We start from the raw sequence: 115,343 nt of genomic DNA on the forward strand, positions 1-115,343 counted from the left end.
GCCGTACAAACAGAGGATGGGTGACTTCATATCGTTGCGCAACTTCAATACGGCCAGGTACTCGATGATCCTGCGTTTTACATCTTCCAGACCATAGTGGTCGCGGTCCAATATCTTTTGGGCCCGCTTCAGGTCAAACTTATCCTTCGAATATTCGTTCCAAGGCAGTTCAAGAATAAGGTCTAGGTAGTTTCTTTGAATTGAATACTCTGCCACCTGCGGGTTCATACGCTGCATCTTCGCCAACTCTTTCTCGAAATGCTCCCTTACCTTTTTGCCCCACTTTTTCTTTTTGGCCTTTTTGCGCATTTCTTCGACCTCTTCCTCGTAAGAGACACCTCCCAACTCTTCTTGAATGGTCTTCATCTGCTGGTGCAAGAAGTATTCGCGCTGCTGTTGGTCCATATCATGGCGCACCTTCGATTGAATGTCGTTCTTGAGCTCCAGTTTCTGCAGTTCAAGGTTCATGTACCGTAAGGTTGCCAAAGCCCTTTCTTGCAGGTCTGCAATTTCCAGTAGCTTCTGTTTCTCTTGAACGGAGAGGTTTAGGTTCGATGAAACGAAATTGATGAGAAACGAGTTGCTCTGGATGTTTTTGATGGCAAACGTTGCCTCACTGGGTATGTTCGGGTTATCTTTTATGATTTTGTAGGCCAAATCTTTGATGGAATCGATGATGGCCCCAAACTCCTCGTTGTTCTGATCTGGTCTTATTTCGTTCGCTTCGCGAATGGTAGCGGTCATATAAGGCTTCTCTGTGAGCACCTCGGCAATTTCAAAGCGCTTCTTGCCCTGTATAATGACCGTGGTATTGCCATCGGGCATTTGAAGTACCCGTAAAATACGGGCCACCGTACCTAACGTATTAATATCGTTTATTCCCGGATTTTCGGTCTTTTCATCTTTTTGTGATACCACACCAATAGTCTTGCTGCCCTGGTTGGCTTCTTTGATCAGACTGATAGATTTATCCCTTCCGGCGGTGATGGGGATTACCACACCCGGAAAAAGCACCGTATTGCGAAGCGGCAAAATTGGTAATATTTCAGGAAGGCTTTCGTTGTTCATTTCTTCCTCATCTTCGGGGGTCAATAATGGAATCAACTCAGAGTCTTCTTCAATTCCTTGAAAAGACAAATTGTCAAGATTTGTAAATTTCAATTCTGCCATATGTTAAATTTCGGTCATTCTGTCACGAACCCACAGAACAATTTCGTGCCCAATTCCAAGAAAGCATGGCCAAAATCGCCATTATTCAAGGGGTTCGACGGCAAAAATCTCTTATTTTACTGTACTTTGAGCAATTCTTATGCCATCAAACACAAAATTTCTGTTCAAAACTGTAACAAATGGCAAAACACCTACTCTATAAGACAAACCATTCAACTTTTTGAGCCGCCAAAATGAACATACTGATGCCCTCTTGAAAGAGTGCTTGGAAGGAAAGCAAAGTGCCCAGCTTGAAATTTACAACAGGTATTACAAGGCCATGTACAACACGGCCCTCCGGATTGTAAAGCACACGGCAGAAGCAGAGGATGTGATGCAAGAATCGTTTTTGAACGCGTTTACGAAACTGCACACATTCAAAGGCGATGTGACCTTCGGGGCATGGTTAAAACGAATTGTGGTGAACAACAGTATCTATCACTACCGAAAGCAACAGAAGTTAAAAGCTGTTGCCATAGATGAGGTACTTTACAAGGTTGAGGACAACGACGAGGTTGTTTTGAACCAAGATGGTTATACAGAACTGAAGGTTCAAAAAGTGATGGAAACCATGAAAAGTTTGAAAGACAATTACAGAGTTTCTTTGACCTTGCACCTCATCGAAGGATACGATTATGAAGAAATTAGCCAGATACTCGATATCAACTATGCCAATTGCCGGACCACTATTTCAAGGGCCAAAGAAAGTTTGAGAAAAAAATTGTCAGTAAATATCAATTGATTATGAAAAAGGATGCATTAGACGAGCTTTTTGGAAGATTGCAAGGCGGGTTCGACATAGAGGAACCTAAGACCGGGCACCAAGAACGCTTTCTTGAGAAACTCAGCAGATCAAAAGGCGTGGTCGCCATGCGACCAAAAAAGACGTCTTGGTGGAAGGCTCTTTCGATTGCCGCCTCATTGTTGTTGCTGTGCGCACTGGGTCTTAAATGGTTTGTTGAAGGGCCGTCCATTGATCAGCAAGTGGTCGAGATTGCACCTGAGATTTCCGAGACCCAATTCTATTTTGCCGGTCTCATAGAAGAACAGGTGCAAGAGCTCAAAAATGCCAAATCGCCAGAAACGGCACAAATGGTCGATGATGCCCTAAAACAACTCGATAAGCTGGAAGCCGATTACACCCAATTGGAACGTGACCTGGTAAATGGGGGTAACAGCAAGATTATTTTGAACGCAATGATCATCAATTTTCAAACACGGATCGATTTACTGAAAGAAGTATTGACCAATATAGAAGAAGTTAAAAATTTAAAACCATACAATGATGAGAACTTTACTATCTAAATATCTCTGCCTTATACTATTGGCCCTGCCAATTACCTTAGCGGCCCATACAGACCTAGGTGGCTGGAAGGGGAAGTATACCAAAGAAAAAACAATCAAAAAAGAGTTCAATGTCAATGCAAATGCCCTTTTAAAGGTAAAAAACAGCTACGGCAACCTGAACATTACCTCTTGGGACCAAAACATGGTCATGATCGAGGTGCACATCAAGACCAATGGCAACAATGAAGAACGCGTGCAAGAACGCCTTGATGAAATCAACGTTTATTTTGAAAATAACAGCAGCATGGTCTCGGCCATTACCCGTTTTGGAGACCGCGACCGAAATTGGGGCTGGAATTGGGGTAAACGAAACAATGTGAACGTACAGGTGAACTACACCATAAAACTGCCCGTGAAGAACAGTATAAACCTGAACAACGATTATGGCAATATATACCTAGACCGAATCGATGGCCATGCAAAGATCAGCTGTGATTATGGTAAAATGGAAATAGGTGAGTTGCGTGGCAGAAACAATGAACTTCGGTTTGACTACACCTCACGCTCAACATTTGAATATGTGAACAGTGCAGAGATCAATGCCGACTACTCCGGGTTTACCGTTGAAAGGGCGGGCAACCTCGTTGTCAAGGCAGATTATACCAATGCGGTTATAGGTGAAATGGAGAGCCTTCTCTATTCATCTGATTATGGTTCTATGGAAGTGGGCAGGGTGCAAAATGTTAAGGGAAATGGCGATTACATTGGCGTCAAGCTCGGAGAAGTACATGGAAATGTTGACATTTCAGCAGACTATGGATCCATCAAAATCTCAAAAATGGCTGCTGACGCAGGAAGCATTAATATGAACACAAATTATACGAGAATCAAAATAGGGTATGATCCACAATATTATTTCGACTTTGAAATCAATACGGAATATGCCGGGGTGAGTGGCAAAGAAGACTTTGAAATCAATATCAGTAAAGAAAAATCCAGTGAGCGTTACTACAAGGGCTTTCATGGAAAGAAAAACTCAGGGAACCAAGTGTACATAGTTAGTGAATACGGTGGAATAACCTTTTACAAAAATTAATCATCAATTTGTGGCCAGGTTTTAAATGTTGAATTAAAGCAATAGTTGAGACCAAGCTCGAACCATTAACACTAAAAACAAAACCATGAAGAAAGTATTGACATTAGGACTGGTTTTCTGTACAGTTGCAGCCTGTGCCCAATGGGGCAAACGTATAAAAGGAAACGGAAATGTAGTGACCATTGAACGCTCTGTGGGCGATTATGACCAAGTGGCCGTAGCGGGCTGGTTCGACGTAGAACTGGTCGATGGCAACGAGGGCGAGCTAACCCTTAAGGGCGAAGAAAACCTACTCGAATACATTAAAACCGAGGTAAAAGATGGCAAATTGGTCATCAAAACAGAAAAGGGTGTGAATCTCAGGCCTTCAACTTGGAAGGACGGTATTTTGGTAACGGTACCTGTAGAGCAAATAGAAGGCGTATCGCTATCGGGATCGGGTGATGTTATTGGAAAGACAACTTTGAGGTCTGACCGGTTCAGAACAAATATTTCAGGTTCCGGCGACATTGAACTGGCCATTGAGGCCGGTGAGGTTTCTGCCCAACTTTCAGGCTCTGGTGATATTGAACTGGAAGGGAAGGCAGACAAACTTAATGTGCAGGTTTCGGGATCGGGCGATGTAAAGGCATACGACCTTAAGGCCGAACATGTAGATGTTCAAGTATCAGGTTCTGCCGATGTCAAGGTAACCGCCAACCAGTCATTGAATGGCCGGGTATCTGGATCGGGCGATATCAGCTACAAGGGAAATCCAAAAAAAGTGAACACCAAGTCTTCTGGTTCAGGGGACATCAACAGTTATTAGCGAGTTTATTACAACAATCGAGACGAACAGCAATCATCAAACCGTCCGCCAGCGGTGGACCGAAAACAAAAAAGTCCTGTTTATCCTGATAGCTATCAGGAAGCGGGACTTTTTTTATGGACCCTTGTCAACAAAAAGGCGCCCATCAAAAAGAAAATGCCCAAAAAGATGGCGGCGTTTCGCATACTACTAGTAAACTGGGCCACAAAGCCATACAGAAAAGTGCCTATCACAATCCCAATTTTTTCGGCCACATCATAAAAACTGAAAAAAGAGGTGGTATCGGTGGTCTCTGGCAGAAACTTGGAATAGGTAGAACGTGAAAGTGCCTGTATGCCGCCCATAACAATGCCTACCAAGCCTGCTGCAATATAGAAATCGGTCGGTGTAACCAAAAAATAGGCGTAGATGCACAACAGCAGCCAAAAAATATTGATGGCAATCAGGGTTTTGATGTTGCCTAAAGCCTTTGAGGCCTTGGCAGTTGCCGTGGCCCCTAAAATGGCCACGATCTGAATAACCAAAATGCTGATGATCAAACCGGTGGTGCGCTCACTGTCAGTGCCCCAATTAATCTCTTCCTCGCCAAAATAAGTGGCGATCAGCATAATGGTCTGCACGGCCATGCTGTACACAAAAAAGGCAATCAAATAACGTTTCAGACGGGTCTCTTGCCCCAATTGCTTCCAGACGCTGCGGAGTTCGAGAAATCCGTTCAAGATGATGTTCTTTCGTTCCCCTTCTTTTCTATAGCCTTTGGGCAAGTGGTGAAAGGTATATTGGCTAAAAAGCATCCACCAGATACCGACGGTTACAAATGAGTATTTCATGGCCTTTATCTCGGCCACCTCTGCCCCACTATCGGTAATACCAAAAAAGTCAGGTTTCATGACCATGGCAAGGTTGAACAACAGTAGAATGACGCTTCCTACATAACCCATCGAAAAACCTTTTGCACTGATGCCGTCTTGCTGTTCAGGATATGCTATATCGGGCAAGTACGAATTGTTGACGGCAAAACTGACCCAAAACCCCACCAATCCGAAGAAATAACAGGTAAGTCCGAAGTAAATATGCTCCAACGAAAACCAGTAAAGGCCAATACATGAAACAGCCCCCAGGTAACAAAAGAATTTTAGAAAGACCTTTTTGTTGCCCAAATAATCGGCAATGCCCGAAATCAATGGAGTGACAATGGCGATAAAAACAAAGGCGGCCGAGGTTACATAACTGATCAAGGGCGCCCTGGCAATCTCACCACCAAAAACCGTTACCTCTTCTATGCCGGCGCTTCTGAAAAGCCCCCCGTAGAATATCGGAAAAATGGCCGAGGCAATCACAAGACTATATACCGAATTGGCCCAATCGTAAAACGCCCAAGCGTTCAACAATTTTCTGTTGCCTTTCATCGCCAGCACTTTCGCCATAGCGGTAAAAATATAAAAAGCCACCTAAAAATGGTGGCTTTTGTGTCAAATGGTAAAATTTTCTTTATTCAAAAGTAGTGACTCCAAATTTTGCAGCTTCTTGTTTGGCCAATGGTGCCCAGGCTGTAAGGTTCTTGATGCGTGTATCGGTAGAGGGGTGCGTGCTCAAGAACTCTGGTGGAGCCTGTTTTGCCTGTGCTTTCATACGTTTCCAAAGCTCAGCTGCCTCAGCGGGGTCGTAACCGGCGATAGCCATTATCTGCAGACCGATCCTATCTGCCTCTGTTTCATGGCTTCTGCTAAAGGGCAGCATAACCCCTACTGCCGAGCCAATACCGTAAGCCTGATTAAAAATATTACGTTTTTGCGGGTCTTTGATGGCAACATTGCCAGCAACTGCACCCAATTGCTGCAACATACCGGCACTCATACGCTGCGCACCGTGGTCTGCCAAAGCGTGGGCCACCTCATGGCCCATGACCACTGCAATACCGGTTTCATCTTGACAGATGGGTAGAATACCCGTATAGAAAACAATCTTACCGCCTGGCATGCACCAAGCATTCACCGTTTCGTCTTTGACCAAATTATACTCCCATTTATAATCTTTTAGATAGCCAGGATAGCCGTTGGCATCCAACCAACGTTCAGCAGCGGTGGAAATGCGCTGACCAACTGTCTTGATCATCTTGGCCTCTTTGGTACCCTCCACCACTTTGTTTTCATTCAAAAACTGGTCATACTGGGCAAACGCCATGGGAAAAATCTGGCTGTTCGGATAAAAATTCAAAGTTTTTTTTCCTGTAAAGGGATTGGTCTTACATGCAGCCACTGCCAAAAACAGTGTCAATGCCAATAAGATTCTTTTCATAATGCTAGTGTTTATGTTTCGTAAAGTACGAAAAAAATCAAGCTCCGAAAAGATGCAATTCAGTGAAATCTTTGCTGATTTCGATGTTGTTGTTACCGTTCAGCTTTACCGATTTCAAATCGACCTTTTCATTGTCGAGTTCAATTTTTTTGATGGTAAAGGGCAATCCGTGAAACTGCAGCCGCAGCTTGTTATAAGGTGTTATATAACTACCGTCTTTGAACTGCTGCACAATTAGCTCTTTGGGTTTGCCCCGTAGCCTGAACTTTCTAAGACTGAACCTGCCTTTTTTGTAGTCATAGCCTTCGTGCTGGTCTTCATAGACCATCGAGTTCTCGGTACCGTCTTTGTAGTACACATCGAGTTTCAGTTCAGTAAGTTCCTTCTCGCCCACATATTGCTGTACAGGGTACTTGGGCACTATGGCGCCTTCTTTGACAAAAATTGGAATTTTGTCAATGCCGGCCGCCACCCATTTCTCGTCGCCGCCTTCTACCACTTCATCTGTCCAATAATTGTACCATTTGCCCCTAGGTATGTACATTCTTCTTCCTTGGGCATTGGGTTCTTGAACCGGGCACACCAGTATCTGGTCTCCGAATATGAATTCATCTGTCCTAAAATGGGTTTGGGAATCTTCTTGATCGTAGAAAACAAGTGATTTCAACATGGGAAGCCCATCGTTCACATACTTGTAGAACATGGTGTAGATATAGGGCAACAGCTCATATCGCAATTCGATGAACTTTCTGACGATATCTGTTATTTCTTTGCCGAACGACCAAGGCTCTTGATCCCCGTGGTCACCACTCGAGTGTACCCGACAGAACGGATGAAAAATGCCCAACTGTATCCATCTGGCGAACAGTTCGCCATTGGGTTGCTCGGCGAAGCCACCGATATCGGAACCGATAAAAGAGTATCCGCTCATACACATTCGCTGGGCCTGAACGTTGGCAATCCAAAGATGCTCCCAAGTGGCCACGTTGTCACCCGTCCAAGTGGCACAATAGCGCTGGGTGCCCGAATATGCCGCACGTGTCAACACGAATGGCCGTTTCGGGAAGGTATATTTTTTAAGCCCCTCAAAGGTGGCCCTGACCATTTGCATACCGTAAACGTTGTGTGCCTTTCGGTGGCTGCAACGGTGACCATCATAATCGTGGCGTACATCGAGGTTGGCCGTTTTTGAGGGCACATCCATAATGGCTGGTTCGTTCATATCGTTCCAAACACCATGTACACCAACATCTGCTATCATCTCTTTATAAAGATCTGCCCACCACTCGCGAACCGCCGGATTGGTAAAATCTGGGAACTTGCACTCTCCAGGCCATACCTTGCCCTTAAAATGGGGGCCATCGGCACGTTTACAGAAATAATCGTTTTCCATGGCCTCTTGATATACCCAGTAATCGCGGTCGATCTTAATACCAGGGTCGATCATGGTAATGGTCTTGAAACCTATCTCCTCGAGTTCTTTGACCATTCTCTTGGGGTCAGGAAAACGACGGTTATCCCACGTGAAACAGCGAAATCCATCCATATAGTCGATGTCGAGGTAGATGGCATCACACGGAATCTTCAATTTGCGAAAAGTATTCGCTATCTGTTTTACCTTTTTCTCTGGAAAATAGCTCCATTTCGACTGGTGAAAGCCCAATGCCCAAAGGGGCGGCAATTCGGGTACCCCGGTCAAATTGGTATAGGCCTCGACCACTTGCGACATTTTGGGCCCAAAGAAAAAATAGTAATTCATTTCACCCCCATCGGCCCAAAAACTGGTGACGTTGCGCCGCTCGTGGGCAAAATCAAAGTAGGTGCTGAACGAGTTGTCAAAGAAAATGCCATAGGCCAAGTCGTTGTGAAGGCCCACATAAAAGGGTATGGCCTTGTAGAGCGGTTCTTGGTCTTTTCCAAACGCATATTGGTCAGTGACCCAGTTGTTGGCCCTTTTTCCCTTTAAATTGGTGTGGGAGGCCTTGTCGCCCATGCCATAATAACTTTCGGCAGATTGGGTGACTTTGCTCATCTTTACAATGTTACCCCCATAATCGAAGTTTTCCTCCCAATGAAAGCCCGTTTCATCTTCGTTGATGATCGTACCTTCCAAATCGGTGATCTTGACCTTTAAATTGCCTTTGTTGATGTAGATCCTGAGCTTTGAAGTGGTGATCAGGTATTCGAGTTTGCCATCTTCCACCTCCAATGAGTTGAACCCCAAGCTTACGTCATCGCTTATAGCATAAGAAAAATCAGGTTCGAACACATATTCGGTGGCATACCTGAACCTAATAACGCTATCTCTCAAAACGGTCAACTCTAAAATGACCCCATTTTTGGTGGTGAAGTACAGCCGGTCCCGTTCTTGCTTGAAATCAACTATTTCATTCGGAAACTGGTTTCCTTTCTTTTGAACTTGTGTAGTGGTAATCATTTCTGGTCTATTAAACGCACAAAAGAAGTGCTTTACTACGAGAACTAAAAAAGATATTTTTCACAAAAATAGCACTACATCGTTGTAGAAGAATTATTTATACACCAGGGCACCCAATGGCGGCAAGGTCATTACCACCGATTTCTTGTGGCCGTGCCATGCAGTGTCTGATGGTTTTAATGTTTTCTTGCCGACACCACTGCCCCCGTATTTTTTGTCATCACTGTTGAAAAGTAACTTCAACTGGGTCGATTTAGGGGTGCCCACCCGATAATTCTCACGTGGTATAGGGGTAAAGTTCAGCGCAATGACAAGGTCATCTTTTGGATTGCTGCCCTTTCGGATGAAGGTCAAGACCGAATTTTCGGCATCACCGTAATCGATCCACTCAAAACCTTCGGGGCTAAATTGCTTTTCGTGCAGGGCCGGATGCTTTTTGTACAAAGCATTCAAATCTTTTATCACCTCTTGAATGCCCTTATGGAAATCGTACTGTGTCAAGTGCCAATCAAGGCTTTGCTCAAAATTCCATTCTGAAGTCTGCCCAAACTCGCCCCCCATAAAAATAAGGTTGGTACCGGGGTGCGTGAACATATACCCGAACAAAAGGCGTAAATTGGCAAAACGCTGCCACTCATCGCCGGGCATTCGATAAATCAACGATTGTTTGCCATATACCACCTCATCGTGCGAAAACGGCAACATGAAGTTTTCGGTAAACGCATAGGTCAAACTAAAGGTAATATCGTTTTGATGGTGCTTTCTGTATATGGGTTCTTTCTTAAAATACTCGAGCGTATCGTGCATCCAACCCATCATCCATTTCATTCCAAAGCCAAGTCCGCCCAGAAATACGGGTTTTGAGACCCCGGAGAAAGCGGTCGACTCTTCCGCAATGGTCTGTATGCCATCAAACTGCCTGTAGACCTCTTCATTGAGCTCACGCAAGAACGACATGGCCTCCAGGTTCTCGTTGTTGCCGTACATATTCGGTTCCCACTCCCCTTCTTCCCGTGAATAATCGAGATAGAGCATTGAGGCAACGGCATCGACCCTGAGTCCATCGACATGGTATTGGTCAAGCCAAAATATGGCATTGCTGATCAAGAAGGCCCGCACTTCATTTCGACCATAATTGAAAATCAGGCTTTTCCAATCAGGGTGATAGCCCCTTCTGCGGTCGGGGTGCTCGTAAAGGTGCGACCCATCGAAAAATCCGAGTCCGTGCGCATCTTCAGGAAAGTGCGATGGTACCCAGTCCAATATCACACCGATATCGTTCCGGTGCAGTTCATCCACCAATAGTTTAAAGTCGTCGGGTTCACCAAAACGCGAAGTGGGGGCAAAATAGCCCGTCAGTTGATAGCCCCATGATGGGTCGTACGGGTATTCCATAATGGGCATGAACTCGACATGGGTGAACCCCATTTCTTTCACATAGGCCACCAGCTCTTTTGCAAGGTCTTTGTAGGAAAGAAATTCATTGCCATTCTTTCGCTTCCACGAGCCCAAATGCACCTCATAGACCGAAAACGGCTTGTCAAGCGCGTTGATTTCTTTGCGCTTGCCCATCCAATCGACATCTTTCCATCTGTAATCGTCATCCCAGACAATCGAGGCCGTTTTGGGGGGCTGCTCGCAGTAGCGTGCAAAGGGATCGGCCTTTTCTGTCTTGATATCGTTGTTGTGCGAGTGTATTTTGTATTTGTATTTGGCGCCTTTGGCAACACCCGGAATAAACCCCTCCCAGATGCCGCTTTCATCCCAACGTACATATAGGGGGTGGTCGCCCTCGGTCCAAAAATTGAAGTCGCCCACCACAGATACTGATTTCGCAGTTGGGGCCCAAACCGCAAAATAGGTGCCCTTTTCGCCATCGACCTCGATCAAATGCGAGCCCAATTTTTCGAAAAGGCGGTAGTGCTTGCCCGCTTTGAACAAATTGATGTCAAAATCGGTTAAAAGACTATGTGGTTTTACATTCGCCATGGAATATTTTTTTAGTTAGTTGGTTTCGTCAATGATGCTCATGATTCCCTCAAGCGGAATCACGGCCCAATCTGGTCGTGAGTTCATTTCGTAGCCAAGCTCATAGACCGCTTTTTCGAGCATACAGTATTTTAAGATAAACGTTCGTTCTTGCTTATACCCTATGTTCAGGTTGTTCTCTTGTATCAGTTTCATGTAACTATCATAAAACACGGCAATGAAATAGCGATACAGTATCTCGCCTGCCTTAAATAGTTCTTCTTTTGAATGGGGATAATCATCACCATTGTTGAAAATAGTCGCGTAAATGGCATAGTGGAACGACCGGAACATACCGGCCACATCTTTGAGCGGCGGCTGTTTGACCTTACGGTCGCGAATGGTACTCTCGGGCTCTCCCTCAAAATCCAAAAGATAAAAATCATCATCTTTTACCAACACTTGGCCCAAATGGTAATCACCATGTATGCGTATACGCTCACCCTTGAATTTTGTCCAATCGAAATTCACGAACCGCTTTCTTATTTCGTTCTTTCTTTCAAGAAAATTCTTGGCCAATTCCAACGATGGCCCCTGTAGACGCTCTAGGTTGTTCTCCACTATGTTCAAACGGTTCTGAAACTGGTAAAGCAGCCTGTTTTTCAACCAAACCTCGTAATCGCCGTTGTAATGGGTCGGGTGAAAGGCTGTATCACTGAACTCAGAACCCAGGGCCACATGCATCTCTGCCGTGCGCTGCGCCAATTTCTGCAACATCACAAACACGTGCAAGCCCGCCCAATCTATAATCTGGGGAGGCACATCGTTTATGCCCAGACGAGCGAACATGGGCACTTCAGGCAGATCATGTACGTTGATGCGCTTGTACTCAAGATTATGGAAAATAATGTTGAGCTGCTTGGTCATATAGCTCCAGGCGTCACCCTGGTTCTCTACCAATTCTTGCATCAGGGCAATGGTAATGTAGGCCCCGTCTGAGTCGATGACATTGCTGCTTCCCAAATAGGCAGGTGTGTTTTTGTACCCCTTGGTTTCGGACAAAAAACGGCTCATCTCGTAATCGGGATTCTTATCGGAATAAATCCTCCGAAAAAACTTGATGACAGCATTGTCATTGATAATGATAGAGGTATTGCTCTGCTCCATCCCCATAAAACGGGAAGATTTATACTCCGTATCCTTGAAGTGGGCGCTTTTGTGGTACTGCACTTTTGTGGTATCGTTCGGCACCGCGGTCATGATCCGTTCAAATACCAATTTTCTAAAGGCCTCGAGATTCAGGGCATCGATGATAAAACCGTTCTGGCCCTTCATGCAAATAGGCAGAATACGCTCCTTTTCGGCAAAACTCTCGTCTGAAACGAACGCAATGGGCAAAAAATAATGCTGGTAAAAGGCCTCTTCGAAATTGACCTGTAGCAACAGACCGTAATAGACCTCTTCGTTTTGTTGGATCTTGAAGTATTCTTGAAGCTCAATATACTTCAGTTTGCTCGACTTGCCCCCGTACCAACGCTGCTGCACCACATATTTTTCAAGCACGTCGGAAAGAAAGACCTTGATGAACTCTTCGTTTTCGATAAGTTCTTCCCAAACCACATCAAACTGGTAAGGGGGCTGCAGCACTTCATCTTTCTTCTTCTTTGTCATACCGCTACTTGTTTATATGGAATATATGAAAAGGAATGTCTGTATGCAATTCAACAAAGTTCCATTCATCATGCCACGTATATTGGTTACCGGTAATGGTATCGGTCAAGTGTACCGCATGCCCTGCGCCGACCCCCATCTCGTGCAGCGGAAGCTGAACATGCCCCTGTTGCGTATGGTGCGAATCAAGGCTGATGACCATCAAGGTCTCGTCTGTCTTGGCATCGTTCCACTTGTAGAAGGCTATAAGATAGTCATTTTCGATATGACAGAACCGGATGTTGTTCGTCTGCTGCAGTGATCCATGGTCTTTTCGAACTTGGTTTATTTTGGTGATCAGGTGCGTGACCTTGTTTTCGTGCGACCAATCCCAATGGCGGATTTCGTATTTCTCACAATCTTTGTACTCTTCCTTATTTGGCAGGGGGTCGGTGACCATATATTCGAACACGGGCCCGTATATGCCTATATTGCCACTCAAGGTAGCGGCCAGTGCATATCTGATCAGGTGCATGGCCTCATTGGCGCCTTGCAGGTGATAAGGGTTGATATCGGGCGTATTCGGCCAAAAATTGGGCCGGTAATATTCTTTCATGTCGGTTTGGGTAAGCTCGACCAGGTATTCGGTCAATTCATGCTTGCCCACACGCCAAGTGAAGTAGGTATACGACTGCGAAAACCCTTGCTTTGCCAATTGCTGCATGACCTTGGGGCGCGAAAAGGCCTCGGCCAAGAACAACACATCGGAGTGGTTCTTTTTTATTTGGGCGATCAGCCAATGCCAAAAATAGTAAGGCTTGGTATGCGGATTATCAACCCTAAAAACCGATACACCCCTATCGACCCAGTACTGCACAATGCTGAGCAATTCATCCCAAAGCGCCTTGTACGCTTTGGTCTCGTAATAAAAGTTTACAATATCCTGATATTTTTTTGGAGGATTTTCAGCATACTGTATGGTACCGTCGGGCCGCTTTCTAAACCACTCAGGGTGTTCTGTGATATAGGGGTGGTCAGGGGCAGCCTGAAAGGCAATATCCATTGCAATTTCAATACCCTGTCGCTTGGCTTTCTTGACCAAATCGATAAAATCTTGTTCGGTGCCCAATTCTGGGTGTACCGACTTGTGCCCGCCGTGCTTTGAGCCAATGGCCCAAGGCACGCCCGAATCACCCTCTAGGGCCGTTACAGTATTGTTCTTTCCCTTACGGTTCTTTTCACCTATTGGATGGATGGGAGGAAAATACAGGGTGTCAAACCCCATCTTTGCTATGCGTGGCAACAAGCGCTCACAATCTTTGAACGTACCATGCTTGCCCGGCTCGGGCGCCGACGAGCGCGGAAAAAACTCGTACCAAGTACTGAAATTCGCCTTTTTGCGATCTACGTAAACCTTCAATCTTTTGCTCTCACTGGCCAAAATCTTCTGAGGATATTTCATGAAAAGATTGTGCAGTTCTTTTGAGTTGGCCACTTCAATGGCCTCATCGTAACGATTTTCATCCTCGAAGAGCGTCATCCACCCCTTGATGGTGTCCTTTTGTTTGGTGGGGACCTTGTTGGCCAAAAATGTGAGGTACTGCACGCCATCCAACAATTCACTTTTGATGTGCTGGCCGTCTTTTAACTTGGCCTCGACCCCGTGCTGCCAATTCAGGGCGTAATCTACCCATCCTCGCACGAAATAGTCGTAAAAGCCCTGTTTTTCGACACTAAAGGTTTCGAAATACACGTCTTGCCCCTGGTGTTGCATACGTATCTCAGACCATTTTTTGTCTTTCTCGTGTTTGAACACGAGCTCAGCCTGGATCACATCATGCCCATCGGGTATCAGGTCGGCATATACCGTGACAGGTTCTCCTACGACCCTTTTGATGAAATATTCGCCGCAGTGCAGCTGTGGCGATACATTTTCTATAACGACTCTTTGCTGTCTTTTTTCCATGGATACAGGTTGGTTTCCCTAAAAATAGAAATTTCGGTCAAACCCCCATAGATTACCGTTTCTTTCTCTGATTGTTTTTTTGGAACGCTTTTTGATTTAATACGGTTAATTATTTAAAACCATGTCTAATCAAATCAAAACATCATGAATTCGATAAAAACAATTTTCAGTATCGTCTTGGCACTAATCGTTATCTCCTGCGAAGGTCCTGCAGGCCCTCCCGGCCCTCCCGGGCGCGACGGATTCGATGGGCTCGATGGCCAAGATGGCGTTAATATTTTAGGGCAGGTATTGGAAATAGAGGGCACTTTCTCAGCCGAAAATGATTACCGTATCTTATTTGAGTTTCCACAAACGGTCGAGGTTTTTGAATCAGACGTGGTTCTGGTATACCTCCTCTTCGACCAAACGGAAGACAGCAATGGAGAACCTGTTGACATATGGCGCCTTCTACCGCAAACGCGCATTCTTGACCAAGGTTTGTTGCAATATAACTATGACCACACCTTTTTGGATGTGAGTATATTTTTGGAGGCCGATTTCGATATGTCGACCCTATTACCGGGCGATACCGATAACCAAGTCTTCAGGATTGCTGTGATACCTGCAGAGTTTGCTTCTGACCCATCGATAGACTTTTCAAATCTTGATGCTGTCATGTCGAAAATCAACCTTGAAGCAGGTGGAATTCAGCAAATAGATCTAGACTGAGCCCATTTTGTTATAATTAAGAATCCAGAACCCAGAGCAACTGTTGTTTTGGGTTCTTTTTTTGTCGATCTTTATAAGATGAAAGGTGTGGCGTACTTCTTCGTCTAAAGCATAAAACGATAAGGATGTTAAAAAAAATTGCTCTTTTGGTCGTTGTTATTTTCATGGGCTGTATAGGACGCTCACAAAAAGACGCCAACACCAATGCAGATTCTGAAAGCAAGGTATTTGCCGTTACCAAAACCGATGCCGAATGGAAGGCCGAGCTGACCGAAATGGAGTATTACGTGCTGCGCAAAGCGGCCACCGAAAACCCCTTTACCAGCGACCTGCTTGACAATAATGAAAAGGGCACCTATGTCTGTGCCGGCTGTGGCACCCCTTTGTTCAAAAGCGAGACCAAGTTTGATTCAGGTACGGGATGGCCGAGTTTTTACAAGGAAATTGAGGGCAATGTGGCCTATGATGTCGACTATAAAATCGGTTATGCCCGAACAGAAGAACATTGTGCCACCTGCGGCGGGCATCTCGGGCATGTGTTCGACGATGGCCCACCACCAACCGGTAAGCGGCATTGCATCAACGGGGCTGCTTTGAATTTTGTTCCCGATAGCAAATAAACCTATTTAAAAAAATGAACGCCAAATATCCTGTAAACAAAACAGAGGCCGAGTGGAAACAAGAGCTCTCACCAGAAGAGTACCGGGTGCTACGACAAAAGGGTACCGAATATCCGCATACAGGCAAGTACAACCTTTATTTTGAGAACGGAGATTACCATTGCCGTGCCTGCAACGCCAAACTTTTTGAAAGCGAACACAAGTTTGAAAGTGGTTGCGGTTGGCCCTCGTTTGACCAAGCGGTAGAGGGTGCCATCGAATATATTCGCGACACCTCGCATGGCATGGTCCGCACCGAGACGGTCTGCGCCAACTGTGGCAGCCATTTGGGGCACGTTTTTGATGACGGCCCAAAAGAAACCACTGGCCAACGGTATTGTATCAATTCGGTAAGCATCGATTTTGAAGCTGAACAAAAAGAATGAACTTTTCACAGCACTACCTCGAAAACGCAAAATTTGAGTTTGAACGCTACAAAAAATTGGGCGAGGGCACTTTTGACCAACTCTCTGAAAACCAATTGCACTGGAGACCCAGCGAAACTGACAATAGCATTGCAATCATTGTAAAGCACTTGGCGGGCAATATGCTTAGCCGTTGGACCAATTTTTTGACCGAAGATGGTGAGAAACCTTGGCGCCATCGCGATACTGAATTTGAAGACCCACCCCAAACCAAAAAAGAGCTGTTGCTTCTTTGGGAAAAAGGCTGGCAATGTCTGTTTCAAGCCTTGGACTCGATCAATGAATCAAATTTCGATACCAAGGTGGTAATACGGGGCGAAGAACATTCCATCACACAGGCCATCAATCGACAACTGGGGCATTATGCAAGCCATGTTGGGCAAATTGTACTATTGGGCAAAGTGATACGTGGAGAAGCATGGCAATCACTTTCCATCCCAAAAGGAAAATCGGAAGCTTTCAACAACAACTTCTTCAGGAAAAACAAATCTTAAAATACAACCCTGCTAATTTCGTGGGGGCAATTCCAAAAGCAATTGGCAAAAGTTTAACCGGGCAGACCTTTTGTTACCAATCACATAATTCATGAAATTAATTAATCACGATCGAAAACAGAACTTTGAATTTGGGTTTCAAATTTGGTGCTTGGCACATGAAATGTGTACTTTTGCACCTGCCAAATTAGGGCAAGTTTCCATTGTAACAACTTAAATTGAACACCATGAGCAAATTTGACGTCATTGTTTTGGGAAGTGGTCCCGGAGGTTATGTAACCGCCATACGAGCCTCACAACTAGGATTTAAGACAGCCATAGTCGAGAAAGAAAACCTTGGAGGTGTATGTTTGAACTGGGGCTGCATTCCAACCAAAGCATTGCTCAAATCTGCTCAAGTATTTGAGTATCTCAAGCATGCTGAAGATTATGGTTTAAGTGCCAAAAATGTGGAGCATGATTTCGATGCGGTGGTCAAGCGAAGTCGAGATGTCGCCGATGGCATGAGCAAGGGGGTTCAATTTTTGATGAAAAAGAACAAAATCGAGGTTTTGAGCGGCTTTGGCAAATTACTTCAGGGCAAAAAAGTCATTGTAAAGGGTGAACATGGCGAACCTGCCGAATATTCGGCCGATCACATAATCATTGCCACTGGTGCCAGAAGCAGGGAACTGCCAAGTCTTCCGCAAGATGGTAAAAAGGTAATCGGTTACCGTGAGGCCATGACCCTAAAAAAGCAGCCCAAAAAGATGATTGTGGTGGGCAGTGGGGCCATCGGTATAGAATTTGCCTATTTCTACAACGCCATGGGCACTGAGGTAACCGTGGTCGAATATCTCCCAAATATTGTTCCTGTTGAAGATGAGGATGTATCCAAACAATTGGAACGGTCTTTCAAAAAGGCGGGCATCAAAATAAAGACCTCGGCAGAGGTCACCAAGGTTGACACCTCCGGTGATGGGGTAAAGGCCACCGTTAAAACCTCAAAAGGAGAAGAGGTTTTAGAGGCTGATGTCGTCTTGTCTGCCGTAGGCATCAAAACAAACATCGAAAATATCGGTCTGGAGGAAGTCGGTATCGCCGTTGACCGTGACAAAATTTTGGTGAACGATTATTATCAGACAAACATACCCGGATATTATGCAATTGGTGATGTTACCCCCGGACAGGCATTGGCGCATGTCGCTTCTGCAGAAGGTATTCTTTGTGTCGAAAAAATAGCCGGAATGCACGTTGAACCCTTGGATTACGGAAACATTCCCGGCTGTACCTATTGTATGCCCGAGGTGGCCTCGGTGGGCCTTACAGAGAAACAGGCCAAAGAAAAGGGATACGATATCAAAGTGGGCAAATTTCCATTTTCCGCAAGCGGAAAAGCCAAAGCCGCCGGCACTGCAGATGGTTTCGTCAAGGTCATTTTTGATGCCAAATACGGTGAATGGCTGGGCTGCCACATGATCGGGGCCGGTGTTACCGACATGATAGCCGAAGCGGTCGTGGCCCGTAAATTGGAGACCACCGGGCACGAAATATTAAAGGCCGTTCACCCCCACCCCACCATGAGTGAAGCGGTGATGGAGGCCGTGGCAGATGCGTATGGCGAGGTCATCCACTTGTAACGTTTAAATGTTTGAAAATTCATTTGTTGATGTGGTGTCATCTCAGCATTGAACTTTTAAACTTATAAACCCATAAACTTTTTATATGCTTACCGCTTTCCGTATAACGGCTATTTTAGAGGGCATATCGTACCTACTGTTGTTCGCGCTCACCATGCCATTGAAATACTGGGCCGACATGACCGAACCCAACAAAGTAGTGGGCTATGCACACGGTTTCCTGTTCATTGCCTACGTGGTAATCGCCATTGTTTTTGTTCGTGAACGAAAATGGGGACTTAGAAGAACCGCAATTTTGCTGATTGCCTCACTATTGCCGTTCGGAACTTTTTATGCGGATAAAAAGTACCTGAAGCCATTGGATCATTCTTCTTGAAATGTGTAGATGCTGCCATCAAAAGCGCAAAAATAGAGCTCGTTTTGCGCGTCCACACCGAAGGAAGCAATGTTCAGACCGGTATTGAACAATATCTCATTATCACTCCCATCAAGGGTCAATGCCCAAATACGGCCACTGATAAAATCAGCGTAAACGTACTTGCCCTGAAGCGAGGCAACGGCATTGCCCCGGTAAACAAAACCACCGGTAATCGATTTATCGCCCGCATCATGGTTGTACTCAAAAATCGGTGGCTCAAGCCCGGTATCGTCACAGTCGCCCGAAAAGCAAAAAGTGCCTTCAAAAAGCTTCCAGCCAAAATTGCCCCCAGATACGATGATGTTTATTTCTTCACGTTCGCCCTGGCCCACATCGCCCGACCATAGTTCCCCCGTTTGGTCGTCAAAGCTCATCCGCCACGGATTTCGAAGTCCGAATGCAAAGATTTCCCCACGCACGCCATTTTCACCAATAAATGGATTGTCAGCTGGAATGGCATAGTTCAATCCGGTCGAAACATTGTCTATGTCAATCCGCAAAATGGCCCCCAAAAGATTTGAGCGGTTCTGCGCATTGTTCTGGGGATCGCCACCAGAACCGCCATCTCCAGAGGCAATATAAAGATACCCGTCGGGGCCAAAGGCCAACTGGCCACCGTTGTGGTTGGTATAGGGTTGTGCAATCTCCAATAAAATCTGCTCTGAGTTGGGGTCTGCTCCATTTGCATTCGCCGATGAGACCTGAAACCGTGAGGTGACCGAGAGGGTTTCTGTCGGTGTATAGTTCACATAAAAATAGCCATTGGATTCAAAATTTGGGTGGAAGGCTAGGCCCAAAAGTCCCTGTTCATTGGCGTTAGTGCCTATTTTATTGCTGATATCAAGAAAAATCGCCGTTTCTTCAACAGTGGCATCGTTTTCAAATACTTTTATAACACCTCCCTGTTCCACCACAAACACACGCCCACTGCCATCATTTGGGGTCTGAAAATCCAAGGGGCGATCAAAGTTCAGGTTGGGAAAGGCATTGACGAAGACAAGGCTTGTACCATTGCCATCATCACTTTGACCATCATCGGTCATCGAATCGTCTTCTTTTGTAGCGTTGCAGGAAACAAGGACTGTGATACATAGAAAAAGTGGCAGCAGGTAGGGTTTCATAATAGGGGGCTTTTATTAAAGATACGGATAAATCACGTTTACGGATTTACCAAGCCCCAGAAAGACTACTTGTTTACTCTATAAAACTCTGTATGGCCAAATCATAGCTCTGCAGGCCAAAACCCAAGATCACTCCTCTGGCCACGGGCGAAATATAGGAAACATGCCTAAACTCTTCTCTAGCGAAAGTATTTGAAATATGAACTTCGACAACCGGTGCCTCTATGGCCTTCACGGCATCACCGATACCAACCGAGGTATGGGTATAGGCCGCTGCATTGAGCACAATACCATCGTGCGTGTAGCCTACTTCTTGCAATTTGCCGATCAACTCACCCTCTATATTCGACTGAAAATACTCAAGATGGATGTCTTTGAACTTAAACTGGAGTTTTGAGAAATAATTCTCGAAGGTGGTGTCGCCATACACCTCAGGTTCCCGTTTACCGAGCAAGTTTAGATTCGGTCCATTGATGATGATGATTTTCATGGGGTAAAGTAACGATAATTTCAAGGCATAAAAAAACGGGGGCTGTGCCCCCGTTCCAATAAAATTATAAACTTGATGACTATAGGAAAATCGTAAATCCTACAAAAGCTTGAAAAATGCTGTCTGCATCGGCCTCATCAAGGGTAAGGTTATAGCGAATACCGGGTTCAATGGCCACCATGTCACCCAAAAAAATGGCATAGCCGCCCTGAAGACCTATCCAACTGGCACCATTGCCATCTGAAGAGATTCCCGTGAAATCAGCTCCCAAGGGAATCTGACCGTTCAAATAGTACTTGGCGCCGACCTTATAGACAAGAAATCCGTCACCAATACCTACATCCGTATATCCCAAGCCGCCTTTGATCGCTAAATCTTCGGCAACAAAATAACCTACATCACCACCTATGGACCAAGAGGTGTTTCCATCGCTTGAAGTAAGTGAAAATGAGGTGTTTCCGGTAGAAAAAGAACCGGTGTTGGCTTCCAAGAACCAAGAACCCTCAGAAGTTTGCCCAGAATTGCCACTTTGGGCATTCATTAGGGCAATCGTACCAAAAATCGATAGTGCAGTCAATAGTACTTTTTTCATAATTGAAATTTTAATGATTTTTGTTGGGGGCAAATGTAGTTGTACCTGCGCCACGCACATAGGGTTTGTTGTGAAACAACGATTAAATGATGTGATAGCACGAAAACAGCACATGAAAATATTATTGGGCACAAAAAAACGGGGGCGTTGGCCCCCATTTATACCCAAACTTAATCGGTTTAGTTTATTTTATATCCAACACCTACAGTCAATGTGTTGATGTTCGCATTTTCTAAATCGCGTACAATTTCGAAACCATAACGTGCTTCAACAAAGAATTGCTCGGTTATGTTAAAGGCCGCACCTAGGGCCAGGTCCAGACCAAAAGCACCTTGATCAAAATTATCTTCCAAGATATAGTTGATCTGTGGCCCAGCCTGAAGATTGAATTGGTCTGAGATGTTGTATTTGGCCATAACTGGTATGTAAAGCGCCGTAAGGTCATCAACGATGCTCACAAGCAACGATGGCTCAATGTCAATTTCTCCACTCGTTTCGAACGTATAGCTTCCACCTAAATAGAAACCAAGTTCGCTCTCAGATCCAAAACCATCTACATCAATGGTCACGTTATTGAGTCCGGCTTTGACAGCAAAACCCTCTTGGGCCGCTGCTGTAAATGCCAAAGCGCACACTGCGAGTACTGTAAGAATTGTTTTTTTCATGATACGTTTTTTAGTGTTTCCCTTCAAAGATACGAAACAACGATCTTTAAGTATCAGCAGCATATTCATTATCAAAACCTCCAGTATTCGGCCTGTTCCGGCAAAAAAAAGGGCACATGGTGCCCTTTCCTAAAAGTCATATGGATTTGTGGCCTGCGTTAGAAAAGAAAAAGTACCCCGGCATTGACCGTATTCCAGCTACCGCCATCAAGTTCCACACCTGTGTACGAAAGTGCCAATTCTGTTGTTCCTGAAATGGTAAAGGCCAAGGTAGGACGATAATACAAACCACCATCGTTGCCCGAACTAATACCAACGGCATAACCCACATCGGCTCCAAAATTAACCCCTTTGGTCGGGTATAAGCGCACCAATGCGGCAATGGGCAGAAACTGTACGTTATCAAATTCGGCCTCTATGGTAATACCGCCTCCAGAAACGGTTTCGGTTTTTCCAAAAGCATTGGTGAACCCGGTAGCTACTCCTAAATCGATTAACTTGTTAACGCCCACATGGTACGCTAAATCTAGGCCCAAGCCAAAGCTTGATACATCACCGGCATCCCCAATGGGAAGTTGGGCATGAAATCCCGCACGGAAACTGTCTCTGTCAACTTGTGCCTCGGCACAAAAAATGGCCAAGAGGCACATAAAAAAGGTGGTAGTTGCTTTTCTCATATGTTTGGTGGTTTTACTGGTTAAAATCTAGATAAGAACGCAGAAATACCGTGATTATTTGAATTACGTCTCGAGCTTTACCTTATAAAACTACTATTGATTGATAAAATCAGTTGTCGGTGTGCCTTATCTTTAGCGCATGAATTGGCGTCAAGCAGTAGAAGATTATAGGCAATATCTCAAAATCGAGCGTGGACTCTCGGCCAACACCATCAGCGGTTATTCCCTCGACCTACAGAAGTTAATCGATTTTTTAGAGGAGCACGAACTTGACGAAAAACCTGTTGAGATCCAAAAAGAGACCATTCAACGTTTCGTGTTTGAACTGCCCAAAGTGGTCAATGCACGTTCACAAGCGCGTATTATTTCTGGACTAAGGGGATTTTTCAATTATCTGATCTTTGAGGATTACCGGCCCGACAACCCAATGGATTTGATCGAATCACCTAAAATCGGTAGAAAACTGCCCGATACGCTTTCCACAGAGGAGATAGACAGGCTGATCGCGGCCATTGACCTTTCAAAGCCAGAGGGACAACGAAACAAGGCCATTTTGGAAACGCTCTACGGATGTGGTCTCCGGGTTTCTGAATTGGTGGAGCTGCAACTCTCAGACCTGTATTTTGATGAAGGTTTTGTAAAAGTGACCGGAAAGGGCAACAAACAGCGTTTTGTGCCCGTGGGCGATACCACACAGAAATACATCAATATATATCGAAATGAGATCAGGGCGCACCAAACGCCCAAAGCGGGCCATGAGAACATCTTATTTTTGAACCGCAGGGGCAAACAGCTTACCCGTGCAATGATCTATACCATCATCAAACGCCTCGCTGAAAAGATCGGCCTGAAAAAAAATATCGGCCCGCACACCTTTCGGCACTCATTTGCTACCCATCTGCTCGAAAATGGCGCCGATCTGCGGGCCATTCAGCAAATGTTGGGCCATGAGAGCATTACCACCACCGAGGTTTACATGCACGTAGACCGAAAACACTTGACCGAGGTGGTGAAGCAATACCACCCACGGAAACAAACGTATGTAAAATCTTGATCGAAAGCGAAACGATGCAAAAAGGAATATTTTTAAGCAAAATACTTGCAAACCCATATATTGGCTTTTGAAAATGGGATTCCAACGCTTTCTTTGGCTTTTTTTTGCCATCGTTCTTCTGGAACTTGTGGCCTGTTCAAATGATTCACTGGCAGGGGTGCGCTTTATTTCGAAGCCTGCCATTACGATTTCGCTACTGATATTTTTGTTTTTCCAAAGCGAACTCCCTGCACGGGCAAAAAAATTCTTGGGGCTGGGACTATTGTTCTCTCTATCGGGTGATGTATTGCTGATGTTTGATGAATCTTCTCCCCTCTTTTTCATAGGAGGTCTGTTGTCTTTTTTGTTGGCCCACTTGATGTATTTATCGGTATTCTTAAAAAAATCGATGTTCGCGAAAAAGAGCACTTTGGTGTACGGAAACCTCTTGGCCTTGTATGCCTTGGCCATACTCTACCTCATACTTCCAAACGTTGGCAACCTATTGCCCTATGTCATCGTTTACATGCTTGTGCTGTTACTTCTTGTATTGGTGGCTTTTTTGAGAAAGCCATTTACCAATAGTGTCAGTTACCGCCTATTTCTTTTCGGGGCCTTAAGTTTTATGGTTTCCGACTCTTTATTGGCGCTGAACAAGTTCTACCTGGCTTTTGAAATGGCGGCGGTCGCCATTATGCTCACCTATGCCCTGGCCCAATTGTTGATTGTTTTGGGAGGAATTACGGCAGCCAAAAAACCTTAAGCCTTGAACTCTTTTTTATAGGGTCGGATGATCAGCCGCGCCTCCCTGTCAAAACGGATATAGTTGTAAACCCAATTGATGAAGACCACTACCCTATTACGGAAACCAATCAAAAAATAGAGGTGTACGAACATCCATACAAACCAAGCGAAAACACCCTGAAACTTGAAATTCGGCAGATCACAGACGGCCTTATTGCGGCCAATGGTGGCCATATTGCCTTTATCTTTATAGGTGAAGGGCTCCATTTGCTTTCCCGCTATCAATCGAATCAAGTTCTTGCCCAAAAGCCTGCCCTGCTGTATGGCCGGTTGTGCCATCATCGGATGCCCGTTGGGGAACGCCTCCGTTTCCATGTGGGCCACATCGCCAATGGCAAATACATTGTCAAAACCTTCCACTTGATTGAACCTATTGATTTTCAATCGGTTACATCGGGTCACAAAATTCTTGGCATCCAATCCCTTGATGGATACTGCTTTCACGCCAGCTGCCCAAACCAAGGTGGCCGTTTCAAAACTTGTTTCGGTATCGGTGGTGACCAATCTACCATCATAGCCGGTGACCCGTATGTTCTTCCAAACGTTCACACCCAGTTTTTCCAAAAAGTCCTCTGCTTTTTTTGAAGCGATCTCGCTCATGGCGGGCAACAGTCTGTCGCCACCCTGCACCAAGTTGATCTGCGCCCTTCGGGTATCAAGATCTGGATAATCTTTGGGCAAGATTCCTTTCTTAATCTCTGCCAATGCACCGGCCAACTCAACCCCAGTAGGCCCTCCCCCTACAATGACAAAATTCATAAGTGCCTCACGTTCGTGGTAATCATCGGTCAAGAGTGCCTGCTCAAAATTTTCCAAAATCAGGCTTCTGAGGTTCAGGGCCTGCGGTATGGTTTTCATGGCCATACTGTTCTGCTGCAGGGTCTTATTGCCGAAAAAATTGGTCTCGGTGCCCACTGCAACCACGAGGTAATCATATTTTAGGTCGCCGATATTGGTCTTGACAATCCGCTTATCGGTTTCTATCTGGTTGACCTCTGCCAGCCTGAAGTAAAAATTGTCGTACCCCTGCAATACCTTTCTGATCGGATAGGCTATGGAATCGGGCTCAAGCCCCCCGGTTGAAACCTGATATAAGAGCGGTTGAAAGGTGTGGTAGTTGTGTTTGTCCATCAAAACCACCTGAACCTCTTGCCCTGCCAGCTTTTTGGCCAATGAAATACCACCAAAACCGCCACCGATGATGATGATTCTGGGATGACTTGACTGCGGAATGTTCATAGGAAGAATTATAGCACAAATGTAAACATTCGCACCAAGTGCCCCTAAAAATACCTACTGCCATTTTTATTATATTTAGCCTAACGATTAACCATACTTGCCACATGAAAAAAATAGTCCCCCTATCGATTCTTTTACTATTTGCCTTTATGGCCGTTTCGGCCCAAAAAACAAAAAAGGATGTTTTCAACACATTGGAGGCCCAATACGACGAATACAGTACCATTGCCCAACAAATATGGGATTGGGCCGAGATGGGATATTTGGAGGAAAAAAGTTCGGCGCTGTTGCAAAAAACCTTGAAAGAAGCAGGTTTTTCGATTAAAACGGGGGTTGCGAACATTCCGACCGCATTTATCGCCGAGTATGGTAGCGGATATCCGGTGATAGCCATTTTAGGGGAATTTGATGCCCTGCCGGGTTTGTCGCAACAAGCGGTTCCTGAAAAGAAGCCTGCCGGTGGGGAAGCAGGCCATGCCTGCGGACACCATCTTTTTGGCACGGCATCGGCTGCAGCTGCCATTGCCACCAAAAATTGGTTGAGCACCAGCAAACGTGAGGGCACCATACGTTTCTATGGGTGTCCGGCAGAAGAAGGGGGCGGTGCAAAAGTGTATATGTCTCGAGAGGGTCTTTTTGACGATGTTGATGTGGCCCTACATTGGCACCCAAGCTCACAGAACGCCGCCAGTGCCGCAGCCGCACTTGCCAACATTTCGGCCAAATTCAGGTTCAAAGGTGTTTCGGCCCATGCCGCCGGGGCGCCACAAATGGGGCGTTCAGCACTTGACGGTGTCGAGGCCATGAACGTAATGGTCAATATGATGCGTGAGCATATTCCGCAAGAAGCCCGAATACATTATGTTATCACCGACGGTGGAAAGGCCCCCAATGTGGTGCCCGATTTTGCGGAGGTCTATTACTACGCCCGCCATAATAGCAGGGACGTGGTGCGCGATATTTTCAATAGGATCGTAAAAGCTGGTGAAGGGGCCGCCCTCGGAACCGGTACCACCATGGAATATGAACTGGTCAACGGGGTCCACGAGCTATTGCCCAACCTGACCCTCCAAAAATTGGTACACGAAAACCTCTCTGAAATTGGCGGAATCGAGTATACACCCGAAGAAAAGGCCTTTGCCGATAAAATAGCCCAAAGTTTGGGGCAAGAAAAAGCCAATGTGGAAATGGCCAGATCGGTACAACCCTATAAAGAGGTGGCGCGCGCCTATGGATCCACCGATGTGGGCGACGTTAGTTTTGTGACCCCAACCGTCGGATTCGGAACGGCCACTTGGGTACCGGGCACCCCGGCCCATAGTTGGCAAGCGGTTGCCGCCGGTGGCACGACCATTGGAAAAAAGGGAATGATGGTCGCCGCCAAAACCTTGACCTCAACAGCGATTGATCTGTTCTCTGACCCCAGCATTGTCAAAAAGGCAAAACAGGAGTTTGAAGAGCGCAGGGGCCCTGATTTTGTATATAAGCCCTTATTGGGTGACCGCCCCCCGGCTTTGGATTATAGAAAATAGGTCATAATCCTTTAGAAGGGTTGCAAGCTAGGGTATAGTTATGTTCAAAGAACCATAATTTGGCCATAAGGCCAATTTTGCCTTTGGAACACCGTACACTTCAAATTTGAAAATCAAGATGTTATAGCTTGGCCCAAACTTAGACCCTTGAACATTGTAACAAATCGATCAAACATCCTACTAACCATAAAACTACCCAACCCAATCAGTGACCAAAGAACTCGAACATCGCTTTGTAACTGAACTTGAGAACAACCAGAACATTGTTCACAAGGTCTGTAGCTTGTATACGAATGACAGGGATTCGCACAACGATCTCTTTCAAGAAATCACTATTCAGCTATGGAAGGCCTACCCGAAATTCAGGGGCGAATCAAAGTTCAGTACGTGGATGTACAGGGTGGCGCTGAACACGGCCATTACCCTTTACAGAAAGTCAAAGCGACGGGTCAAGACACAAGATTACGATTCGGTCATCTATAAGATCAAGGCGAACGAATATGACGATACCGAAGAACGCCAATTGAAACTGATGTATGATGCCATCAAGCAACTGGGCGATATTGACAAAGCGGTAGTCTTTTTGTACTTAGAGGACAAAGACTACCGAGAGATTGCTGAAACCCTCGGTATCTCCGAGGTGAACGCAAGGGTAAAAATGAACCGCATCAAAAACAAACTAAGAACCATACTAAATCCGTAAGGTTATGATGGATGAACTGGAACTCTTAAAAAAGGATTGGCAACAGAAAAAGGGGCAGTTGCCCAGGCTCAGCTACGACGAAATCTATAAAATGGTCAGGCGCAAGTCTTCCTCGGTCGTCAAATGGATATTCTATATCAGTATCGCCGAATTTCTCTTCTGGATCATTCTGTTCTTTGTGCCCGTGCCCGGTGGCAAACTCATGGCAGAGGGTGCCATTATCCTCCAAAGCATAGAAATGGGGCTCGAAATTATCCGATATGCTGCAGTGGCTTATTTCATTGTCAAGTTCTACCAAAATTTCAAAAAAATAAGTGTCACCGATTCGGCCAAAAATCTTATGAAGAACATTATCGTGGTCAGAAGAACGGTGATGCAATATGTTTGGTTCAATCTGGGGGTATTTGCGGTAATGATGGTAATTGTATTTATCGAGTATGTAAATTACGACCCACGAATCGAGCTGAAGACCATGATCGCAGAGGCCGAGAACAGTATTTTGCTTTGGTTGGGCGTATGTATTGCATTGTTGGTGTCCATTGGTTTCTTTGCTTTCCTGTTATGGTTGTTCTACCGTATTCTCTACGGAATTCTTTTAAAACGTCTCAATGAAAACTACCGCGAACTGAAAAAGCTTGAAATCTAATTTCGATGGCTGTACTTTCTTTTTTGGTGGTCGGCCTCGTAGGCGGCCAATTCCTCTTCGGGAATAACCCTTAGAAACGAAGGGTGCTGCTCGATGGCATACTCCAGTTTCTCAATGATTTCCTCGACCGACTCGTTGTCGTAATCAATCTCCAACGGTTCCTTTATCTGCATTGATTGCAGAATGCCCTTCTTTTTGATATACAGGCCCTTTTTGTCGAACGACCTACGAAACCCATCGATTACCACAGGTACAACAATCGGCTTGTATTTTTTTATTATATGTGCAGTTCCCTTGCGCAGTGGTTTCCATGGAGTTGTGGTTCCTTGTGGAAAAGTTATGACCCATCCATCTTGTAGGGCTTTCCCTATGTTCGAAATATCGCTAAACTTGACATGCCGCTTAACCTCTTGGCCATCTGCCCGCCATGTTCGTTCGATACTGATAGACCCTGCATACGCCAACAATTTGGTCAAGAGACTTTTTTTCATGGTCTCTTTGGCGGCGACATAGTAAATGTTGAGTTTGGGTTTCCAGAGATAACCGATGTTCTTAATGCTATCTTCACGACCGGCCAAACTTGCATTGAAGACATGAAACATGGCCACCACATCGGCAAAATAGGTCTGGTGGTTGCTTACAAACAACACATTGGTGTCAGGTAAACTTCGAATGACCTCAGACCCCTCGATCTGTAGTTCGTTAAAACCTTTGTACCGCCTGTGTGTCATCAGACCCAAGATACGGATGAGCCATTTCTTGAAAAAAAGAATATGTCCGAAAGGATTTCTTTTAAACAGTGCCATGCAGTTGTAAATTGAGTGCGCTAATTTACAAAAACAGGGTCAAAGCACTTGTCGCAAAAGTTCCCGGATTTCACTTAGCATCATGGCCGTGGCGCCCCACACGACATAACCCTTTAACTTAAAGGCCGGTACATCGATATTCTGGGCGTACGAGGTGCTCAGTTTTTGCTGGATCAGGTTGCCATCGTTCAGATATTCGTCCAACGGCACCTCAACCAACGCCTCTACTTCGGTTTTATCGGGCACAAACCGCTGTGGTGCCTTGCCAAGAGCCAGAAATGGGGTCACCATAAAATTGCTGGGCGGTATGTAGAGGTCGGTAAGTTCTCTGATGACCTCGACATTCTCGGGTCTTAGGCCAACTTCTTCACGGGCTTCACGAAGCGCAGTGTGCAAAAGGTCTTTATCGTGTTTCTCCATCTTGCCCCCGGGGAAACCAATTTGGTTCGAATGTACCCCAGGGTAGGCATTTCTCAGAATTAGCAATAGATGGGTCGTATAGCGTAAATCGGGATAGAACAAGGCCATTACCCCAGCCTTTTTGGGGTTCCGGTCTTTGAAGTTTTTTGATTTCAGCAACTTCATACGCACCTCTGGGGCCATTTTATAATGTGAATCGGCCCCTGGAAGTGGTAGATTTTTTATTTTTAGGGCCTGCTGATAAAAATCATCAAAATTCATGTTGCAGAGATTCACGCACGTTACAAGTATAGTATTATTTTTTTTGGTTTCGTGCAACGAGAAAGTAAAAGAAAGTGCCGTGCCAAAACAGCAAGAACCAATCATGTCCGATACGCTTGCAACCGCCAAAGAAGACAAGGAAACGGCATCGGAAGAGGAAAGGGAAAAGTTTGTGCTCACCGAAGAAAACGCCATCGACTTCTTTTTCAACTATGCGGACACCCTATCACAAAACAAGGTAAAACTGACCACTTCCATGGGCAGTTTCACGATTCAGCTTTTCGATGATGTGCCCTACCACAGGGCAAACTTCATTTACCTGACCAGAAAGGGGTATTTCGACAATACCCAATTTCACCGGGTGGTGAAAGATTTCATCATCCAAGGGGGCAATTCCGATGATAGAAAAACTGCCAACAAACGCAGGGAAATCGGCCGTTATCTTTTGCCCCCAGATGCCAAGAAGGGCTACAAGCACCATCGTGGCGTTATTTCTATGCCCAGTAGCGAACGCGACAATCCCCATAAACTGGCCTCGCCCTATGAGTTCTTTATTGTGGTGACCAAGCCGGGATCGTATCACTTGGACGGTTCGTATACCCCTTTCGGGCGGGTCATCGAGGGTATGGATGTGGTGGACGCCATCAACAATGTACCCGTGGGCGATGGCGATTGGCCGCTTCAGAATGTGTACATCGAAAAGGCAGAAGTACTGGATTGACACGGGTTCTACTCCAGATTTGCCATTTATATTTTATATGGGACAAGGGCCGATATTAATGGGACACCGCATTGGAATCAGGTACTTTTTTCCTTGTAAATATTGGGAAGCCTGATACCCAATTTAACGGCCAACAACCGAATGGTGATGACCACCAGGATGCCTGCAGAGTACGCATAGGCTTCCTGAATGGGGAATTGGAGCAGCAAAAAATAAAAGGCGCCTCCCACAATGCACGCCGTGGCATATATTTCCTTTCTAAAGATCACAGGAATCTCATTGCACAAAATATCCCTGATAACCCCACCAAAGCTTGCGGTAATGGTACCGAGGGCAATGCAAATGATGGGCTGCAGTTCTGCTTGAAGCCCCTTTTCGATGCCGACCATGGTATACAGCCCGATACCGATGGTATCGAACAAGAAAAGAGACTTTCTAAAATATTTCAGCTGGTTCACAAAAACAATGGCGAATACCACCGTTGACAGAATGGTGATCACGTAGGTGAGGTCGCGCATCCAAACCACCGGCACATTGCCGATCAATAAATCGCGCAGGGTGCCCCCACCGATGGCGGTCACAAAGGCAATGATGACCACCCCAAAAAGGTCGAGGCGTTTTTCCATTGCTATAAGCACCCCCGAAATAGTAAAGGCGATGGTGCCCAGAATATCGATGAGCTCGTAAAACAACATACTGCAAATGTTAAAAAATTGACTTGAAAAACAGATACGAATTTCACTGATTTACACAAATGCCTTTGTGACTGGGCTTTAAAAGGCTATTTAACCAAGCTAGCCAGAGAATCGCTGAGTTTCACATAGAAATAATCCAATCATTCGTAATTCTAAAATCATAAATACATGGGCACGAATGTCACGAATTTTCGCAAATAATTCTTGAATTAGTGTTTGATATTTGAACTTGAAAATTGGCACTCCACGATACGACCCCCCCCCTGTGGGGGCCGGGGCTACATTTTTTGGGTATAATAGTTATAATCCTTGATTACAACATCCACAAAATCGATCGGTCTCAAGGTGGTGGTGATACCGGTGACCTCTTTGATCCGCCTATCAAGTGATATGATTACGTTGTGGTTGCCATTTCGAATGGCCTTGTCGTAAAGTTCTTTGATGGTCTGCATTTCACGGTCATTGAACACCGTAACCTGGGCAAATTGCGGTTTGTAATCTTCAGGCAGTTCCCTTAAAATGGTATTGTGCAGGGCCACCTTTTTCTTTTCGCTGATTACCGTGGTGCCCGCGGCAATATCACCTATGCGCTGCCCATTGCCCCTGATAAGGATTGTCAATACGGCCGCACCGCCCGATGTAATGGTCACATCGACAATACGCAAGACCCAGCGTACAAAATAATTGCCAAAACTGGGCTTGGAACCGTCCAACTTGACCACGCGAATAGACATCAATCCCTTACCAATGGTCCTTCCGTCGGTAAAGGTTTCAAAAAGCAGATAGTAAAGAAATGCAGGCAGCCCCAATAACAGGTACAATGCCCACATATCGGCAAAATCAATTTCCAAAGAGGCCAATAGCAAGAACATTAGAATGGTGTAGACCCATATTACAAAGCTGTCGATAATGTAGGCCAACATCCGGTCACCCAAATTGGCGGTATTTTGGGTGATGCTTACATTTTGGGCCGTTTCTATTTGAAATTGGTTCATATTTTAGTTTCTTTACCCATAAACCCCTATTACATGCGAGAGGCTGCTTTCGTAAAACAAAATAAGGACAAATGGGCTGCTTTTGAAAATGTACTCAACCACAAAGCGCAAATGCCCCCTGATGAGCTCTCAGACCTCTATATAGAAATAACCGACCATCTCAGTTATGCCAAGACCTTTTACCCGGGCAGCAATACCGAGTTTTACCTGAACTCACTGGCTTCACAAGCCCATCAAAAAATCTATAAGACCAAACGTGAATCGAAGAACCGTATTGTATCGTTTTGGAAAACCGAGTTCCCCACCATGTTCTACGGGCATAGACGTGAGCTGTTGATTTCTTTTTTGGTGTTTTCATTTTTTGTGGCGGTCGGGGCCTTTTCTTCGGCAAACGAAGGCAATTTTGTTCGCTCCATACTGGGCGATGGGTACGTGAACATGACCCTCGAAAACATTGAAAAGGGCGACCCCATGGCAGTTTACAAAGAGCAGGGAGCCTTCAATATGTTCTTGGGAATCACCATAAACAATATTAAAGTGGCCATTTATGCCTTTGCGTTCGGCATTTTTTTGGGTATCGGCACCTTGATGATATTGCTCAGAAACGGCATCATGTTGGGCAGTTTTCAGTACTTTTTTTATGAAAAGGAATTGTTATGGGAATCTGTTCGCACGGTATGGATCCACGGTACCATAGAAATATCGGTGATCATAATCGCGGGCTGTGCAGGCTTGGTGTTGGCCAATGGCATGCTTTTCCCAGGAACCTACACCAGACTGGAATCATTTAAGCGCGGAACCAAGAACGGACTAAAAATTATGATCAGTACCGTACCCTTCTTTATTGTCGCCGGGTTTTTAGAAGGATTTGTGACACGGCATACCGAAATGCCCGATTGGTTGGCCCTTACAATTATTCTGGGATCTTTGGCGTTAGTGGTTTTCTACTACGTGATCTATCCGTGCCAGCTTAACAAAAAAATGCAATATGAACCAAACACCGTACATTGAATTCAAGAAACAGCGTGAACTGGGCGATATTCTGACCGACGCCTTTGGATTTATCAGAAATCAGTTCAAACCTTTTTTTGGCACTTTCTTCAAAATTGTTGGGCCTTACCTATTGGTTATGCTCATAGCATATAGCTTCTATTTTTACGCCATCGGCGACATTATGAACTTCAATATAGAAACCTCAAATGGGGTGGTCGGGCCATTTATGATCTTGATTGCCCTGTTTCTTTTTTTGGTGAGCATTTTTGTATGCTATGCCATGGCCCAGGCAACGGTGCTTTACTATATTCGCTCGTACGCCAACAATAAAGGGCGTGCAGACTTTCAAGAGGTAAAGAGGGATGTGTACACCAATTTTTGGCGTTTCTTCGGGTTGGTGCTTTTGGTGGGGCTCGCCCTTGCGGCCGGTTTCATGCTCTGTTTTATTCCCGGCATCTACCTCTATCCGCCACTTATGCTGTCGTTCAGTGTTCTGGTATTTGACGGAAAGAGTGTAGGCGATTCCTTTTCTTATGGTTTCACCCTTGTAAAAGATAATTGGTGGGCCACTTTTGGTACGCTTTTGGTAATCGGAATCATTGTTGCTGTTATCGGCTATGCCTTCAACATACCCGCGGCCATGTACATGTGGGCAAAAATGGGCATATTCTCGGGCGAAATGGATGCCGAAACAATGTCAAACGGCTTCATAGACCCCATTTATGTAATTTTAAACCTTTTGTCGGTTTTGGTACAGTTCATGCTCAACCTGGTATCGGTGGTGGCCGGCGCACTTATCTATTTTCACCTCAACGAAAAAAAGAATTTTACCGGTACCTACGAACGAATCGAAAATCTGGGCAAATCGTCTCAACAATAATTTATGTGGACACGTCTATTGCCCATATTGTTACTGCTCTGCTGTGTGCCGGCTTTGACCCAGAATGACATAGTTTCGGTAAAGTACGACGATACTAGGCTTCAGCGTATAACCATTGACGAAGACGATTTATCTACCTATCGTTCCGATGAAAAATTTGACTATACCCTTGAAAAGACAGAGAATACTTGGCTCAGCGGCATCAAAAACTGGCTCTATAATCTGTTGCACCGATTTTTCGAATGGATTTTTGGCGTCGAAAAAGCCACAGGATTTCTCTCATTGTTCTTACGGATACTCCCTTATATATTACTGGTAATCTTGATATACCTGATGGTCCGATTCTTCGTAAAGTCACAGGTAAGTCCGTTTTTAGATTCAAAAAAGAACCCCAACACAGTCATTCTTACAGAAGAAGAGCGCATTATCAAGTCAGAGAACATCCAAGATCTCATCAAAGAGGCCTTGGCCAACAAAAACTACCGTTTGGCCATTCGTTATTACTATCTGTACATACTCAAACTGCTATCGAATAAAGAACTGATTGATTGGCAACTGCAAAAAACCAACGATGACTATCTACATGAACTATCGAATGGAAGCTTGAAAAAGGCCTTTGCCAAGGCCACTTTTCTATACGACTATGTTTGGTACGGTGAATTTCAGTTAGATGAGTCCAAATACCAACAAGCCGAGCGTACCTTCAAGGCCCTTCAAAATTCCATAGAAAGCCATGGGTAAGAAATGGGGCATATATATGGTAATTGCGGTCGCAGCCCTTGGGCTGCTATTGCTCGTTGAGTACAGCAAGCCAAAAAAAATCAACTGGTTTCCATCGTATGTGGCCCAGCACAAGATTCCCTATGGTACCTATGTACTGAACGACCTGATACACAAAAAACTGGGCGATAGTGTGGTGCCGGTTTACACGCCCCCTTTTGAGTTTTTAATGCAGAACGATTCGGTACAGGGCACTTATTTCTTTGTGAACAATTCGGTGAACTTTGGGGAAGCCGAACTCGATGCCTTGTTGGATTGGGTTTCAAAAGGCAATAAGGTTTTTATTGCATCTGAAGGTTTTGAGCCCCAATTGCTCGATACGCTCAATCTCGAGCAAATAAGCTTTTACAATGGCAATGACCTTAACCCCGTTTATCACCATCGTTTGGTGAACAAACATCTCGGCAGGGCGCAAGCTAGCTTTGACAAAGAATACTACACCCAGGTCTTCAACGAGGTCGATACCGTGAACACTGTTGTGCTGGGCGAGGTCTTTAATGACGAGAGCTTGAAAAACGACCCTAAGATCAATGTGGTGAGGCAACCCTTTGGCAAGGGGCAAATTATTTTGTCGTTGTTCCCCAAGGCATTTACCAATTATTTTATCCTTAAGGATGATAATCGTGCCTACACCGCAGGCCTTCTTTCTTACCTCAAACAAGGTGGGCGGGTGTACCTAGACCACCACCATAAATCAGGAAAGAGTTTCTATACCTCACCGATGTACATCTTCTTGAATACAAAAGAATTCAAGTGGGCCTATTATCTCGTGTTGATCGGCACCCTGTTCTATGTTATTTTTGAAGGCAAGAGAAAGCAGCGCGCCATTCCGGTGGTAACGCCACTTACCAACCAAACATTGGCCTTTACCCGTACCATTGCGAATATGTACTTTGAGAACAAGCAACAAAAAGAACTGGTCGAACACAAGGTGGCCTATTTTCTCGAATACATCCGCACGAGGCTACATTTACCAACATTGGACCGGGACGAGACCTTTTACCGGAATTTGGCGGCACGCAGCAACAACTCGGTCGATGATGTAAAAAACCTGTTTTCGCTGATCGATCGGCTCACAAAACAGCAAAAGGTATCCGATGCAGAACTGGGGCATCTCAACAAAAGAATAGAAGAATTTAAAGCTAAAATTGATGGAAAACACTGATTTGGATTTTGACAATCGAATTCCCCTTGAAGAATTAAAGACCACGGTCGAAAGCATCAAACAAGAACTCGCCAAGGTCATCGTGGGCCAACAAGATTTTATTGAGCTCTTGATCGTATCGATGTTGGTCGATGGCCATGTGCTCATAGAGGGGGTTCCCGGTATCGCCAAGACCATTACGGCCAAACTGTTCGCCAAAACGCTTGATACCGGCTTCAGCCGCATACAGTTCACACCGGATCTAATGCCAAGTGATATTCTGGGCACCTCGATCTTCAATGTCAAGAATTCAGAATTCGAGTTCAAAAAAGGCCCCATATTCTCGAATGTCATTCTAATCGATGAGATCAACCGGGCCCCTGCAAAGACCCAATCGGCCCTATTCGAGACCATGGAAGAGCGGCAGGCCACCGTCGATGGCACCACCTACCCAATGGGCAATCCGTTTATGGTGCTGGCCACACAAAACCCAATCGAGCAAGAGGGCACCTACGCACTGCCCGAAGCACAATTGGACCGGTTTTTGTTTAAAATAAAGGTCGATTACCCCTCGGTCGAAGAAGAAGTGCAGATCATTCAAACACACCACGAACGAAAGGGTAAGAATGCCGAAGAAAATATAGAAGTGGTCTTGAAGTCCAAAAAACTCGATGAATTCAAAAAGCAGATACACGATGTGGTCGTAGAGAAAAAAATCGTCAGATACATCGCCGATATCATTGCCAACACCCGAAACCACCCCCACCTGTACCTGGGTGCCTCGCCAAGGGCATCGATAGCCGTTATGTATGTTTCCAAGGCTTTTGCCGCCATTACCGGTCGCGATTTTGTAACTCCCGAAGACGTCAAAAAAGCCCTAAACCCTGTTTTGAACCATCGCATAATCTTAACACCCGAACGTGAAATGGAGGGCATGACCACCGAGAGTGTCGTCAACATGATAGCCGAATCTGTAGAAGTACCGCGATAATGCTGCGTTTTATAAAGTCATTCTACATACACGGTACCTTTTTTATGTACATCGCCCTATTGGCCGGTGCATTTGTGCTGTCGTATTGGCTACCGTTCTTATATCCCATCTGCTGGCTGGCCGTTTTTGTATTGCTCGCCCTTTTTTTACTCGACATCTTTTTGCTGTACGGCAAACCATCAGCTATCAAGGCCGAGCGTGAACTGCCCCAAAAACTATCGAACAGCGATTTTAATGTGCTGAAAATCTCATGCTCTTCGGCCTATCCCTTTAAAACATATGTATCGATCATAGACGAATTGCCGGTACAGTTCCAAAAGCGTGATTTTGAGCATAGGATCTTGTTGAAGAAAGGAGAAACCCACATATACGAGTATTCCGTTCGGCCAGTGGAAAGGGGCGAATATGTCTTTGGCAACCTGAATGTATACGCCTCGTCGCCCTTACAGATCGTCAAACGACGCTATACTTTTCAGAAAGACCAAATGGTGCCCGTGTACCCTTCAATCATACAAATGCAGAAGTATGATTTTTTGGCAATCGGCAACCGGCTTACAGAGTTGGGCCTCAAGAAAATCAGAAGAATCGGCCATACGCAAGAATTCGAACAGATAAAGGAATATATCAAGGGAGATGATGTGAGAACCATCAACTGGAAAGCCACGGCCAAGCGAAACCAACTGATGGTCAACCAATACCAAGACGAAAAGTCGCAACCGATCTACTCCCTTATCGATACCGGAAGGGTCATGAAAATGCCCTTCAATTCGCTCAAGTTGTTGGATTATGCCATCAACGCCACCCTTGCCTTTTCGAACGTGGCCCTTAAACGCAATGACAAAGTGGGCCTGCTCACCTTTTCCAAAAAAATAGAAGCCTTTGTGCCCGCCCAACAGAAACTGACTCATCTCAATACCATTCTTGAAAAACTGTACAACGTCTCGACCGAATTCACCGATTCTGATTTCGGACTGCTGTATGCGCACACCAAAAGAAAGATCACCCATCGAAGCCTTTTATTGCTCTACACCAATTTTGAGCACATTTCCTCCCTAAAAAGACAACTGCCCTACCTACTGGCCTTGGCCAAGAAACACCTGTTGGTGGTCATCTTTTTTGAAAATACAGAGTTGGAAAAGCTCATGGCCACCGATGCCGAAGACCTGCAGGCCATATACCACAAGACCATTGCCGAGAAGTTTTCACTTGAAAAACGGTTGATGCAAAAAGAGTTGCAGCAATACGGCATTCAGACCATACTGACCAAGCCGGAAAGCCTGACGATCAACACCATCAACAAATACCTTGAGATCAAGGCAAGGGGGCTATTGTAACCCTTCGCGTACCTGTGTCGAGAGGCCCAATTCGGCCATGGTGGGCAACCCATCGACCGTATCGAAACCGGTAAGAAGCAAGGGGTCTGCGGGCAGGTTTCCGCCCACATCTGTAAACCCCAATGAATTTCTTCGTTTTTGGCGTTTTTTATTGGTGAAAAGCTCAATGGTGAGCCCCACCGTCATGCCACCCAACACCGTAGCCAAAAGGTCTTCATTGTCCCATCCATTTTCACGTTGGCCCGCATCTACGGCCTCTTTGGCGAGGCCGATCATCAGACTTCCGCCGACGGCCCCCGCAAAGGTCCAGTAGCGGTCACCATCAGAAAGCTGCTTGGCAATGCCCGCGCCGGCAAGGCCATAAAGGTTGCCGCCCAAAAAATGGAGTGCCTTGTCACGTTCGACCTGCCCATTTAAATTGGCAATCAACAACAAGGCGATTATGAATAGGGTCTTTTTCACGTAGTGGTAAAGGTAATAAAAGTCACTATATGGGCATAGCTCCCATTTTGGGGAAATAACTTATATTTAGTTATAAACTTAAGCACCCTCAATTTATGAATCACCTCATACCACTTTTAACACTTCTGATTTCTGTATGTTGTCATTCTCAAGATAAAAGGGTGACGGAAAAAGTAGATGTTCTATTCATTGGAAATAGTTTGACCTATTACCATGATATGCCAGAAATTTTACAAGAAATGGTCAATGAGACACATCCGAATATCGACATTGAACATAGCACATTCCCTGGAATGTCTTTATCAGGACATTTAGACAATATTATCGAATCTCGAACGGAAAATGGGATCAGCACCCGAATAAAAAAAGAAGGAGAAAAAACCGAAACTGAAATTAAAATAGCCGAAAAAGACTGGGACTTTGTAATACTTCAAGAAGGAACTGTTAGACTTTTAATTCCTGAGGTCAGAAAATATAAGGTTGAAAGTGCAATTTCAGAAATAAGAAATCGCTTATTAAATCCGGAGTGTAAATTCGTCTTATTCAAAACATGGCCGTCAAAAAAAGAATACCCAAAACAATATTGCTATTCAAAATGGGCCATTAATCATTCATTGGAAAATGATAAATATTGCTCGCCGGAAATAAAAAACTTGGAACAAGAAATTAAGTTAATCAATAAATCCTACGATTCGGTCGCTGAAAAATATGGGCTTATACTATCTGATAACGGAAATAAGTTCCATGAGGTATTGACTGAATACCCATTTATCGATGTTTATGATGACGATATTCATCCAAACAAATATGGCGCGTTTCTAAACGCCTGTATTTTTTACCAAATCTTGACAGGTAAGAAAGCCTCCGAATTGAATTATACTGGAAAAATTGAGCCCGATACAGCGAATTTATTAAAGAAAATTGCGGAATAAGCCATTGGTAAGTGCTGCTGCCATAATTTAGTTCGAATCCTAAAACCGCACCACTTCCAAAACACATTGCAAAATATATCTTATCTTAATTTGAAGAATATGGTTTAAACACCTTCACAATGAGCAAAAAGTACATTGGCATGATGGTATCCCTTTTGGCCATGGTCTTCATTTTTGGGTGCAATCATCGTAGAAAAGGTGAAAAATCAGCCATTTACGAGGCACTTGAAGAATACCCCGACAGCATCGTCGTGGGCGGAATTACATTTCAATATGGCTTTAAAAATCAAATGCTGGCCCATAGAGATGGTGTGTTCGATACCGCGCTGATCGTTGAAAAATTCTACAAGCCCAATCAATATCTTTTTGACTCCTGCTTCAACTTTTTCAGCACACCGATATACTCGCCCAAAGAAATAGTCCGTTGGAATTCGACCTACCTTGACGAATATGACACAATCGTTTGGAAGCAAACAAGGTTCTTACTTGAACAGAACATCGACAGTCTCTTGAAAAAACACCTCAACGCTGTGCAAGAAATGACCGGCATCAAAGGAGAAGCCAAGTTTCTGGCGTATTTCCCGCCTGAAGGATACGGCGTTTCAGGCGGTTGTGATCCGTATTCAATGGCCTTTGACCTGATGTACAAAATTGAGGACGCAGACTATCTGAAGAAAGTAATACCCCACGAAATTGAGCATACCATCTATGAAAACCAGATCGGGAATGACCCCTATTTTGCTACCGGTATCGGCGTAACTTTGGACGAAGGCCTGGCCACCTATTTTGAACGTACGTACAATAAGGCCGACAGCACCATCTTTTTTGACACAAAAGCTGAGACCGACTGGCTCTTAAAAAACGAGAGGGAGATATTTGAACGCTTTGAACCGTATTTGATGAAACCACTGGACAGTGCCTGTCCCCTGCTCTATCATTTCAACCGAACCAGCGACTGCCAACCCCTTTTTACCGAGGTTCCTACCAAACTTTTGGAAACGAACATGGGCTATTTTCTGGGCTACAGGATCATTGAACAGTATACGAAAGTACACGGCACCGATTCTTGGAGGGATATTTACCACATCTCACCAAAAGAATTCTATGAGAAAAGTGGCTACAAAGACTTTATACAAGCCCCTGAATAGTTCTTTGCACTTAAACCTTATAAAAAAAATCTGCGCAACCCAATGGGCAATATGAAATCATATGAGAAAATATTCAATGAAAAAGGTATTGGCCGTAATTATTATCGCTTTGTGCTTGTTTGTTTCTTGTAGCAATGATGAAATCGGCTTGACCGATACAAACTATTTGGTTTTCGGACATTTCTATGGAGAATGTGTTGGAGAGGGCTGTGTAGAGACCTACAAGTTGACCAAAACTAAATTGTTTGAAGATACAATTGATGATTATTCGGGCAAGGAATTAAATTTTATCGAGTTGGAGCACCGTAAGTTTGAACAGGTAAAAGATTTGATAGACTTTTTCCCGAGCCAACTGTTTCTTGAAAAAGGCAGGATTTTTGGTTGCCCCGATTGTGCAGATGGTGGGGGCCTTTTTATTCAATACTCTCAAAATGGCAACGTAAAAAGCTGGCGCATTGAACAAAACAAAGACAATGTGCCGAGTTATCTGCACGAATTTATGGACCAAGTCAATGAAAAAATACGACTCATCAACAATTAAACTTTAACACCCCTTTGCTTTTCTTTACCATTTTTCAGTCCCTACAATTTGTAGGTTTAGAGACACGAAAACCTGACCGGTGAAGAATTTTCTATACATGTTTTCATTATTGGTGGCCGTTACGGCCTGCCAATCGCAAACGAAACAAAAGGCCACAGGCAAGGTAGGTGGGCCCTGTGAAGGCTGCGAGGCCATACATGAATATGGTGACAAGGTACTGGCCGCCATTGACACACTGCCCAAGTTCAAGGAAACCGAGCCCAAGTTAAAGCTAACGGGTATCGTGTATGGGGCAGACGGAAAAACACCTGCCGAAGATGTAATCCTCTACGTTTACCACACCAACCGAGAGGGTATTTATGAAAAGAAAGGTGATGAAAAAGGCTGGGCAAGGCGTCATGGCCACATCAGGGGCTGGGTCAAGACCGGCAAAGACGGGCGTTATACAATTTACACCTTTCGGCCAGCCTCCTATCCCAATAGGAACGAACCTGAGCACATTCACGTAACGGTTAAAGAACCCGAAAAGAACGAATACTACATCGACGACTTTCTTTTTGACGATGACCCCTTGCTAACCGACGATAAAAGGGCAAAACTTAAAGGCCGGGGCGGGCAAGGGGTTTTTCTCCCCCAACCAAAAAATGGCATCTTGACCATTGAAAGGAATATCATTTTGGGAAAGAACATTCCCAACTATCATTGACCAAAGTTGTTCTTGAAACTATTTCGCCACATTCACCGAACGGGTCTCACGAATGACCGTTACCTTAACCTGCCCAGGGTAGGTCATATCGGTCTGTATTTTCTGTGAAATCTCAAATGAAAGTTCGGCGGCTTTGTCATCGCTCACCTTCTCACTTTCTACAATGACCCGCAATTCACGACCGGCTTGAATGGCATACGCCTTTTCTACACCGTTAAAGCCCAAAGCGATATCCTCTAGGTCTTTCAAGCGCTGAATGTATGAATCGAGCACTTGTCGCCTGGCACCGGGGCGTGCACCGCTTATGGCGTCACAAACTTGAACAACGGGCGCAATAAGCGTGGTCATTTCAATCTCATCGTGGTGGGCGCCAATGGCATTGCACACTTCTTTTTTCTCGCCATATTTCTGTGCCCATTGCATTCCCAGTATGGCGTGGGGGGTTTCGGTCTCTACCTCTGATGTGGGCACTTTACCGATATCGTGCAACAGCCCGGCCCTTTTGGCCAGTTTGGCATTGAGGCCCAGCTCAGCGGCCATGACCCCACAAAGCTTGGCGACCTCACGGGAGTGCTGCAAAAGGTTCTGTCCGTATGACGAGCGGTACTTCATTCGCCCTACCGCTTTGATCAATTCTGGGTGCAGGCCGTGTATGCCAAGATCGATAACGGTACGCTTACCGATCTCAACAATCTCTTCGTTGATCTGCTTCTCGGTCTTTTTAACGATTTCTTCAATACGTGCCGGGTGTATGCGGCCGTCTGTTACCAAACGGTGCAATGAAAGCCTTGCCACCTCTCTGCGTACCGAATCAAAACAAGAAAGTATGATCGCCTCGGGCGTGTCATCAACAATGATCTCGACCCCTGTAGCGGCTTCAATGGCCCTGATGTTTCGGCCCTCGCGGCCGATGATACGGCCCTTTACATCATCTGACTCAAGATTAAAGACCGAAACGCAGTTCTCGACCGCTTCTTCGGTACCAATTCGTTGAATGGTATTGATGACTATCTTTTTGGCTTCTTGCTGGGCCGTTAGTTTGGCCTCTTCCAATGTATTCTGCAAATAGGCCATGGCGTCGGTCTTGGCCGTCTCTTTGAGCGATTCTAGCAACTGGCTCTTGGCATCTTCGGCCGAAAGGCCCGAAATGACCTCCAGCTGTTGAACTTGGCTCTTGTGCAGTTTTTCAAGCTCTGACTGCTTTCTGTCGAGAATCTCACTTTTGTGCTCGACCTCTTTTATCTGTTTTTCGAGCTGCTCGTTCAATCGCTTGCTCTTGGCCAGCTCGTTGCTTATTTGAGATTCTTTGTCGCGACTGCGTTTTTCGGCCTCTGCAATCTTCTTGTCTTTGCTGATGATAACTTTTTCGTGCTCGGCCTTGAGCTCCAAGAACTTTTCACGTGCCTGGAATATTTTATCCTTTTTTATGTTTTCGCCCTCTTTTTGTGCCTCTTTTATTATGTTTGAGGCTTCCTTTTTAGCGTTTGCTATGGTCTTTGCCGCCTTACCTTTTTCAAGGGCATTGGCAATGGCAAATCCTACTCCCAATCCAATCACTGCGGCTATTGCAATGACAATATAACTATCCATATCTGGTTCACGTTTGGTTATAAAAAAAGCCCACATTGGAAGAAGTTCTGTGCAAACTCCTCGTGACAGGTTTAGGGCTACCAGACTGCTCAAGTATCCCTATACGAGTAGGGCCCGCTTTTACAGCCTAAACTCACCCTTTTTAATTAAAAATCTGTTGAGTTTGTCAAAAAATATTTACCAATGTGGGCAGTAACTATATGTATTTTAAAGAACTTATTCAGAGACAGTGTCTAGCCGTAAGGTAACCAATTCATCAAGGGCCTTCAATCGCTCAAGGGCCGCTTTGGTACTTTCAGAACGGTCTATGCCACCCTGCTCTATTTTTGAGGCGAACTGCAAAGCGCACATGGCCAAAACATCTTGCTTGTCACGTACCGCATAATTCTGCTCAAATTTCTTCACCAAGCTTTCAATGTTCTTGGCGGCCTTTCTAAGCCCCTCTTCTTGCCTTGGGTCTATCGTTAAAGGGTACACCCTATCGGCTATCGAAAGCTTGATTTTGAGCTTTTCGTCCATTTGCATGTCTCACACTATTCTGCCAAATGGGCAATACATTGGTCCAATTCGCGAATAAGTGTGTTTATTTTGAGTTTTGCCTCGGTTTTATTTGTATTACCACCCAGCATCGAGCTTGCCATTTTTAGCGATTCATACCGCTCTTCCCATTCTGCTATGACCTCTTTTAAAGCACGGTTCTGTTCTTCAAGTTCGGCCACTTGGTTCTTTAGCTTGGCGTTTGCCTTGTTGAGCAACTCCATTTTGTGCAACAACTTGCTTACCTTATTCTCTAAAGAATCAACTATCTCTACAAGTTCGCTCATGTGCAAACCTCAATGCGTTTCAAACAAAGTTAACGAACCTTGGGCTATCTAACAATATTTTTCTCATATATTGGTTTAGTAATCTGAAAATCAGCATTTAACCCATATGTTTTTTTACAGGTCGAAGGCTTTGTTTACTTTCGTACACAAAATTGCCCCAATGATGCGATTGTTGTTCATTTTGTTGTTTGTGCTGAACGGATGGGTGCTTTCGGCACAGATGAAATACCCCAAAGACTTTTTCCAATCTCCTTTGGACATACCATTGATCCTGGCCGGAACCTTCGGTGAGCTTCGCTCGAACCACTTTCATTCTGGAATAGACATTAAGACCCAGCTGCGGCAGGGACTTCCCGTCTATGCCATTGGCGACGGTACGGTAACCCGTATCAAAGTATCGCTATGGGGCTATGGAAAAGCTTTGTACGTGGCGCACCCCAACGGTTTCACTTCGGTCTACGCCCATTTGCAGAAATTTTCGCCCGAAATAGAGGCGTACATAAAAAAAGTGCAGTACCAAAAAAAGTCATATGAGGTCGAGGTGTTTCCCGAATACGGGGAGCTGAAGGTCGAAAAGGGCAAAATCATCGCCTATTCGGGCAATACGGGCGGTTCAACGGGGCCGCACCTGCATTTTGAAATCCGTAGCAGCATTTCTGAAAAACCCACAAATCCCCTGTTATATGGCTATGAGGTTCGAGATGCCACCAATCCGACCTTGGTGGGCCTATATGCCTACCCACTTTCAGAGGGTGCGGTGGTCAACCAAAGCGAGAGAAAAGTACAATTGAATTTCACCAAACAGGCCGATGGAAGTTTTTTGGCAGATAAGGTAACCGCCTCGGGCACCATCGGTTTTGGTTTCAATGCTTTTGACCGCCAAGATCTGGCGGCCAACAAAAATGGTATTTTTTCGATGGAACAAAAGGTGAACGGCAAGGTATATTCGGCTTATGACTTCGAGACATTTTCTTTTGGTGAAACGCGCTACATCAACACCCTTATTGACTACGAGCATTTTGGCAAGTACCGCCAGCGCATTCAAAAATGCTTCAAAGACCCCTCGAACCGTTTGGGCATTTACAAGACACTGCACAACAACGGAAAAATAGTGGTCAAAGAAGGTGTCTCGTACAATGTTGAACTGGCTCTGGCCGATATCGAGGGCAACGAAACAAAGGTGGTCATTCCTGTGGAAGGAAAGAAAGAACCCCCCAGAATCACCAAAGACCTCAAAAAGACCGAACATTATATCATTGCCCAGCGGCCCAACAATTTTGATTTGGGGGCGGCAAAAGTATATTTTCCGGCCAACACCTTTTACAATGATTTTTATATCGACCTTGAAAAAGGTGAGGATACCGTTACCATACACGATAACACGGTAGCGGCCCATCGAAATTTCACCATAACCTTTGATGTCTCCAAATATTCGGAAGTCGAACGCAAACAGTTGTTCATTGCCCGGCTCGATGAAAGGTCACGGCCCAATTACGCCAGAACCTATAAGCGCAATAATACGTTTACCACGCGTACGCGCAACCTAGGCCGCTACACCCTGACCAAAGATACCCTCCCACCGACCATACGGCCCAGAAATTTTAAAGACCGCCAATGGCTGAACAATTACCGGTATCTCAGTCTTGAAATTGCTGACGATCTTAGTGGCATTAACTCGTATGATGCCTACCTGAACGGTGAATGGATTTTGATGGAATATGAACCCAAGACCAGAACGCTCACCTATAATTTCGATGATAAAATAGCCCAGCAGACACAATGTGCGCTTAAAGTAATCGTTACCGATAATGTGGGCAATTCAAGTACCTTTGAGAGTACTTTCTTCAGAAAATAGCGCGTGTGTCTTAAAAAACCTGTACTTAATCTGTTGCTTTTTTTTGGCATTTTGACATCGTATGGTCAACATGCCATCATTACAGGCGTGGTGGTCGATGAAAACAACCGGCCCCTGCCAAATGTCAACATTTCATCAAACACATCGGGCACCACAACCAATGGCCAAGGCCTTTACCTGCTTCAGGTCGTGGCCGATACCGAAAACACCATAACTTTTTCCCACATAGGATACCAAAACATACTTCTTGAAAACCTCTTGCTGAACACGAACGAGACCTTTGAGTTCAATCCGGTGATGAAGGTGAACGTAACGCAAATAGCCGGAGTCGAGGTCTCGCCTACCGGCCAGAAAAAACTGGAAGGTATCGAAACACTGTCACCAGAAATGGTAAGAAACATTCCAGGGGCCAATGCCGGTGTTGAAAATGTGTTGAAACTCTTGCCAGGCGTTTCGTTCAACAACGAGTTGAGCACTCAATATACCGTTAGGGGTGGCAGTTTTGAGGAAAACTTGGTCTATGTCAATGAAATTGAGGTTTACCGACCTTTTTTGGTGCGCTCTGCACAGCAAGAAGGGCTTAGCTTTATCAATAGTGCCATGGTCAGCGACATTGATTTCTCAGCCGGTGGTTTTCAGGCAAAATATGGCGACAAGCTTTCTTCGGTACTGGATGTCTCATACAAAATACCCACTTCGTTTTCATTGCAGGCCGATGCCAGTTTGTTGGGTGGGGCCCTGACCTTGGAGACATTGACGAACGATAAGAACCTAGGCAATATAACTGGAGTCAGATACCGCACGAACGCGCTCTTTATCAACAGTCAGCAGACCCAAACAAACGTAAGGCCGAACTTTTTTGATGCCCAAACCTATTTTACTTATGGCATCTCAAGTAAGTTGGAGTTAAATTTCTTGGGCACCTTTTCAATCAATGATTATGAAAACCGGCCCCGAACGAGGCAGACCAACTTCGGAACCATAAACGAGCCAAGGGCACTTTTGGTAGCCTACCAAGGAAAGGAAAACAACCGATTCAGCACCGCCTTGGGTGCTTTCAAGGCCGATTTTAAACTGAACGAAAAGGTAAACCTAAAGCTCATCACCTCGGTCTACCATACCGTAGAGGAAGAATTCTCAGACGTTATAACCGAATATGAACTGGCCGAGGTCGACAACGACCTAGGGAGCCAAGATCTAGGCTCCCCGATCAACCCAAGGGGGTTGGGCCGCCAAATTAACAGGGCGCGAAACCAGTTCGACGCCCTTATCTTTAACATGTACCATCGGGGAAAACTAAAAAAGGAGAATACATTGGTACAATGGGGCCTTAAATACACCCATGAAGATATTAGGGACCAACTTCGGGAAGCCGAGTTCATCGATTCGGCGGGTTACTTTATACGTCCGCCACAATCGGGTATTGTCAACAACCAGCCAGAAGAACCTTTTACGGGCGATATCCTCCCATTCGAGGGCGCACAGGCCATCAATTTTGTAAAGACCAATCGCGTATCGGCCTTTCTGCAATATGGGCAACATGGCAAATGGGGCGAACATGATATTTACTACAACCTTGGTCTCAGGGGACAGCTATGGACAGTCAACGGGGTGGGGTTTGACAGCAACACGCAGTTTTTGGTAAGTCCGAGGGTACAGTTTGCCATCAAGCCCAACGGTGCACAAGACCTTTTGTTCAGATTGGCCATCGGCAATTACCAACAACCCCCTTTTTACCGAGAACTTCGTGATTTGAACGGTACTGTCAACCCTGATGTGGAAGCGCAAAAATCCTGGCACTTTGTGCTGGGCAACGAGTACAGTTTTACGTTATGGGGGCGACCGTTCAGCCTGCAAAGCGAACTGTACTATAAAACATTGTCCGATGTTAACCCCTTTATCATCGAAGATGTTCGGTTGCGCTATGCCGCTGTAAACAACGCCGTTGCGTATGCCTACGGATTGGATGTACGGCTCAACGGTACCTTTGTGCCCGGTGCCGAGTCGTGGGTAAGTGTGGGGTACCTCAAAACCGAAGAAAATATCAATGGCAGGGGCTACATATCAAGACCTACCGACCAGCGGTTAAAATTCGCCCTGCTCTTTCAAGACTATGTGCCCACCGTGCCCGATTTGAAGCTGTATATGAACCTGGTTTACCAAACCGGTGTACCGGGTGGATCGCCCAATTATGCCGACCCCTATGAATTTCAGGGCAGACTTCGCGACTATAAGCGGGTCGATTTAGGAATTTCCTATATTTTTGCCGATGAAAGCAAACAGCGATTTGACGGGGATAAGGCAATGAAATTGAAAGCCCTTAGCGCCGGTTTCGAAATCTTTAATCTGTTCAACAACCAAAACTCCATAACCAATACATGGGTACGCGATGCCGACACACAACGACAGTTTGCCGTACCCAACTTTTTAACGGCAAGAATTTTGAACCTGAAGATCAGTGCACGATTTTAGTGGAAACTATGAGAAAGATCCTTTTTTTTCTTTTTCTGATGGCCAATCTGGCCTGGGGGCAGAAAGATATTTTTGAAAGCCCCAAATTTGATGAGTTGACCAAAGACCATAAGGTATTGGCCATACTTCCCTTTGTGGCCAACCTTGACCTCAAGAAAGAGGTTCGTGAAAACGAACTGAAAGAACTGGCCGAAAGAGAGGGCTATGCAGTTCAAAATGCACTGGAAACCTATTTTTCCATCCGAAAGAAAAGAAAAAAGTTCAATGTCGATTTCCAGAACACCAATGACACAAACGCCCTATTGGCAAAAGAGGGAATCACCTACGAAAACCTGGACATTTACACAATCAAGGAGTTGAGTGAAATTTTGGGGGTCGATGGTATCATAAGCGGTAGCCTCAACCTAAATATTCTGCTCTCAAAAGGGGTGCCGACAGACTTCAGCCTATTGGATTATTTCAATGGAAATGCCAACTATGGCCGAATAGGTATTAAGATAAGTGATGGTGATACTGCAAAGTTGCTCTGGAAGTACGAAAAAGAAATCACCAAAAAGACGGGCAAAAACACTACCGAACTCATCGACAGGATGATGAAGCAGGCCTCTAGAAACTTTCCGTACGATCGAGAGAGAAAGCGGAAAAAGAAAAAAGACCGCTAGCTTTCCGCAAATTCTTTTAATACCTGCACCACATAATCGAGCTCTTCTTTGGTATTGTATTTTGAAAAAGAGAACCGCAACGATGGTTTTTTGAGCTCTTCTTTGTCGAGTATCTCATTCAGCACATGCGATCCCATATCACTGCCAGACTGGCACGCACTGCCCTTTGAGCATGCTATGCCCTTAAGGTCGAGGTGAAAGAGCAGCATCAACGATTTTTGGGTATCGAACGGCAACCGTACATTGGTCAAGGTATAGGTGCTTTTTTCCATATAGCCAGAAAGTCCGTTGAACGCCACACCTGGTATGGCAGATTGGATTTTCTCTACGAAATACTGTTTCAACCTTGATATATATTTACGTTCTTCATCAAGGTGGTCGTAGGCGGCCACAAAGGCCTCTTCAAGCCCCACGATATTGTGGAACGGCTCGGTGCCTGCCCTATTGCCGCGTTCTTGGGCTCCGCCAACGATAAGGGGCCTGAGCCCAGAGTTCTTTTTGACAAAGGCAAAGCCTATGCCTTTCGGTCCGTGAAATTTATGGGCTGCCGCCGTCATGAAATCAACCGGAACTTCTTGTACATCCCACTCAAAATGCCCTATCGACTGCACGGTGTCTGAATGAAATAAGGCCCCGCGGTCTTTGCACATACGCGCTACGGCAGCAATATCCAAAAGGTTTCCTATTTCGTTGTTGACGTGCATAAGGCTCACCAACTTCTTCTTGGCATCTTGGGCCAAAAGGCTTTCAAGGTGGTCTAATCGAGGATTGCCATCGCCATCCAAATCAACAAATTGCAATGCAATGCCATATTCTTTCTCCAGTTCTTCGGCCGTATGCAGTACGGCATGGTGTTCGACCTTTGAGGTAATCAAGGTCTCTATGCCCAAATCACGAACCGCACATCTCAGGATCATGTTATCGGCCTCTGTGCCACCTGAGGTAAACACTATTTCAGAAGGGTGTGCATTCAGGTACTTTGCAATAGTCTTTCTGGCCTTTTCAATTGCGGTCTTCGCCGATCGGCCAAAACTATGGGTTGATGAGGGGTTTCCGTAGCAATTTGCCAGGGCCTCTTGCATTTTTGCTATGACTTCATCTCTGACCCTAGTGGTCGCCGCATTGTCGAGATAGACTTTTTCCATGGGCACGCAAACGTTTTAGAGCACGCAAATGTAACCGAAATTAAGTTAATTTCTTCAAAATTGGGATTGCTAACTGTGATGAATAAACCAGAATTGCTTTAAATTTGGTGACATGAAAAAATTGGTTTGCGCCTTGTCCTTTCTTTTGTTCGCTGCATGCAGTGATGGTGACCTTCAAATCGAAACCATCGATTTTGATAGCGTTGCCGTTGATAATTGCGGCGACCTGAACGATGAGATCACAACGCTGTTCAAAATCAATGGGGACGAAGCCCTCATCTTAACACTACAGAGCGGTGTTCTGCAAAAAGGCATTGTTGGCGATACAGTGGTGACCACTGTAAGTACCATTCCCGGACAGTCGAAACTGGTATATCGTATTTTCTCCGAAAATGTCTCCAAGAATTATTTCTGTGATGAAATACCACCTGTAAGTCCTGTGGTTACGGAAGAAATCGACGCTGAAGATGGTATGGTGATCATTGAAACCACAGTCAATGCAGATAGTACCGCCTTTGACCATGCAATAAAACTCAGCGAGATTACCTTGGTCAACGATGCCGGTGAACGGATTACCGATTTGACCATCAACGATTTTGGTGAAATCTCGACCCCCATAGACAATTAGGTTTTCTGAAAAAGGCGTACCTCGGTGGCCCCAAGCCCATACTTTCTGTAAGCAGCATCATAAAAAGTCAAATGGTCGTACTTTTTAAGAAGAAAACGCAGTTCTTCTTTGAGCACACCATCGCCGACCCCGTGTATGAAAACCACTTTTTGAATTCGCTTTCGTATGGCAAAATCGACCTGCCTTTTGGCGGTCTCAAGCTGCAGGTCAAGAATGGCATAAGCATCCAACCCTTTGGTGGAGGGTACCAGTTTTTCAATATGCAGATCAACTTCTAGGGCCGGGGCATAACGCTCTTTGCGCTTTTTGGCCCCGACCCTCTTTTTTACGGGTCGGTCTTTGTTTGACCTCGAAAGGGCGGCTTCAAAGTTGCTAACCTTGATATCATCGTCAATTTTGACCAACTGTGAGGACTCAACCTCCATTTCAAAGCCATCTTCGAGGGCAATGATAATAGTGGTGCCGATAATGTTGGTCACGTTCCCGCTTAAGGGTTCATCAAGCAATTCAACCTTATCGCCAATTTTGTAGTCGACCGACCCCATGTTTTTTCATACTTCTTTTACAAAAGCAAAAATAATGGTATTTTGAGCCCAGAAACAATGCTGTCGCATGAACATTTTCTTAAGCACATACCTTTTGTCCGCAAAAAAATTCATGCTGCCGTGTTTCAGCAAACAGCTATTGGGTTTTGATTGCCCCGGCTGTGGCATACAACGTGCCTTTTACCTGTTGTTGCAAGGCGATTTTGTGGCGGCCTTTAAGATGTATCCTGCCATTTATTTCCTTGTTCTACTCTTTTCTTTTTTGGTTTTTAATAAGTTCTATTCCACCAAATATGCCAACAAAATAATTATATTGCTGAGCATATCGAGTGTGGCAACCATATTAATAAGTTATATCATTAAACTATCATCATAATCAACCATGGAACAAAAAAAACTACCCAATGGCGTCTTGAGCATTGTTTTAGGTATTCTAGGCTTCATTTGTTGCTGCACTGGCGTCTTAGGCGCCATTTCATCTGGCATCGGATTTTATCTCGCCCTGCAATCTGAAAAAATGTACAAGGCCGATCCCGAGGCCTATGATAATTATGGACAAATAAAGACTGGGAAGATCATTTCGTTGATCGCCTTGATCTTAAGTGTCCTGATGATTGTAAGATGGGCCTATATGATTTACAACGCGGGAGGCATAGCTGAATTCTGGGAAGAGTTTTCAGCTGCTTACGAAGAAACTATGCAGCAATACGAACAATAGACTTTACTTTATTTCGATAAATTAACCTAAGTCCGGGACAAGGATTTTAAATAAAAATTATGTCATATTGAGTGAAATCTTTGCAAGATTTCACTTAAACCTGCCTTGCCATCAAGCAGGCTGACGCATTGTGCTTAAACCGAACTTACATTAAATTAATACAACCTTATGAACCAACAACCCTTACCTGGCGCCAGTACGGTATTGACCATGGGCATTATTTCAATTGTGGGCACAGTTATTTGCTGTGGCCCATTCGGTATTATTTTTGCCATTATCGGTTTGGTCAAGGCAAAGGCCGCTGAAAAATTGTATCAACAAAGTCCTGATAGTTATTCAGATTACAGCAATGTAAAGACAGGGCGTATTCTTTCATACATTGGACTGGCCCTCTCATTGGTATATTTGGTGCTGACGATTATCTATTTTGGATTTATCATTGCCGTCATTACAACAGGTGAATGGCAGAGCTATCAATAATAAAGATCAGGCTGTCAAATAAAGTTTGAATTTACCTTACTGTTTGGTTGAGCACTGCCGACTGCCATCCATATGCGATGTAAAAAAATCATCTGGTCGGTTTTCGACTGCGCTCGAAATGACAGATGGGCTAACTTTTTACAGCCCCTTAATTCGCCACTTCACTGATAAACTTCAATCGGTACAGTCGAAGTTCTTCGTCTTCGTAGTCACCATCGAATTCTTCCATGGCATCTTCAATGCTATCGGTCTCGGCCTCTAGAAAATAATCGTGTATTTCTTCTTGTTGGTCCTCATCGAGTATCTCATCCAACCAATAGTCTAGGTTTAACTTGGTGCCGCTGTAGACAATCTGTTCCATCTCTTTGATTAGATCAGGAATTTCAAGGCCTTTTGCCGCCGCAATATCGTCCAAAGGCAGTTTCCGATCCACATTTTGGATAATATACAACTTAAGTGCAGAGTTGGCACCCGTGCTCTTGACCACCAAATCATCGGGTCGGGTAATATCGTTCTCTTCAACATACTTGGCTATCAACTCTACAAACGGACGCCCATACTTTTTGGCTTTTCCCTCGCCAACCCCATGAATGTTCTGTAGTTCTTCGATGCTTATGGGATACTTAAGTGCCATATCGTCCAATGATGGGTCTTGAAAGACCACGAAAGGGGGCACTCCCAATTTTTTGGCCTCCCTTTTCCGCAGGTCTTTCATCAAGGCCAATAATTTTTCATCAGCTACGGCCCCTACAGACTTACTGGCCGTAATGATACCATCGTCGGTGGACTCATCGTACACATGGTCTTTGGTCATCATGAACGATACGGGTTTTTCAAGAAACTTTTTGCCTGCTTCGGTTACATGCAAAATACCGTATTGCTCAATTTCCTTTCTTAAAAGTCCAGCCACCAACACTTGCCTTATCAGGGCCTTCCAATAATTCTCGTCTTTATCGGAGCCGCTTCCGAAAAAGTCTTTTTCATCAGTCTTGTGCGATGATATCAGGGCGTTCACCTTTCCGACAAGTGTTTTCACTATTTCTTTGGTCTTGAACTTTTCGTTGGTGCCCTGCACTATCTTTAAAAGCTTGACCACATCATCCTTGGCTTCCTGTTTTTCTTTGGGATTTCGGGCGTTGTCGTCCATATCGGCCCCCTCGCCGTTTACCTCGTCGAACTCCTCCCCGAAATAATGGAGTATGAACTTTCTTCGTGAAATGGATGTTTCGGCGTAGGCTACGATCTCTTGCAGGAGCGCATGGCCTATTTCTTGTTCGGCAACCGGTTTGCCCGACATGAACTTTTCTAACTTCTCGACATCTTTATAGGAGTAAAAGGCCAAACAGTGGCCTTCGCCCCCATCTCGGCCGGCACGCCCTGTTTCTTGATAGTAGCTTTCGATACTCTTTGGAATATCATGATGTATCACAAACCTGACATCGGGTTTGTCTATACCCATGCCAAAGGCAATGGTGGCCACGACCACATCTACCTCTTCCATCAAAAACATATCTTGGTACTTAGAACGTGTCTTGGCATCAAATCCAGCATGGTAAGGCACCGCACTAATGCCGTTTACCTGAAGTACCTGTGCCAATTCTTCAACCCTTTTTCGGCTCAAACAGTAGATGATGCCAGATTTACCTGCGTTTTTCTTTACGAAACGTATGATATCGGCATCGACATTCTTGGTTTTTGGCCGTACTTCATAATAAAGGTTTGGCCGGTTGAAAGATGCCTTGAACACCTTGGCATCTGACATGCCGAGATTCTTCAAAATATCTTCTTGCACCTTTGGGGTGGCGGTTGCGGTCAAAGCCACAATGGGTATGTCGTTGCCCAAGCGGTCAATTATGCTTCTAAGGTTTCGGTATTCAGGTCTAAAGTCGTGGCCCCATTCAGAAATACAATGCGCTTCGTCAACTGCAACAAAAGATAACTGAACAGACTGAAGAAAATCCACATACTCTGCTTTGGTAAGCGATTCTGGTGCTACATACAATAATTTAGTGATGCCATTTGAGATATCGCTCATAACCTGTTTCACCTCCGATTTTGTCAAGGATGAGTTGAGCACATGGGCCACCCCATGGTCAGCCGAAACGCCACGAATGGCATCGACCTGGTTCTTCATAAGTGCAATCAAGGGCGAAACCACAATGGCCGTGCCATCTTTCAAGAGTGCGGGCAATTGGTAGCATAGTGATTTACCGCCACCAGTGGGCATGATCACAAATGTATTCTCGCCTTCAAGCACATGTTCAATGACCCCTTCTTGCAGCCCTTTAAATTGTGAGAAACCAAAGTATTTCTTTAGAGCAGTCTGTAAATCATTCTTCGTCAGCGCCATACAATTAAGTTGATAAAGCTAGCAGGTCAGCATCAGGTCAGCTTTCTTGCCATGTTTGGGGAATATTTCAAATTCAAGGCCAAAGAAGCGTTCTTTTGAGATTTATAAAAGATTGTTTGTTTAATTTTGTAATCTAAATATATGACATTCTTTCAGGAAAACCAGTAGAAAATCCAAGAATTACCTTGAACGACAAGCAATCAATCCTATCCATCGCAAAACGAACCATTGAAACAGAGGGCGGGGCCATACAGAACTTGGTCAGCCTTTTAGATGAACAATTTGCCGGGGCCACCGAGTGTATTCTACAATCAAAGGGCCGCGTTGTCGTGTCTGGGGTGGGCAAAAGTGCCCTGATCGGTGCCAAGATTGTGGCCACCTTCAATTCTACCGGCACACCGGCCATTTTTATGCATGCCGCAGATGCCATTCATGGCGACTTGGGCACGGTACAGCAAAACGATGTGGTCATATGCATCTCAAAAAGTGGCAATACCGAAGAAATCAAACAACTGATCCCGCTCATAAAAAGGGGAGGCAATAAATTGGTGGCCATTACGGGCAACATGGATTCTGTTTTGGCCAAACAGGCCGACTTTGCATTGAACACCTATGTTGAAAAAGAGGCCTGCCCCAACAACCTGGCGCCTACCACAAGTACCACGGCACAACTGGTAATGGGCGATGCCCTGGCCATTTGCCTGTTGGAACTAAAAGGCTTCAGCAGCGATGATTTTGCCAAATACCACCCCGGGGGCTCTTTGGGAAAACGTCTCTATTTAAGAGTTGCCGATATTTTTGGAAACAACCTTAGGCCCGAGGTCGATATCAATTCAAAGGTCAAAGAGGTCATTGTAGAGATATCGGAAAAAATGTTGGGGGTTACGGCGGTGACCCAAAACGGAAAACTGGTCGGTATCGTAACCGATGGGGATATTAGACGAATGCTCAACAAGCACGATAACATAAGTGCCCTCACCGCTAAAGATATCATGACCTCCAACCCAAAAACAGTCTCGCCTGATGTATTGGCCATAAAAGCGTTGGAATCGATGCAAGAAAAAGGCATTTCACAGCTTTTGGTGATGGATGGGGATGAATATGTGGGCGTGGTGCACATACATAACCTTATAAACGAAGGCATTTTGTAATGGCCAAGACAAGAAAAGACCCAAACGAAATGTCCTTTTTGGACCATCTGGAGGAGCTGCGCTGGCATTTGATACGCTCTACCTTGGCCATTGTTTTGGTGGCCGTGGTGGCTTTTGTCATGAAAGATTTCATCTTCGGCATCATCTTTGCGCCAAAGAGCATGGATTTTCCTACCTATCGCTTTTTTTGTAGGATAGCCACCTTCTTTGGAATCGAATCTGAGTTTTGCGGAGAAGAACTGCCGTTCACCATTCAGAGCCGGTTGATGGCAGGCCAGTTCTCGGCCCACATCTGGACCTCGATATGGTCAGGTTTCATCATCGCCTTCCCATACGTGTTGTGGGAACTGTGGCGCTTTATCAGTCCGGGGCTGTACGAAAAAGAGCGCAAGTATTCTCGGGGCTTTATAACAGTGGCTTCGCTCCTATTTTTTATGGGTGTACTGTTTGGCTACTATGTGGTCGCCCCTCTTTCCATCAACTTTTTGGGCACCTACCAAGTGAGTCCCGAGGTTAACAACGAAATTGACATTGGTTCGTACATCGGCACCGTACGGGCAGCGGTGATTGCCTGTGGTATCATGTTCGAGCTGCCGATCATCATTTTCTTTTTGACCAAGGTAGGCTTGGTAACTCCCGAAATTTTGAGAAAATACCGGAAAATAGCCCTAGTGCTGGTACTGATCCTATCGGCCATTATAACACCCCCAGATGTGGCCAGTCAAATAGTGGTGGCGGTGCCTGTGCTGATACTTTATCAGATCAGCATCCACATTTCGAAGCTCGTCATCAATCGCGAAGCAAAAAAAGCAGCAAAAAATGCCAAATAAAGTAGATGAATTCAATGAATACCGTTCAAAGATGAACGAAAAGCTATTGGCCGACAACAACAAGGTCATCAAGCGCATATTCAACCTAGACACCAACGCCTTTTTGCCCGGGGCATTGGACGCCAAGACAAAGGAACTCTTGGGGTTGGTCGCCTCGGCCGTGCTAAGGTGCGACGATTGTGTCAAATACCATTTGGAGAGTTGCCAGAAACAAGGGGCCAATACCGAAGAAATTATGGAAACCCTTAGCATTGCCACCTTGATTGGGGGCACCATCACCATTCCGCACCTGCGAAGGGCCTACGAGTATTGGGAGGAGTTACAGGAACCCAAAGCTTAAAAAATTCAAAAAGCCAATGACACAGTTGAGCAATATGTGTAGTTTTGGCAAATACCGATGAAATTACGAGCAGAAAATATAATGAAAGCCTATCGCGGCCGAAAGGTCGTAAAAGGTATTTCTTTGGAAGTGAACCAGGGTGAAATCGTAGGGCTTTTAGGGCCCAATGGTGCGGGCAAGACCACCTCTTTCTACATGATTGTCGGATTGGTGAAGCCCAACGGCGGAAATATATACCTCGACTCGATGGATATCACCAATTTTCCCATGTACAAAAGGGCGCAGCACGGCATCGGTTACTTGGCACAAGAGGCCTCTGTTTTTAGAAAACTCAGCATAGAAGACAATATTTTGAGCGTACTGCAGACCACAAAGCTGAGCAAGAAAGAACAGCACATGAAAATGGAGTCGCTCATCGATGAATTTGGCCTAGGCCATATTCGGAAAAATAGGGGCGATCTCTTATCGGGCGGTGAACGACGACGGACCGAAATCGCCCGTGCCCTGGCCACAGACCCAAAATTTATTTTGTTGGATGAACCCTTTGCCGGGGTGGATCCTGTAGCCGTTGAGGATATTCAGCGCATCGTGGCCCAGTTGAAGAACAAGAATATCGGTATTTTGATCACCGACCATAACGTGCAAGAGACACTCGCCATTACCGAACGATCCTATCTCATGTTCGAGGGAGGCATATTAAAGGCCGGTGTGCCCGAAGATCTTGCCGTAGACGAAATGGTGCGAAAAGTATATTTGGGTCAAAACTTTGAGCTGCGCAAAAAGAAGCTCGATGTATAAAATTATTTCAATCCGAATGTCAATGTAGCCCAATTTGACTCGTAGTCAACACCCTCTTCATCACTTTTTTCCATATAAATCGTGGCCACATACCAATTACCGGACTGGCTTGGTATAATGGTTACAATACCATTGTTATCGGTAATGGACGATTTCTCACTGTCATGGGCATCTTTACCCGGTACAGAAGTACTGTAGTGCACAGTCTGCCCTGCCAATGGTTTGCCCTCTAGTAGCAACTGAAAACGAATGGGTTCCCCTGCTTTTTTTGAGTATGGATTGTCAATAGGCAGGAATTCAATCGGATATCCTAAAACAGTTTTGTAATCATCAGTCATAAGGTCACCCACCTGTAAAATAGCCTTGACATGCTTTGAGTAGATTTCAGTGGCATCATCTTTCAATGTTCCTTCCCTTTTCCGTTCATTCAAAGTGCCTTTAAGGCCCTCGTGATCTAAATAATCATTAAAGGCCTTGGCATCAAGGTCAATTGTTCTGGGAAGCGTGGAAACACCGGCAACATAAGTACCAGCACTTTCAGTGGTAAAATTCAAAAAGGTAGAAGTCTCCTCTAGTCGATAGGCACTATTAGCCGGAAGAAGCTCAAATTTTGGCCCAATTATCCTAGCGTCGACTATCCTATCAATCGCAATGGCATTCTCGCTTTGGTCAAAAGTGCCATTGAACAAAAATAATTCCACCGCTCGGTTTTCTTCCAAAAAATAAGATGTCGATTTGAGAAACAGCTCGTGAGAACTACATAAGAGAAATACTATGGCAAGGCCAATAAATGTGATACATTTTCTCATATAATCATTTATTGTAGTTACGTAAAAAAATATCGCCAGGTTTTATCAATTTCAAAAAATTTTCCAAATCATGGGGATGGCTTCTTTGAAAGGAGTGATGCCAATATATAAAACAGAATAATAACCGGTATTGCCAAAAACTTCATCGTCAGCAAAAGTACCAAACTCCCTATCAAGAAGAGATATTTTACGGCGTTGTCCTTAAAACTGTAATTCTCAAACTTCAAGGCAAAAAGCTCAATTCTTGAGTTGAGCAAGTAACTGCTCAAAAGGGTCAATGCCAACAAGAACCATTCGTTCAATATTATGCTGTTAAGTATATCGTTGTTTTGATAGATCAATATAAGCGGCAACGAAAGAATCAACAATGCATTTGCTGGCGTTGGCAGGCCCAAGAAAGAGTTAACCTGATTCTCGTCAACATTGAAATTGGCCAGCCGATAGGCCGATGCCATGGTTATCAAAAAACCCAACAGCGGCACTAAGCCTACCTCTGTATGCACCCCAAAAAAATCGAGGTTCCACCCTCCTTTTTGGGCCATTGTCAACAATTGGAACATGACAATGCCCGGCACCAGGCCACTTGTTATCATATCGGCCAACGAGTCTAATTGCACCCCAAGCGCACTTTTCACATTCAAGAGACGTGCGGCAAGACCATCAAAAAAATCACAGAAAATGCCCAAAAAGACAAAAAGGGCCGCAAACTCTAATTGGTTCAGCACAGCAAAAACCGATGCAATACACCCGCTCAGCACATTGAGCAAGGTTATAAAATTAGGTACGTGTTTTTTCATTTCAAGGGTGGTTAAACTTAGTACTCGAATAGGCCATTCTAATGGAAAAAGGCAAAACCATTGAGGTAAAAATAAACCAAAAAATGAACTATATGAACCGTGGGCAGGCCGTGTATTGTAATTATTCAGATATTTGGCCTCGTTATGGTTCGAAACTTTTTCTTCTTGGCCTGTGTTCTTTTGGGCGCATTTGCTTCAGCGCAACTGCCGAGACTGTCTCAAAATGCGCGAATAAGTGTGCTGACCTGCGGCTCTGGAGATGAACTCTATTCGGCTTTTGGCCATACCGCCTTCAGGGTACAAGATTCGGTCTTGGGCCTGGATGTGGTATACAATTATGGCACTTTTGACTTTGACCAGCCCAATTTCTATTTGAACTTTGCCAAGGGCAACATGGTCTATTCATTGAGTAGAACCCGTTTTGCCAACTTTCTACTGGAATATGAAGCAGATAAAAGATGGATTCGTGAACAGATTCTTGACCTTGACCAAGTGGAAAAAAATAAGTTTCTGGCCTTTTTGGAAGACAATTATCGCCCCGAGAACCGAAATTACCTATATGACCCCCTTTTCAACAATTGTTCGAACATCACCGCCAATATTTTAGAGAAACTGTTCGATAACCAGATCACCTACAGCTATTCGCACCTCGAAAAGCGGCACACCTTTAGAGAGCTTATTATGCAGCACCTACATTGGAACTCGTGGTCTGCCCTTGGAATAAACTTGGCCTATGGGTCGGTGGTAGACAGAGAGGCCACCCCTTACGAACATATGTTCTTGCCCTATTATACCATGTACCAGTTGAGAAACACCACCAAAAATGGCAAGCCCTTGGTGCTTCGCGAGCGGGTGGTATTGGATTATGATGAGCATGAACAACGGAGCTTCTTTTTGACATCGCCCCTTTTCTGGCTTTTGTTGCTGTTCATGTTTGTGGCCGCCATTACCTTTCTTGATTACCGCCATGACCATAAGAACCCATGGCTTGATACCGTTTTGTTAACCCTGACCGGCTTACTCGGCTTTTTCATCGTTTTTCTTTGGTTTTTTACCAATCATTCGGGTACCGGAGGCAACCTGAATATTTTATGGGCGGTACCGTTGAATTTCATATTGGTGTTCATGCTATTGTTCGCTGGCCGCCCTGCTTGGTATGTACAATATCTATGGTTCTTGTTAGGGCTTTTGGCACTCTTATTGGCCATCTGGGTGCTGGGGATTCAGGTTTTTCCGGTACTGGTGCTTCCCATCATGGCTACCCTGGCCATTCGCTACCTGTATTTGTGGTACTGGGAATGGAAAGTGCCAAAGCCCTGAGCGGGTATTTTCATCTTAATGCAATATGCCGTACTTTTAAGTAAATACTTAGCGTAATGGACAATACAATTTATGTGGTCGTCATTGTCTTGGCAGTCATCTATTTGGCCATTTTCGTAATGAACAAAAAGGGCAGAAAGCGTAGACGGTCAAGAAAGTTCATGGAAGGCAAAAAAAGGCGGGAAAGAGATGATTGAATACCTAAATTAGCGCAATTTTCAAAATCTGTCTGTCAATAACGACCCAAAACATGAAAATCTACACCAAAACAGGAGACAAGGCCCAAACAAGTCTTTTTGGGGGCACCCGTGTATCGAAACACCATATCAGAATAGAAAGCTATGGCAATATCGATGAGCTGAACTCATGGCTGGGGCTACTGCGCGACCAAGAAATCGACAGCCATTCAAAAGAGGTCTTGATGGCCATACAAGACAAACTCTTTACCGTAGGGGCCATTTTGGCAACAGAGTCAAAAAAAGACAATCGGTTGAAGATTCCGCGCATCGATAGTGCCGATATTGAATATTTAGAGCATGAAATCGATGATATGAACGCATCGCTTTCTGAGATGACACATTTTATTTTACCGGGTGGTCATACCACCGTGTCATACTGTCATATCGCAAGAACCGTCTGCCGCAGGGCCGAGCGGGTCATTTCCCTCCTACATGAAAATGAGCCGGTTTCAAAAGAACTGCTCATGTATATAAACCGCTTATCTGACTTTCTTTTTGTGTTGGCACGAAAATTGTCTTCGCAACTACAAGCCGATGAGGTCAAGTGGATTCCCAAGAAATTGGACAATTAAATCCGTTTTTCCTGCGTTATGGAAGTGATTATTCAAAATAATCGCCAAATAAAGCAGAAATAACTTGGCCGTTTGGCTTTAAAAATTATTTTTGCAAAAAATTTAAAATCAAACCGTTACTATGTACTGGACGTTAGAACTAGCCTCATATTTGAGCGATGCGCCCTGGCCAGCGACCAAAGACGAACTTATAGATTACGCCATACGAACAGGTGCACCCCTTGAGGTGGTAGAGAACCTTCAATCCATGGAAGAAGAAGGCGGTGAAATCTATGAATCAATAGAGGAAATCTGGCCCGACTATCCTACCGAGGAAGACTACCTTTGGAATGAGGATGAATATTAAAAAACATACGTGCTTTAGATAACCAAAAAGTCTCATTCGAGGCTTTTTTTTATGTAATTTTGACAGCCATAAAGGCCGTTCACAACAAATGTTCCACTGTGGAATGGCTTTTGCACACCAAAAGAAAATTTAATCCATGAGTTTACTGAATTCTGTACTAAAGGTTTTTGTGGGAGACAAGTCAAAGAAAGATGTGAAGGCCCTACAACCCTTGGTCGAAGAGATAAAATCATTTGAAAAGCAACTCGAGGCCCTTAGCAATGATGAACTGAGGCAGAAGACCATGCAGTTCAAGGCCCAGATACAGGAAGATTGCAAAGACCTCAACCAACAAATAGAGGCATTGAAGGCCGAAGCCCAGGCCTCTACCGACATTGACCGCAACGAAGAAATCTATGGCGAAATAGATGCCCTTGAAGAAGAGGCCTATAAAATCTCTGAAAACACCCTTAACAAGATTTTGCCCGAAGCCTTTGCCGTGGTGAAAGAAACCGCCAAACGCTTTGCCAACAACGAAACCCTTGAGGTTACGGCCACCGAGTTCGACCGCCTGCTATCGGGCACCAAAGAATATGTTACCCTTGATGGCGATAAGGCCATCTGGTCAAATTCTTGGGATGCTGCCGGAAAAGAGGTCACATGGGACATGGTGCATTACGATGTTCAGCTCATCGGCGGTATTGCCCTGCACCAAGGCAAGATTGCTGAAATGCAGACGGGTGAAGGTAAGACACTGGTTGCTACCTTGCCCCTGTACCTAAATGCCCTTCCGGGCAAAGGCGCCCATTTGGTAACGGTCAACGACTACCTTGCAAAACGTGATAGTGCTTGGATGGCTCCAATCTTCGAGTTTCATGGGCTCTCGGTCGACTGTATCGACAAACACCAGCCAAATTCTGATGCGCGAAGGGCCGCCTACAACGCAGATATCACCTACGGCACCAACAATGAATTCGGTTTTGATTACCTGCGCGACAATATGGCGCACACCCCGAGCGATTTGGTACAGCGCCCGCACCACTATGCCATTGTCGATGAGGTCGACTCTGTATTGATCGATGATGCCCGTACGCCTTTGATCATCTCGGGACCCGTACCAGAGGGTGACCGCCACGAGTTCAACGAGCTGAAGCCCAAGGTGGCCGATATCGTACAAAAACAACGGCAATATCTGACGGGTGTATTGGCCGAGGCGAAAAAGAAAATTGCCGAGGGAGACACTAAAGAAGGAGGCTTTTTATTGTTAAGGGTACACCGCGGGCTTCCAAAAAACAAGGCACTCATCAAATTCTTGAGCGAAGAGGGCGTAAAACAGCTCTTGCAAAAGACCGAGAACTTCTACATGCAAGACAACAACCGTGAAATGCCTAAGGTAGATGAAGAGCTGTTGTTCGTGATCGATGAAAAGAACAACCAAATCGAATTGACAGACAAAGGGGTCGAATATATTTCTGGGGAAGAAGACAAAGATTTCTTTGTTATGCCCGACATCGGCAGTGAAATCGCCAAAATAGAGAACCAAAACCTCGATATTGAGAAGGAAGCGGAGCTCAAGGAAGAACTTTTTAAAGATTTTGCCATAAAGAGCGAGCGCATCCACACGTTGACACAGCTTCTAAAGGCCTACACCCTATTCGAGAAAGACGTTGAATACGTGGTGATGGACAATAAAGTGTTGATCGTGGACGAGCAAACAGGGCGTATTATGGATGGCCGTCGCTACTCAGACGGACTGCACCAAGCCATTGAAGCAAAAGAAAATGTGAAGATCGAGGCCATGACCCAGACCTTCGCCACCATTACCCTGCAGAACTACTTTAGAATGTACAAAAAGTTGGCGGGCATGACAGGTACGGCCGTCACAGAAGCTGGCGAATTTTGGGAAATTTACAAGTTGGATGTAGTGGAGATTCCTACCAATAGGCCCATTGCAAGAGAAGACAAACACGATTTGATCTATAAGACCAAGCGAGAAAAGTACAATGCCATTATAGAAGAGGTAGAACAACTCTCTAAAGCCGGCAGACCTGTATTGATAGGTACCACTTCTGTAGAGATCTCAGAGCTGCTCTCAAAACTCTTGAGTGTTCGAAAGATTCCGCATAACGTACTGAACGCAAAACTTCACAAAAAAGAGGCTGATATCGTGGCCGAAGCAGGCAAGCCAGGTGTGGTGACCATTGCGACCAACATGGCTGGCCGTGGTACCGACATCAAGTTGACCGACGAAGTTAAAAAGGCAGGTGGTCTGGCCATTATCGGCACCGAACGTCACGACTCGAGAAGGGTCGACCGTCAGCTAAGGGGCCGTTCGGGGCGTCAGGGCGACCCCGGTAGCTCACAGTTCTATGTGTCGTTGGAAGACAACCTGATGCGTCTCTTCGGTTCAGACAGGGTGGCCAAACTGATGGATAGAATGGGGCTAGAGGAAGGCGAGGTCATTCAACACTCCATGATGACCAAATCCATAGAACGCGCACAGAAAAAGGTAGAGGAGAACAACTTTGGCATTCGAAAGCGCCTGTTGGAGTATGACGATGTTATGAACGCCCAGCGTGAGGTGGTCTATAAAAGACGACGCCATGCCCTGCAGGGTGAGCGCTTGAAGGTCGACATTGCCAATATGGTCTATGACACCTGTGAGTCGATAGCCGAAACCAACAAATTGGCAGAAGACTACAAAAACTTTGAGTTTGAGCTGATCAAGTACTTCTCGATCACTTCGCCCATTTCTGAAGAGGAATTCAAAAGGCTCAACTTCCAAGAAATCGCCAACAAAGTGTACAAAGCGGCCTATGAATACTATCAAAACAAGATGGAGCGCAGTGCCGAAGTTGCCTTTAAGGTGATCAAACGGGTCTATGAAGACCAGTCGAACAAGTTTGAGCGCATTGTGGTGCCCTTTACAGATGGTATCAAAACCTTGAACGTTGTCACCAACCTTGAAGAAGCTTACAACAGCAACGGAAAGCAGTTGATCAACGATTTTGAGAAGAACATTACCTTGGCCATCATCGATGATTCTTGGAAAACGCATCTTCGTAAAATGGATGAGTTGAAACAATCGGTACAATTGGCAGTGCACGAACAGAAAGATCCGTTGTTGATCTACAAATTCGAGGCATTCGAGCTCTTCAAACAAATGATGGACAAGGTGAACAAAGAGGTCATCTCGTTCTTGTTCAAGGGCGAGCTGCCCACGGCAGACCCCAACCAGATCCAAGAGGCCCGAACGGTTCGTAGACCTAAAGAAAAACTGAAGACCACTAAGGAAGAGATTCCGAACAGTGACGAATTGGCCGCCCAGAACAGGGCTGCCGGCCAGACCCAAGGTCGTAGGCCGCAGGTAACCGAGACCATTGTTCGCGAAAAACCAAAAATCGGCCGAAACGAGCGCGTCACCATCAAGAACATCATGTCCGGTGAAAGCAAAACCCTAAAATTCAAACAGGCAGAGCCCCTTATAGATAAAGGAGAGTGGGTGCTGATCGATGAATAGCATTGCTTTGAAAATAACACCAGCGGTGGTCTTTTAGGCCACCGTTTTTTGATTATGAACCAAAACATATTTAGATTTACACTGGCAAGCCCCCGACCAGACCGCCAGCAGAAATAGTGATTTATTGCAACTGCCCCAAGGGCTGTAGTGAAACAACCAAAATGCATGAAGATACCTACCAAAGACAGGTACCGATTAGAAGATAAGACCCAATTGGTATTGAAGGTCAACTACTTCGCTTCACTTTTTGCCCTATTCTTTGGCCTTATCTGTTCTTTTTTATTGAACATTCGAGGAGTGGTTCCTTACACATTTTTGTGTTTTGCAGTATTGAACCTGCTCAACACCTTAATGTTGAAGAGCCATGGCAACCTCACCATCACATATAATATAACTTCGGTACTGGCCATGGTATCGGCTATTTTGATAACGCTTTTCAGCGGGGGCATTCAAAGTCCCTTCATCTATGTTCTGGGCATCGTGGTTTTTGCCGGTTACGTATCCACACGGGTCTATGGCAAAATATACCTGTTCATCAACCTGATCGTGGTAGGGCTGATATTTCTGCACGATCTCAGCGATTTCAATATTGCGGATGATACGGTTCCGTTAGAATCAAAAGATTGGTTTGCCTTTTTGAGCATTCTCTTGGCCGTTTATCTTTTGGGCGGCGTCTTCGGAAAAAACTTGCTCCGGGCACACCACAAACTGTACAAATCAAGACAAGAGATCGAAGAGCGCATTCAAGAAAAGGAAACCTTACTGAAAGAGGTGCACCACAGGGTCAAGAACAACCTGCAGACCGTTTCAAGTCTTCTGAGCCTACAATCACGTGCCGTTAAGGATGAAAAAATCAGCGGCATCATCAAAAACAGCCAAAACAGGGTGGTATCTATGGCCATGGTGCATGAAATGCTGTATAAGCGTGATGACTATCTTTCAAAAATCGAATTAAAACCCTATGTTGAAGAGCTTTGTGAATACCTGCTCCGTTCGATAAAGGGCAATACCAACAATGTAACCCTAAACATTGACATACCCAATTACAAACTAAGCATCGATACGGTAATACCCTTGGGGTTGGTAATCAACGAAGCGGTCACCAACGCCTTAAAATATGGTATTGTCGACGACAAACCCGGTGAGATTACCGTTGTGCTCAAAAAGGCCGAAGGTGATACCTACGAAATGATCTTGGGTGATGATGGCAAAGGGTTTCCTGAAACCGTTGGCCCAAAGACCTCACAGTCGCTGGGACTCAAACTTATCCACAACCTGGCCCGTCAATTAAGGGGTTCTGTAACGCGCGACACCCAGCGTAAAGGTACGTACTACCACCTTGTCTTCGAAGAAATTATCGAAGACTTCAACTCACTTGAGTAATTTGTTTTTTATATTTAGGAAGTCATTAAAAACCTTCCTGAGAAATGATAAAAAAAATTCTTTTTGCGGTGATGTTCATCACCGCACAGCTTTCTGCACAAGATTATTATTTCAAAAAGTACCACCCCTTTGATCCCGATGTTCCCTCCCCAGAAGAATTTTTGGGCTACGGTATTGGCGAGCACCACACGCGCCACGATTTGATCGTGGCATATTTGACCAAATTGGCCGAGGTATCGAACCGGGCTTCGATCCACCAATATGGCAAGACCCACGAGGGCAGAAAATTGGTCATCTTAACGGTGACAGACCCCAACAATTTGGCAAATCTATCTTCCATCAAAGAAAAGCATCTGGCATTTACCGACCCGAACCAAAATGTTTCCAACTATGGTGTAGTGCCCATCTTCATCAATTTGGGCTATAATGTTCATGGCAACGAACCCTCCAGTTCAGAAGCGGCTTTGCTGACAGCCTACACCCTTACGGCATCCAACCATCCTGAAGTGTTGAACTATCTGAAAAATGGGGTCATCATGATCGATCCTACCATTAACCCAGATGGCCGTGACCGACACACGCAATGGGCCAACACCTATCAGGGCAATCCGTTGGTGGCCGATCCACAAGATGCCGAGCACAACGAATATTGGCCCAGGGGGCGCACCAATCATTACTGGTTCGACCTGAACCGCGACTGGCTTTTGGGCATAAACCCCGAAAGCAGGGGCAAATTGGCCTGGTACCATGAATGGTATCCGAATGTTGTTACTGATTTCCATGAAATGGGTACCCAAAGCAGCTATTTTTTCGAACCCATGAAAGACAATGGCTCTTTGAATCCTATAATGCCCAAAGAAAACTATGTGGACCTCAACAATCTTTTCGGGGAATATTTTGCAAAATCACTCGATAGTATCGGATCTTTTTATTTCACCAAAGAGGTTTTTGACGGCACCTATCCAGGTTACGGCTCATCTTATCCCGATCTGCAGGGCGGACTTGGACTACTTTTTGAACAAGCCAGTTCTAGGGGGCACAAGCAAAAGACGGCCTTTGGCGAAATTACCTTTCCGTTTACCATTAGAAACCAGTACGTTTCCAGTATGGCCACCGTAAAGGCTGCCGTTGAAAACAAAGAAACGTTGCGAAAATATCAGCAAAAATTCTTCAAAAGTGCCTTGAGCAACGCTGCCAAGGGCAGGATCAAAGGTTACTCGTTCAAAGATTTCTATGATCAAAACCGCGTAAAAGCCTTTATCGACAAGCTATTGCTGCACAAAGTAGATGTATATCGTTCGGGCGATGGGTTTGTGGTACCGACCGACCAACCCCAATATCGAATGGTACAGACCTTTTTTGAAACCTACGACAAATACCGGGATAGTGTCTATTATGATGCCTCTGCTTGGTCGGTAGCGAACTTTTATAACATGAAATACCGGCCGGTCAATAACTTGAATCTCGGCGAAAAAGTTACCGATCTAAATGGCTTGGTCGAAGTTACCCCCGTAAAAAAGAGTGATTATGCCTACATCATAGACTATGACGATTACAATGCCGTTGCCGCTTTGAACCACCTGCAATCGAACGGGTTGGTTCTGTCGTCTTCCTTCAAGCCCTTTATGGCCAAAACCACCGAGGGCAACAAAAGTTTCAATTATGGCGCCTTGGTAGTGCCGGTAAGTTTACAAAAAAAGGATGCAGACGAAATCTATTCCTTGGTAAAGCAGGCGCAGCAAAAGTTTAAGGTATCGATGTTTGCCGTTGATACGGGTTACAATATTAAGGGCATCGATTTGGGAAGCCGCTACGTGTCTCCTCTTACAGAGCCCAAGGCGGCCATGTTGATCGGCGATGGCGTAAGTTCATATGAGGCAGGCGAAGTCTGGCATTTGCTCGACACTAGGGTACACATGCCCATTACCAAAATACCCATGCGAAATTTCAACCGCGCCGACCTCGATAAGTACAACACCTTGGTCATGGTCTCTGGAAGGTATTCATGGAGTGAGAACCAACTGAAAAAAATAAAGGATTGGGTCAGCAAGGGAAATACCTTGATTACCATTGGCAGGGCCTCAAAGTGGGCCATTGACAAAAAGTTGGTCAAGGAAAAACTAATCGCAGAGGAAAAGGATTCTACCAAAACCGTTGAGAGAAAGCCCTACGTCGACGCACCAGAAAATATCGGCAAGGAAGAAGTTGGGGGAGTCATCTTAAAAGTGGATTTAGACACTACCCACCCCTTGGCCTTTGGATATCGAGATCAAACCATTCCTGTTTACAAAAATAATTCGGTGTGGTTGGCCCCCAGTAAAAACGAATATGCCACAGTGGCCAAATACGCCAATAATCCCCATATCGATGGTTTCATCACCGAAAAAAACATGGAAACCTATCTAAAACCCGCTGCTTCACTTATAGTGAGCAAACTGGGAGGCGGCCGAGTGGTCATGTTTGCCGATAACCCGAATTTCAGGGGCTCATGGTACGGTACCAACCGACTGTTCTTGAATGCCCTGTTTTTAGGTGATAAAATAAGGGTTCCCGAATAATGAGAAAAAGCCAAAACCCCTCATTTCAGACAAGGGCAAGTGGCCGCCAATTGCGGGGGGCGCTGGGGGTTTGAACCAATACAGAACACTATGAAAACAAAAAAACTCTTTCTATTCTTTTTGGCCATATCATTTGCTTTTGCCGGTCTTTGTCAAGAAAAACTGGGCGAAGGGCCCTTTGGTCAACTGATCATTCGCGGGGTGACCCTTATCAATGGTAATGGGGCGCCACCACGTGGGCCTGTCGATATTGTTGTGGAGAACAACAAAATTGTAAGCGTTCAGGTCGTGGGATATCCCGGTGTTGAAATCGATGATGCCAAAAGACCGCAATTGAAAGAGGGCGGCAAGGAATTGGACTGCACGGGCATGTATCTATTGCCCGGTTTTGTTGATATGCACGGGCATATTGGCGGGGTGGCCCAAGGGGCCGATTACGATTATGTCTTTAAACTGTGGATGGGGCATGGCATCACCACCGTACGGGAACCCAGTGGCAGGGGCATCGATTGGACCTTGGATTTAAAACGGAAGAGCGAAAAGAACGAAATTATCGCCCCACGAATCTTTGCCTACACCGGTTTTGGGCAAAAAACAAAGGATTTCAACCCCCTGAACGACGCGCCCATCAGTACCCCTGAACAGGCACGCAGGTGGGTACGGGCCAATGCCGAAAGAGGTGCCGATGGCATCAAGTTTTTTGGGGCACCCCCTGAAATAATGGCCGCTGCATTGGATGAGAACAAAAAATTAGGACTGCGCTCAGCCTGCCACCATGCCCAATTGGATGTGGCCCGTTGGAACGTACTGCACTCTGCCCGTGCCGGTCTCACCTCTATGGAGCACTGGTATGGCCTGCCGGAGGCCCTTTTTGAAGACCGAACGGTGCAAGACTATCCACTGGACTATAACTATCAGAACGAGCAACACCGCTTCGAGGAGGCGGGAAAACTCTGGAAACAGGCCGCAAAACCGTTCTCAGAGCATTGGAACCAGGTTATGGACGAGCTTATCAGCCTTGATTTCACCCTAGATCCCACCTTCAACATCTACGAGGCCAGTCGCGACCTGCACCGGGCACGCAGGGCCGAATGGCACGAAGACTACACACTGCCATCGCTTTGGGAGTTTTATCAGCCCAGCAAGATCAGCCATGGTTCGTACTGGCACGATTGGGGCACCGAACAAGAGGTGGCCTGGCGTGAGAATTACAAACTTTGGATGACCTTTGTAAACGAATATAAAAACCGGGGTGGCCGCGTTACGGCAGGGTCTGATTCGGGCTTCATATTTCAGCTGTACGGCTTTGCCTATGTGCGCGAATTGGAGTTGCTGCGAGAGGCAGGTTTTCACCCATTGGAGGTCATCAGGGCCGCTACCTTGAATGGTGCCGAAGCTTTGGGCATCGATGACAAAATTGGAACGGTCGCCGTCGGCAAATTGGCCGATTTTGTGATCGTCGAAGAAAATCCCCTCAAAAATCTAAAGGTTCTATATGGCACCGGGGCCATCAAATTGACCGAAGACAATAAGGTTGTTCGGGTCGGAGGTGTAAAATACACCATAAAAGACGGCATTATTTACGATGCCAAACGGCTCTTGCAAGACGTAAAGAAAGTAGTAGCGAAGCAGAAACAAACAACAGGTTACAAAATATTGCAACCTGGTATAAAAAATTAAGGGTCACCGTTAAAGAAAGGTAGGTTTCGTTGTATAGCATGGCGTAACATTCCAAGCCCCAAATTCAAATCTCAAAAAAAAAATCGGGGCTAATTCTTATAATTCATATCCAATCATCAAAAACAAGTGTATCCCAAGGGAGACAAGCCCAATTGATTAAGCAAGTTTAGAGGCGCTTCTTTTGGTAGCGAATACCAACGCCTTTTTAACTCTAGAATTTTTGAACTTGTAAAGACGGGCAGTTTCGTTGTCGTTGTTGATTTCAATTTCAAAAGAAACCTCAGAAACATTTTCTGAAAGTACAACACCCATTTCAAAAGTATCGACCTTAACCTCTGTTTTGGCATCTTGGGCAAAAGCGAAAGTTCCGAAGAAAACTACTAAGATGATGGTGATGATTGCTTTCATGATGTTTTATTTTGTCTTTATTATTAAAACGGGCAGGTGTATTTCAACCACGGAATGAATCGCTGAAAACCCCTTATTTTTCGGTATCTGTCGCAATCTCGGACAAAGTGGAAGCAAACATCGATAAACGGCAAGGGGCCGTTTTACACTTAATCGGCCAAAAAGGTATTTGACCGAAGTATCGGAAATCTGAAATTCGTCAAAAGAAAGTCTTTTGACCTAATATGTAACCAAGGTTATTGGTCTATGGTCTGCTTGGCCAATCTATAGCCAATAAAAATAGTAGCAACAATAAATAGGCTGCAGGTCAAAAAAATCGATAGCAATAAAAGTATCATAGTGCAAGGTTAGGCCAATTTGGCGCGGTTTCTCTTGGTTCTGAAAGAAAGCTCTTTTTTGACCCTAGAATTCTTGAACATATAAAGCCTTGATACTTTATGGCGTTTCTTGAAAATCTTTTTGGTCTCTACTTTCTCAACGGTGATGGTCTGAACCGCATTCTCAACCGCTGTGCCCTTTGCTTCTTGTGCAGAGGCTATAACTCCGAAGAAAACTATTGCGATAATGGTTAAGATTGCTTTCATGACTTGGGGTCTTTTACTGATATAAAATTACCCCAGGCCCATAGCCAGTAGCGATTTAACTCGCTTTGACGCTGATTTTATCGATTAAAAACCTTGAAAACGATGAAGTGTAAAAAAGTATCGATGACCGTTTTTGGGCCACCTGACAACATATCGAAATAGCGTACCGTTCATCGAACATGTAAAGGCCTATAGTTGGAAGAATAGGGCCGGATCGGGACAGTTTTTTTGATAAAATGCGATTTTTTCTGCACTGCAAACCCCGGGATAATCACCTTGGCACCCCTGAAGGTCTAGAATCAATTGAAAATGCAGGTGGGGCGCATAGTTGACATTGATATCAGTTGTGCCGAGATAGGCAAGCACCTCGCCTTTGGCAAATGGTTTTCCCTTAAAAAGCCCAGACAGCGATTCAACAGACAAGTGTCCATAAAGGCTGTAAAAAACAACTCCTTGGGGCAAATGGTGCTCAAGAATAATGGTCGGGCCATAATTGCCCTTGTCCGCATTATTTTTAAAACTGTGAACCATACCCCCAAAAGGCACCACGACCTTGGTACCCGCCTCGCACCAAAAATCCACTCCCAAGTGTATGTCGCGCACCTCCCCTTCTGAAAATCTTCCAGAATTGGCATAGAGATTCCTTTTTTCAAGATATCCACCATAGGCCACCTGTGCATTGTTTCTTTTCAGAACAGCATCAATATACCGTTGACATGCCTCAGGATTGGAAAGGGCCACATTCTCCAACTTTTTGTTTTCCACTGATAAATCTATTGGGCAATATTTTTCAAAAGGGATGGCCCCATCCAATGGCAAGACTGGTTTGTTTTTACCAAAACCATCTGCAAATAAATCTTCAACAGACATCGTGTTCACGCTAACAAAGTTGATTTTAAAGATAGGATTGTTATGCCAAAAATTGTGTGTTTCATTGTCAGTTTGATTAAATTAAGGGCTGCAAATAGCAATGTCGAATTATCAAATTATAAAACGATGAAAATTACCTATTTAGGCCATGCTTGCTTTCATATTGAAATTAATGGCACCCACCTGATAGTCGACCCCTTTATCAATGGCAACGAATTGGCGAAAAACATAAAAATCAACTCTTTGAAAGCCGATTACATCTTGATTACCCACGGTCACCAAGACCATGTGCTCGATGTAGAGGCCATTGCAAACAACAATCCGAAAGCCACATTGGTCTCAAATTACGAGATCATCGAATGGTTTGGCCAGAAAGGGCTCAAGGGGCATCCGCTTAACCACGGGGGAAAGGTTTCTTTTGATTTCGGAACGGTAAAATACGTAAATGCCATTCACTCTAGTGTGCTTCCCGACGGTTCGTACGGTGGTAACCCAGGCGGATTTGTCATCACCGCCGGCGACAAATGTATCTATATTGCAGGCGATACGGCCCTTACCATGGACATGAAATTGATTCCCGATATGGGCCATCGCATCGATTTGGCCATATTGCCCATTGGCGACAATTTTACCATGGGCTATGAAGACGCTGCACTAGCAGCTGATTTTGTAAAGTGTGACAAGGTCATTGGCTGTCATTACGATACCTTCCCACCCATCGAAATCGACAAAGAACGGGCACAGACCTATTTTTCATCCAAGGGTAAGATATTGCTGCTACCCAATATTGGGGGCACCATAACTATTTAATATACGACCATATGCATGTGGACACGTTTAAGATAGTCTCATCACCAGAGGTAAAAGCCGTGTTTGCTGGTTATCCAGATTTTGTGCGGCCCAAAATGGAAAGCCTCAGAAAATTGATACTCGAAGCTGCCCAGGAAACGGAGGGCATTGCCAAATTGGAAGAAACCCTAAAGTGGGGCGAGCCCAGTTACCTTACCAAAAACGGGAGTACCATACGAATTTACTGGAAGCCCAAAAAACGAAATCAATATGCCATCTATTTTAAATGCACGAGCAAGTTGGTGCCCTTCTTTAAAAAGGTGTACGACCAAGTGTTTACGTTCGAGGGCGATCGGGCCATTATATTTGAAATGGACAATCCATTGCCAAAGAGTGAATTGAAGTGCTGTATTGTGGCGGGCCTGACCTACCATAAAGTGAAGAAAATGCCGCAGCTGGGTTTGTGATACTTATGAAAAATGACTTGTTATGATTACCGACAGCATCCTACTAATTAGAAAATACCACCTATGACACGAAGCACACTCATGGCAATGGCCCTACTGATCTCGTTCAGTTGCCAACCCAAAAAGACGGAGAAGCAGTCTGAAATGGTTGTGGAGGCAAAAACAGAAAAAACGTCGCTAACGGCAGAACAATTGCAACAATACGAGACGGCCTACTTTGCCAGTGGCTGCTTTTGGTGCGTAGAGGCCATTTTTGAAAGTGTCAAGGGCGTAAAAGAGGTGTTCTCAGGCTATTCGGGTGGCACCGAGACCAACCCCACCTACGAAGATGTGGCCTATGGCCGAACCAGTCATGCCGAGGCGGTTCAGGTCTATTACGACCCAAAGACCATTACTTTTCAACAGTTGGTGCAGGTATTCTTTGGTTCGCACGATCCTACTTCGTTAAACAGACAAGGCCCCGATAGGGGTCCGCAGTACCGTTCCATCGCTTTTTATAAGAATACGGAGGAAAAGAAAATCATTGAAGATTATATTGCCCAATTGGAACAAGAAAAGGTCTATGACCGGCCGATTGTCACCGAAGTGACAAAATTCGACAAGTTTTGGAAGGCCGAGAAATACCATCAAGATTATGAGCGAAAAAATCCAAACAACCCTTACATTCGGGCCGTATCGATTCCACGATTGAACCGTTTCAAGAAAAATTTTCAGTCTTTTTTAAAGGAAGGGACGCATTAGCAGGACTTGGAAAGAAAGGTGCTTGAATTGGGACGCCTTTTTGCGGTCTAGTCCTTCAAAACCACCTCACTGTATTTCGAGTTTACGGTAATGGTCTTGCCCGAATCCGGTTTCAGCAAATAACCCTCATGGGTCACCAGATTGGCATTATTAATACGGCTCATCTTCAACCCTGAAGGGTAACTGATGGTTGACTTTGTACCGTCTAAATGCAATGAGACCGCTGTTTTGGGCAGGTTGCAGCTAAACTCACCATTTTTGACCGTCACGTTTACATCAGAGAAACCGTTTGAAATGGCGTTGATGGCCAAATCACCCAAATGATTGGTGACATAGGCCCTGTCGTTCACTTTGTCGATGATGATACTCGAAGAGTTCGCGATAAGCACTAGGTCGTCAACCTCTTTCAAACTAACGAGGTCTGCGTAATCGGTCTTTAGGTCGCCCAGCCGCCATTTTTCTACTACCACAGGGGTATAAGAAGCCCTTATGTTGGTTTGCTCCCCGTCGATGGTAGCGGCAAGCAAGCTTGCATATTGCAAGCTTGCGTTGATGTTCTTGGTGGTCGCTGCCAATTTCACCTCACCGTGCCGTACGTTCATTTTCAGTTTGACCGATTTCGGCATTTTTATCTTAATTGTTTTTTTGATCTTGTATTTTTTGCTCTCCCCATCGGATGGAAAGAAAAACACATCGGGCGCCTCGCCTTTTTGCCTTGAAATAATGACATTTCGCTGCTCTTCACGAATTTGTTCACGAATGTCTTGTCGCTGCTCCCTGAGGGCTTCACGCTGCTCTTGCAAAGCCTGACGCTGTTCCTCGCGGGCGGCCCTTATTTCCTCCATGGCCTTTTCGCGCTCTTCTTTGCGTTCTTCAAGGCGTTGTTTCATCTCTTTGGAACGCTCTTTCATCTCTTCGCTCCATTCCTCAAAACGCTCCCGATACTCTTCGTCAAAATTCTTGTCGAATTCCTTTTTCCATTTTTTCAGGTATTTGTCGCCATCTTTTTGATAGGCCTTATAATCAAAATCCTTGAATGGCATGGGGGGCATTGGTGGCATGGGGGGCATTTTGGGCATCACCGCCAATTCGGGCATTTCGGGCAATTCGGGTATTTCAAGATCCAAAAAGAGGGGCTCCACATCAGGAACGACAAAATTAAAATTCTCTCCCCTGAATGAATACGCCCATGAGTTTTTACCTAGGGTACTCACCTCAATTTCACGGCTGTTGCCCTTGATCTCGATAGGCGGGCGGTCAAAATACTTTTTTGCCTCCTCGTCAGACGCACCCTCAAATTCGACCACGGCAGTGATTTCGACCTGGTTTTTGTCCCATGTTTCAAATTCGATGTCGGTGTGCGTGGTATTAATTTCAAGCACGGCTTCATCGCCTACATTGAAGGTCTCTTTGTAGGTCTTCGATTGTTTTTGGGCAGTGAGCCCGGATGCTGCCAAGAAGACAACCCCCAAAAAGTTAGATAATATGATTCGATTGCTGTTCATTTTTTGATGATTTTAATTGGTTCAACTTTGTTTTCAATTTTTGCAGTAACTGTAATCTGAGCTGTAGGTTTTTTATCAGTGCCGTTATGGTCTGGTCATTGGGGCCCACTTCGTTCAGTTCTTGGTTCAGTTTTTTATATTCCGCATCCAGTTCGGCCAACTGCTCCATATAGCCATCGACCAAGGCCTTGTTTTCGTCGGAGACATCTAAACTGGCCAACTCCATATTGATATTGGCCACATAGTAGGCCTCTACCTTTTGCAGATCGGGCGAAAGGTCGCCCAACGAAATGTTTGGCTGTGCTTGTTCTGTATTTGCCCGGTCGACCGTGGTGGTCTTTATATTATCACTGGCACTGTTTCGCGTAAAGAGAAACGCACCGACACCTATCAACACCACGACAGTAGCCGCGATCTGAAGCCAAACCATAGGGTTTCGTTTTTTGGTTTGGGGCATGGCGGCTTCCAGTTTGTCGAAGAACCGCTCTTCGTGCCCATCCCTCATGTTGAAGGCTTGTTTTTTTCGTTCTTCCTCAAAAAGTTTTTTAAGATCCTGTGCCATAACTTTTGTCTTTGAGCATTTCTTTTATGTATCCTTTTCCGCGCAATAACCGTGTTCTCGAAGTGGTCTCGGTAATATTGAGTATTTCTGCAATCTCGTTATGGTCATATCCTTCCACCAAAAACAATTGTACCACATATCGATACTTCTCGGGCAGTCGGTTTATGGCCTGTTTAACCTTATCTAGCGATACCCCATCGCTCACCGTCCAGTCCTCCTGCTCGTCTGCAACCCTCATATACCCCTCGTTCAATGCTATCGAATTCATTTTTTTTGTCTTGAGAAAGTCAATGCTTCCGTTGACCACTATTCGCTTTAACCACGCCCCGAAAGACACCTCGCCCCTGTATTGTTCGATGCGTTGAAAAGCCTTGACAAACGATTCTTGCAATATGTCCTCAGCGTCGTGCTCGTTACCCAAAAAACGCATGGCCACACAGAACATTCCTTCGGCATATTTTCGGTACAGGTCCATCTGGGCCTTCCTATCGTTTGCCTTACATCGTTCTACAAGTTCAACCTGTAACATGGTCAGTTTTCGGGTTTGTTCAGTTGTTGCACACTTAAAGGACGACCAAAAAAAAGCAGCGTTGCAAAAAAGATTATTTTTAGGCCCTTTTTAACAATATTTCTTGAAGCAAGTTACTTTAAATAATGGGGTCATTGCGCTAAAGGTACTCGATTACGGTGCTTTGATACAAGAGCTTTGGGTGCCTGATGCATTCGGAAAAAAGCGCAATGTGGTGGTCGGATTCCACCGACCTACCGATTACCTAGCAGACCAGTACTGTCTTGGGGCCTCGGTGGGCAGATTTGCAGGAAGAATTTCTGGGAAGGGATTTGAACTTGAAGGTACGTTTTACCCACTGCACCACAAAAACGGGGTGCATTTACATGGCGGCAAAGAAGGATTTCAAAAGAAATACTGGCAGATTACCCAAATTGACGAGGGCCAGCACCCTTTTATTGAGCTCACCTATCTGAGCAAAGATATGGAAGAGGGCTACCCGGGCAACCTCAAGGCCAGCATTCGTTATCAATTGATAGAGAACGCCCTGCACATTACCTATTCGGCGACTACTGATAAAACAACGATAGTCAACCTCACCAACCACTCCTATTTTAAGTTGGACAGTGCCCCTACCATTGCCGAACATCTGTTGAAACTGAACAGCATGTCTTTTTTGGAAACCCATGCAAACTTGCTGCCCACAGGAAACATCTTGTCGGTCAGTAATACATCTTACGACTTTCGTATGGAACGACCTATTGGAGAACCGCTGTTTGATACGCCCATGGTGCTTGAGAACAACAAAGGGTTTGCCGCTGAATTGACCTCTACCGTTTCGGGCATTACAATGGGCGTTGCCACCGACCAACCGGCTATGGTGGTGTATACGCCAAAACGGTTTTCGGGTATTTGTTTTGAGACCCAAAATTTTCCCGATGCGCCAAACCATAGGCATTTTCCGTCTGCAGTGCTGCGACCGGGAGACGTATATCGAAACGAAACGAAACTTGCGTTTGGCCGCTGTTCTTGACTTGAACCCAAACTTGTTACCTTAGTACCGGCAAAGAATTTTTTGTTTAAAAAAGTACCACAAATAGCATCCAAAGAGAACATATCAAAAATCAAGCGGCTTAGAGAGCAGGCCCTTTCAGTCGACCACTTGGTCGATGGTATTTTCAAGGGCGACAAAACTGCTTTGGCACGGGCCATTACACTGGTCGAAAGCTCGGCCCAAGAACACCTTCAAAAAGCTGAGGCCATTATCGAAAAATGTCTCTCAAAAAAGAGTCATAGTGTACGCATCGGCATAACGGGCGTACCCGGTGTCGGCAAGAGTACCTTTATCGAGGTGTTTGGCAAAATGCTCACAGAAAAGGGTAAAAAGGTAGCGGTTTTGGCGGTGGATCCCTCCAGTTCGTTGAGCAAGGGCAGCATCTTGGGTGACAAGACCCGCATGCAGACCCTTGCCAGAGATCCCAATGCATTTATACGCCCCTCCCCTGCGGGTGACTCGCTTGGTGGTGTGGCACAAAAGACGAGGGAGGCCATGATCCTCTGCGAGGCGGCAGGACACGACATCATTTTGGTAGAAACGGTCGGTGTGGGCCAAAGTGAAACGGCCGTACATGGTATGGTCGATTTTTTCCTTTTGTTGAAACTTGCCGGCAGTGGCGATGAATTACAGGGCATAAAACGGGGCATCATTGAAATGGCAGATGCCATTGTGATCAACAAGGCCGATGGCCCAAATGAAGAACAGGCAAACTGGGCAAAGACAGAGTTTACAAGGGCCCTGCACCTATATCCCCCAAAGAAAAACGAATGGACCCCAAAGGTGCTGACCTGTTCAGCTACTGAAAACAAGGGCATTATAGAAATATGGCAATTGATAAAAGACTTTGTTGCATTGACAAAGCAAAATGGTTCGTTCGTAGACAACAGGGTGCGCCAGAGAAAAAACTGGTTTTTGCAGGGGGTCGATGAACATCTTAAGAGGCAATTCTATTCTGGCCAATCATCAAAAAGCCTTCTCAAGAAATACCTTTCAATGGTCGAAAAGGGCAAAATGGCCCCATCACACGCCATTCGAAAGTTGTTTGCTGAGTATAGGCAGTAAGCAGTGAACAGTCGGCAATCGTTGTTCGCAAGACTTAAAACAAACAATTCGTGGTTATTCGTGAAATTCGTTTCCAATAAAGAACAAGGCTACAAACCTTAAATTCCAAATTTCAAAACCCTATACGGAAGGCTGTAGCCTGAAACCTCTGGGCCTTGAGCTTCGAACCTAGAAAAAAAAGGTAAATTTGCCGCGAAGACGACCCTAACATGAAACCAATCACCAATTCTTTTTTGTCAATAGTAGTGCCCCTTTACAATGAACAGGACAATGTGGTGCTACTTACCAAAAAAATACACGAAAGCCTGCCCGGTTATAACTATCAGATTGTTTACGTAGATGACTTTTCGACCGACAATACCCGAAAGGTGGTCAAGGATATGGATGACAAAAGGGTTCATTTGATCGAGTTGAAGAAGAATTATGGGCAAAGCTTGGCCCTGGCGGCAGGAATGGATTATGCCACGGGCGACTATATCATTACCATGGACGGTGATTTGCAGAACGACCCTTCTGATATACCACAAATGCTGGCCCATGCAGTAGCGGGCGAATACGATCTGATTACCGGCATACGGCAAAAAAGAAAGGATTCGCTTGTTAAGAAAATACCGTCAAAGATTGCCAATTTCTTGGTGAGGCGCGTCACCAAACTGGATATCAAAGACAACGGGTGCGCCCTGAAAGTATTTACCAAAGACATCGCCAAGGGCCTTAATCTCTATGGTGAGATGCACCGCTTTATTACCCTACTTGCCTATTTGGAAGGGGCCCAGATAAAACAAGTGAATGTCAAACACCATGCACGCCACGCGGGAAAATCGAAATACGGACTTGAAAGGGTTTTCAAAGTGGTTGCCGATATGATGCTCTTGCTGTTCATTAGAAAATATTTTCAGCGGCCCATACACCTTTTCGGGATTTTCGGGGTGTTGCTCATCATACTCGGAATCTTCATAAACATCTATTTATTGATCGTAAAACTTGGTTTTGGCGAGGATATCGGTAGCCGGCCCCTGCTAATCTTTGGTATGATGTTCATCTTGGGGGGCATACAATTGTTCACCATAGGCATTGTGATGGAACTGCTGATCAGAACCTACTACGAATCGCAGCAAAAACGACCTTACAGAATCAAAAAAATCAGCATTGGTGACGGAAAAGCTGCGTAAAAGACTTTTGACCGCCCTCAAAATCTTGATCAGTGCAGCACTGATCTATTTCATCTTTACCAAGATTGACCTTGCAGAAGTGGTGGCCGTTATCAAAAGGTCTGATCTGTTTTACCTGTTTTTGGCGTTGGTTCTCTTCATCGTATCAAAAGTGCTGAACGCTTTGCGTCTCAATCTTTATTTTCATGTAATCGGTGCCCCATTGACCCAAAAGAGCAACTTTAAACTCTATCTGCTGGGTATGTTCTACAACCTCTTTTTGCCAGGAGGCATCGGGGGCGATGCCTATAAGGGCTACCTCATACAAAAAACCTTTCAGCCTGGTACCAAAAGAGTTGTGTCGGTGCTGCTGCTTGACCGTTTGAGCGGCATGCTATTGATCTTTATTTATGCATGCGCCCTCGCCCTGTTTTTAGAGGCCGACGCGTTCAAAGGGTTTCATTGGGTATTTGCTTTGGCCATTCCGTTGAGCATGGGTGTTTTTTGGGGTTTGAACAAAAAAATATTTCCCTACGTGCTAAAAGTCTTTTGGGGGTCAATTGGCTATTCTGCACTATTGCAGGCAGCACAATTGATAGCGGTTCTATTCATCTTAACAGCACTGTCAATTGACGGGAACACCTTGGCCTACCTGTTTATCTTTTTGATTTCCTCCATTGTTTCCGTTTTGCCGTTGACCATCGGTGGTATCGGCAGCCGTGAGGTTACCTTTCTCTATGGCGCCAAATGGCTGGGGTTGGTGGCCAGTGCCTCCATTGCCATAAGCATGGTCTTTTTCTTGATAACGGCCTTGGTATCGCTACTGGGTATTTTCTATCATTTCAAGAAACCAAAATTGGAAACATCAGGTTCCCAATGAAAATCCAACACTCATTGTCAACTCTTCAATAATTAAATATTTAGGTTTGTCAACTAGAGCGCAGTCGAGGGGTTTATGCGAAAATGCAACCATATTAAAATAAGGTCTAGACTGCTCCCGATAATTATCGGGACGACCTGACACAATAGCATTGCAAGGAAACCTTGGGAAGACTCTAATCAATAGATATGCACCAAATGCATCTTTTTGAGCACTTTGTGCCGTGTACTGGGCTCCAAGAACTTAAGCTGCAATCGTGTAATGCGGAAATTATCGACCGTTATCTGCTTGTCCCACTCAAGATCGGCCTCTCGAAGTTTCCCAAGTTCCTCGTCACTGAGGTAGACCCACACATCGTTCATTTTGGGCAAATTGGCCATTGTTGTAATGTTGACCGGGTTTTTGTTGTAAAAGTCCAGCGCCCATGTATGCCGTTCCGATATTTTATAGATGTTATCCACGGGAATATCAAATTCCTTCACTTTTTGGGCCATGGTCGAACCCGCCTGATACTTCAACAGTTCTGGGTAAAAATGCATGTTCATAACCCCATTGAGCAATAGCGAGGCGTACACCGAAAGGGTAACGATACGCAGGTAATATGCTTCTTGCTTCAAGCAGAAGTAAATGATGACCAAAAGCGTTGCAATCAGTATAATGTAGGCCGCAGGGTTCTGAAATTTGAATACATGAAAACAAACGAGCAAAGAAAAGATAAAGACAACACTCAAAATAAAGTACTGTACAACCAACAATATCTTGATTGTTTTATGATTGGTCTGTCGGTGCAAACTGTACACGTAAGACGCGGTCAGAATTGAAAACAAGGGAATGATCACATTAAGATAATGCGGCAGCTTAAATTGGGCAAAGCTGATGATAAAGAAAATGAGTGCAATGCCGGCAACTGTCATAAACTGATAGTCGCCCCTATAATTGAGGTCATTTTTTATAAAGGTTTTGGCGCGTAACCAATAGGCTGCCAGTCCCAAGACCGTCCACGGCAAGAACACCCACAAAAAGGTGTGGAAAAAGAAAAAGTAATCGTTGCTGTTTTTGCCCACCCCTTCACCACTCAGGCGCTCAAAGCTCTGTTCCCAAAAAATAAAGAAGATGCCGCTTCGGTTGTTCTTGCCACGAATCACTTTCTCGGGGTGCAGATCAAACTGCTGGTAATAGGCGTACAGCATGGGAGCTATGGTAAGGGCGAACACCAAAAGTGCCAATAGCACCTTATAGCTGAACAAAACCTGCCATTTTCGGGTATAGGCAAGATGGCAGAGCAAACAAATTCCGATGACCAACAGGGCTATTTGCCCCTTGGTCGAAAAGGCCATGCCGGCACCAAAAGCCCCTAGAAGAATGTGCCATAATTTATTCTTTTCCACATAGGCCACCAGTTGCCAAATGGAAAAAATGGTAAAACCGGTCAGCACTGCATCGGTACGAACATCAATATTTGAAAGCACGATGGTCTGGGCGGTCATAAAGATCAAGGCCGCAAACTTGCCCACATCCTTGTTGTAAAAAAGTTTTGCCAGTCCGTAGCAACTGTAGGCGCCCAACAAGGTTGCCAAAATGGCGGGAATACGGTAGGCCCAGTCATGTATGCCAAATAGCTTGTACGAGAGTGCCGCCAACCAATAATGCATATGGGGCTTGTCGAGATATTCTTCGGGACCCTTAAAAAGATTGATGAAATCGTTCTCTTGCACCATTCGCATGGCCATGACGGCAAATTGGGCAGAATCGTTTTCGAAGAGGGTGACGAACATTCCGGCAACGTAGACCAGTACAACCAAAGTAATCAAGAACCAGTATCTGGTCGAAGAAATCATACCCCAAATTTGTAAAAGGCAAATATAGCCAACTTGCTGAACACCCAGCCAAAGAAGACGCCCACAAACATTCCTGTCAGCACATCCAAAGGAAAATGCACCCCGATATAGATGCGACTATAGGCAACCAAACTGGCCCAGATAATCAAAAAAAACCTTAAAAACCTTATTTTGCCTTGAAACAGAAAGGCAAAGAATGATGCCACGGCAAACGAATTGGCCGCATGGGCAGAAAAATAGGCGTACTTGCCACCACAATAACTTTTCACCAAACGCATGACACCACTGATGTCGGGGTCATGGCAGGGCCTTAAACGTTGTACCCCATATTTAAAGAAATTCGATAATTGGTCGGTGCAGGTAATCAAAAGGGCCACGGCCACTAAAATAAGTAGCGTTCTTTTGAGTCCGAAAAAACGATAGGTCAAAAACAGTAGTACTGCATATAGGGGTACGGCACTGATGGTATCGGTCATGAACATCCAGAAGCCGTCCCAGGTTTCGGTGCCCAGGCCATTTAAAAAAAGAAAGGTTTGCCGATCGAGCTGTACCAGTTTTTCAAGCATGACAACTACTCCTCGTAACGTGAAACTTCCCTATCATAAAAGGCGGTGGCCGCCTCTATGAGATTCTCGGCCTCAGCTTCCAACTCTTTTTCATCTTCCTTTGAAAACTCTTCGAGCCATTCGACCTCATCATTTTCCAAATTGATGATGAATCGCGGGTACTCGGTGTGTACCACAAAAATAGCAGTAGGATAATCGGTATTGTCGCCCAACAGGAATTTCGGCAATTCCATAGTTTTAAACTTTTTGAATTAATCGTTTGGTCAAATAATCGAACCGAAGATACAACAAAGCGGCAGATGCAGTGAGACCGGCAAGAAGTCCGATCCAGATACCGACGCTCTTGAAATCTGTATGCAGGCCCAGATAGTAGCTTATGGGAAAACCAATTACCCAATAGGCAATAAAAGTGATCCCTGTGGGAATCTTGACATCTTGCAACCCGCGAAGGGCCCCCAAGACCACCACTTGAATACCATCGGAGATTTGAAAAAAGGCCGCTACAAGCAACAACTGCGCCGCCAGTACGATCACCTCAGTGTTATCGGCCATGTTGACCACATCGTCAAGATCTAGATAGATGGTGGGAAACCAATGTCGGCCCAAAAGAAACAACGCCGCAAAAACGATTTCGAGCAAAAAGGTCAAAAAGAAGACCGATTGTGCAATTCGGCGCAGTTCCTGAAAGTTTTGCAGCCCTTTTTGGATGCCCACCCGCACCATGGCTGCAACACTCAACCCCATACCCACCATAAAGGTCATACTGCTAAGGTTCAAGGCAATTTGGTTGGCCGCTTGCGGGTTTTTTCCAAGCACACCGCTCAGCCATATGGCGGCGGTGAAAATGGCCACCTCAAAGAACATCTGTAGGGCGGAGGGAAACCCCAGTTGCACAATTTTTTTGATTACCTTTCTTTCAATCTTGGCAAAGTTGAACCCGGTCACATAAAAACTGAATTTCTTCTTTTGTTTCAGTAGAAACCAAAAAAAGAACAACATGATGAAACGCGATGCAAGTGTTCCGATTGCGGCCCCTACGATACCCAACTTAGGAAAACCCAAAGCACCAAAAATAAGCAGGTAGTTTAAGGTGATATTGACGACGTTGGCCAAAATGGTGGCATACATGGGGTATTTGGTCTGCGACAGTCCTTCTGAAAATTGTTTGAAGGCCTGGAACATGATCAAGGGCACCAATGAAAAGGCGACCAATTCAAGATAAGGGATTGCCAATTCGACCACCTCTGGCGGTTGGTCCATATGGTGCATCAGGGGTTTGCACAATAGCATGACAAAGAACAACGAAAACCCCAGCAAGGTGCAAAGCACCAATCCATGTTTTAAGGCACTTTTGCCGTCGAAGGTATTGCCCGCCCCATCAGCTTCGGCCACTAGAGGCGTAATGGCCGTCGAAAAACCGATGCCCAGCGACATGGCAATAAAAATGAAGCTATTGCCCAATGAAACCGCGGCCAGTTCTGCCGTACCCAATTGCCCCACCATGATATTGTCGGCAAAGGCGACAAAGGTGTGCCCCAACATCCCCAAAATCACGGGGTAGGCAAGTTTTAGGTTATAGCCAAATTCTTTGGTGTACTGTTTAAACACAAACCAGATTTTGAAAGCCCCAAAGATAGGGTGTTATGTTGGGTTGCATTGACCTAGTGGGAATGTTTTGGGCCGTATTCTCTACTGAGAACCTTCAGAAAAAGCCTCCTGAAGAATGGATTCCATTTCAGGATGCCCAACATCCATATCGCCATATTCTTTCCGCGCTGCCAAAAGGGCTTGTTTCATTTTGGAAATTATTCCGGCATGTTCAGGGCCACCTTGAACATTGTACGGTTCTTTGGGGTCTATTCATTACATTTTATCGTTGTTCTTTGCCTCCTCCCAAAAAACATCCATTTCGGCAAGTGTCATTTCCTTTAACGACTTGCCGTTTTCTTTGGCTTTTTCTTCCAAAAATTTAAAACGTTCGATGAACTTTTTATTGGTACGTTCCAGCGCATTTTCAGGGTTCACTCCCAAGAAACGGGCGTAATTGACCATAGAAAACAATACATCGCCGAATTCTTCTTCGATACGGTTTGTCTGCCCCGCTTTTACCTCTTCTTGCAGTTCGCCCAATTCCTCTTTCAGTTTTTCGAAAACCTGTTCGGGACGCTCCCAATCAAAGCCTACGCCTGCCACTTTTTCTTGAATACGGTTGGCCTTGACCAAGGCCGGCAAACTAGTGGGCACCCCTTGCAGCACACTTTTCTTGCCCTCTTTCAACTTTATGTTCTCCCAATTCTGTTTTACCTCTTGTTCGTTCGCTACGGTAACATCGCCGTAGATGTGTGGGTGACGGTTGATCAATTTCTCGCAAATATCGTTGGCCACGTCTGCAATGTCAAAATCATCGGTCTCAGAGCCGATTTTTGAGTAAAAAACAATATGCAACAACAGATCGCCCAGTTCTTTTTTGATTTCTTGCATATCTGCATCAAGAATGGCATCGCCCAGTTCGTAGGTTTCCTCGATGGTCAGGTGGCGCAGCGATTGCATGGTCTGCTTTTTGTCCCATGGGCACTTGGCCCGTAGATCATCCATTATGGTCATAAGGCGGTCAAAGGCCTTCAATTGTTCTTTTCTATTGTTCATACCCTGTTTCTTAAAATTCAAAGCTACAAACTCAAGGTAAATGCCCCCAGCGAATTGCAAAAAAGAAATCCCCACTTATCAACTGGTAAAAAACTGATAAAAGTTCTTTTTTAATAAGCGCATCACTTTGTATCTTGTATGCTTATTCATTTATAAAACCATTACGTATGCCGCGCTACCACATTACCTTCTGCCTTGTTCTCTTTTCCGTATTCACTTTCAACACTTCTTTGATGGCCCAACAAAACTTTGAGAAACAGATCGACTCTATACTGAATTTAATGACCCTTGAAGAAAAAGTGGGCCAAATGAACCAATATAACGGCTTTTGGGATGTAACGGGCCCGGTGCCCAAAGAGGGTAATGCCGCTGAGAAGTACGAGCACCTTAAAAAGGGCATGGTGGGATCCATGCTGAACGTACATGGTGTGGAGAATGTTCGAAAGCTACAAGAGCTTGTGGTGAACGAGTCGCGGTTGGGCATTCCGTTGCTATTTGGCTTTGACGTAATACACGGTTATAAGACACTGGCTCCCATTCCCTTGGCCGAAGCGGCCAGTTGGGATCTGGAGGCCATTGAACGTTCGGCCCGTATAGCGGCGAAAGAAGCTGCCGCAGTGGGCCTGAACTGGACCTTTGCCCCTATGGTGGACATTTCCCGTGATGCCCGATGGGGCCGGGTGATGGAAGGCGGTGGTGAAGACCCCTATCTGGGGGCCAAGATCGGGGTGGCCCGTGTCAAAGGCTTTCAGGGCGATGATCTTGCCGCCCCCAATACCATTGCGGCCTGTGCCAAACATTTTGCAGCTTATGGCTTTGCAGAGGCCGGGCGCGATTACAACACAGTCGATATCGGTTTGAACACCTTATACAATATAGTTTTGCCGCCCTTTGAAGCCGTGGTCAACGCAGACGTTCGAACCGTTATGAACGCCTTCAACATATTGAACGGAATACCCGCAACGGGCGATGCCTTTTTGCAACGGGAAATACTCAAGGGAAAATGGAACTTCGATGGCTTTGTCATTTCAGATTGGGGATCCGTTGGTGAAATGGTTCCGCATGGACATGCCGAAAACCTTGAACATGCGGCCGAATTGGCGGTAAAAGGAGGTTCGGACATGGATATGGAATCAACCGCCTATGTTACCCATCTTGTAGATTTGGTCAAAGCCGGAAAAGTAGAAGAAAAGTGGGTAGATGATGCCGTTCGCCGCATTTTAAGGGTGAAGTTTGAACTTGGCCTTTTTGAGGATCCTTTTCGCTATTGCAATGAAAAGCGTGAAAAAGAACGACTTTACCATCAAGACCACCTCAATGGGGCGCTTGATATGGCGACCAAATCGATTGTTCTCTTAAAAAACGAGAACGACCTATTGCCTCTGTCAAAAGACCAAAAAAACATTGTGATTATCGGCGATCTGGCCGATGACAAAAACAGTCCGTTGGGCAGTTGGCGATTGGCCTCTGATGACAATACGGCTGTTTCCGTTTTGGAGGGATTGCACACCTACACCAAAAACTACACCTATGTGCAAGGGCCCAAGATCTTTGATGACAAGGCCGACTTTTTGCACCACGTAAAAGTGCACGACAGCACTGAAGGCATCACCGAAGCTGTGGAAGCCGCCAAGAATGCGGAAGTGGTCGTCATGGTCTTGGGCGAGCACGGCTTTATGAGCGGTGAGGGCCGAAGCCGCACCAACTTGAACCTCCCCGGAAAACAACTTGACCTGCTCAAAGCGGTACACCAGGTGAACAAGAACATCGTTCTGGTATTGATGAACGGTCGCCCACTGACTATTACTTGGGAGGCGGCGAACATTCCCGCCATTCTTGAGACGTGGCATTTGGGAAGCCAAACCGGCCATGCCATTTCCAAGGTTTTGTTCGGTGATTACAACCCGAGTGGCAAATTGCCGATGACCTTTCCCAGAAGTGTGGGGCAAATACCCATCTATTACAACCACTACAGTACGGGAAGACCTGTCGAACAACCCAATGTGTTCTGGTCACACTATGGCGATGAGAGCAATAAACCCCTCTATCCTTTTGGTTACGGTCTGAGCTATACTTCCTTCAAATACGACGACCTTCGAATCGATTCAAGTGACCCAAAGAACATCAATGTCTCTGTAACGGTGGCCAATACAGGAAAGGTCAAGGGGGAGGAAGTGGTACAGTTGTATATTCACGACCGGGTGGCAAGCATTGTGCAGCCCGTGAAAAAATTAAAGGGTTTTAAAAAGATCATGCTGGCACCGGGAGAAACCCGTGAGGTTACCTTCACCCTGACCGATGCCGAATTGGGCTTTTATGATCAATCCCATAACTGGGTGGTAGAACCGGGCACTTTTGACGTGATGGTGGGTACCAGCTCGGTGGAAGGGTTATCGGAAAGCTTTACCCTCAAATAACAGAAAAACAGACACACTATGAAGCCAGTTTCAGTATTGATCTGCCTTTTTGCCGCAGTTACCACTTTTGCACAAGAAATCGTTCAACTGCCAATGGGCAATACCAAAGGAATTGTATGGGCAGGTGCTGAAAAAGAATACTATTCGCCCATTTGGTACACGCAGGTAGTGACCAATGTTTCGGTACCGACCATGCAGGTTTTTCGCCCTTCGATGGAGCACAACACCGGCACCGCCGTGATCGTGGCCCCCGGTGGTGGGCTCTACGCATTGAGTATCAACAGTGAGGGCAACGATGTGGCCAAATGGCTGAACAAAAAGGGCATCACCGCATTTGTCTTGAAATACCGCTTGGTGCCCACAGGTGAGGATGGGGTCGCTGAAATCACCCAATTGTCAATGTCAGACCCTGATAAAATTAGGGAAGAGGTCGCAAAGGTCATTCCCATTTCCATTCAAGATGGTTTGAACGCCATTGCCCATGTGCGCAAGAATGCCTCAGAATACGGTGTAAATCCTGAAAAGATAGGGTTTATGGGCTTTTCAGCCAGTGGGGCGGTCACGATGGGTGTAGGTTACAACTATTCCGAAGAAAACAAACCCAATTTTCTGGTACCCGTATATCCGTGGACGGATGCCATGCCCGTACAAGATCCAAAACCCGATGCCCCGCCCATGATCATCATCTGTGCCACCGACGACCCCTTGAGGCTGGCAAAAGGTTCGGTCGCGCTTTACAAATCGATGCTTGACGCGAAGAAATCCGTAGCCCTGCACATGTACGCCAAAGGGGGGCATGGGTTCGGTATGCGAAAACAGGGGCTGCCTTCAGACCATTGGATCGAACGTTTTTACGAGTGGTCGGTGGCCCAGGGCATAACCCAACCCAAACCGTAGTTTTTATGGGGCAGTTTGTTTGGCTGTTGCTGTTTGCATTTGTTTCGATGGGTGCCCAGCAAAATGAAAGTTTTCGGGATGAGGTGCTCGCAATCGAAAAAAAGTATGATACCCTTTGGGACGCTTCAAGGCCTACCATTGTCTTTACGGGCAGTTCGAGCATTCGCCTATGGCACGATCTGGAAGAACGCTTTCCGCAGTACCAGATCATCAACTCTGGCTTTGGGGGCTCACAAGCCTACGACCTACTGGTGCATTTAGATAGGTTGGTATTGAAATACCGTCCTAAAAAAGTATTCATTTACGAGGGCGACAATGATATCAGCTTTAAAAAGAAACCACGAAAAATAGTGGAGACCTTCAAGACCATCGCACATAAAATTCATGCCAAGGACCCGACCACCCAAATAGTGCTGATATCGCCCAAACCCAGCATTGCCCGTTGGCGGTTGCGCAGGCGCTACAAACGGCTCAACCGAAAGCTCAAAAAGTGGGCCGAGACCAACCCCAATCTGAACTTTGTGGACGTTTGGGGTATAATGCTCAACAACCGAAAGGTCAATAAAGACCTCTTTGTTGAAGACGGCCTGCATATGAACACATTGGGGTATGAACTCTGGTACAAGGCCCTAAAAGACCATGTCACCATTGAAAAAACCGAAAAAAACTATTATTATTTGAAAGAATAATACCGACCTGTACCGTACCCTGTTGTGTAACTTTGTGCCATACCGTTTTAAAAACCGATTAAAAATTTACATCATGTTGAGATCGACCATCTTCAAAAGTTCGTTGGCCATTTTGCTTATTGTAGTGGTAGCGGCCTGTGGCGAACAGAAAAAGAAAATAACGTATCCTGAAACCGATTTGGCCGAAGCCCCCCTTATTCCCAAGCCCTTGAAAGTGGTACCGACCCATTCGGCTTTTGGCCTCGATGCCAAAACAGCCATTTATACTACGCAGACCGACCCCGCCTTTGAAAAAGTGGGTGTTTTTCTCGCCCAAACGATCAAAGACCGCTTGAACCTTGATCTGTATGTAAATGGCGGTACCGATGAGACGGTTGAGCGCATCATCTTTATCAACCAGACCGATACCGTTGGTTCCGATAACCCCGAGGCGTATCAGCTCTACATCAAAAACGACTCTGTCTTACTGAACGCAAAGACTGCCGAGGGGGCCTTTCGTGGCATACAGACCCTACGGCAACTGATTCCCGAAACCAGCAACGACACCTTGGCCGAACGGCCCATGTGGTTGATTCCTTCCGGAAAAATCATCGATGAGCCGATTTTCGAATACCGCGGGGCGATGCTCGATGTGGCACGGCATTTTTTTACGGTTGATGAAGTTAAAAAGTTCATCGACCTACTGGCCTATTACAAGTACAACGCGTTTCATATGCACCTGTCAGACGACCAAGGGTGGCGTATTGAGATAAAGTCGTGGCCGAAACTGACCCAGGTCGGCGGACAGACCGAGGTGGGCGGTGGCCCCGGTGGGTTCTATACCCAAGAAGAGTTTAAAGAACTGGTCGATTATGCCGCCGAACGGTACATACAGATCATTCCTGAAATCGACATGCCCGGCCATACCAATGCGGCCTCGTTCAGCTACCCCATATTGGATGGTACCGGCAAAAAGTTGCGTGCCTATACGGGCACCCATGTGGGATTCAGCACTTTCGACGCCCGTAAAGATACCGTGTACGCCTTTGTAGACGATGTGGTACGAGAGATAGCGGCCATTTCACCCAGTCCCTTCTTCCATATCGGGGGCGATGAGAGCCATGCCACCAAAAAGAACGATTATATACATTTTGTTGAAAAGGTGGAGAAAATCGTGCAAAAGCACGGCAAGCGAATGGTGGGGTGGAACGAGATCGCCCAGGCCAAAATCGACCCCTCAACGGTGGTACACCTTTGGAACGAGCCCCACCACGCCCTGAAAGCGGCCCAAAACGGCTCAAAGATCATTCTATCGCCTGCCAAAAGGGCCTACTTGGACATGCAGTACGATTCACTCTCAAAACATGGTCTGCATTGGGCGGCCTTTATACCTGTTGACAGTGCCTACGTTTGGGATCCGGCCACCTATGTCGAAGGCTTGCCACGCGAAAGCATTTTGGGCTTTGAGGCGCCCCTTTGGTCAGAGACCATCAGCAACAGTGCCGAGCTGGAGTACCTGGCCTTTCCACGGGCCATCGGCTATGCCGAACTGGCATGGACACCTGCCGAACAGCGCGATTGGGAGAGCTATAGAAAGCGCTTGGCCGAACAGACCCCCTACCTCGACCGTATGAACGTGAATTATTACCCCTCAAAACTGATTGATTGGAAAGAAAATAAATACACTTTTAAAGAAATCGAGAAGGATTAAGGCGCCCGACCGTGTAATTTTTGGGATACGCATCGGTTCGATCCAAAAGCGCGGTTTTGTTGAATTATATTATCATTTAACGAATACTTTTTCTTTATCGCAAATGCTCAATAAATAGTATTTTGGTATGAAAAAGTATAAATATGGGCTTATTTACACGTTGAACATTCATGGAAATGACCAAAAATCTTGACCCCTTTGAAGATGCTGCCCTGACCACCATCTTGGTCGTTTCCGATATGGCAAAATCAAAATCGTTTTATGTAGATGTGCTCGGAGTTGAAATCTATCGCGAATATGGCGGCGATTCGCTGGTATTGCAGTTTTTGGGCAACTGGCTGCTGCTGGTCAGCCCGGGTGGCCCAACAGAAGACAAACCCGATACCCATTTTATGCCGCCGATGGACAAAAATTCAGTAAGCCAATCGTTTACGATTCGCGTCAAAGACTGTGTTCGATCATACCAGGTCTTACAATAACGCGTTGCCGATTTTATAACGTCCCCGTTGGCAAGAGGTTCTGAGACCCGTTGTTTTTTCAGGGATCCCGATGGCCATCTATTTGAAATAAGTGAATACCGAGAACCATGAAAACCACCGACCCGCCCATTATTATTGAAAAAAACATTGAAGTTTCAAAAGACCAGTTGTGGAAGGCCCTGACCGACCCCGGCCAGATGCGGCAATGGTTCTTTGAGAACATTCCTGATTTTAGGCCCGTGGTAGGTTTTGAGACCGAATTTCCAGTGGTCTCAGATGGCAAGACATTTACACATCTTTGGCAAGTTACCGAGGCCAAGCCCCATGAAAAGATAAGTTACCGATGGCGGTATGCCGAGTATGGGGGTGACTCCGTCGTACATTTTCAAATCAACGGTTCGGGCGATGATTGCCAGCTACAGCTCACCCTTGAAATCCTCAAAGCTTTTCCACAAGACATTGCCGAGTTCAAGCGCGAAAGCGGCATTGCCGGTTGGAACTATTTTTTAGATAGGCTCAAAATCTATTTAGAGGCTTCCTGACCTTTTTCGTCCGTTGCCTTGGTGTTTTCTTGCTCGGGTTCAGAAAAGTCGGTGATACCGTTGTCGTGCAGAATATTGTACCACTGGATGATTTTTTTGATATCACTGGCATATACCCGGTCTTCGTCATAATCGGGCAAGATCTCAAAGAAATATTCCTCCAACTTTATCTTCTCATCTTTATGGCTCACGGTGGTCTTGCCACCGTTTTCCTTTTCCTTGATCTTTTGGAAAACCTCGCGCAGCGGTACTTCGGCATCCAAGGTATAGATGGCTATTTCTGACAAGACGCTCACATTATTGCGCAAGCCAACCGATACCTTTTTTCCATCCAACAGCGATTCTCCCACAAAACCCGTACGTGTTTGGGTCAACAGTTTGTAGAGTCCCGGTTTACCAGCTATCGATAAGATTTTTTCGAGTGTCATATCCATAAAAGTTAGCGGCGCAAAATTATACTTTTCGTTTTATATGAACTATGCTATCTCCCCTTTTTAATATTCGGAAAGCGCATTTTATAATCCACATGTATTTTTCCCTTCGAGATTTTGTCCAAACGACTTTTCAACAGCCGCTTTTTGAGTGACGACAGTTTGTCGGTGAACAGAATACCTTCGATGTGGTCGTATTCATGCTGAATGACCCTCGCAAGCAGGCCATCAAAGGTCTCGGTATGCGTGTTGAAGTCTTCGTCTTGGTAGGTCAACGTAATTGTATCTTTTCGGGTCACATCTTCACGCACGTCGGGTATGCTCAAACAGCCTTCATTAAAGGTCCAGTCTCTGCCGGTCTCTTCTTGCATTTGTGCATTGATGAACACCTTTTTGAACCCATCCAGCTTTTTGCGCTCTTTTTCGCCCAGTTCATCGTCGTCGGCAAAGGGGGTGGTGTCGACCAAGAACAGGCGAATGGGCCTACCTATTTGGGGCGCGGCCAGCCCCACCCCGCTTGCATTGTACATGGTCTCCCACATGTTTTCAATGAGCTCATTAAGGTTGGGGTAGTCTTTTGCAATATCGGTAGCTTTTTTCCGCAGCACAGGATCACCGTAGGCAACAATGGGTAAAATCATAGATTAATTTCTTTCTAAATAGGCCTGCAAGATCAAGGTAGCGCTGATTTCATCAACCAGTGCCTTGTCTTGGCGCTTTTTTTTCTTCATTCCCGATTCCAGCATACTGTTCAGGGCCATTTTTGATGTAAAGCGCTCGTCTTGGCGCTCGATGGGCATCTTTGGAAAACGGGCCTTGAACTTGCCCAAGAATTTTTGGATCAGTTCCTCAGACTCCGAGGCAATTCCGCTCATTTGCTTAGGCTCGCCGATAATGATTTTTTCGACCGCTTCTTTTTGCAGGTAGTCCTCAATAAAGTTTAACAGTTCGTTGCTGTTGACCGTGGTCAGGCCCGATGCGATCAATTGCAGCTCATCGGTCACCGCGATACCCGTGCGAACCCTACCATAATCCAAAGCCATTATTCGTGCCAAAGCAAATTTTTGGCAAAAATAACCCTAAAAATGTTACACCATTAAAATTAGGCTGATTATTGTGGATGAGTGCTTATTTTTACCGAAAATCGGAAAATTATGACAGCACTCAGGGCAAAGATAGAAGAAGCATGGGACAACCGTGAATTACTAAAGGAGGCCGACACCCAAAAGGCCATTCGTGAGGTAATCGACCTAATCGATGAGGGCAAACTCCGCTGTGCCGAACCCACTGCAACCGGTTGGCAGATCAACGAATGGGTCAAGAAGGCCGTGGTGCTCTATTTTCCCATTCAAAAGATGGAGGTCTTGGAAGCCGGCATTTTTGAGTACCACGATAAGATTCCGTTAAAAAGGGGCTATCAGCAAAAGGGTATTCGGGTAGTACCGCATGCGGTTGCCAGGCATGGGGCCTATATCTCGCCCGGCACCATTTTAATGCCCAGTTATGTGAACATCGGGGCCTATGTTGATGAGGGCACCATGGTCGACACTTGGGCAACCGTGGGCAGCTGTGCCCAGATTGGCAAGAACGTACACCTCAGCGGTGGTGTGGGCATCGGTGGGGTCTTGGAGCCGTTGCAGGCAGCACCTGTCATTATCGAAGACAATGCCTTTATAGGTTCACGCTGTATTGTGGTCGAAGGGGTGCGGGTAGAAAAGGAGGCCGTACTGGGTGCCAATGTGGTATTGACCGCCTCTACAAAGATCATAGATGTCACCGGCACCGAACCCATAGAGATCAAAGGTAGGGTTCCTGAGCGTTCAGTTGTTATACCAGGTAGTTACACCAAAGAGTTTCCAGCAGGAAAATATCAGGTGCCCTGTGCCCTGATCATCGGTAAAAGAAAAGAAAGCACCAATAAAAAAACCTCTTTGAATGATGCGCTAAGGGAACATGGTGTGGCGGTTTGACGAAAATCCGTTGTAGGGTCCCAAAAAAAGAATCAAAAGATCAAACAACCCTAAAGTGTTTTCTGCATCCATGAAAAGATGCTATGCGGATTAACGGTCGATAGCTAACTTTGTAGGAAAAAATGTCCAATGGACAATTTTATATCGATTTTCCTGTTATAGTTTTGCAAGAGCGAACCATACATTTAACCAAAGCCAGAACGATTTGAGCGCCCCAAAGCAAAAATTATCAGCCCTAGTGATCACCTATAACGAGATAGGATATATAGAAAGATGCATTGATTCTGTTTCATTTGCAGACGAGATTGTTGTAGTGGATTCTTACAGTACTGATGGCACATACGAGTACTTGTTAAGTCATCCCAGAGTAAGGGTAATCCAAAACCCCTTTGAAAATTTTACAGCTCAAAAATCATTTGCCCTAAAGCAGGCTAGCCATGACTGGATATTGTTCTTGGATGCTGATGAAGTAGTGACCAAGTCACTTCAAAAAGAAATCATCAATACCATAAACGATTCAAAAGCCTGTGAGGCATATTGGTTTTACCGCACCTTTATGTTCAAGAACGAAAAACTGCGATTCAGCGGCTGGCAGACTGACAAGAACCACCGCCTGTTCAGAAAGAGTAAGGTTCGGTTCACCGACAAAAAATTGGTGCACGAAACATTGGAGGTCGATGGCTCTTCATGCATTTTAAAGGAAAAGCTTACCCACTACTGCTACAAAAGTTACGAAGATTATAAATCAAAGATGTTGTGCTATGGCAGGCTGAAGGCAAAAGAGGCTTTTTATAAAGAAAAGCACTTCAATTATTTGGCCATGTTCTTCAAGCCAGCATGGAAATTCTTTCATCACTTTTTTCTTAGACTCGGTTTTCTTGATGGGAAAAAAGGAGTTATCGTGTGCTATCTTAACGCACTGGGAGTTCTTGAAAGATATAGGGAACTGAAAAAGCTCGAAAAGAAAAACGAATTGGCCTATTATTTGGTGATGCCATAGTGTGTCCAAACGTGCTTTTGCTTTCTCGTTTCTTTTCTAATGGCTTGGTTTTTAGCAATTGAATCCGGGGTTTTGTAACCTCTCTTGTGGTCTAAGTGCACACAAACGGCACTATAACGAAGTTGTTTTGATTTTATTCCAAAATTCGTAAGGCGCTCCCCCAGTTCACGGTCTTGTCCACCATATTGCATACGTTCATCAAAACCGTTCACATTCAGTATATCCTTTTTCCATCCTGAAGAATTGTGCCCATTCCAACTGGCATTTGTTGGCGTAAAAGTGTTCAAGACCTTTGAAACAATGCCCCTTGCCCTCAGCTTGTTATTTTTAAATGTTTTGGGTATTCCTTTCTCCTTCAACCAGTTGATATTAAAACAGTGTTGCTTTTCAATATCCTCTTTAGTAATCATTTTGGAAATATTCATCGGCAACATGTAGTACCCTCCTGAAATAAAATAACCTTCTTCTTTATTGATATAATGTACTTCCACAAAATCCTCACGGGGTATGCAGTCGCCATCGGTCATGATAATGTAGTCTGCCCTACAGGCAACAATGGCTTTATTAAGGATTCGTGACTTTTGAAACCCATCATCTTCTTGCCAGATATGACAAATCTTGTAAAACACCTCATCGGCCATGTTATTGATAAGTTCTTTTGTCTTGGGCCCTGACCCATCATCGGCAATTACCACCTCAAAGTCTTTGAACGTTTGGCAATTGAAGCCCCAGAGCACCTTTTGCAACCACTCTTCTGAGTTGTAAGTACTAACAATTACTGAAATCTTGGGTTTCTCCATAACGTGGCTTCTTCCACCCCAAAAATATAAAAGTCTAAAGTATATCTTTGCTTTTCGGTAAAATTGACCAAATGCTTCGAAAAATCGGATTGGGCTTGTTGAAGAAAATGAAATTTCTACCACCTGAGACCTATGTCAAAATCTATTACGAGTATTACACCGGAAAAAAACTTGACCTTGATAATCCTGTGGAATTCAATCAAAAGATACAGTGGCTCAAAGTTTATTACAAGCCTCCTATCCTTACCCAACTGGTCGATAAATATTCGGTGCGGGAATATGTGGCAGAAAAAATAGGGAAAAAATACCTGAACCAGCTGCTTCTTGTTGCCGAAAAACCCAGTGAAATAAATTTTGACAAGTTGCCGAATCGGTTTGTGGTGAAAGGGGTTCACGGGTACAACTTTAACCTAATTGTCAAAAACAAAGAGCAACTTAACAAAACAAAGGCTCGGCTGAAATTTAGAAAGTGGCTAGCTAAAAACCAGTATTATAGAGGAGGATTGGAATGGGCTTATAAAAACGTGCCTCGAAGATTAATCGTTGAAAAATATCTTGAAGAACCTGGAAAAAAGACTTTGTATGATTATAAGTTTTATTGTTTCAAGGGGATGCCTAAGTTCATTCAAGTAGATATTGACCGTGGATATGACCCAAAAATCGCTTTCTATGACTTGAAATGGAACAAATTACCCATTTCAAAGGGTAAAAAGGGCATGTATGAGGGTACTGTCAAGAAGCCTGAAAAGCTTTATGAAATGATTGGTCTGGCAACTGTTCTGGCAGACAATTTCCCTTTCGTTAGGATTGATTTATATTTTGTACAACAAGACATTTACTTCGGAGAAATGACCTTTTACCCAGGTGATGGGCGTCAAGAATTTAAACCTGATTTATACAATAAGGTTTTTGGTGATTATCTTGATTTGCCACCCATTCCATCTGGTCAAAAATTTGTTACTTCCATTTAAGCATAATTATGAACAACTGAAATAATAATTTTGGCACAGTTGTCAAATACGATACCCCGTCCATTTTAATAGCAATGTAGTATGCCGTAAATTTGCAGTCACAAAAAAGGATGGCCATCACAGATGGTTACTTTCATGAACCATAAACAGGCACTTAACAACACTATTTTCAAAGTCATCGGCAATCTTGCCGATGACGCATCTTTGGAATGTTATGTCATAGGTGGCTTTGTCAGGGATTATTTTCTTGGCAGAAAAAGCCCAAAAGACATTGATATCGTAGTCGTCGGAAGCGGTATCGAGCTTGCCAGAAAAGTCGCCAGAGAACTTAAGGGGAAGCCCAAAATCTCCATTTTCAAGAATTTTGGCACCGCTATGATCAAGCACAACGAGCTGGAGTTAGAGTTTGTTGGGGCACGTAAAGAAAGCTATCACCATGACAGTCGAAAACCGATGGTGGAAGACGGTACCCTTGAAGATGACCAAAAACGAAGGGATTTTACCATCAACGCCTTGGCCCTCTCGCTCAATGCGGCAACCTTTGGCGACTTGTTGGATCCCTTTGACGGTCTGGGAGACCTGGAGCGCAAACTGATACGCACCCCGCTCGACCCGGGCATCACCTATTCCGATGATCCCCTGCGCATGATGAGGGCCATTCGGTTTGCCACACAGCTCAAATTTAACATTGAACTGAAATCGCTACAGGCCATCAGCCAGAACAAAGACCGGTTGAAAATTGTCTCAAAAGAGCGTATTGTTGATGAACTGCACAAAATTTTGATGGCCGACATCCCCTCGATCGGCCTGGCCCTGTTGAACCAAACAGGGCTACTGCCAATGATTTTACCAGAGTTGACCGCCCTACAGGGTATCGAAGAAGTCGAAGGGCAGCGACACAAAGACAATTTTTGGCACACCCTCGAGGTGATAGACAATATTGCCAAGACCACCGAGAACCTTTGGTTGCGATGGGCGGCGTTATTGCACGATATCGGCAAGGCCCCTACCAAACGTTTTGACAAAAAAATCGGGTGGACCTTCCATGCACATGAATTTGTGGGTTCCAAAATGGTGTACAAGCTTTTCAAACGCCTGAAAATGCCCCTGAACGATAAAATGAAATTTGTTCAGAAAATGGTATTGCTGAGTTCCCGCCCCCAAGTACTTGCCGAAGATTTTGCAACAGATTCTGCCGTGCGTCGCTTGATTTTTGACGCAGGTGACCATATCGATGAACTAATGACCCTGTGCGAGGCAGACATCACCACGAAAAATCCCAAAAAACAAAAAAAATATCTAGCAAATTTTAAAAAGGTCCGCCAAAAAATTGTCGAGGTGGAAGAACGTGATAGGATACGCAACTTTCAACCGCCCATATCCGGAGAAGAAATCATGGAAACCTTTGACCTCAAACCCTCCAAAGAAATCGGTATCATCAAAGAGGCCATTAAAGAGGCCATATTAGAAGGTGAAATTCCCAACGAGTACAAAGCAGCCTACCAATATATGCTCAAAAAAGGAACGGAAATCGGACTAAAACACAAGAACAATGAATAAAAGCCAAAAAAAAGACAACAAGGCTGTAATTACATGGTTATTGATAGGTTGCCTACTGATTTTTATAATGGTGGTCGTCGGGGGTATCACCCGCCTTACCCATTCTGGGCTTTCGATTACCAACTACCGTCTAATAAGTGGTACCATGCCCCCTATGAACGAAGCCGAATGGCAAGCGGCATTTGAACTTTACAAGCAGTATCCCGAATACCAAAAGCTCAACCAACACTTTACACTGGAGGATTTTAAGGACATTTATTTTTGGGAATGGCTGCACCGCGTCATTGGCAGGTTGATAGGTTTGGTGTTCATCATTCCCTTTATCTATTTTTTGGTTCGAAAAAAATTATCGAAACCTACTATAAAAAAGGCGCTGGTTTTATTGGCTTTGGGTGCTTTTCAAGGTTTTTTGGGCTGGTACATGGTCAAAAGTGGGCTCATTGACCGCCCAGATGTAAGCCATTATCGACTGGCAGCGCATCTTACCACCGCTTTCCTCACTTTTGCCTACACCTTATGGGTGGCACTGGATCTGATGTTTCCGCAGCGAAAAGAAATCGACAAGGGCCTTCGAAACCTTATCAGGGCAGGGTTGGCCGTGCTGATTGTGCAAATTATCTGGGGGGCATTTGTCGCTGGGCTGGATGCTGGGTTCATCCACAACCATTGGCCTATGATGAGCGAAGGAAAATTGATGCATGAAACAGTCTATATCGAACAAACCCCGCTGTTAAAAAATTTTGTCGAAGGGCGCAGCGGCGTGCAATTCATCCACCGTTATCTGGCCTATGTTGTTGTTGGTATCATAGCCTTTATCGGTTATAGGGCCTATAAAAAACCACTGGGCCCCTATCAAAAAAGTGGGGTCAATGCTTTGGTGGTTTTGGTTCTGGTACAGTTTGTACTCGGTGTGCTCACATTGATCTATTCCGTACCCGTGTGGTTGGGTGTGGTACATCAGGTCTTTGCCTTTTTTCTATTGGCCGCCATGACCTTTACCCTACACCGTTTTACCAAATAAACTACTTGCCAAAGGCAATCAGAATTGTACCTTTGCGCTGATCAAAATTGCTTTTAATGATCTACAAAATCAGAATCATATTGGATGCCAACGAAGATGTCTTTAGGGATATCGAAATCGAGCAGACCAGCAGTTTGGAAGATTTTCACAACGCCATAACCCAGGCCTTTGGGTTTATGGGCAACGAAATGGCCTCGTTTTACACCTGTGACGACGAATGGAACCAAGATGAGGAAATTGCCCTGTTTGACATGGGCGAGTCGGGCGGTGAAACCCGCCTGATGGGCGAGACCCTATTGGAAGAGGTCTTGACCGAAGAATCACCCAAGTTGATATATGTGTATGATTATCTCAGCATGTGGACCTTTTTTGTTGAATTGGCAGACATTGTTGAAAAAGAAGACGGCCAGGCCTACCCCAATTTGCTGTTCAGCTTTGGCGAACTGCCCGATTCGCCCCCCGAAAAAGAATTCAGGTCAGATGCATCCCCAGAAATCGATGACACCCTTGACAACTACGAGGACTTTGATTTTGATGAAAACTGGAACTAAATGCAGTGAACAGTTGGCCACGGACAGTTTTGACAGAAATAACCCTTAAACCTTAACCGAAAATATGTTCAACCTCTATTCAGCCCAAATCGAGAGCCTTTCTCTGCACAGGGTGGGCAACAAGACCAAGAACGAAGGAATTTTTCTTTCAGAGGAACCACATATCGTAAATGACGAAATCGCCGGTTTGCTCAAAGAGTACTTCTTTAGGCCCTTTCGTGAAAAAGAAGAAAATTATTACCGCTTTTTTCACGAGGCAGACCTCGAGTTTCATGAAATCTATTCGGCAGTAAGTGAATTGCTCATAGACCCATCAAAGGCACATACACTATCAAAGAAAGTGGCCCAACATCTGTTCGACCAGTCGAACCACCCACACATTAAAAGTGGTGAGCTGTACGTGGTACACTTTTCCAATTTGTTATTGGACAATGAGAAAGTTGACGGGGTAGGCATCTTCAAAAGTGAATTAAAACACGACTTTCTCCAATTCGAAGAGAAAGGAACCAATCTTGAAATACGTATTGAACAGGGTATCAATATCAATAAACTGGACAAAGGGTGCCTAGTGTTCAACTCAAAAAAAGAAGAAGGTTACAAGGTACTTTCAGTCGATAGCAACCGTTACGATGCCAAATATTGGCTGGAAGATTTCTTGGGATTGATTCCCTTGGAAGATGAAAACTTCTATACCAAAAATTACCTGAAGTTTTGCCAGAATTTTGCCAAAGACGTGGTGTTGCCCGCCGAGGACAAACAACAGGAAGTCCTGTTCATGAACCGGGCGGTGAACCACTTTGCCAAAAATGACAATTTTGAGGAAACCCGTTTTTTGAACGAGGTGTTGGACAACCCCGAACTGATACCGGAATTCAAGCATTACAAGGTTGAAAAAGGACCCAAATTCAGTATCGAGGATGTTTCAAGTTTTGACATTGCCAACAAAGCGGTCTCAGACACGCGTAAAAAAATCAAGAATGTGATCAACCTCGACACCAACATCCAAATAAAAATGGATTTTATCAATCCTGAATCGGCTGAAAAATTTGTTGAAAAGGGTTGGGACGAAGAACGGCAGATGTACTATTATCTGGTCTATTTCAACAAAGAGCAGAAGAGCTGATATGTCTTGTGTTCATCGTTTTTGGGTTCGGACCATAGACACCAAACAGTGAAGGTCAGAACTTTTTTTCGATGATCTGCCGCATGCTGACATCTTCGTAGTTACGTTTGACAAAATCAAGGGCAAGGTCTAAAATTTGGCCCATTCGTTCGCAACGCTTAAAATTCTTGTCATATGTGAGGCCGTAAATCTGTGTTTTAAGCGTATTTACGTGTTCTTCCACCGATATTTTATCAGTTTTTGCCGTGTTCACCAACCGTTTGATACGCTTGCCCGAGCTTAAAATACGCTTGGCCACGATGGAGCGTTCCTCGATCTTGTACTGGTCAACCGAATACTTTTGCAGTTTGGTCCGCACCAATTCGACCATTTGAAAGTTTTCCTTAAAAAATTGGGGGCGGTACACTTTAAGGTTGCCCTCGTAACATTGTTGGTCAAAATCAATGGCCCTGATACGGTACACCACATGGTCAAAATCATGTACCGGCACAATAACGTAATTGTAAGACCGCATATCGCCCAACAATCGGATCATACAACGTTCGTTGAACTTTACGAACTCTTTTGCAAGCTGGGCCTTTTCAGACTCCGTACAGGTAGGCAAAAAGTCCCTTATGAACACATCACCGGGTATGCCCGCTATGTGCTCTTCGATCAAGGTGTCTTTGTAGACCAAAAAGTTCAGGTTATAGGGCGACAGCATGTGCTCAAGCTCTAGACCGTATACCCGTGAGGCATCGGTCTTTTTTACATAGAAATACGTGTAATTGTCATTCAGGATATTTCGGATCTTGATGCGAAAAGGCTTTGAGTTGCCAAAGGTGCAGTAGTCCACTGCATCGACGTTCAGGTACTCTAATATTTTTTCGCTTCCGTCTGAGTGCAAGATTGAGTATACCCGTTTAAGGCTAAGATCGATTTCTTCGCGTTCAAAGTCGGAATAATACACCCGCACCCACAGGGTATCCTCTCCATCATTGTCATAAACCACCACAGAACCTGAAAAACGTAGCAGATCGTCATAAAAAATAGGAATCTCTATTTTTCGGCTGTACCGGTCCAAATAATTATCCAGCTTTTTGCGGATGGGAAAGGCCGGTTTTTTCTTCGACATCAATTTCTCGTCAGACATTTCTGTAGTGTTTGTTCGAACTCATTCGATTAAAATATAAAACCTTACGATGAAACGCCCAACAATATTCAATAAAAAGGCTTTACAACATCTCCAAAGGCTTTCACAACAATACTTTGCAGTACGTTCATGGTTGGTCTTACTTTGCCCTTTCGTGAAGAATCAAGCCCATATAATGAATAAGTGGTATTTTGCCCTTTTTGCAATTCTTTTGTTGGGATTTGCAGAAAACACCTTCGCACAGTTAAGCGACCTGCATTATTTGCCCCCGTTGAAACAAGGCCGAAACAACCAGGCCATTCGCCAACAGGCCGTTTACCTTTCTACGCCAGAACCCACGACTTTTACAGTGAATGCGTATCGGGGCACGAGTACGACGCCGATTGCCTCCTTCAACATCTCTAACGTAAGTCCGGCAGTGTACACCTTGCCTAATGGTGACAATAATATTACGTTGGTCAACAACGCCAATACCGGTGTTGTTCTCAACAACTCTGGCCTGCGCTTTGAATCGCCCAGTGGAAACCGGTTTTATGTCAACTATAGGGGCTATTCGTCTGCCCAAGCGGCATCGTTGACCTCAAAGGGGCGTGTGGCCATGGGAACCCGATTCAAATGGGGCGGAGTGCCTAATTTGGGGGCACACCCATCAAAATCGAACACCTTGGGCATTATGGCCACTGAAGACAACACCACGGTGACCGTTTATGGGTATGACCCGGCCTGTCGGTTCAGACAGGGAAACAATGTCTATGGAATCACAGACGACACGTATACCATTACCCTAGATGCAAACGAATCATTTGTGTTTGAGGCCTACGTGGGCAACTCCCCGACCCCGGCCCACCGCGATGGCTGGATCGGGGCATCGATAGAGTCAGACAAAGATATTGTGATCAGCAATGGATCGCTGAACTTTGGCCGCCAAGAAAATGCCAGTAATCGCGATGCCGGTATTGACCAGCCCGTGCCAGAAAACCGTTTGGGGAAAGAATATGTTTTTGTTCGTGGTAACGGGGGCACCAATGGGGCCACCGAATTCCCACTGATAATTGCAACGGCCGACAATACCCAGATTTTCGTCAATGGCAATACCACCCCTATTGCCACTATTGATAATGGGGAATATTTTGAGATACCCAGTACGTTTTACTCAGCCAATTCGGTGGGTGCCAATATGTTTGTGCAGACGTCTAAAGATGTATATGCCTATCAATGCATGGCTGGTGCCAGTCAAGTATATACCCAAGGGCTCAATTTTGTGGCGCCGGTCAATTGTCTTTTGCCCGATGTGATGGATAACATTCCAGATATCAGGAATATGGCCGGAACGAACGTTACCGGGGGGGTCACCATCATCGCTGCGGTAAACACACCGGATGCGAATATTACGGTCACAGATGGCAATGGGCCCGTAGCCCTGCCCCCATCTAACCCAGTTGCAGGGTCTACAGATTGGAAAACCTTTTTCATTCCCAACCTGAACGGAGATGTAAGTGTTCAGTCAACCGGACCCATCGCCGTAGGATTTTTTGGATATAACGGTGCAAGGGGTGTGGCGGGGTACTTTTCAGGCTTTGATACCGTACCCGAAGTAAACCTAGAGATAAGAGGCGGTAGTGGTTGCTTTGTAGGCTCTACCATTTTTGAGGCAACGGGCAATTTTGATGCCTATCAATGGTTCGGCGATGGCCAGCTGATACCAAGGGCCAATGGACCCAGTTATGCGCCCACTGTTGCCGGTGATTATTATGTACGTGGCACCAAAGGGCCCTGTACGTATGACTCGCAGCCTATATCGGCATATTATTGCGACCCTGACGTGGTCGTCAACAAAACGGTTGACAGACCGGAAATCATGGAGGGAGAAACCGCCACCTTTACCATAAAGGTCAGAAATCTGGGCGTCGGACCGCTTACCAATCTTCAAATCACGGATAATATCCCAGCCGGGCTCACCTTGGTCTCAGCCTTCACCATTACCGGGAGCTGGAGTGGAAACACTTGGGATATTGGAACCTTGAACGGCGGTGAGACAGCATTTTTGGAACTTGAGGTACGAGCAGATGAAATCGATACCCTGCCATTACTGAGCTTGACCAATACGGCCATCAATACCCAAGACCAACCCGATACCAATATCACTGTAGACAACCCCTCTGCCCACATCATCGTACACAACGACTCTGACAATGATGGCGTGAACGATAGTACTGATTTAGATGATGACAATGATGGCATTTACGATCAAGAGGAGTGCGGCACCCTGTTCTTCAATATCGCCAACGGCAATTCGCACACCAGCGCCCTGGTCACCAATGACAACTATTTGGTGCTTGACATATTCAGTCTAGACAACTCGTTCAATCTACAGATAAACGGAAACGATGTTGCTGGGGAGATACAATTTCAGAACACATCAGGAAATATAGCCCGGTTTATGGATGGCACCGGATATGGTGAGAGCGGTAACCCAAATATATGGACACTTACCGGCACCTACGGCACACCGATACTCAGGGTGGTCATCGACCAATCAGGGCGATTTGAGCTTTTTGGTGCACGCTCATCCAACGGGCCTTTAGAGCCTATGGTGTTGACCACTCCAGCGGCAACGGTTAGCTGGAACCCGGTTGGAAACAATGCCGTTGTTATTGGGCAGGCCGTAATAGGCCCCACCAACATGCGTGGCATGCTGCTTACTGCAGGCTGCGATACCGATGCCGATGGCATTCCCGATCAACTAGACCTTGATAGTGATGGTGATGGGTGTAGCGACGCCAATGAATTTTATAAAGATGACAATGCCGATGGTGGTGATGGGGGCGAATTCGGTACGGGCGTACCCGTGGTGGATGCAGCCGATGGCACCGTCAACAGCGCATCGTACACTAGGGTCTTTGCCCCTGAAATACTGTTAGGAAACACTTCTGAGGATTTAGGCGGAAATGATATCAACGGACAGGGCGTCAACCTTGGCCAAACTTTTAATTATGTACTGCGTTTTCAGAATACGGGCGATGACAATGCCGTGAACTACAGCATCCGTGATATTCTACCGAACAATGTAACACTCGACAACATTGATGTTTCGAACGCCCCAGGGGTTACCCACAGCTATGACATAAACACCAACACCATCATTTTTCAGGTACCCGACAACCTAGTGGAGGTAGACGACCCTGAATACACCATCGTGATTACGGTCACCATTTCGGCCAACTGCACAGATTTTGTGGATGCCTGCTCTTCACAATTGCAAAATCAGGCATACTCGACCTATCAGGGTGTTTTGAATCCATCCACTTTTACAGACGAAGGCGGTGCAACCTCAACTTCGGCCTGTAGTGTTCCGCCACAAGTGGCCAACAACAATATTTTAGATGATTTGGCAAACTGCAACCAAGCCCGAACCGTGCAACTCTGCGGTGATGATGTGGTGCTGTCGGCAGGTGTTGGCTTTACCATGTATACTTGGGCATTGGACAACAACAACGATGGCCAAATAGATGCTGGCGATACCCTCTTGAACGATGGCGACCCTGACAATGACCCAAGTACGTTATTGGTCACCGACATCGGAAATTATATTGTGGAAAAATCAGCAGGAAGCGGTTGCCCTGATTTGGTCGAGCGCATTACGGTTGAAAGGTTTGGATCCACCCAGACCAACCCCATAATAGAATACTTTAACCAAGTTAATGGCGATGGCAATCCTAATAACGATTTACAGGGTGAGGTCGTCACCTGTTCAATTGATGGCGATTTACTGCCCAAGCTATTCTTGTGTGGTGAAAATGACAGCGCTACCATACAATTGGGTATTACCGATGCCCAGAGCATTGTATGGCAGCAGCTCGATGAGGGCAGCTGTTCAGATGTAGGGGATGACTGTGCCAATAAAAGCGGTTCCTGTACCTGGACCGATTTGGCGACCCAAGACAATTATACGCTGACAGATAGTGGATCGTACCGGGTCGTCATCAACTATCAGAACGGTTGCTTTAGCCGTTTCTACTTCAATGTGTTCAAGAATAATTTGGATATTGAACATACCGCTTCCGATATTTTGTGCAGCACGCCCGGCAACATTAGAATCACCAATATTGGCTCGGGTTACGGATTTCAGTTGATCGATGCCTCGAACAACAGCGTGGTAGTGCCCTTTTCCGCAGATAACGGTCCCAGCTTTGATATCACGGCCAGCGGCACCTATCGCGTACAGGTCACCCAACTAGACCCTATCACCAATGATCCGATTGTAGGTAGCTGTGTTTTTGAAACTGAGGATATCGGTATATTGGAACGTGACTATCAGGTCAACCTCAGCAGCACCCCTGCCGAATGCGACGAATTGGGCACTATCACCGTTCAAGCATTGAACGTACTGCCAAATTATAGCTATGAACTTCGACTTGATGATGGGAGCAACGGCGGTCAAGGCACCTTCGTGGCCAATGAAACAGCTACCAACGATAACACCCATACGTTTGCAAATGTAAACCCGGGCAACTACATCGTGATTACCACAACGGATGACGGCTGTACCAACACCCAAAACATCACCGTAGGTGAGGTAGCCGAATTGAGACTTTCTGCCATTACCACAGACCATATTACCTGCAATGCCGGGGTCATTACGCTTACGCCACAAGGGGGTAGTCCAAATCCCGACTACGAAATGGCCATTTGGGCAAAAGACGGAGTACCACTGTACACTGACCCCAATGATGTTCCTGATACGGCCAAGCAGAATACCACCAATTTCTTGTTCGGGTATCGAGGTACGCCAGAGACCTATTTTCCGAATGAAGAGGGAGATTATCAGTTCATCGTTTTTGATGGAAATGGCTGCAGTGCCCTCTCGAACATAGTGAACATACAAGATTTGGGAACCGTTTCAATAGCCGCTTCTCATACTGATATTGTCTGTTCCGATTCTTCCACTTCAACATTGACGGTCACTGCAACCGGTGGTACGGCCCCTTATCAATACAGTTTGGATGGCGGTACAAGCTACCAGACAGAAAACACCTTTGTAAACCTTCCGGCCGGTCGCTACACCATTACCGTTATGGACTCAAGCGGTACCCCGACATCGAGATGTATCGAAACACTGGATTACGAAATTGACCAGCCGTTTCGGTTGACTGCCTCAGCTGCAATTGTGGAGGATGCCTCATGCAACCCCAATGGGGCTCTGGTAAAAATATTGAACCCCAATGGCGGGCAGGGCCCCTATGAATACAGTTTCGATGGCGGCAGCAGTTTTTCCGCCAATGACCAACGAAACCTTTTGCCCGGCAACTACCAATTGGTGGTAAGGGATGCCCTGGGCTGCACCTTTGATATGGACCTGGCCGTGCCAACACCGGCACCAGACCCCAATTTTGACAGCAACGTGGTTTACGCTTGTGATGGTTCAGGAAGTATCACGATTTCCCCATCGAACACGACCGATTTTGATTACACCTACACATTGAACGGTACCGAAAATACCCCAGCCGACAACAATGTATTCCCAAATGTTACAGATGGTACCCATACGGTAACCGTGGCATATGCAAGTAGTCTTCTGCCCGACCAGAGCACCTTGTTCTTTGAGGACTTTGGTGCTGGCACCACCACCCAAATAGGTGAGATTGGTCCAGATTATTGCTACGAGCCCCAAGATGGTTCAATTACGCCCTGCAATCGCGGCCCTGCCGGAATTTTGGTGAATGGTGAGTATACCGTTACCAATTTTGTGACCAATCCCATTACCTTGTGGACCAGCCCCCAAGACCATACAGGGCTGGTAGACGGCAGGTTCTTGGCCATCGATATAAGTACCTTCTCAGACACGGGCAATCCGCAACTCAACAATATTTTGTGGGCAAGAAGAAATATTGAGGTTCTGCCCAATAAAGAAGTGACCCTACGTTTTTGGGCCTATAATCTTATGAATGTTGGCGGAGCGGGCAACAATCCCGAAGTACGGGTAGAGATACTCGATAATACCGGAACGGTTATTTATAGCGAAGTAGCCCCTGAAATTCCGAAAAACACCAACGACACAGATTGGCACGAACGTATCATTACCTTCTACCCAGGGGCAAATACCGATATCGACATCGTATTCAGGACCAATGTCAACAGCAACGATGGCAATGACTTGGTTTTGGATGATATTACCGCATTTCAAATGCCCGATGTTTGTGAAAAGACACAAGACCTGACCGTGGTTGTTGAGGCCGGCCAAGCCTTTTCAGCCCAGTTGTTGGGTGTCAACGACCCAAGTTGCCAAGGTGCTTCAGATGGTTCAATTCGTTTTGAGGTTTCAAATTTTGATCCGACCATTGGCTTTGAATATTCGTTGGATGGTGGCACCAATTGGACAACTTCATTGACCTCACCGGTGATTACCGCCAACAACTTGGCAGACGGTTCTTATACTGTACAGGTACGAAAAGTGGACGATACCGCTTGCACGGCCAGTTTCTCGGCAACGTTGAACGAGCCGACCGTTATTATGCCGCTTCTAAATCAAACGGCCGATTACACTTGCTTCAATACTGGAGCGACCCTAGAGGCTTCGGCCACCGGTGGCACCCCTGGCTATGAGTACCAATTGGAAGATACGTCGGCAAACATTGTACGTCCGTACCAGTCCGCACCTACATTTACCAATGTGCCCGATGGTGGTTATTTGGTACGGGTGCGGGATGCGAATGGCTGTGAAGAAATCTCGACCACCCCCGTAACAGTTGTGGAACCCGAAACCATAACGTTTGACCTTACCGCAACAGCTTGTTATGATGGTCAGAACAATGCTTCGGTAACCGCAACGGTAACTACCGGCAATGGCGGGTATACCTTTAGGATAAATGGAGGTGCTTGGTTGACCCCAACGCCTGCTTCTGACACTACCTATACATTTACCGGACTTTCTGATGGGCTATACACCATTGAGGTTTCAGATGCCTACGGCTGTATTTCAAATCCCCAAGATATCACCATCCATCCACCTTTATTGGGCCAAATGGATGTGGTTGACGTAAGTAGTTGTGCCGATGGAAGCATTACTGTGAACGCCACCGGGGGAAATAATGGTTATGTATATGCCTTCTTGAACACAGGAAATACGGTCCAGGACTCAGACTTTGGAGCCTCCAATATGTTTACTGTAACCAATGCCACCGCTGGCACTTATGATGTGTACGTACGTGATAATGGTGGTACCAGTCCGTACTGTCAATACATGGAAACCCTTACCGTTCAAAATTCACCTGCCTTGGCATTTACCGCAACGCCGACCGATGCAGAATGTTATGGAGGCACCGGTAGTATCGCTGTTAATATCAGTAATGGTCTGGCACCTTATACCTACGAATTGGTCGATATCGACAATGGGGTTGCCAATCAGACCCAAACAAGCGTAGTGGCCATGTCTATAACATACTATAACTTATTGGCCGGACAGTACGATGTCATTATCACCGATGCCAACGGTTGCGCCACCACCACATCGGGAATAGTGGTTGCGGCGCCTGACGAGCTTACCGCTGATATTTCGGGCATTACCCCGGCAACCTGCACCGGAGATGTCAACGATTTCGGCTTTGGGTTCAGCAACTACCCCACCACTTTGGGCACCATTGAGTTCAGTGCCGATGGCGGGGCCAATTGGATAGGCGACAACAGTGTGCCCGGCACCACTGACCAATTGACCGGCTATCTATCGGGATCAACGGTATACCCTTCGATGCGAACGGTTGACGGTTCGGGCAATACGGTCTGCCAGACTGATTTCCCTCCCTTTATCATTCCCTATCCATTGGATGATCTCGATATTACCGTCTTGCCGATCATCGTGAATTGCAACGAGCTGCAAGTTACAGTAAGGGGGCAAAACGGTACCGCTCCCTATGAATATACCTATTCGGAAGACCCTGCCAATTTCAACCCGGCTGCCCCGGCCAATGGCTGGACACCTCCTTTGGCTTCAGGGGTAACGCACACGTTTCCCGGTCTGACACCCGGACGAACATATGCGTTCTATGTACGTGATGCAGTAGGCTGTATCCGTCAGAGCAACGTGAACGTGAACGATGTGGTGACCAATCCCATGGAAATCACGGCAGCGTATGAACCCTCATGTAATGGGGCAAACAATGGTGAAATCACCTATACGATTACCGATGATGATGGCCTTACTGAACCAGATATGCGGTGGACGCTTTATGATATCAACGATAATCCCATCACTTCCAGTGGCGGTGATGTTCCGTATACCAGTACCATTACCATTCCAAATTTGGCCCCGAACGAATATTATATTGTTGTAGAGCAGGTAAACGGAGGCACGGTACAATGTACCAGTGCCAGCGAAAACCTTATTTTGGAAGAGCTGGATCCCATAACCGCTAATCTAAATGTATTGCAACATATTACCTGCGAGGGTCCAGGACTTATTTCAATCGACAATATTCAGGGTGGTGGCGGCACCTACAGCTACACGATTACGGGCCCGGCGCCTTTTTCAACTATTTCGGGCACCACAGATAATCCTGTGTCGATTCCTGCAAATTCACCTGCCGGCAGTTACGCAGTAAGCATCAGTGACCAATATGGTTGTGCTTATTCGTTGGGAAGCGTCAACATGAACCTAGCTGCCAATCCGACCATAACGGCTGTCGATGTAGACAACTGTTCTTCATTGGCCACGGTAACGGTCACCGCAAGTGGTGCCTCACCGACCTTATACTCGTTGGATGGTGGCACTACCTATCAAGACAATGGAGGGGTGTTCAACAATGTTATCGCCGGAAGCTATACCCTTTTCGTAAAGGATGGCAACGGTTGTACCGCTTCACAAACAGTAAACGTGGAAACGACACTTGAAGTTACGGCAACATTGACGAAAAACTTGGGCTGTGGAGCAGGCAATGAAGCCGAAATACGAATTGAGGTAACCTCAGGTTCCAACAATTACGATTATGAAATTGTGGGTACCTCAGGTACTTTGGTTCCAAGACAGGCATTGGCATCAAATCCATTGAGCGTTCCTGTGGCAACTGCCGATACCTATACGGTAACCGTATATGACAACAATACCAATTCCCCCGAGTGCAATAGAAACTTCATAATAGAAATACCAGCGGCCACATCGCCCCACTTCAGCGCGGATGCAACTGATGTAAGCTGTTTTGGGGCCACAGATGGTACCATTTCGATTACTGAAATAAACAATGGCAACAATCCATTGAGTTATGTGCTGAGCCCCAACAATGGTACTTTTAACGCAGCAACCAACTCTTACGAAAATCTTCCTGCTGACACCTATCAAATCACGGCCACAGGCCCCAATGGTTGTACAACCATTAGCCCCCCTATTGTGGTGGGTGAACCTAATGAAATTACGTTCAATATGCCCTCTGTGACCCCATTTGACTGTTCAACCGGCAATAATACCGTAAATGCCAGCATTACCGTAGATATAGGCAGCATTACCGGTGGAAGCAACAACTACATTCGCTACGAATTTATCGACAATGCAACCAGTTCGGTACTTCAGAACGGTACCGCCCATAACTATATCTATACCGATTTTGCCGGTGGTGATGTAATTGTTCGGGTTTATGACGACAATGGCTGTTCAGGTGAAGTCACCGTTACCGTACCGGCATATGACCAATTGCTTTCGGCATCCATTCACGTTGACGAGGACATCAGTTGTAGCAATGCCGGAGAGGACATCAGCATTGATGCAGTGGGTAGTTTGACAAGTTATGGTACGCATCCTGCCAATTATGAATTCAGAATGTTGCCTTCGGGCAGCTATCAGGCATCAAACCAGTTCTTTGACCTGGTGCCAGGCAACTATACTTTCGGAATAAGGAATACCATCACGGGATGCGAATTGACCATTACCCATGTGGTCGAGGAGCCCAATACCTTTGATGTGACCGTTGAAAAACTGTCAGATGCGGTTTGCTTTGGCGATGATGGAAGCATTAGATTGACATTGATCGATGCCACATACACCGGAGGCTTCTCTTGGCAGATTTTTGACACCAACGGCACCCCTGCAGACCGTTCAGATGACGGTGCTGCAATCTTGAGTGGTAATTCTGTCAATCTTGGCCCAACAGCGGCCATAAGCGTTCCAGCGGGCAATTATCTGGTAGAGATGGTGCAAGATGCCTTCCCCGAGTGCAGCCAGGTAAGGTCGTTCAGTATTGCCACGCCATCGGCCCCCATTTCATTGAATGCCATAGACCTCACAGATGTAGGTTGCACCAATGATCAAGGCGCGGCAGCTATCAATCCCACGGGTGGCCAGGCACCGTACACAATTGACCTGACCCATGTTGGCAATAATAACACGACCACGGTTTCCAATGTGAACGCACATCTGTTCCAATCACTGGTTGCCGGCCAATATACAATTACAGTTACTGATGCGCTGGGCTGTACCGAAATATTTACAAATGCCTTCGAACTGTTA

The 115,343-nt window shown here is 45.4% G+C and carries 108 protein-coding genes and 1 other RNA gene (2 of these 109 only partly in view); 66 read left to right on the top strand and 43 right to left on the bottom strand.

What is annotated here, in order from left to right; genetic code table 11:
- Window positions 1–1,170: the 5' end (the start) of an endopeptidase La gene (gene lon, locus VC82_RS01600; RefSeq protein WP_045800827.1), read on the bottom strand. 1,281 nt of this gene lie to the left of the window's left edge; the window shows 1,170 of its 2,451 coding nt (coding positions 1–1,170); it begins with the start codon at window positions 1,168–1,170; its stop codon lies off the left edge, out of view.
- Between the two features lie 220 nt (window positions 1,171–1,390).
- On the opposite strand from lon, the gene VC82_RS01610 reads away from it, so the two are divergent.
- The 4 genes from VC82_RS01610 (at window position 1,391) to VC82_RS01625 (ending at window position 4,400) form a co-directional block, all read left to right on the top strand.
- On the top strand, window positions 1,391–1,951 hold the full coding sequence (locus VC82_RS01610) for an RNA polymerase sigma factor (RefSeq protein ID WP_045800829.1): 561 nt from the start codon (window positions 1,391–1,393) through the stop codon (window positions 1,949–1,951).
- Between the two features lie 2 nt (window positions 1,952–1,953).
- The gene (locus tag VC82_RS01615; RefSeq protein WP_045800830.1) at window positions 1,954–2,514 is read left to right on the top strand and encodes a hypothetical protein; all 561 of its coding nucleotides are present in this window, start codon (window positions 1,954–1,956) and stop codon (window positions 2,512–2,514) included.
- Complete coding sequence (locus tag VC82_RS01620) at window positions 2,495–3,592, top strand: DUF4097 family beta strand repeat-containing protein (RefSeq protein ID WP_045800831.1); 1,098 nt, start codon at window positions 2,495–2,497, stop codon at window positions 3,590–3,592. Before VC82_RS01615 ends, VC82_RS01620 begins: the two co-directional genes overlap by 20 nt.
- 85 nt (window positions 3,593–3,677) lie before the next feature.
- Window positions 3,678–4,400 (top strand): head GIN domain-containing protein, encoded by a 723-nt coding sequence (locus VC82_RS01625; RefSeq protein ID WP_045800832.1) that lies wholly within the window; start codon window positions 3,678–3,680, stop codon window positions 4,398–4,400.
- A 95-nt stretch (window positions 4,401–4,495) separates the two neighbouring features.
- On the opposite strand, the gene VC82_RS01630 is transcribed toward VC82_RS01625, so the two are convergent.
- The 6 genes from VC82_RS01630 to VC82_RS01655 all read right to left on the bottom strand — a co-directional run bounded on the left by VC82_RS01630 (window position 4,496) and on the right by VC82_RS01655 (window position 14,719).
- Window positions 4,496–5,827 (bottom strand): MFS transporter, encoded by a 1,332-nt coding sequence (locus tag VC82_RS01630; protein WP_045800833.1) that lies wholly within the window; start codon window positions 5,825–5,827, stop codon window positions 4,496–4,498.
- A 64-nt stretch (window positions 5,828–5,891) separates the two neighbouring features.
- Window positions 5,892–6,698: a M48 family metallopeptidase gene (locus VC82_RS01635; RefSeq protein WP_045800834.1), complete on the bottom strand. Its 807-nt coding sequence runs from the start codon at window positions 6,696–6,698 to the stop codon at window positions 5,892–5,894.
- A 37-nt stretch (window positions 6,699–6,735) separates the two neighbouring features.
- Window positions 6,736–9,135, bottom strand: a complete 2,400-nt coding sequence (locus VC82_RS01640) for a glycoside hydrolase family 31 protein (protein WP_045800835.1) — start codon at window positions 9,133–9,135, stop codon at window positions 6,736–6,738.
- Window positions 9,136–9,228: 93 nt separating this feature from the next.
- Window positions 9,229–11,124: a 1,4-alpha-glucan branching protein GlgB gene (glgB, locus tag VC82_RS01645; RefSeq protein ID WP_045800836.1), complete on the bottom strand. Its 1,896-nt coding sequence runs from the start codon at window positions 11,122–11,124 to the stop codon at window positions 9,229–9,231.
- Between the two features lie 15 nt (window positions 11,125–11,139).
- Window positions 11,140–12,774, bottom strand: coding sequence for a maltokinase N-terminal cap-like domain-containing protein (locus VC82_RS01650; protein ID WP_045800837.1), 1,635 nt, complete (start codon window positions 12,772–12,774; stop codon window positions 11,140–11,142).
- A 4-nt stretch (window positions 12,775–12,778) separates the two neighbouring features.
- The gene (locus VC82_RS01655; RefSeq protein WP_045800838.1) at window positions 12,779–14,719 is read right to left on the bottom strand and encodes an alpha-1,4-glucan--maltose-1-phosphate maltosyltransferase; all 1,941 of its coding nucleotides are present in this window, start codon (window positions 14,717–14,719) and stop codon (window positions 12,779–12,781) included.
- A 144-nt stretch (window positions 14,720–14,863) separates the two neighbouring features.
- Between VC82_RS01655 and VC82_RS01660 the strand changes: the two genes are divergently transcribed.
- The 6 genes from VC82_RS01660 (at window position 14,864) to VC82_RS01685 (ending at window position 19,003) form a co-directional block, all read left to right on the top strand.
- Window positions 14,864–15,430, top strand: a complete 567-nt coding sequence (locus VC82_RS01660; RefSeq protein ID WP_045800839.1) for a hypothetical protein — start codon at window positions 14,864–14,866, stop codon at window positions 15,428–15,430.
- 125 nt (window positions 15,431–15,555) lie between these two features.
- Window positions 15,556–16,050 (top strand): peptide-methionine (R)-S-oxide reductase MsrB, encoded by a 495-nt coding sequence (gene msrB / locus VC82_RS01665; RefSeq protein WP_045800840.1) that lies wholly within the window; start codon window positions 15,556–15,558, stop codon window positions 16,048–16,050.
- Window positions 16,051–16,064: 14 nt separating this feature from the next.
- A complete protein-coding gene (gene msrB, locus VC82_RS01670; RefSeq protein WP_045800841.1) occupies window positions 16,065–16,475 on the top strand; it encodes a peptide-methionine (R)-S-oxide reductase MsrB in 411 nt (136 codons plus the stop codon).
- Window positions 16,472–17,008, top strand: coding sequence for a DUF1572 domain-containing protein (locus VC82_RS01675; protein ID WP_045800842.1), 537 nt, complete (start codon window positions 16,472–16,474; stop codon window positions 17,006–17,008). The genes msrB (VC82_RS01670) and VC82_RS01675 overlap by 4 nt, the downstream gene beginning before the upstream one ends.
- Window positions 17,009–17,235: 227 nt before the next feature.
- Entirely contained in the window at window positions 17,236–18,627 is a 1,392-nt protein-coding gene (gene lpdA, locus VC82_RS01680) for a dihydrolipoyl dehydrogenase (protein ID WP_045800843.1), read from the top strand.
- 85 nt (window positions 18,628–18,712) lie between these two features.
- Window positions 18,713–19,003, top strand: a complete 291-nt coding sequence (locus tag VC82_RS01685; protein WP_045800844.1) for a DUF3817 domain-containing protein — start codon at window positions 18,713–18,715, stop codon at window positions 19,001–19,003.
- Here the strand turns inward: VC82_RS01685 and VC82_RS01690 are convergent.
- From VC82_RS01690 to VC82_RS01710, 5 genes are all read right to left on the bottom strand, one after another.
- Window positions 18,991–20,166 (bottom strand): PQQ-dependent sugar dehydrogenase, encoded by a 1,176-nt coding sequence (locus VC82_RS01690; RefSeq protein WP_045800845.1) that lies wholly within the window; start codon window positions 20,164–20,166, stop codon window positions 18,991–18,993. The genes VC82_RS01685 and VC82_RS01690 overlap by 13 nt on opposite strands.
- A gap of 73 nt (window positions 20,167–20,239) precedes the next feature.
- Entirely contained in the window at window positions 20,240–20,656 is a 417-nt protein-coding gene (gene aroQ, locus VC82_RS01695; protein ID WP_045800846.1) for a type II 3-dehydroquinate dehydratase, read from the bottom strand.
- A 79-nt stretch (window positions 20,657–20,735) separates the two neighbouring features.
- Window positions 20,736–21,248 carry a hypothetical protein gene (locus VC82_RS01700; protein WP_045803169.1) on the bottom strand — a complete coding sequence of 171 codons (513 nt, stop codon included), beginning with the start codon at window positions 21,246–21,248 and terminating at the stop codon, window positions 20,736–20,738.
- 179 nt (window positions 21,249–21,427) lie between these two features.
- Window positions 21,428–21,913: a porin family protein gene (locus VC82_RS01705; RefSeq protein WP_045803170.1), complete on the bottom strand. Its 486-nt coding sequence runs from the start codon at window positions 21,911–21,913 to the stop codon at window positions 21,428–21,430.
- A 158-nt stretch (window positions 21,914–22,071) separates the two neighbouring features.
- Window positions 22,072–22,590, bottom strand: coding sequence for a hypothetical protein (locus VC82_RS01710; protein WP_052698856.1), 519 nt, complete (start codon window positions 22,588–22,590; stop codon window positions 22,072–22,074).
- 139 nt (window positions 22,591–22,729) lie between these two features.
- On the opposite strand from VC82_RS01710, the gene xerD reads away from it, so the two are divergent.
- Together xerD and VC82_RS01720 are read left to right on the top strand one after the other, a co-directional pair.
- Window positions 22,730–23,644 (top strand): site-specific tyrosine recombinase XerD, encoded by a 915-nt coding sequence (gene xerD / locus VC82_RS01715; RefSeq protein WP_045800847.1) that lies wholly within the window; start codon window positions 22,730–22,732, stop codon window positions 23,642–23,644.
- A 73-nt stretch (window positions 23,645–23,717) separates the two neighbouring features.
- Window positions 23,718–24,386: a lysoplasmalogenase gene (locus tag VC82_RS01720; protein WP_045800848.1), complete on the top strand. Its 669-nt coding sequence runs from the start codon at window positions 23,718–23,720 to the stop codon at window positions 24,384–24,386.
- Here VC82_RS01720 and VC82_RS01725 read toward each other — a convergent pair.
- Window positions 24,383–25,666, bottom strand: coding sequence for an NAD(P)/FAD-dependent oxidoreductase (locus VC82_RS01725; RefSeq protein ID WP_045800849.1), 1,284 nt, complete (start codon window positions 25,664–25,666; stop codon window positions 24,383–24,385). The two genes, VC82_RS01720 and VC82_RS01725, sit on opposite strands and share 4 nt — an antisense overlap.
- 104 nt (window positions 25,667–25,770) lie before the next feature.
- Here VC82_RS01725 and VC82_RS01730 point away from each other — a divergent pair, with 104 nt between their 5' ends.
- The 3 genes from VC82_RS01730 to VC82_RS01740 all read left to right on the top strand — a co-directional run bounded on the left by VC82_RS01730 (window position 25,771) and on the right by VC82_RS01740 (window position 28,547).
- Window positions 25,771–27,198, top strand: a complete 1,428-nt coding sequence (locus VC82_RS01730) for an amidohydrolase (protein ID WP_045800850.1) — start codon at window positions 25,771–25,773, stop codon at window positions 27,196–27,198.
- Between the two features lie 208 nt (window positions 27,199–27,406).
- Window positions 27,407–27,901: an RNA polymerase sigma factor gene (locus VC82_RS01735; protein ID WP_045800851.1), complete on the top strand. Its 495-nt coding sequence runs from the start codon at window positions 27,407–27,409 to the stop codon at window positions 27,899–27,901.
- 4 nt (window positions 27,902–27,905) lie between these two features.
- The gene (locus VC82_RS01740) at window positions 27,906–28,547 is read left to right on the top strand and encodes a hypothetical protein (protein ID WP_052698857.1); all 642 of its coding nucleotides are present in this window, start codon (window positions 27,906–27,908) and stop codon (window positions 28,545–28,547) included.
- On the opposite strand, the gene VC82_RS01745 is transcribed toward VC82_RS01740, so the two are convergent.
- Window positions 28,544–29,353, bottom strand: coding sequence for a lysophospholipid acyltransferase family protein (locus VC82_RS01745; protein ID WP_045800853.1), 810 nt, complete (start codon window positions 29,351–29,353; stop codon window positions 28,544–28,546). The genes VC82_RS01740 and VC82_RS01745 overlap by 4 nt on opposite strands.
- A gap of 39 nt (window positions 29,354–29,392) precedes the next feature.
- Window positions 29,393–30,034 carry an NUDIX hydrolase gene (locus tag VC82_RS01750; protein ID WP_045800854.1) on the bottom strand — a complete coding sequence of 214 codons (642 nt, stop codon included), beginning with the start codon at window positions 30,032–30,034 and terminating at the stop codon, window positions 29,393–29,395.
- A 103-nt stretch (window positions 30,035–30,137) separates the two neighbouring features.
- On the opposite strand from VC82_RS01750, the gene VC82_RS01755 reads away from it, so the two are divergent.
- Window positions 30,138–30,755: a peptidylprolyl isomerase gene (locus VC82_RS01755; protein WP_417935066.1), complete on the top strand. Its 618-nt coding sequence runs from the start codon at window positions 30,138–30,140 to the stop codon at window positions 30,753–30,755.
- A gap of 77 nt (window positions 30,756–30,832) precedes the next feature.
- Here the strand turns inward: VC82_RS01755 and VC82_RS01760 are convergent, their stop codons facing one another.
- Together VC82_RS01760 and VC82_RS01765 are read right to left on the bottom strand one after the other, a co-directional pair.
- Window positions 30,833–31,447, bottom strand: a complete 615-nt coding sequence (locus VC82_RS01760) for a trimeric intracellular cation channel family protein (RefSeq protein ID WP_045803172.1) — start codon at window positions 31,445–31,447, stop codon at window positions 30,833–30,835.
- A gap of 281 nt (window positions 31,448–31,728) precedes the next feature.
- Window positions 31,729–32,445: an RDD family protein gene (locus VC82_RS01765; protein ID WP_045800856.1), complete on the bottom strand. Its 717-nt coding sequence runs from the start codon at window positions 32,443–32,445 to the stop codon at window positions 31,729–31,731.
- A 33-nt stretch (window positions 32,446–32,478) separates the two neighbouring features.
- On the opposite strand from VC82_RS01765, the gene VC82_RS01770 reads away from it, so the two are divergent.
- Genes VC82_RS01770 through VC82_RS01795 form a run of 6 tightly spaced genes read left to right on the top strand, consistent with a single transcriptional unit; the run spans window position 32,479 to window position 38,567 of the window.
- Window positions 32,479–33,456, top strand: coding sequence for a stage II sporulation protein M (locus VC82_RS01770; RefSeq protein WP_045803173.1), 978 nt, complete (start codon window positions 32,479–32,481; stop codon window positions 33,454–33,456).
- Window positions 33,434–34,318: a hypothetical protein gene (locus VC82_RS01775; protein WP_045800857.1), complete on the top strand. Its 885-nt coding sequence runs from the start codon at window positions 33,434–33,436 to the stop codon at window positions 34,316–34,318. Before VC82_RS01770 ends, VC82_RS01775 begins: the two co-directional genes overlap by 23 nt.
- A 3-nt stretch (window positions 34,319–34,321) precedes the next feature.
- The gene (locus VC82_RS01780; protein WP_045800858.1) at window positions 34,322–35,059 is read left to right on the top strand and encodes a DUF4129 domain-containing protein; all 738 of its coding nucleotides are present in this window, start codon (window positions 34,322–34,324) and stop codon (window positions 35,057–35,059) included.
- Complete coding sequence (locus VC82_RS01785; RefSeq protein WP_045800859.1) at window positions 35,052–36,263, top strand: DUF4350 domain-containing protein; 1,212 nt, start codon at window positions 35,052–35,054, stop codon at window positions 36,261–36,263. The genes VC82_RS01780 and VC82_RS01785 overlap by 8 nt, the downstream gene beginning before the upstream one ends.
- Complete coding sequence (locus tag VC82_RS01790) at window positions 36,250–37,233, top strand: AAA family ATPase (RefSeq protein WP_045800860.1); 984 nt, start codon at window positions 36,250–36,252, stop codon at window positions 37,231–37,233. Before VC82_RS01785 ends, VC82_RS01790 begins: the two co-directional genes overlap by 14 nt.
- Window positions 37,234–37,235: 2 nt before the next feature.
- Window positions 37,236–38,567 carry a DUF58 domain-containing protein gene (locus VC82_RS01795; protein ID WP_084598255.1) on the top strand — a complete coding sequence of 444 codons (1,332 nt, stop codon included), beginning with the start codon at window positions 37,236–37,238 and terminating at the stop codon, window positions 38,565–38,567.
- On the opposite strand, the gene VC82_RS01800 is transcribed toward VC82_RS01795, so the two are convergent.
- Window positions 38,559–39,029: a hypothetical protein gene (locus tag VC82_RS01800; RefSeq protein ID WP_179944602.1), complete on the bottom strand. Its 471-nt coding sequence runs from the start codon at window positions 39,027–39,029 to the stop codon at window positions 38,559–38,561. The genes VC82_RS01795 and VC82_RS01800 overlap by 9 nt on opposite strands.
- Before the next feature lie 95 nt (window positions 39,030–39,124).
- On the opposite strand from VC82_RS01800, the gene VC82_RS01805 reads away from it, so the two are divergent.
- The 4 genes from VC82_RS01805 to VC82_RS01820 all read left to right on the top strand — a co-directional run bounded on the left by VC82_RS01805 (window position 39,125) and on the right by VC82_RS01820 (window position 42,356).
- Window positions 39,125–39,961, top strand: coding sequence for a DUF4886 domain-containing protein (locus VC82_RS01805; protein ID WP_045800862.1), 837 nt, complete (start codon window positions 39,125–39,127; stop codon window positions 39,959–39,961).
- Between the two features lie 119 nt (window positions 39,962–40,080).
- The gene (locus tag VC82_RS01810; protein ID WP_045800863.1) at window positions 40,081–41,109 is read left to right on the top strand and encodes a DUF2268 domain-containing putative Zn-dependent protease; all 1,029 of its coding nucleotides are present in this window, start codon (window positions 40,081–40,083) and stop codon (window positions 41,107–41,109) included.
- Between the two features lie 61 nt (window positions 41,110–41,170).
- The gene (locus VC82_RS01815) at window positions 41,171–41,650 is read left to right on the top strand and encodes a hypothetical protein (RefSeq protein ID WP_045800864.1); all 480 of its coding nucleotides are present in this window, start codon (window positions 41,171–41,173) and stop codon (window positions 41,648–41,650) included.
- Window positions 41,651–41,729: 79 nt separating this feature from the next.
- Window positions 41,730–42,356: a dioxygenase family protein gene (locus tag VC82_RS01820; protein ID WP_245615943.1), complete on the top strand. Its 627-nt coding sequence runs from the start codon at window positions 41,730–41,732 to the stop codon at window positions 42,354–42,356.
- An 18-nt stretch (window positions 42,357–42,374) separates the two neighbouring features.
- On the opposite strand, the gene rny is transcribed toward VC82_RS01820, so the two are convergent.
- From rny to VC82_RS01835, 4 genes are all read right to left on the bottom strand, one after another.
- On the bottom strand, window positions 42,375–43,946 hold the full coding sequence (rny, locus tag VC82_RS01825) for a ribonuclease Y (RefSeq protein WP_045803175.1): 1,572 nt from the start codon (window positions 43,944–43,946) through the stop codon (window positions 42,375–42,377).
- 53 nt (window positions 43,947–43,999) lie between these two features.
- Window positions 44,000–44,109: non-coding RNA, 6S RNA (gene ssrS, locus VC82_RS15355), on the bottom strand.
- 53 nt (window positions 44,110–44,162) lie between these two features.
- Complete coding sequence (locus VC82_RS01830; protein ID WP_045803176.1) at window positions 44,163–44,465, bottom strand: cell division protein ZapA; 303 nt, start codon at window positions 44,463–44,465, stop codon at window positions 44,163–44,165.
- Between the two features lie 14 nt (window positions 44,466–44,479).
- A complete protein-coding gene (locus VC82_RS01835; protein WP_045800866.1) occupies window positions 44,480–44,770 on the bottom strand; it encodes a cell division protein ZapB in 291 nt (96 codons plus the stop codon).
- A 163-nt stretch (window positions 44,771–44,933) separates the two neighbouring features.
- On the opposite strand from VC82_RS01835, the gene VC82_RS01840 reads away from it, so the two are divergent.
- The 3 genes from VC82_RS01840 to VC82_RS01850 are packed head-to-tail and all read left to right on the top strand — an operon-like array spanning window position 44,934 to window position 49,759.
- A complete protein-coding gene (locus VC82_RS01840; RefSeq protein ID WP_045803177.1) occupies window positions 44,934–46,625 on the top strand; it encodes a M23 family metallopeptidase in 1,692 nt (563 codons plus the stop codon).
- Between the two features lie 33 nt (window positions 46,626–46,658).
- On the top strand, window positions 46,659–49,097 hold the full coding sequence (locus VC82_RS01845) for a TonB-dependent receptor (protein WP_245615945.1): 2,439 nt from the start codon (window positions 46,659–46,661) through the stop codon (window positions 49,095–49,097).
- A gap of 8 nt (window positions 49,098–49,105) precedes the next feature.
- Window positions 49,106–49,759 carry a hypothetical protein gene (locus tag VC82_RS01850; RefSeq protein ID WP_045800867.1) on the top strand — a complete coding sequence of 218 codons (654 nt, stop codon included), beginning with the start codon at window positions 49,106–49,108 and terminating at the stop codon, window positions 49,757–49,759.
- Here the strand turns inward: VC82_RS01850 and VC82_RS01855 are convergent.
- On the bottom strand, window positions 49,756–50,904 hold the full coding sequence (locus VC82_RS01855) for a cysteine desulfurase family protein (RefSeq protein WP_045800868.1): 1,149 nt from the start codon (window positions 50,902–50,904) through the stop codon (window positions 49,756–49,758). The two genes, VC82_RS01850 and VC82_RS01855, sit on opposite strands and share 4 nt — an antisense overlap.
- A 112-nt stretch (window positions 50,905–51,016) precedes the next feature.
- Between VC82_RS01855 and VC82_RS01860 the strand changes: the two genes are divergently transcribed.
- Complete coding sequence (locus tag VC82_RS01860) at window positions 51,017–51,532, top strand: hypothetical protein (protein ID WP_045800869.1); 516 nt, start codon at window positions 51,017–51,019, stop codon at window positions 51,530–51,532.
- Here VC82_RS01860 and VC82_RS01865 read toward each other — a convergent pair.
- Window positions 51,529–52,077: a Smr/MutS family protein gene (locus VC82_RS01865; protein ID WP_045800870.1), complete on the bottom strand. Its 549-nt coding sequence runs from the start codon at window positions 52,075–52,077 to the stop codon at window positions 51,529–51,531. The two genes, VC82_RS01860 and VC82_RS01865, sit on opposite strands and share 4 nt — an antisense overlap.
- Before the next feature lie 67 nt (window positions 52,078–52,144).
- On the opposite strand from VC82_RS01865, the gene VC82_RS01870 reads away from it, so the two are divergent.
- From VC82_RS01870 to VC82_RS01880, 3 genes are all read left to right on the top strand, one after another.
- On the top strand, window positions 52,145–52,453 hold the full coding sequence (locus tag VC82_RS01870) for a DUF2752 domain-containing protein (protein WP_045800871.1): 309 nt from the start codon (window positions 52,145–52,147) through the stop codon (window positions 52,451–52,453).
- A gap of 6 nt (window positions 52,454–52,459) precedes the next feature.
- Window positions 52,460–52,795 carry a CCC motif membrane protein gene (locus tag VC82_RS01875; protein WP_045800872.1) on the top strand — a complete coding sequence of 112 codons (336 nt, stop codon included), beginning with the start codon at window positions 52,460–52,462 and terminating at the stop codon, window positions 52,793–52,795.
- 168 nt (window positions 52,796–52,963) lie between these two features.
- A complete protein-coding gene (locus tag VC82_RS01880; protein ID WP_045800873.1) occupies window positions 52,964–53,275 on the top strand; it encodes a CCC motif membrane protein in 312 nt (103 codons plus the stop codon).
- A gap of 148 nt (window positions 53,276–53,423) precedes the next feature.
- Here VC82_RS01880 and recQ read toward each other — a convergent pair whose 3' ends face one another.
- Window positions 53,424–55,625: a DNA helicase RecQ gene (recQ, locus tag VC82_RS01885; protein ID WP_045800874.1), complete on the bottom strand. Its 2,202-nt coding sequence runs from the start codon at window positions 55,623–55,625 to the stop codon at window positions 53,424–53,426.
- Between the two features lie 185 nt (window positions 55,626–55,810).
- Between recQ and VC82_RS01890 the strand changes: the two genes are divergently transcribed.
- The 4 genes from VC82_RS01890 to lptB are packed head-to-tail and all read left to right on the top strand — an operon-like array spanning window position 55,811 to window position 58,744.
- A complete protein-coding gene (locus VC82_RS01890) occupies window positions 55,811–56,776 on the top strand; it encodes a KpsF/GutQ family sugar-phosphate isomerase (protein ID WP_045800875.1) in 966 nt (321 codons plus the stop codon).
- Window positions 56,776–57,606, top strand: coding sequence for a twin-arginine translocase subunit TatC (gene tatC, locus VC82_RS01895; RefSeq protein WP_045800876.1), 831 nt, complete (start codon window positions 56,776–56,778; stop codon window positions 57,604–57,606). The genes VC82_RS01890 and tatC overlap by 1 nt, the downstream gene beginning before the upstream one ends.
- A complete protein-coding gene (locus VC82_RS01900) occupies window positions 57,596–57,946 on the top strand; it encodes a carboxymuconolactone decarboxylase family protein (RefSeq protein WP_045800877.1) in 351 nt (116 codons plus the stop codon). Before tatC ends, VC82_RS01900 begins: the two co-directional genes overlap by 11 nt.
- Before the next feature lie 57 nt (window positions 57,947–58,003).
- Window positions 58,004–58,744: an LPS export ABC transporter ATP-binding protein gene (lptB, locus tag VC82_RS01905; RefSeq protein ID WP_045800878.1), complete on the top strand. Its 741-nt coding sequence runs from the start codon at window positions 58,004–58,006 to the stop codon at window positions 58,742–58,744.
- A gap of 2 nt (window positions 58,745–58,746) precedes the next feature.
- Here lptB and VC82_RS01910 read toward each other — a convergent pair whose 3' ends face one another.
- Window positions 58,747–59,553 (bottom strand): DUF4198 domain-containing protein, encoded by an 807-nt coding sequence (locus VC82_RS01910; RefSeq protein ID WP_052698858.1) that lies wholly within the window; start codon window positions 59,551–59,553, stop codon window positions 58,747–58,749.
- Window positions 59,554–59,621: 68 nt separating this feature from the next.
- On the bottom strand, window positions 59,622–60,350 hold the full coding sequence (locus VC82_RS01915; protein ID WP_045800879.1) for a CDP-alcohol phosphatidyltransferase family protein: 729 nt from the start codon (window positions 60,348–60,350) through the stop codon (window positions 59,622–59,624).
- 144 nt (window positions 60,351–60,494) lie between these two features.
- Here VC82_RS01915 and VC82_RS01920 point away from each other — a divergent pair, with 144 nt between their 5' ends.
- The 8 genes from VC82_RS01920 (at window position 60,495) to VC82_RS01950 (ending at window position 71,947) form a co-directional block, all read left to right on the top strand.
- Entirely contained in the window at window positions 60,495–61,670 is a 1,176-nt protein-coding gene (locus tag VC82_RS01920) for a lipoprotein N-acyltransferase Lnb domain-containing protein (protein ID WP_045800880.1), read from the top strand.
- A gap of 56 nt (window positions 61,671–61,726) precedes the next feature.
- Window positions 61,727–61,867, top strand: coding sequence for a hypothetical protein (locus VC82_RS15630; RefSeq protein ID WP_170218304.1), 141 nt, complete (start codon window positions 61,727–61,729; stop codon window positions 61,865–61,867).
- Window positions 61,868–61,920: 53 nt separating this feature from the next.
- Window positions 61,921–62,481 (top strand): cob(I)yrinic acid a,c-diamide adenosyltransferase, encoded by a 561-nt coding sequence (locus VC82_RS01925; RefSeq protein WP_045800881.1) that lies wholly within the window; start codon window positions 61,921–61,923, stop codon window positions 62,479–62,481.
- 121 nt (window positions 62,482–62,602) lie between these two features.
- On the top strand, window positions 62,603–62,827 hold the full coding sequence (locus VC82_RS01930; RefSeq protein WP_013551418.1) for a DUF2795 domain-containing protein: 225 nt from the start codon (window positions 62,603–62,605) through the stop codon (window positions 62,825–62,827).
- Between the two features lie 136 nt (window positions 62,828–62,963).
- On the top strand, window positions 62,964–66,326 hold the full coding sequence (gene secA, locus VC82_RS01935) for a preprotein translocase subunit SecA (RefSeq protein ID WP_045800882.1): 3,363 nt from the start codon (window positions 62,964–62,966) through the stop codon (window positions 66,324–66,326).
- A 165-nt stretch (window positions 66,327–66,491) separates the two neighbouring features.
- A complete protein-coding gene (locus tag VC82_RS01940; RefSeq protein ID WP_045803180.1) occupies window positions 66,492–67,709 on the top strand; it encodes a sensor histidine kinase in 1,218 nt (405 codons plus the stop codon).
- Between the two features lie 44 nt (window positions 67,710–67,753).
- Window positions 67,754–70,267, top strand: coding sequence for a M14 metallopeptidase family protein (locus tag VC82_RS01945; RefSeq protein ID WP_045800883.1), 2,514 nt, complete (start codon window positions 67,754–67,756; stop codon window positions 70,265–70,267).
- Window positions 70,268–70,357: 90 nt separating this feature from the next.
- Entirely contained in the window at window positions 70,358–71,947 is a 1,590-nt protein-coding gene (locus VC82_RS01950) for an amidohydrolase family protein (RefSeq protein ID WP_045800884.1), read from the top strand.
- Between the two features lie 156 nt (window positions 71,948–72,103).
- Here the strand turns inward: VC82_RS01950 and VC82_RS01955 are convergent, their stop codons facing one another.
- The 3 genes from VC82_RS01955 to VC82_RS01965 form a co-directional block, all read right to left on the bottom strand.
- The gene (locus VC82_RS01955; protein WP_045800885.1) at window positions 72,104–72,355 is read right to left on the bottom strand and encodes a hypothetical protein; all 252 of its coding nucleotides are present in this window, start codon (window positions 72,353–72,355) and stop codon (window positions 72,104–72,106) included.
- A 347-nt stretch (window positions 72,356–72,702) separates the two neighbouring features.
- Complete coding sequence (locus tag VC82_RS01960; RefSeq protein WP_045800886.1) at window positions 72,703–72,939, bottom strand: dsRNA-binding motif domain-containing protein; 237 nt, start codon at window positions 72,937–72,939, stop codon at window positions 72,703–72,705.
- 189 nt (window positions 72,940–73,128) lie between these two features.
- A complete protein-coding gene (locus VC82_RS01965; protein WP_045800887.1) occupies window positions 73,129–73,809 on the bottom strand; it encodes a peptidoglycan DD-metalloendopeptidase family protein in 681 nt (226 codons plus the stop codon).
- A 126-nt stretch (window positions 73,810–73,935) separates the two neighbouring features.
- Between VC82_RS01965 and VC82_RS01970 the strand changes: the two genes are divergently transcribed.
- The 3 genes from VC82_RS01970 (at window position 73,936) to msrA (ending at window position 75,806) form a co-directional block, all read left to right on the top strand.
- On the top strand, window positions 73,936–74,619 hold the full coding sequence (locus tag VC82_RS01970) for a metal-dependent hydrolase (protein ID WP_045803181.1): 684 nt from the start codon (window positions 73,936–73,938) through the stop codon (window positions 74,617–74,619).
- 11 nt (window positions 74,620–74,630) lie between these two features.
- Window positions 74,631–75,065: a DUF1801 domain-containing protein gene (locus VC82_RS01975; RefSeq protein WP_045800888.1), complete on the top strand. Its 435-nt coding sequence runs from the start codon at window positions 74,631–74,633 to the stop codon at window positions 75,063–75,065.
- A 63-nt stretch (window positions 75,066–75,128) separates the two neighbouring features.
- The gene (gene msrA, locus VC82_RS01980) at window positions 75,129–75,806 is read left to right on the top strand and encodes a peptide-methionine (S)-S-oxide reductase MsrA (protein WP_045800889.1); all 678 of its coding nucleotides are present in this window, start codon (window positions 75,129–75,131) and stop codon (window positions 75,804–75,806) included.
- A 47-nt stretch (window positions 75,807–75,853) separates the two neighbouring features.
- On the opposite strand, the gene VC82_RS01985 is transcribed toward msrA, so the two are convergent.
- Genes VC82_RS01985 through VC82_RS01995 form a run of 3 tightly spaced genes read right to left on the bottom strand, consistent with a single transcriptional unit; the run spans window position 75,854 to window position 78,402 of the window.
- The gene (locus tag VC82_RS01985) at window positions 75,854–77,311 is read right to left on the bottom strand and encodes an OmpH family outer membrane protein (RefSeq protein WP_045800890.1); all 1,458 of its coding nucleotides are present in this window, start codon (window positions 77,309–77,311) and stop codon (window positions 75,854–75,856) included.
- A complete protein-coding gene (locus VC82_RS01990; protein ID WP_045800891.1) occupies window positions 77,283–77,873 on the bottom strand; it encodes a hypothetical protein in 591 nt (196 codons plus the stop codon). The genes VC82_RS01985 and VC82_RS01990 overlap by 29 nt, the downstream gene beginning before the upstream one ends.
- Window positions 77,857–78,402, bottom strand: coding sequence for an RNA polymerase sigma factor (locus VC82_RS01995; protein WP_045800892.1), 546 nt, complete (start codon window positions 78,400–78,402; stop codon window positions 77,857–77,859). The genes VC82_RS01990 and VC82_RS01995 overlap by 17 nt, the downstream gene beginning before the upstream one ends.
- A 103-nt stretch (window positions 78,403–78,505) precedes the next feature.
- Between VC82_RS01995 and VC82_RS02000 the strand changes: the two genes are divergently transcribed.
- The 4 genes from VC82_RS02000 (at window position 78,506) to VC82_RS02015 (ending at window position 82,531) form a co-directional block, all read left to right on the top strand.
- A complete protein-coding gene (locus tag VC82_RS02000; protein ID WP_045800893.1) occupies window positions 78,506–79,414 on the top strand; it encodes an aldose epimerase family protein in 909 nt (302 codons plus the stop codon).
- A gap of 42 nt (window positions 79,415–79,456) precedes the next feature.
- A complete protein-coding gene (meaB, locus tag VC82_RS02005; RefSeq protein ID WP_045800894.1) occupies window positions 79,457–80,500 on the top strand; it encodes a methylmalonyl Co-A mutase-associated GTPase MeaB in 1,044 nt (347 codons plus the stop codon).
- Window positions 80,501–80,709: 209 nt separating this feature from the next.
- On the top strand, window positions 80,710–81,672 hold the full coding sequence (locus VC82_RS02010; protein WP_045800895.1) for a glycosyltransferase family 2 protein: 963 nt from the start codon (window positions 80,710–80,712) through the stop codon (window positions 81,670–81,672).
- Entirely contained in the window at window positions 81,653–82,531 is an 879-nt protein-coding gene (locus VC82_RS02015) for a lysylphosphatidylglycerol synthase transmembrane domain-containing protein (protein WP_045803182.1), read from the top strand. The genes VC82_RS02010 and VC82_RS02015 overlap by 20 nt, the downstream gene beginning before the upstream one ends.
- Before the next feature lie 179 nt (window positions 82,532–82,710).
- On the opposite strand, the gene VC82_RS02020 is transcribed toward VC82_RS02015, so the two are convergent.
- From VC82_RS02020 to mazG, 5 genes are all read right to left on the bottom strand, one after another.
- Entirely contained in the window at window positions 82,711–84,369 is a 1,659-nt protein-coding gene (locus VC82_RS02020; protein WP_045800896.1) for an ArnT family glycosyltransferase, read from the bottom strand.
- Window positions 84,366–84,935, bottom strand: a complete 570-nt coding sequence (locus VC82_RS02025) for a phosphatase PAP2 family protein (RefSeq protein WP_045800897.1) — start codon at window positions 84,933–84,935, stop codon at window positions 84,366–84,368. Before VC82_RS02025 ends, VC82_RS02020 begins: the two co-directional genes overlap by 4 nt.
- A gap of 5 nt (window positions 84,936–84,940) precedes the next feature.
- Window positions 84,941–85,168, bottom strand: a complete 228-nt coding sequence (locus VC82_RS02030) for a hypothetical protein (protein ID WP_045800898.1) — start codon at window positions 85,166–85,168, stop codon at window positions 84,941–84,943.
- A 4-nt stretch (window positions 85,169–85,172) separates the two neighbouring features.
- Entirely contained in the window at window positions 85,173–86,543 is a 1,371-nt protein-coding gene (locus tag VC82_RS02035; protein WP_045800899.1) for an MATE family efflux transporter, read from the bottom strand.
- Window positions 86,544–86,798: 255 nt separating this feature from the next.
- Window positions 86,799–87,581, bottom strand: coding sequence for a nucleoside triphosphate pyrophosphohydrolase (mazG, locus tag VC82_RS02040; protein WP_045803183.1), 783 nt, complete (start codon window positions 87,579–87,581; stop codon window positions 86,799–86,801).
- A gap of 167 nt (window positions 87,582–87,748) precedes the next feature.
- Here mazG and bglX point away from each other — a divergent pair, with 167 nt between their 5' ends.
- The 6 genes from bglX to VC82_RS02070 all read left to right on the top strand — a co-directional run bounded on the left by bglX (window position 87,749) and on the right by VC82_RS02070 (window position 94,295).
- The gene (gene bglX / locus VC82_RS02045) at window positions 87,749–89,998 is read left to right on the top strand and encodes a beta-glucosidase BglX (protein ID WP_045800900.1); all 2,250 of its coding nucleotides are present in this window, start codon (window positions 87,749–87,751) and stop codon (window positions 89,996–89,998) included.
- A gap of 18 nt (window positions 89,999–90,016) precedes the next feature.
- On the top strand, window positions 90,017–90,895 hold the full coding sequence (locus tag VC82_RS02050) for an alpha/beta hydrolase (RefSeq protein WP_045800901.1): 879 nt from the start codon (window positions 90,017–90,019) through the stop codon (window positions 90,893–90,895).
- 5 nt (window positions 90,896–90,900) lie between these two features.
- A complete protein-coding gene (locus VC82_RS02055) occupies window positions 90,901–91,584 on the top strand; it encodes a GDSL-type esterase/lipase family protein (protein WP_045800902.1) in 684 nt (227 codons plus the stop codon).
- Between the two features lie 73 nt (window positions 91,585–91,657).
- On the top strand, window positions 91,658–93,274 hold the full coding sequence (locus VC82_RS02060) for a family 20 glycosylhydrolase (RefSeq protein ID WP_045800903.1): 1,617 nt from the start codon (window positions 91,658–91,660) through the stop codon (window positions 93,272–93,274).
- 176 nt (window positions 93,275–93,450) lie between these two features.
- The gene (locus VC82_RS02065; protein WP_245615947.1) at window positions 93,451–93,753 is read left to right on the top strand and encodes a VOC family protein; all 303 of its coding nucleotides are present in this window, start codon (window positions 93,451–93,453) and stop codon (window positions 93,751–93,753) included.
- A 107-nt stretch (window positions 93,754–93,860) separates the two neighbouring features.
- The gene (locus tag VC82_RS02070) at window positions 93,861–94,295 is read left to right on the top strand and encodes an SRPBCC family protein (protein ID WP_045800904.1); all 435 of its coding nucleotides are present in this window, start codon (window positions 93,861–93,863) and stop codon (window positions 94,293–94,295) included.
- Here the strand turns inward: VC82_RS02070 and VC82_RS02075 are convergent.
- The 3 genes from VC82_RS02075 to ruvX are packed head-to-tail and all read right to left on the bottom strand — an operon-like array spanning window position 94,277 to window position 95,781.
- Window positions 94,277–94,723, bottom strand: a complete 447-nt coding sequence (locus VC82_RS02075) for a DUF5606 family protein (RefSeq protein ID WP_045803184.1) — start codon at window positions 94,721–94,723, stop codon at window positions 94,277–94,279. The two genes, VC82_RS02070 and VC82_RS02075, sit on opposite strands and share 19 nt — an antisense overlap.
- Before the next feature lie 53 nt (window positions 94,724–94,776).
- Window positions 94,777–95,367, bottom strand: a complete 591-nt coding sequence (gene def, locus VC82_RS02080; protein WP_045800905.1) for a peptide deformylase — start codon at window positions 95,365–95,367, stop codon at window positions 94,777–94,779.
- Window positions 95,368–95,370: 3 nt separating this feature from the next.
- Window positions 95,371–95,781, bottom strand: coding sequence for a Holliday junction resolvase RuvX (gene ruvX / locus VC82_RS02085; RefSeq protein ID WP_045800906.1), 411 nt, complete (start codon window positions 95,779–95,781; stop codon window positions 95,371–95,373).
- 99 nt (window positions 95,782–95,880) lie between these two features.
- Here ruvX and VC82_RS02090 point away from each other — a divergent pair, with 99 nt between their 5' ends.
- Both VC82_RS02090 and VC82_RS02095 read left to right on the top strand, forming a co-directional pair.
- Window positions 95,881–96,696, top strand: a complete 816-nt coding sequence (locus VC82_RS02090; RefSeq protein WP_045800907.1) for a 2,3,4,5-tetrahydropyridine-2,6-dicarboxylate N-succinyltransferase — start codon at window positions 95,881–95,883, stop codon at window positions 96,694–96,696.
- 205 nt (window positions 96,697–96,901) lie between these two features.
- Window positions 96,902–97,696, top strand: coding sequence for a glycosyltransferase family 2 protein (locus tag VC82_RS02095; protein ID WP_045800908.1), 795 nt, complete (start codon window positions 96,902–96,904; stop codon window positions 97,694–97,696).
- Here the strand turns inward: VC82_RS02095 and VC82_RS02100 are convergent.
- Window positions 97,678–98,496 (bottom strand): glycosyltransferase family 2 protein, encoded by an 819-nt coding sequence (locus tag VC82_RS02100; RefSeq protein ID WP_045800909.1) that lies wholly within the window; start codon window positions 98,494–98,496, stop codon window positions 97,678–97,680. The two genes, VC82_RS02095 and VC82_RS02100, sit on opposite strands and share 19 nt — an antisense overlap.
- A 107-nt stretch (window positions 98,497–98,603) precedes the next feature.
- Between VC82_RS02100 and VC82_RS02105 the strand changes: the two genes are divergently transcribed.
- From VC82_RS02105 to VC82_RS02125, 5 genes are all read left to right on the top strand, one after another.
- The gene (locus VC82_RS02105; protein WP_052699083.1) at window positions 98,604–99,467 is read left to right on the top strand and encodes an ATP-grasp fold amidoligase family protein; all 864 of its coding nucleotides are present in this window, start codon (window positions 98,604–98,606) and stop codon (window positions 99,465–99,467) included.
- A gap of 135 nt (window positions 99,468–99,602) precedes the next feature.
- A complete protein-coding gene (locus tag VC82_RS02110; protein WP_045803185.1) occupies window positions 99,603–101,027 on the top strand; it encodes a CCA tRNA nucleotidyltransferase in 1,425 nt (474 codons plus the stop codon).
- The gene (locus VC82_RS02115; protein ID WP_045800911.1) at window positions 101,020–102,048 is read left to right on the top strand and encodes a COX15/CtaA family protein; all 1,029 of its coding nucleotides are present in this window, start codon (window positions 101,020–101,022) and stop codon (window positions 102,046–102,048) included. The genes VC82_RS02110 and VC82_RS02115 overlap by 8 nt, the downstream gene beginning before the upstream one ends.
- A gap of 56 nt (window positions 102,049–102,104) precedes the next feature.
- Entirely contained in the window at window positions 102,105–102,599 is a 495-nt protein-coding gene (locus tag VC82_RS02120; RefSeq protein ID WP_045800912.1) for an IS1096 element passenger TnpR family protein, read from the top strand.
- Between the two features lie 64 nt (window positions 102,600–102,663).
- Window positions 102,664–103,722, top strand: a complete 1,059-nt coding sequence (locus VC82_RS02125; RefSeq protein ID WP_045800913.1) for a nucleoid-associated protein — start codon at window positions 102,664–102,666, stop codon at window positions 103,720–103,722.
- A 55-nt stretch (window positions 103,723–103,777) separates the two neighbouring features.
- On the opposite strand, the gene VC82_RS02130 is transcribed toward VC82_RS02125, so the two are convergent.
- A complete protein-coding gene (locus tag VC82_RS02130) occupies window positions 103,778–104,854 on the bottom strand; it encodes a hypothetical protein (protein WP_045800914.1) in 1,077 nt (358 codons plus the stop codon).
- Window positions 104,855–105,029: 175 nt separating this feature from the next.
- Between VC82_RS02130 and VC82_RS02135 the strand changes: the two genes are divergently transcribed.
- Window positions 105,030–115,343 carry the 5' portion of a T9SS type B sorting domain-containing protein gene (locus VC82_RS02135; protein WP_045800915.1) on the top strand. The gene runs 2,007 nt beyond the window's last position, so only the first 10,314 of its 12,321 coding nucleotides appear in the window; the start codon lies at window positions 105,030–105,032; the stop codon falls past the right edge of the window.

The sequence above is a fragment of the Flagellimonas lutaonensis genome (assembly GCF_000963865.1).
GTDB lineage: Bacteria > Bacteroidota > Bacteroidia > Flavobacteriales > Flavobacteriaceae > Flagellimonas_A > Flagellimonas_A lutaonensis.

Excerpts from the sequence above, each read along its gene's own strand:
- VC82_RS01965 (WP_045800887.1), bottom strand. The coding sequence starts at position 73,809 with ATGTCTGTTGAAGATTTATTTGCAGATGGTTTTGGTAAAAACAAACCA.
- VC82_RS01745 (WP_045800853.1), bottom strand. The coding sequence starts at position 29,353 with ATGGCACTGTTTAAAAGAAATCCTTTCGGACATATTCTTTTTTTCAAG.
- VC82_RS02030 (WP_045800898.1), bottom strand. The coding sequence starts at position 85,168 with ATGGAATTGCCGAAATTCCTGTTGGGCGACAATACCGATTATCCTACT.
- VC82_RS01955 (WP_045800885.1), bottom strand. The coding sequence starts at position 72,355 with ATGAAAGCAATCATCACCATCATCTTAGTAGTTTTCTTCGGAACTTTC.
- VC82_RS02025 (WP_045800897.1), bottom strand. The coding sequence starts at position 84,935 with ATGCTTGAAAAACTGGTACAGCTCGATCGGCAAACCTTTCTTTTTTTA.
- VC82_RS01975 (WP_045800888.1), top strand. The coding sequence starts at position 74,631 with ATGCATGTGGACACGTTTAAGATAGTCTCATCACCAGAGGTAAAAGCC.
- aroQ (WP_045800846.1), bottom strand. The coding sequence starts at position 20,656 with ATGAAAATCATCATCATCAATGGACCGAATCTAAACTTGCTCGGTAAA.
- VC82_RS02050 (WP_045800901.1), top strand. The coding sequence starts at position 90,017 with ATGAAGCCAGTTTCAGTATTGATCTGCCTTTTTGCCGCAGTTACCACT.
- VC82_RS01840 (WP_045803177.1), top strand. The coding sequence starts at position 44,934 with ATGCGATTGTTGTTCATTTTGTTGTTTGTGCTGAACGGATGGGTGCTT.
- VC82_RS01920 (WP_045800880.1), top strand. The coding sequence starts at position 60,495 with ATGGTTCGAAACTTTTTCTTCTTGGCCTGTGTTCTTTTGGGCGCATTT.
- VC82_RS01805 (WP_045800862.1), top strand. The coding sequence starts at position 39,125 with ATGAATCACCTCATACCACTTTTAACACTTCTGATTTCTGTATGTTGT.
- VC82_RS01780 (WP_045800858.1), top strand. The coding sequence starts at position 34,322 with ATGTGGACACGTCTATTGCCCATATTGTTACTGCTCTGCTGTGTGCCG.
- VC82_RS01865 (WP_045800870.1), bottom strand. The coding sequence starts at position 52,077 with ATGGGGTCGGTCGACTACAAAATTGGCGATAAGGTTGAATTGCTTGAT.
- VC82_RS01950 (WP_045800884.1), top strand. The coding sequence starts at position 70,358 with ATGAAAACAAAAAAACTCTTTCTATTCTTTTTGGCCATATCATTTGCT.
- VC82_RS01635 (WP_045800834.1), bottom strand. The coding sequence starts at position 6,698 with ATGAAAAGAATCTTATTGGCATTGACACTGTTTTTGGCAGTGGCTGCA.
- VC82_RS02100 (WP_045800909.1), bottom strand. The coding sequence starts at position 98,496 with ATGGAGAAACCCAAGATTTCAGTAATTGTTAGTACTTACAACTCAGAA.
- VC82_RS02110 (WP_045803185.1), top strand. The coding sequence starts at position 99,603 with ATGAACCATAAACAGGCACTTAACAACACTATTTTCAAAGTCATCGGC.
- VC82_RS01700 (WP_045803169.1), bottom strand. The coding sequence starts at position 21,248 with ATGAAAAAAGTACTATTGACTGCACTATCGATTTTTGGTACGATTGCC.
- VC82_RS02090 (WP_045800907.1), top strand. The coding sequence starts at position 95,881 with ATGACAGCACTCAGGGCAAAGATAGAAGAAGCATGGGACAACCGTGAA.
- mazG (WP_045803183.1), bottom strand. The coding sequence starts at position 87,581 with ATGAACAATAGAAAAGAACAATTGAAGGCCTTTGACCGCCTTATGACC.
- VC82_RS01730 (WP_045800850.1), top strand. The coding sequence starts at position 25,771 with ATGAAAAAAATAGTCCCCCTATCGATTCTTTTACTATTTGCCTTTATG.
- VC82_RS01940 (WP_045803180.1), top strand. The coding sequence starts at position 66,492 with ATGAAGATACCTACCAAAGACAGGTACCGATTAGAAGATAAGACCCAA.
- VC82_RS01835 (WP_045800866.1), bottom strand. The coding sequence starts at position 44,770 with ATGAGCGAACTTGTAGAGATAGTTGATTCTTTAGAGAATAAGGTAAGC.
- glgB (WP_045800836.1), bottom strand. The coding sequence starts at position 11,124 with ATGGCGAATGTAAAACCACATAGTCTTTTAACCGATTTTGACATCAAT.
- VC82_RS01925 (WP_045800881.1), top strand. The coding sequence starts at position 61,921 with ATGAAAATCTACACCAAAACAGGAGACAAGGCCCAAACAAGTCTTTTT.
- VC82_RS01740 (WP_052698857.1), top strand. The coding sequence starts at position 27,906 with ATGATGGATGAACTGGAACTCTTAAAAAAGGATTGGCAACAGAAAAAG.
- VC82_RS15630 (WP_170218304.1), top strand. The coding sequence starts at position 61,727 with ATGGACAATACAATTTATGTGGTCGTCATTGTCTTGGCAGTCATCTAT.
- VC82_RS01675 (WP_045800842.1), top strand. The coding sequence starts at position 16,472 with ATGAACTTTTCACAGCACTACCTCGAAAACGCAAAATTTGAGTTTGAA.
- VC82_RS01995 (WP_045800892.1), bottom strand. The coding sequence starts at position 78,402 with ATGTTACAGGTTGAACTTGTAGAACGATGTAAGGCAAACGATAGGAAG.
- VC82_RS01830 (WP_045803176.1), bottom strand. The coding sequence starts at position 44,465 with ATGGACGAAAAGCTCAAAATCAAGCTTTCGATAGCCGATAGGGTGTAC.
- lptB (WP_045800878.1), top strand. The coding sequence starts at position 58,004 with ATGAAATTACGAGCAGAAAATATAATGAAAGCCTATCGCGGCCGAAAG.
- xerD (WP_045800847.1), top strand. The coding sequence starts at position 22,730 with ATGAATTGGCGTCAAGCAGTAGAAGATTATAGGCAATATCTCAAAATC.
- VC82_RS01900 (WP_045800877.1), top strand. The coding sequence starts at position 57,596 with ATGCCAAATAAAGTAGATGAATTCAATGAATACCGTTCAAAGATGAAC.
- VC82_RS01650 (WP_045800837.1), bottom strand. The coding sequence starts at position 12,774 with ATGACAAAGAAGAAGAAAGATGAAGTGCTGCAGCCCCCTTACCAGTTT.
- VC82_RS01985 (WP_045800890.1), bottom strand. The coding sequence starts at position 77,311 with ATGAACAGCAATCGAATCATATTATCTAACTTTTTGGGGGTTGTCTTC.
- VC82_RS02020 (WP_045800896.1), bottom strand. The coding sequence starts at position 84,369 with ATGATTTCTTCGACCAGATACTGGTTCTTGATTACTTTGGTTGTACTG.
- VC82_RS01945 (WP_045800883.1), top strand. The coding sequence starts at position 67,754 with ATGATAAAAAAAATTCTTTTTGCGGTGATGTTCATCACCGCACAGCTT.
- VC82_RS01720 (WP_045800848.1), top strand. The coding sequence starts at position 23,718 with ATGGGATTCCAACGCTTTCTTTGGCTTTTTTTTGCCATCGTTCTTCTG.
- VC82_RS02060 (WP_045800903.1), top strand. The coding sequence starts at position 91,658 with ATGTTGAGATCGACCATCTTCAAAAGTTCGTTGGCCATTTTGCTTATT.
- def (WP_045800905.1), bottom strand. The coding sequence starts at position 95,367 with ATGATTTTACCCATTGTTGCCTACGGTGATCCTGTGCTGCGGAAAAAA.
- VC82_RS01930 (WP_013551418.1), top strand. The coding sequence starts at position 62,603 with ATGTACTGGACGTTAGAACTAGCCTCATATTTGAGCGATGCGCCCTGG.
- VC82_RS01860 (WP_045800869.1), top strand. The coding sequence starts at position 51,017 with ATGAAAAAATTGGTTTGCGCCTTGTCCTTTCTTTTGTTCGCTGCATGC.
- VC82_RS01870 (WP_045800871.1), top strand. The coding sequence starts at position 52,145 with ATGAACATTTTCTTAAGCACATACCTTTTGTCCGCAAAAAAATTCATG.
- VC82_RS02125 (WP_045800913.1), top strand. The coding sequence starts at position 102,664 with ATGTTCAACCTCTATTCAGCCCAAATCGAGAGCCTTTCTCTGCACAGG.
- VC82_RS01770 (WP_045803173.1), top strand. The coding sequence starts at position 32,479 with ATGCGAGAGGCTGCTTTCGTAAAACAAAATAAGGACAAATGGGCTGCT.
- VC82_RS01655 (WP_045800838.1), bottom strand. The coding sequence starts at position 14,719 with ATGGAAAAAAGACAGCAAAGAGTCGTTATAGAAAATGTATCGCCACAG.
- VC82_RS01710 (WP_052698856.1), bottom strand. The coding sequence starts at position 22,590 with ATGAGAAAAGCAACTACCACCTTTTTTATGTGCCTCTTGGCCATTTTT.
- bglX (WP_045800900.1), top strand. The coding sequence starts at position 87,749 with ATGCCGCGCTACCACATTACCTTCTGCCTTGTTCTCTTTTCCGTATTC.
- VC82_RS01615 (WP_045800830.1), top strand. The coding sequence starts at position 1,954 with ATGAAAAAGGATGCATTAGACGAGCTTTTTGGAAGATTGCAAGGCGGG.
- VC82_RS01855 (WP_045800868.1), bottom strand. The coding sequence starts at position 50,904 with ATGGAAAAAGTCTATCTCGACAATGCGGCGACCACTAGGGTCAGAGAT.
- VC82_RS02070 (WP_045800904.1), top strand. The coding sequence starts at position 93,861 with ATGAAAACCACCGACCCGCCCATTATTATTGAAAAAAACATTGAAGTT.
- VC82_RS01660 (WP_045800839.1), top strand. The coding sequence starts at position 14,864 with ATGAATTCGATAAAAACAATTTTCAGTATCGTCTTGGCACTAATCGTT.
- msrB (WP_045800840.1), top strand. The coding sequence starts at position 15,556 with ATGTTAAAAAAAATTGCTCTTTTGGTCGTTGTTATTTTCATGGGCTGT.
- VC82_RS02115 (WP_045800911.1), top strand. The coding sequence starts at position 101,020 with ATGAATAAAAGCCAAAAAAAAGACAACAAGGCTGTAATTACATGGTTA.
- VC82_RS01705 (WP_045803170.1), bottom strand. The coding sequence starts at position 21,913 with ATGAAAAAAACAATTCTTACAGTACTCGCAGTGTGCGCTTTGGCATTT.
- VC82_RS01850 (WP_045800867.1), top strand. The coding sequence starts at position 49,106 with ATGAGAAAGATCCTTTTTTTTCTTTTTCTGATGGCCAATCTGGCCTGG.
- recQ (WP_045800874.1), bottom strand. The coding sequence starts at position 55,625 with ATGGCGCTGACGAAGAATGATTTACAGACTGCTCTAAAGAAATACTTT.
- rny (WP_045803175.1), bottom strand. The coding sequence starts at position 43,946 with ATGGATAGTTATATTGTCATTGCAATAGCCGCAGTGATTGGATTGGGA.
- lpdA (WP_045800843.1), top strand. The coding sequence starts at position 17,236 with ATGAGCAAATTTGACGTCATTGTTTTGGGAAGTGGTCCCGGAGGTTAT.
- VC82_RS01750 (WP_045800854.1), bottom strand. The coding sequence starts at position 30,034 with ATGAATTTTGATGATTTTTATCAGCAGGCCCTAAAAATAAAAAATCTA.
- VC82_RS02105 (WP_052699083.1), top strand. The coding sequence starts at position 98,604 with ATGAAATTTCTACCACCTGAGACCTATGTCAAAATCTATTACGAGTAT.
- VC82_RS01815 (WP_045800864.1), top strand. The coding sequence starts at position 41,171 with ATGAGAAAATATTCAATGAAAAAGGTATTGGCCGTAATTATTATCGCT.
- VC82_RS01990 (WP_045800891.1), bottom strand. The coding sequence starts at position 77,873 with ATGGCACAGGATCTTAAAAAACTTTTTGAGGAAGAACGAAAAAAACAA.
- msrB (WP_045800841.1), top strand. The coding sequence starts at position 16,065 with ATGAACGCCAAATATCCTGTAAACAAAACAGAGGCCGAGTGGAAACAA.
- VC82_RS01810 (WP_045800863.1), top strand. The coding sequence starts at position 40,081 with ATGAGCAAAAAGTACATTGGCATGATGGTATCCCTTTTGGCCATGGTC.
- VC82_RS01790 (WP_045800860.1), top strand. The coding sequence starts at position 36,250 with ATGGAAAACACTGATTTGGATTTTGACAATCGAATTCCCCTTGAAGAA.
- VC82_RS01765 (WP_045800856.1), bottom strand. The coding sequence starts at position 32,445 with ATGAACCAATTTCAAATAGAAACGGCCCAAAATGTAAGCATCACCCAA.
- VC82_RS01775 (WP_045800857.1), top strand. The coding sequence starts at position 33,434 with ATGAACCAAACACCGTACATTGAATTCAAGAAACAGCGTGAACTGGGC.
- VC82_RS01625 (WP_045800832.1), top strand. The coding sequence starts at position 3,678 with ATGAAGAAAGTATTGACATTAGGACTGGTTTTCTGTACAGTTGCAGCC.
- VC82_RS01880 (WP_045800873.1), top strand. The coding sequence starts at position 52,964 with ATGAACCAACAACCCTTACCTGGCGCCAGTACGGTATTGACCATGGGC.
- VC82_RS01875 (WP_045800872.1), top strand. The coding sequence starts at position 52,460 with ATGGAACAAAAAAAACTACCCAATGGCGTCTTGAGCATTGTTTTAGGT.
- VC82_RS02065 (WP_245615947.1), top strand. The coding sequence starts at position 93,451 with ATGACCAAAAATCTTGACCCCTTTGAAGATGCTGCCCTGACCACCATC.
- VC82_RS01910 (WP_052698858.1), bottom strand. The coding sequence starts at position 59,553 with ATGAGAAAATGTATCACATTTATTGGCCTTGCCATAGTATTTCTCTTA.
- VC82_RS02075 (WP_045803184.1), bottom strand. The coding sequence starts at position 94,723 with ATGACACTCGAAAAAATCTTATCGATAGCTGGTAAACCGGGACTCTAC.
- VC82_RS01640 (WP_045800835.1), bottom strand. The coding sequence starts at position 9,135 with ATGATTACCACTACACAAGTTCAAAAGAAAGGAAACCAGTTTCCGAAT.
- VC82_RS01685 (WP_045800844.1), top strand. The coding sequence starts at position 18,713 with ATGCTTACCGCTTTCCGTATAACGGCTATTTTAGAGGGCATATCGTAC.
- VC82_RS01620 (WP_045800831.1), top strand. The coding sequence starts at position 2,495 with ATGAGAACTTTACTATCTAAATATCTCTGCCTTATACTATTGGCCCTG.
- VC82_RS02130 (WP_045800914.1), bottom strand. The coding sequence starts at position 104,854 with ATGTCTGACGAGAAATTGATGTCGAAGAAAAAACCGGCCTTTCCCATC.
- tatC (WP_045800876.1), top strand. The coding sequence starts at position 56,776 with ATGGCCAAGACAAGAAAAGACCCAAACGAAATGTCCTTTTTGGACCAT.
- VC82_RS02120 (WP_045800912.1), top strand. The coding sequence starts at position 102,105 with ATGATCTACAAAATCAGAATCATATTGGATGCCAACGAAGATGTCTTT.
- VC82_RS01755 (WP_417935066.1), top strand. The coding sequence starts at position 30,138 with ATGTCCGATACGCTTGCAACCGCCAAAGAAGACAAGGAAACGGCATCG.
- VC82_RS01960 (WP_045800886.1), bottom strand. The coding sequence starts at position 72,939 with ATGAAAGCAATCTTAACCATTATCGCAATAGTTTTCTTCGGAGTTATA.
- msrA (WP_045800889.1), top strand. The coding sequence starts at position 75,129 with ATGACACGAAGCACACTCATGGCAATGGCCCTACTGATCTCGTTCAGT.
- VC82_RS02055 (WP_045800902.1), top strand. The coding sequence starts at position 90,901 with ATGGGGCAGTTTGTTTGGCTGTTGCTGTTTGCATTTGTTTCGATGGGT.
- VC82_RS01970 (WP_045803181.1), top strand. The coding sequence starts at position 73,936 with ATGAAAATTACCTATTTAGGCCATGCTTGCTTTCATATTGAAATTAAT.
- VC82_RS01630 (WP_045800833.1), bottom strand. The coding sequence starts at position 5,827 with ATGGCGAAAGTGCTGGCGATGAAAGGCAACAGAAAATTGTTGAACGCT.
- VC82_RS01690 (WP_045800845.1), bottom strand. The coding sequence starts at position 20,166 with ATGAAACCCTACCTGCTGCCACTTTTTCTATGTATCACAGTCCTTGTT.
- VC82_RS02010 (WP_045800895.1), top strand. The coding sequence starts at position 80,710 with ATGAAACCAATCACCAATTCTTTTTTGTCAATAGTAGTGCCCCTTTAC.
- secA (WP_045800882.1), top strand. The coding sequence starts at position 62,964 with ATGAGTTTACTGAATTCTGTACTAAAGGTTTTTGTGGGAGACAAGTCA.
- VC82_RS01725 (WP_045800849.1), bottom strand. The coding sequence starts at position 25,666 with ATGAACATTCCGCAGTCAAGTCATCCCAGAATCATCATCATCGGTGGC.
- VC82_RS01915 (WP_045800879.1), bottom strand. The coding sequence starts at position 60,350 with ATGAAAAAACACGTACCTAATTTTATAACCTTGCTCAATGTGCTGAGC.
- VC82_RS01785 (WP_045800859.1), top strand. The coding sequence starts at position 35,052 with ATGGGTAAGAAATGGGGCATATATATGGTAATTGCGGTCGCAGCCCTT.